This is a genomic window from Enterobacter sp. E1, from assembly GCF_016809815.1.
GTDB classification, from domain to species: domain Bacteria; phylum Pseudomonadota; class Gammaproteobacteria; order Enterobacterales; family Enterobacteriaceae; genus Enterobacter; species Enterobacter adelaidei.
The window spans coordinates 1-111,901 of sequence record NZ_JAFBJM010000003.1 but is presented as its reverse complement, the minus strand read 5'-3'; the positions used below and the strand labels follow the sequence as shown (position 1 = coordinate 111,901).

The following is a 111,901-nucleotide window of genomic DNA, read 5'->3' as shown; positions in this document are numbered from 1 at the left end:
TCCGCCGTCCCCGTCAGGTGAAGCGCCTCTTCAACAGCCCGTTCGTCCTCGTCGCTCCACTGGCGCATAAAATTTTGCCAGGGAAAGCGCCCGCGAGAAACCAGTTCAAAGACGGTTAACCCTTCCGGCAGCAGCGGAGACTGAGGAAGGATACCCAACTGACGGGCAACCGTTTTGGTCGGCTGCTCATGAATGGCTTTACCGTCCAGCAGCGCGGTGCCCCCGAGCGGCTGCAGCAGTCGCGCGATAGTGCTCAACAGTGTGGACTTTCCACAGCCGTTCGCCCCTACCAGCACCGTCATTTTCTGCTGAGGGATCGCAAGGGAGATATCATCAACGATGATTTTTTTCTGATAACCCGCAGAGAGGTTCTCCAGAACCAGTCCCGATTTTTTCGTGTTGTAAGTCACGTGAACGCCAACGTAATGAAAAACTAACAAATAAAAATAAAACTCATTCTCTTTTGAGAAGTTTGACGCTGCACCATGTAGTAGTCAAGAGAAGAAACACCCTGATAAAAACAGGGATAAGCAGGAAATTAATCGAAACTACCACACCTAATAAAGACATTAATTTCATCATGTTAAATGCAATTTCGTTTCGTTTTTACGTGTAATTTTCGGCTGTAGTCGATTTTTGTTTTTTTCCATTTACTACTACATCCTCACATGATTGAATGATTCTCAATTACATGTTCGATGCCTGAAAAGGCTAACGGATAGACCATTAAGGGCAATGACTCACACATTCTTCCGCAAACATTCATGTGCGGGATATTTCGGGAAAACAGATGTAATGGCTACGTACACACCTTCTCTCTCTGGGGCAAAAGGGCGCGCGCTCTTTTCAATGCTGTTTATGGCGCCGTTGGTACAGGCAGCGGACAACACAACGGCTAAAGACGGCGAAACGCTTACCGTCATCGCCAGTCCGAATGCCACGGCAGATGCTACAAATGGCTATCAGCCGTTGAATACCTCCACCGCGACACTGACCAACATGCCAATGCTGGATATCCCGCAGGTGGTCAATACCGTCAGCGATAAGGTGCTGGAAGATCAGCACGCCACTACGCTGGATGAAGCGCTCTATAACGTCAGCAACGTGGTGCAAACCAATACTCTGGGCGGTACGCAGGATGCATTTGTTCGTCGTGGGTTTGGCGCGAACCGCGACGGGTCAATCATGACCAACGGTCTGCGCACCGTCCTGCCGCGCAGTTTTAATGCCGCAACCGAGCGCGTGGAAGTGCTTAAAGGCCCGGCCTCAACGCTGTATGGCATTCTCGATCCTGGCGGTTTGATTAACGTCGTCACTAAACGCCCGGAGAAGACCTTCGGCGGCTCACTTTCTGCCACTTCTTCCAGCTTTGGCGGCGGTACCGGCCAGGTTGATGTTACCGGCCCAATTGAAGGCACGCGTCTGGCGTATCGTCTTACGGGTGAGTATCAGGACGAAGATTACTGGCGCAATTTTGGCAACGAGCGCAGCACCTTTATCGCACCGTCGCTGACCTGGTTTGGCGATGATGCCACCGTGACCGTGCTCTATTCGCATCGCGACTATAAGACACCATTCGATCGCGGAACGATCTTCGATCTCAACACCAAACAGCCGGTAAACGTTGATCGCAAAACGCGTTTTGACGAACCGTTTAACATCACCGATGGTCAGTCAGACCTGGCGCAGCTCAACGCAGAATATCGCCTGAACAGCCAGTGGACCGCAAAGTTCGACTACAGCTTTAGCCAGGATAAATACAGCGATAACCAGGCCCGCGTAATGGCCTACGATTCAAAAACTGGCAACCTGACCCGCCGCGTAGATGCGACGCAAGGCTCGACCCAGCGGATGCATACGACACGTGCGGATCTGCAGGGGAATGTGGACATCGCTGGCTTCTACAACGAGATCCTGACCGGCGTATCGTATGAGAATTACGATCTGCTGCGTACGGATATGATCCGCTGTAAAAACGTCAAAGATTTCAATATCTATAACCCGACGTATGGCAACCTTAGCAAGTGCACCACTGTCTCAGCGTCAGACAGCGACCAGACCATCAAGCAAGAGAGCTACTCCGCCTACGCTCAGGACGCGCTGTACCTGACCGATAAATGGATCGCCGTCGCCGGATTACGCTATCAGTATTACACACAGTACGCCGGTAAAGGTCGCCCGTTCAACGTCAATACCGACAGCCGCGACGACCAGTGGACACCGAAGCTGGGGCTGGTTTACAAACTCACGCCAGCGGTCTCGCTGTTTGCCAACTATTCCCAGACGTTTATGCCGCAATCGTCCATTGCGAGCTACATCGGCGATCTGCCGCCAGAAACATCAAATGCGTATGAAATTGGCGCTAAGTTTGACCTGTTTGACGGTATTACTGCCAATATCGCACTGTTTGATATTCACAAACGCAACGTGTTGTACACCGAAAGCATCGCGGGAGAAACCGTCGCAAAAACCGCCGGCCGCGTGCGTTCGCAGGGTGTAGAGGTGGATCTGGCAGGGTCTCTGACGGAAAACACCAATATTATTGCCAGCTACGGCTATACCGACGCAAAAGTTCTGGAAGATCCGGACTATGCAGGCAAGCCGCTGCCAAACGTGCCGCGCCATACCGGCTCACTGTTCCTGACGTACGATATTCATAACGTGATCGGCGGAAATACCCTGACGATCGGCGGAGGAGGACACGGCGTGAGCCGTCGCTCAGCAACCAACGGTGCGGATTATTATCTGCCGGGCTATTTCGTGGCGGATGCGTTTGCGGCGTATAAGATGAAGTTTCAATATCCGGTGACGTTGCAGGTGAACGTGAAAAACCTGTTTGATAAGACCTACTACACATCGTCCATTGCGACCAACAACCTGGGCAACCAGATTGGTGATCCGCGCGAAGTGCAGTTTACGGTGAAGATGGAGTTTTGATGTAAAAAAGCCCGGTGGCGCTAACGCTTACCGGGCCTACGATCCAATTCCCTCTCCCGGTGGGAGAGGGTCAGGGTGAGGGCATCAGGCCTCAATATCCGCCATATCGCCTTTCTCCTGCAGCCAGTTGCGTCGGTCTTCCGAACGTTTCTTGGCAAGCAGCATATCCATCATGGCGTTGGTTTGCTGTTCGTCTTCATCGCTGATGGTCAGCTGCACCAGACGGCGGGTATTCGGATCCAGCGTCGTTTCGCGCAGCTGCATCGGGTTCATCTCGCCCAGCCCTTTAAAGCGCTGAACGTTCGGTTTGCCCTTCTTGCGCTTCAGCTGTTCCAGCACGCCCGCTTTTTCTTCTTCCGTCAGCGCGTAATACACTTCTTTGCCGAGGTCGATACGGTACAGCGGCGGCAGCGCCACGTGAACGTGGCCGTTTTTCACCAGCGTGCGGAAGTGCTTCACAAACAGTGCGCACAGCAGCGTAGCGATGTGCAAACCATCGGAGTCCGCATCCGCAAGGATACAGATCTTACCGTAGCGCAGCTGGCTCAGATCGTCGCTGTCAGGATCGATGCCGATCGCCACCGAGATATCATGCACTTCCTGCGAGGCCAGCACTTCATCTGAAGAGACCTCCCAGGTGTTCAGGATCTTACCCTTGAGCGGCATGATCGCCTGGTATTCACGATCGCGCGCCTGTTTGGCCGATCCACCCGCCGAGTCGCCTTCCACGAGGAACAGTTCGGTACGGTTGAGATCCTGCGCGGTACAGTCCGCCAGCTTGCCCGGCAGCGCAGGGCCGCTGGTCAGTTTTTTACGCACCACTTTCTTCGCCGCACGCAGACGACGCTGGGCGCTGGAAATGGCCATTTCAGCCAGCATCTCTGCCGCCTGAACGTTCTGGTTCAGCCACAGGGTAAACGCATCTTTCACCACGCCGGAGACAAACGCCGCACACTGACGTGACGACAAGCGCTCTTTGGTCTGACCGGCAAACTGCGGATCCTGCATTTTCACAGAGAGTACGTAGGCGCAGCGATCCCAGATATCTTCCGCCGACAGCTTCACGCCGCGCGGCAGAATGTTACGGTATTCGCAGAACTCGCGCATCGCGTCCAGCAGCCCCTGGCGCAGGCCATTGACGTGCGTACCGCCGAGCATGGTGGGGATCAGGTTAACGTAGCTTTCGGTCAGCAGCTCACCGCCTTCCGGCAGCCACAGCAGCGCCCAGTCCACCGCTTCGGTATCGCCGGTGAAATTGCCGACGAACGGTTTTTCCGGCAGCGTCGGCAGGCCGTTTACCGCTTCGCACAGATAGTCGTTAAGACCGTCTTCATAGCGCCAGCTCTGCTCGGTGTTGTTAACGTTGTCTTTAAAGGTGATTTCCACGCCGGGGCAGAGCACCGCTTTGGCTTTCAGCAGGTGCGTCAGGCGGGAAACGGAGAAGCGCGGGCTGTCGAAGAAGCTTTCGTCAGGCCAGAAGTGAACGCTGGTGCCGGTGTTGCGTTTACCACACGTGCCGACAACCTGCAGATCCTGCACCTTCTCACCATTTTCAAACGCGATGTTGTAGACCTGACCATCACGGCGGACGTTTACTTCCACGCGCTTAGACAGGGCGTTAACCACAGAGATCCCCACGCCGTGTAAACCACCAGAGAACTGATAGTTTTTGTTGGAGAACTTGCCGCCTGCATGCAGCCGGCAGAGGATCAGCTCAACGGCCGGTACGCCCTCTTCCGGGTGGATATCCACCGGCATACCGCGTCCGTCGTCAATGACTTCCAGCGACTGATCGGCATGCAGGATGACGTCAACGCGTTTGGCATGGCCCGCCAGCGCTTCGTCCACACTGTTATCAATAACTTCCTGGCCCAGGTGGTTTGGGCGCGTCGTATCGGTGTACATCCCCGGGCGGCGGCGAACCGGCTCAAGCCCGGTGAGGACCTCAATGGCATCAGCGTTATAGGTTTGCGTCATGATTTAAACTAGCAATTCGCATTGATTGTCAGTGGCTGTGCAGTCCAAGAAAATCGACAATCTGGGTGAAATGATTCTCAAAGCCCGTGAAAGCATGGTTTCCGCCCTCTTCTATAGTCTGGCGGCAGGATGCGTAATACGCCACTGCCTGGCGGTAATCCAGCACTTCATCACCCGTCTGTTGCAGCAGCCAGATAAGATCCGGCGCTTCAAGCGGGTCAACCTGCATAACTTTGAGATCGTAAATATGGCGTGACTCTAGCACATATTGCTGGCCGGTGTAGGGGTTCTCGTTTGCGCCAAGAAAGTCACGGAGCAGCTCAAATGGCCGTACCGCCGGGTTAACAACAACAGCGGGCAGCATAAAGCATTGCGAGAGCCAGGTGGCGTAGTATCCGCCCAGCGATGAGCCGACCACACCGAATGATTCGCCGCCGTGTTCAAGCACAATAGATTCCAGCATCTCCGCGGCTTCCGCCGGGTAAGGCGGCAGCTGTGGGATAATCATCTCAACATCGGGATGATGCTCGCTCAGCCACTGGCGAAACTGTGTCGCTTTTGCGGAGCGCGGCGAGCTGTTGAATCCGTGTAGATAAAGGAGCGTAGACATCAATAGCCTTCTGAAGCGGTGTCCGGACGGAATTTTGCGCCTGTCAAACGACAGACTTCCGTGGTCAGCGAACCATCGGCATGCAGTTCCAGCCAGCGCCAGCCTGGTGCGATGGTATCCAGCGTAAAGTTGGCACAGTGCGGCTTAAACTGAACGCAGGTCGATGGCGTCGCCAGCATACGGCGACCATTCCAGTCGAGATCCTGTTCCTGATGGATATGTCCGCACAGGAGATTCTTCACACGCGGGAATTTCGCCAGCACGCGATCCAGCGCAGCAGAATTACGCAGACTGTGCTGATCGAGCCAGCTGCAACCCGCTGGCAGAGGGTGATGATGAAGTAATAACAGCGTATGACGTTCAGGTTCAGCAGCCAGTTTGGTCTCCAGCCAGTCGAGCTGGAACTCGCTTAATTCACCGTGCGGGACACCAAACACCTGGCTATCCAGCAGCAGGATCTGCCACTGTTCACCCGCAAAGACACATTTTGCCGGAGAAATACCCGCATCCTGGAGGGCATTGTACATAGCCGGCTGGAAATCGTGGTTTCCAGGTAGCCAGACGCAAGGCACACTGAAGCTCGCGATGCCTTCAGCAAAATGCTGGTAGGCCGCGGAGGATTGGTCCTGCGCCAGATCGCCCGTTGCGACAATCAGATCGCATGCACGATTTTCAGCGTGAATGGCGCTAAGTACCGCCTGATAGCTCTCCCAGGTGTTGACCCCCAGCAGAGTTTCATGCTTTTCGGCAAAAAGGTGGGTATCGGTGATTTGTAATATCCTGACTGGCGCCCCACCAGCAACAGTCAGGTTCAACAGGCTTTCCAAATGGTGTCCTTAGGTAGGTTTATGACGCTAACAAACCGGAATCGCCATTGCTCCATGTGCTAAACAATATCTTAGCCAGTCAGCTAAAAACTGGTTAATTTGATGCTTTTCGTCGCGTTGATGCAACTTTTTATTCGGGTAATCATACCGTGCCTTGAAGCGAAAGATCTGCTGACTTGAACACACTTCAGCGACCATTGCATCGTGATAGAGGCGCACCGTCATCGACGGCAGGCTCCAGTAGCTAATACTGGGTGCCGTTTGCTCAATCTCCACCAGCGTAGTGTAGCGCGTTGATTCTGTTATCGTTAACCGATACTGCGCGTTGCTCACCTGATAGCTTACCGTTTCGCCGGGTGCGTCATTTTTCGGCAGCAGGCGGCGCAATTGTGCGAAATTGGTTTCGCACAGGCGCATCATTTCTGGGAAGTCAGGTGTATAACGCTTCATTTTTTCCACTCGTTTCGTAATGTCTGATAATGCAGTTGCAGCCATTGCAGGGCGATGACAGACGCTGCGTTGTCGATTTTCCCCTCTTCTACCCACTGATAAGCCTGTTCCCGGCTCACCACATGAACCCGAATATCTTCGTTTTCATCTGCCAGACCGTGGATCCCTTCCGCCGTCGTGGCGTCCACTTCGCCTACCATAATGGAAAGGCGCTCGCTGGTGCCCCCCGGGCTTGCCAGATAGCTCAGCACCGGTTTTGTACGTCCCACCACCAATCCTGCTTCTTCCAGTGCCTCACGGCGGGCAACGTCTTCGACCGATTCGCCCTCTTCGATCATCCCGGCTACCATCTCCAGTAACCACGGGCTCTCGCTGACGTCGTAAGCCGCAATTCGGATCTGTTCCACCAGCACAACTTCGTCGCGCACTGGGTCAAAGGGTAGCAAGACTGCCGCATGCCCGCGCTCAAAAATTTCGCGTCTGATTTCGCCGCTCATTTCACCGTTAAACAGGCGATGCCTGAAACGGTAAAGTTCCATCGAAAAAAAACCGCTATAAAGCATTTCTCGTGCAATAATTTCTACATCGTTTTTGGCGAATGTCACGGGCAACTTTTCTGGTTTCTGCATGAGTCGAGTCCTGGTAGCAATGGTGATGAAATTGTGAATTTCAAGGCTGTTTGGCTGCCGTTTGCAAGGCTATATGTTAGATTGGTGCAAATTACCGCCAGATGGCACGTAACGCCAACCTTTTGGTATGGAAGATTCTGTTAGAATCGGCAATTATTTTTTAATTAGATCAGCGCTAATACTGCTTCACAACAAGGAATGCAAATGAAGAAATTGCTCCCCATCCTTATCGGCCTGAGCCTGACGGGCTTCAGTGCAATGAGCCAGGCGGAAAACCTGTTACAGGTCTATCAGCAGGCACGTCTGGGCAACCCTGATTTACGTAAATCAGCGGCCGATCGTGATGCTGCGTTTGAAAAGATTAACGAAGCGCGTAGCCCATTGCTGCCACAGTTAGGTTTAGGTGCAGATTATACCTACAGCAACGGTTTCCGCGACGCTAACGGCGTCAACTCCAATGCTACCAGCGCCTCACTGCAATTGACACAAACGCTGTTTGATATGTCCAAATGGCGCGCTCTGACCCTGCAGGAAAAGAGCGCAGGCATCCAGGATGTGACCTATCAGACTGACCAGCAAACGCTGATCCTGAACACCGCCACAGCCTATTTCAACGTGCTGAGCGCGATTGACTCGCTCTCCTACACCGAAGCGCAGAAACAGGCCATTTACCGCCAGTTAGATCAAACCACACAGCGTTTCAACGTAGGTCTGGTTGCGATCACTGACGTGCAGAACGCCCGTTCACAGTACGACAGCGTACTGGCCAACGAAGTGACCGCGCGTAACAACCTCGACAACGCGCTGGAATCACTGCGTCAGGTCACCGGGAATTACTACCCTGAGCTGGCGTCTCTGAACGTGGACAGCTTCAAAACGGATAAACCGCAGGCGGTCAACGCCCTGTTGAAAGAAGCGGAAAACCGTAACCTGACCTTGCTGCAGGCGCGTCTGAGCCAGGATCTGGCCCGCGAACAGATTCGTCAGGCACAGGATGGCCACCTGCCTACCCTGAGCCTCAGTGCATCTACCGGTATTTCAGATACGACCTACAGCGGCTCTAAAACCAATACGTCCCAGTATGACGACAGCAATATGGGTCAGAACAAAGTGGGTCTGAACTTCTCCCTGCCACTGTATCAGGGCGGCCAGGTCAACTCGCAGGTGAAACAGGCGCAGTACAACTTTGTTGGCGCGAGCGAGCAGCTGGAAAGTGCTCACCGCAACGTGGTGCAGACCGTACGTTCTTCTTTCAACAACGTGAACGCCTCTATCAGCAGCATCAACGCGTATAAACAAGCCGTGGTGTCTGCACAGAGCTCCCTGGATGCGATGGAAGCGGGTTACTCCGTAGGTACACGTACTATCGTTGACGTGCTGGACGCAACCACCACGCTGTACAACGCGAAACAACAGCTCTCCAGCGCACGTTACCAGTACCTGATTAACCAGTTGAACATCAAACAGGCTCTGGGTACGCTGAACGAGCAAGACCTGCAGATGCTGAACAGCGCACTGGGCAAACCGGTCTCAACGTCGCCGGACAGCGTTGCACCTGAGAACCCTGATCAGGTTGCCGCCGTAGATAACTTCAACGCTAACAGCAACGCCCCTGCTGCACAGCCTGCCGCCGCGCGTACGACCACGTCCGCCAGCAAAGGTAATAACCCGTTCCGTAACTAAGATTGTCATCAGGCCCTCTCCCACGGGGAGAGGGCGCATCTGAATCACACCCGAACGTAAGCCAACGTAAAGATCCCCCTGATTCCCCCCCTCTTCGCTTCATTTTCAACCACTCATCCTCTATCCTGAGCGTTATTACCACTGGGTCCTGGAAGACAAAGATGAAACGGACAAAATCCATAAATCACGCATCGTTCCGCAAGAGCTGGAACGCGCGTCACCTCACCCCTGTTGCGCTGGCAGTTACGGCTGTCTTTATGCTGGCTGGTTGTGAGAAAACCGATGAAACGGTTTCGCTGTATCAAAATGCGGAAGACTGCTCAACGGCAACCGGTAACGCCGCTGAATGTAAGACTGCTTATAACAACGCCCTGAAAGAAGCAGAACGTACCGCACCGAAATATGCTTCACGCGCAGACTGTGTGGCTGAGTTCGGTGAAGGTCAGTGCCAGCAGACGCCTGCTCAGGCGGGCACTGCGCCAGAAAATCAGGCACAGGCGCAGTCCAGCGGCAGTTTCTGGATGCCGCTGATGGCAGGTTATATGATGGGCCGTCTGATGGGTGGCGGTGCGGGTTATCAGCAGCAACCGCTGTTTAGCTCGAAAAACCCGGCCAGCCCGGCTTATGGTCAATACACCGACGCCAGCGGCAAAGGCTACGGCGCAGCAACCCCAGGCCGCACTGTGACCGTCCCGAAAACGGCGATGGCGCCGAAGCCTGCGACCACCAGTACCATCACCCGTGGCGGGTTTGGTGAATCCGTAGCGAAGCAGACCAGCATGCAGCGTAGCGCGACAGGCTCCTCTACTCGCTCAATGGGCGGCTGATCATGGAGCGAGTCAGTATCACCGAGCGCCCGGACTGGCGCGAAAAAGCCACCGAATACGGTTTTAACTTCCACACCATGTACGGCGAGCCGTACTGGTGTGAAGATGCCTATTACAAACTCACGCTCGCCCAGGTTGAGAAACTGGAAGAAGTGACGGCCGAGCTGCACCAGATGTGCCTCAAGGTGGTGGATAAAGTCATCGACAGCGACGAGCTGATGGCAAAATTCCGCATTCCAAAGCACACCTGGAGCTTTGTCCGTCAGTCGTGGAAAACGAATCAGCCTTCGCTTTACTCTCGCCTTGACCTGGCATGGGACGGCGTGGGTGAACCTAAGCTTCTTGAAAATAACGCCGACACGCCCACTTCTTTATACGAAGCGGCGTTCTTCCAGTGGATCTGGCTGGAAGACCAGGCCAATGCCGGAAACCTGCCGGAAGGCAGCGATCAGTTCAACAGCCTGCAGGAAAAGCTGATAGAGCGTTTTGCCGAGCTGCGCGAACAATTTGGCTTCAACCTGCTGCACCTCGCCTGTTGCCGCGACACGGAAGAAGATCGCGGGACGGTTCAGTATCTGCAGGACTGCGCCGCCGAAGCGGAAGTGGCAACCGAATTCCTCTATATCGAAGATATCGGCCTGGGTGAGAAAGGTCAGTTTACCGACCTGCAGGATCAGGTGATCAGCAACCTGTTCAAGCTCTACCCGTGGGAATATATGCTGCGCGAAATGTTCTCCACCAAGCTGGAAGATGCAGGCGTACGCTGGCTGGAACCCGCATGGAAGAGCATTATCTCCAACAAAGCCCTGCTGCCGTTGCTGTGGGAAATGTTCCCGAACCATCCTAACCTGCTGCCTGCGTATTTTGCGGAAGATGATTATCCGCAAATGGAGAAATACGTCGTGAAGCCAATCTTCTCCCGTGAAGGGGCGAACGTGTCGATTATCGAAAACGGCAAAACGCTGGAAGCGGTTGAAGGGCCTTACGGCGAAGAAGGGATGATCGTCCAGGAATTTTATCAACTGCCGAAATTTGGCGACAGCTACACGCTGATTGGCAGCTGGCTCATCAACGATCAGCCTGCCGGGATTGGCATCCGCGAAGATCGCGCCCTGATCACGCAGGATCTGTCACGATTCTATCCGCATATTTTTGTTGAATAGACCGCGGCCTGATGCCCTCACCCAGCCCCTCTCCCACAGGGAGAGGGTGCAAACACTAAAAACGGCAACCTGAGGTTGCCGTTTTGCTTTTATTACCCCACCTGCACCGAAAGCATACTCAGGCTCCCCATCTCAATACCGTCGACCGGGATCGTAACCGGCTCCTGACCATCCCACGCACCAAGAACGTACAATAGCGGCAGGAAGTGTTCCGGCGTCGGGTTAGAGAGCGAACCGCCTTCGTGATCCAGATAGTTCACTAACGGATGCTCCTCAGCCGGGCCTTGCCAGGTCAGATTCGCTTTGACGTAATCATTAAAAGAGGTCGCCCACGGATAGGGCGTGTTCTCGCCGTGCCAGCGTGCCGTACGCAGGTTGTGAACCACGTTACCGCTTGCCACCAGCATGATGCCTTCATCACGCAGGGATGCAAGCTTACGACCCATCTCCAGATGCCAGACGGCCGGTTTGGTGCTGTCGATGCTCAACTGCACCATCGGGATATCTGCATCAGGATACATTTTAATCAGTACACCCCAGGAGCCATGGTCAAAACCCCAGGCTTCTTTATCCAGCGCCACCGGAACAGGCGCCAGCAGTTCCACCAGCCTTTGTGCCAGCTCAGGCGAGCCGGGGGCCGGATAGTGCGTGTCATACAGCGCCTGCGGGAAGCCGCCAAAATCATGAATGGTCTTAGGCGCTTCCATGGCGGTCACGCCCGTGCCCCGGGTGAACCAGTGCGCGGATACCACCACAATCGCTTTTGGACGCGGCAGCGTCTCGCCCAGGCTACGCCATGCGCGGGTATAGACGTTGTCTTCCAGAACGTTCATTGGGCTGCCGTGGCCTAAAAACAGGGCTGGCATACGGGAAGAAGTCATGATGATATCCTTACAGAAGGTGTCAATTTAATGGTGCTACATTACGCGCAATCCGGCAAAGATGAACGCTGATAAGCGTGAAGATCATCATCAGGAAATTTGAATGTAAGGAATATGTAAAGCAGAGCCACTCTGCTCGCTTTGCTGACAAATAATCATTTATATTAATGAGAATCATTATCAAAAGGAGTAATGAATGTCAGTACCTTTGATCCTGACGATACTTGCGGGCGCTGCGACCTTCATCGGTGCGATCCTCGGTGTTCTTGGTCAGAAACCCTCTAATCGCGTATTGGCCTTCTCACTGGGCTTTGCAGCCGGGATCATGCTACTCATCTCCCTGATGGAGATGCTGCCTGCCGCGTTGGGAACAGAAGGTATGTCTCCGCTGCTGGGCTACGGCATGTTTGTCGTTGGCCTGCTGGGATATTTCGCGCTCGATCGCATGTTGCCCCACGCGCACCCTCAGGACTTAATGCAAAAAAACGTAGCGCCCGCGCCGCGTAACATTAAGCGCACCGCCATTTTGCTGACGCTCGGCATAAGCCTGCACAACTTCCCGGAAGGCGTGGCGACGTATGTCACCGCCAGCAGTAACCTGGAAATGGGCCTCGGCATCGCCCTGGCGGTGGCGTTGCACAATATTCCTGAAGGACTCGCGGTGGCCGGTCCGGTCTATGCCGCCACGAGCTCAAAGCGCACGGCAATCTTCTGGGCCGGGATATCCGGCATGGCGGAAATTCTTGGCGGCGTGCTGGCCTGGCTCATCCTCGGTAGCCTGGTTTCGCCGGTAGTCATGGCTGCCATTATGGCCGCGGTTGCGGGGATTATGGTTGCGCTGTCGGTTGACGAGCTGATGCCGCTGGCAAAAGAGATCGATCCAAACAACAACCCAAGCTATGGCGTCCTGTGCGGAATGTCGGTGATGGGGTTAAGTCTGGTCTTACTTCAGGCCGCAGGCATTGGCTGACGTGACGGGCGCCTCCTGAAACGGAGGTGCCTATTATTTGTTAAAGAAATAACTTTTTACGGAATATATGTCCTGCATCCTTCCTTATAAAAAAATCAAGTTTTTTATTGAACATTATTGTGCGTAATAACACTAAACAATGCATCCGGCATTATAATTTACACTTCTTGAAATTCATCCACTTACAATAACCCGTATTTATATTTTAATTAGATCTACAATGATTTTTAAGCTTGGTTAATCGCATTGCCCCGTCGGAGATCGGTATACTTCCCTGGCAATATTCTGATTAATATTCAGGATATGAATTCAACTGAAAAAGGATATTTTCATGTTTACAGGAAAAAAAGCAATTTTAGCCGTGGCAATGGCCACGCTTATTTCTGGGTCGGCGTTTGCTGCAGAACAAGGTTCCGGTAAGATCAAATTCAAAGGTGTGGTGATTGATGCACCATGCAATATTGCACCAGACAGCGTTGATAAAGAAGTCGATTTGGGTGAAATTACGACCGCCGTTATTAATGCCAATAAAAAATCGTCACCCGTGGCGGTAGATATCAACCTGGAAAACTGCCAACTGGACGATCCAGGCGATGAAACCGATACCCCAATCACCAAAGTTGACGTCACGTTCACCAGCTCCGCCACGGATACAACGGATACCAGTCTGATGACCAACACGTATGCCAACGGCGCGCAGAACGTGGGCGTCCGCCTGCTGGATAATGCGGAAGCGAACATCACCCTGGGTAGCGCCAGTGAAGTTACCCTGCTGGCAGGCTCCGCCACCCAGACGCTGCACTTTAAGGCGCAGATGGAAGTACTGAGCGGCAAAACGGCAACGCCGGGTCAGGTTGAAGCCACCGCAAACTATGTGCTGGCGTATAAATAATTCAAATTTACCTCGTTATCTACCGACTGGCTCGTTATGCCAGTCGGCATTTTATATTTACTTTGGGCAACAGGATGATGAAACATAAATCAACATGCATAATCATCATTACCGCCCTGTTAATGACGAAAGTCGCCTCTGGTACCGAATTTAATATTAATGCCATCGATAAAGATCAGCGCAACAGCGTCGACTTAACACAGTTTAAAGATCGCGCCTCCGTCGTCCCCGGACGTTATTTTGTTACGGTTTCGATTAATGACATCCCCTTAGCAAACGGCTGGCAGTTAATGTGGAAAAAAGTGAATGATGCAGTCCAGGTCTGTATTCCCGCCGAGCTGGCCGACACGTTCGGCCTGCAGGATAAAATACGGGAATCGCTAACTGAAAAAGAAGGCTGTATAGACTTCGCCCCGCTGCCGGACGTTCATTTTACCTTTGAACAAGTAAGCCAGACGCTAAACGTGTCCATTCCCCAGGCGTGGTTGCAGTACCGTTCTGCCGACTGGATGCCCCCGTCAACCTGGGATAACGGCGTGGCGGGCGTCCTGCTGGACTACAATTTTTTTGCCAGCCACTACCAGCCCAACAGCGGCAGCAGTTCAGATAATGCCAACACTTACGGCACGGCGGGCGCGAACGTCGGCGCCTGGCGGCTGCGCAGCGATTATCAATACAACCAGACGCACGCGGACGGCGGTTCAGAGCACAACGGGCGCTTCTCGCGCGTTTATATGTTCCGCCCCCTGCCCACCATGGGCGCAAAGCTGACGCTCGGCGAAACGGATTTCCAGTCGTCGATCTTCAACGCCTTCACCTACACCGGCGCGTCGCTTATCAGCGATGAGCGCATGCTGCCGTGGTCACTGCGCGGCTATGCGCCACAAATCTCCGGGATTGCCCAAACCAACGCGACGGTCACCGTAAGCCTCGCCGACAGGGTCATCTATCAAACAAAAGTCCCGCCGGGCCCGTTCATCATTCAGGATCTCAACCAGTCGGTGCAGGGCACGCTCGACGTGAAGGTAACGGAAGAGGATGGCCGGGTGAGTACGTTCCAGGTCTCTGCCGAATCCGTTCCCTTCCTGACGCGTCAGGGCCAGGTTCGCTACAAGCTGGCAGCAGGCAAGCCGCGAAAGGACGCATCGCATGACGTTGAGGACAGCACCTTCATGAGCGGCGAGTTTTCCTGGGGCATGCTGTCGCAAACCTCACTCTATGGCGGAACGCTGGCCGATGGTGACCACTACCGCGCCCTGGCCGCCGGGCTGGGACAAAACATGGCGTATCTGGGGGCGCTCTCGTTTGATATCACCCGGGCCACCAGCCAGCTGCCGGGTGAGGATCCGCAGACGGGCTACAGCTACCGTTTTAACTACAGTAAACGATTCGACACCACCGGTAGCCAGCTTACGCTGGCGAGCTACCGATACTCGGACCGTCAGTTCCTGAGCTATGCGCGCTATCTGGATGACGACTACAGCGACAGCCAGACGGAAAAACAGACTCTCAGCGTCACCGCCAGTCAGTACATATCGGCCCTCTCGCTAAACCTTTATCTAAGCATGCTGCGCCAAACATGGTGGGACGACTCGCCTTCCACGACCGGCAGCGTTACCGCAGGCTATAACTTCGACCTTGGCCGCTGGAAAAACCTTGGCCTGACCCTGTCGTTGAGCAGAACCCATTACGAAGATGATGAAAAGGACGACAACCAGTTTTATCTCTCGCTGAGCGTGCCGCTCGATCCTGACCATCGCCTGAACTACGATCTTCGCAACGGCGACAGCCTGAGCCAGAGCGTCTCCTGGTACGATACCTCTGACCGGAACAATACCTGGGGCGTCTCTGCAGGCACCGAGAGCGAAAAAGCCGATGCGGGCGCACAGTTCAGCGGAAACTATCAGCACTATTCTTCGCTGGGGGATCTCAACGTCTCGGGCAGCTATAAGGCGAATGAGTACAACTCAATGAGCGCCAGCTGGAACGGATCGTTTACCGGGACGGCGAAAGGGTTTGCCCTGCACCGTCGCAGCTACGGCAATGAGCCACGCGTCATGGTCAGCACCGACGGCGTGGGCCATATCCCGCTGAACGTATCGCATGACGAAACCAACGCGTCGGGTATCGGTGTTCTGCCGTCGTTTTCCAGCTATACCCCGGCCAGCGTGCGGGTCAACATGAACAATTTGCCTGACGGCGTTGACGTTGATACGCGGGTGGTCACTTCCACCTGGACAGAAGGCACCATCGGCTATCGTCAAATCGCGACCCGAGCCGGTAACGATATTGCCGGCATTTTGCGAACGCCTTCCGGGACACCGCCGCTCGGCGCCCTGGTCCGCCTGCAGGATAACGGCCAGCAGGTAGGTATGGTCGCCGAGGAGGGTCGCGTCTGGCTGGGCGCCGTCCAGCCTGAGCAACAGTTCCTGGTCACGTGGGGAGACAACCATCAGTGTCGCTTCTCGTTACCTTCTCACCTTGAAAACAGTATGCAGCTCATGCTGCCTTGCCAGTAAGAAACCATGATGAAACTCACCCCACTCAAGGCCCTGAGCCTGATGTTGCTCGGCACCGCATTGAACGTGCATGCCGCCATTAACCTGGACCGTACGCGGATCGTTTTTCCCGAAGGGGACAAGGCAAGCAGCCTGAAAGTCGATAACCAGAGCAAAACCTTACCCTACCTGGCGCTTTCCTGGATTGAAGACGAAAACGGGCGCAAAGAGGACAGCCACTTCATGGCGCTGCCGCCCATTCAGCGCATTGAAGCGGGCGCGTCATCGCAGGTCAGAATTGTGAAGCAGGCGGTGGTTGGGCAGTTGCCGAAGGACAGAGAGTCGCTGTTTTACTTCAACCTGCGCGAAGTTCCGCCCACAAGCAGCGCCAGCGAGGCGCGCAGCGTTATGCAGGTGGCCATGCAGAGCCGCATTAAGCTGTTCTGGCGGCCAAAAGCCATCACCAAAAAGCCGGGTGATCAAAGCGAAATGCGCATGGAAATTACCGCCACCGCAACGGGGCTCAGCGTGCACAACCCCACACCCTATTACATCACCCTCGCGTGGCTGAGTAAAAATGCGAAAACCCAGTTGCCGGGCTTCGACAGCCTGATGATTGCTCCGTTTACCACAGCGTCCACCTCTACCGGCGACTACCACGGGAGCTACTACAGTGTGGGTTACATTGATGATTACGGCGCGCTGAAAAAAGTGGACGTTACCTGTGCGGGTAAGGCTCAATGCCAGCTCAGCGAGCGGAAGGGTCAAAACAATGCGCAAGCTCGCTAATTTTTTGTTTTTGCTGCTACTCGCCCTTCTGCCATTCAGGGAGGCGCTGGCGCTTGATTGTTATCTCGGCGTTTCCGGCGGGCCTGTGGAGGAGACAAAAACAATCTCGCCTTTTGCCATTCCCAGCAACGCGCAGGTGGGGGAGAAAATATGGGAATCTGACGATATCAAAGTTCCTGTGACCTGCGACCACAATGCCACCAGTAATTTTGAAAAAGAGGACATCTATGCCTGGGTTAACCCCTACCCGTCGGCGTCCGATCCCTACTACGATCTCGGCGTAACTTATGAAGGGATCGACTACGATGCGACAGGACAACCCAACGGGGTCGATACGTCCCAGTGCCTTGATAACAAACAGATCACTATCTATACACCTGCCCAAATCCAGCAAATGGGCTGGGAGAACCGCATCTGCTCCGGCAATGCAAACGACATTCACACCTCACGCACGTTCATCGTGCGCTTTCGTCTTTACGTCAGAATCAAGGTCATGCCGCCGCACGGCTACGTCAGCACGCTCGGGGACTATATCGTGGTGCAGTTCGACGGCAAGGGCGGCGTCAACCAGATGTCCGACGCGAAAAACCTTAAGTATCATATTAATGGCCTGAACAATATCACCGTGCTGGACTGCGGGGCGACCTTCAGCATCTATCCGGAAAATCAGGAGATTGATTTTGGTACGTTCAGCGCCCGCGACATGATGAATCAGGGAAAGCGAACGCGCACGTTCTCGGTCAGAACGACCAAGATACAGGACGCCGAGTGTTCCGATGGATTCAAAATGGATTCGTCGTTCTATACGAACGAGACGCTGAGCGATGAAGATACCGCCCTGCTCATCGGTAACGGCCTGAAATTACGCATCCTGAACGGAACGCAGCCCTACACCTTTAACCGATACGAAGAGTATGCAGATTTTACCGGCAGTACGTTGCAGTACGAACAGACCTATACCGCTGAGCTGACGCCGGTGCCGGGAAAAGCGATCCAGTCCGGACCATTCGAAACCGTAGTGCTGTTTAAAATTAACTACCACTAAACATAAAAAAGCCGGGTTTCCCCGGCTTTTTCACTTCAGCGGTTTCAGCTGGCTTTGCGCTCGTGCGCCTGGCGGTACTCGACCAGATCTTCAATCGTGACCACTGGCATATTGTGCAGACGGGCAAAGGTGATGCACTCCGGCGCGCGCGCCATAGTGCCGTCATCGTTGGTCAGTTCACACAGCACGCCCGCAGGTTTGAAGCCCGCCAGCGTCACCAGATCGATGGTCGCTTCGGTGTGGCCACCGCGGGTCAGGACGCCGCCGGCCTGCGCGCGCAGAGGGAAGACGTGGCCTGGACGATGCAGATCGGAGGGCTTCGCATCATCAGCAATCGCGGCACGTACGGTGGTCAGACGGTCAGCCGCAGACACACCGGTGGTCACGCCATGCGCCGCTTCAATGGTCACGGTAAAACCGGTACCAAAGGCGCTGGTGTTGTTCTCAACCATCATTGGCAGTTCGAGCTGCTTACGACGATCTTCGGTAATACACAGGCATACGATGCCGCTACCATGACGGATGGTCAGCGCCATCTGTTCAACGGTCATGTTTTCGGCGGCGAAAATCATGTCGCCTTCGTTTTCACGGTTTTCATCGTCAAGCACCATCACACCGCGGCCTTCGCGCAGTGCATCCAGTGCATGTTCAACACGTTGAGTTGAAGTGCCAAAAGAGGAAAGTAGCGTCTGATTCATGGTAAAAAAACCTCATTAACATTATGGTTACCAGAATCAGGGCAGTCTTAGGAGCGCCATATAAGCGGCAAAAAAATAACGTGAGCGGGCCATGCCCGACTGGATCGTTACTCTCTCCCATCCGGACTCTAACCGTCGGCCCCGGAATTACACCGGATCTGCTGACCTTTGAGTGTTCACCCAAAGCGCTCGCGGGCTTTCAGCGTGAAGCTGATTTACCGCCGGTGGGGAATTTCGCCCCGCCCTGAGAATAAGCGAGATAACTATAACGCTATTGATTACCCTGGGCAATGCATAAGCATCAAACAATTTTGTTTAACCCGCGGCATGACGCGCTACAATAGGCACTGACACCTTTTCATCAAGGGAAACGACAATGATTGACCCGAAAAAAATTGAGCAAATTGCGCGTCAGGTACACGAATCCATGCCGAAAGGCATTCGTGAATTTGGTGATGACGTAGAAAAGAAAATCCGCCAGACGCTGCAGGCGCAGTTGGTTCGCCTTGATCTAGTCAGCCGCGAAGAGTTTGACGTGCAGACCCAGGTTCTGCTGCGTACCCGCGAGAAGCTGGCGTTGCTGGAACAGCGTCTGACCGAGCTGGAAAACCGCAATACGCAGGAAGAAGTGAAGCCGGCACCGGCCATTCCACCGGTGGATGAGCAGGAGTAAGAGCGGCCTGATGCACTCACCCCAACCCTCTCCCTGTGGGAGAGGGAGAAAAACGAACGGGCCAATTGGCCCGTTTTTTTACTGACTGTCTTTCTGGATCTTCTTAATGATGTTGGTGGTTGAACACCCGTCCTCAAAGTTGAGCACCATCACTTCGCCGCCGTTGGCCCAGACCTCTTCGCTGCCCGCAATTTGATCTGGCTTGTAATCGCCACCTTTCACCAGCAGGTCCGGCAGAATACCGGCAATCAGACGCTGCGGCGTGTCTTCTTCAAACGACACCACCCAGTCCACGGCTTCCAGCGCACCGAGAACGATCATACGCTGTTCCAGCGGGTTCACCGGACGCGTTTCCCCCTTCAGACGCTTCGTTGACGCATCACTGTTCACTGCCACAATCAGACGATCGCCCAGCTTGCGCGCATTCGCCAGATACGAAACATGGCCCGCGTGCAGAATGTCAAACACGCCGTTGGTCATCACCACTTTCTCACCGCGCTTACGCGCTGCGGCAACGGCGGCTTTCAGTTCGTCTTCGCTCATCACACCGAAACCGGTGTCTGCACGGCCACGCACGGCATTTTCCAGCTCAATAGGCGAAACGGTTGAAGTACCGAGTTTGCCGACGACAACACCCGCCGCTGCGTTAGCAAAGTAACAGGCTTCTTCAAGGGAATTCCCGGCTGCAAGCGTCGCCGCCAGCACGCCAATCACCGTATCGCCAGCACCGGTCACGTCATACACTTCCTGCGCCTGAGTGGGCATATGCAGGGGTGCTTTGCCTGGTTGAATCAGGGTCATCCCCTGCTCTGAACGGGTCACCAGCAGTGCAGACAGCTCGAAATCAGCAATGATCTTCATGCCGCGTTCGACAATTTCTGCTTCCGTTTTGCACTTACCCGCCACCGCTTCAAACTCAGAGAGGTTTGGCGTCAGCAGCGTTGCGCCGCGATAGCGCTCAAAATCGGTGCCTTTCGGGTCGATCAGCACCGGCACGTTGGCTTTACGCGCGAGCTGAATCATCGTCTGCACGCTCGCCAGCGCACCTTTGGCATAGTCGGACAGCACCAGCGCACCAATATTACCCAGCGCCTGATTAATACGCTCGTGCAGCGGCTCAGGGTCAACTCCCTCGAACCCTTCTTCAAAGTCGAGGCGGATTAACTGCTGGTTGCGCGACAGCACGCGCAGTTTGGTGATCGTCGGGTGGGTCGGTACAGAAACGAAGTCACACTTCACGTTCACGTCCGCCAGTGACTTACTCAGCGCACGCGCCGCGTCGTCGATGCCGGTCAAGCCCACCAGACGCGAATGCGCGCCCAGAGAGGCAATGTTCATCGCCACGTTTGCCGCGCCGCCGGGACGCTCTTCAATGGTGTCGACCTTAACCACCGGTACCGGCGCTTCCGGAGAGATGCGGCTGGTTGGCCCATACCAGTAGCGATCCAGCATCACATCCCCGACAACCATAACTCCAGCACGTTCAAACTCTGGCAGTGTTACTTTCATTCCTGACTCCAGAAAGATTCACAATTTGCGCGCGATAATATCACACTTGTTTTGTTACGCACGGTTCCACCAGCCACTTCTGCCAGCTTGCCGTCACCTGAGCGCGTTCACTGCTGAAACAGTCCAGCGCCACATGCCCCGGTTGTTCCTGCAGCGCCAGGTGGTGCAGCTCATCGCGTAGCGTGGTATAGGCGCGGGTTAACGCCTGTGCCTCCAGCTCGTCCATAATGTCGTTTTGCGCGAGCAGTTCCAGAATGCGTACATTGTCCGACCAGCGTGTCAGCTTCGGTTTATCGTGCGCGTGCAGCAGCACCAGGTACTGGGTGATAAACTCAATATCGGTAATCCCCCCCTCATCGGCTTTGATATCAAAGCGATCGCGATGTTTATTGCCCAGATGCGCGCGCATTTTCTCGCGCATTTCCCGCACTTCAGTTTGCAACGTGACACCCTCTCGCACCGTCGTCATGACATCCTTACGGATGACGTCAAACTGCGTTTTAAGCTGCGGATCGCCGTACACCACGCGGGCACGCACCAGCGCCTGATGCTCCCACGTCCAGGCTTCGTTCTTCTGGTAATCAGCAAAGGACTCCGTCGAGGTGACCAGCATGCCCGCCGCGCCGGAGGGTCGCAGACGTGCATCCACTTCGTACAAAATGCCGGATGAGGTACGGGTGCTGAACAGGTGCATAATGCGCTGGGCCAGACGCAGATAGAACTGGCGCCCGTCAATCTCACGTTCGCCGTCAGTCATCACGTCGACCGGGCAATCGTGCAGGAAGATTAAATCCAGATCGGAGCTATAGCCCAGCTCCCAGCCGCCGAGCTTGCCGTACCCCACCACCGCAAAACCACGACCCTCACGGTCGGCCAGGTGTTTCGGCTGGCCGTAGCGAGCCACCATCTGCACCCAGGCCTGATGCACGACCGCGTCGATGATCGCTTCCGCAAGCCAGGTTAAGTGATCGCTCACTTTCATCATCGGCAGCGTTCCGGCGATATCTGCCGCTGCCACGCGCAGCATCTGTGCCTGCTTAAACTGACGCAACGCCTCCAGCTGCTGCTCTTCGTCCTCTTCCGGCACCCGCAGCAGATACTGGCGCAGCTCGTCCCGGTAGGCGTCCGTCGCCGTCGGTTGGTAGAGCGTATTCGGGTCGAGCAGTTCGTCGAGCAACAGCGGATAACGCGCCAGCTTGTTGGCTACCATTGGCGACGCAGCGCAGAGCGTAATCAGATGTTTAAGCGCCCCTGGAAACTCACTCAATAGTTCAAGGTACGTGGTACGCGTGATAATCCCACTCAGCAGCGGCATCATGCGTGACAACGGCACCGGCGCATCCGCGCGGGAGCAAACCTCGCTCAGCAGATGCGGCATCAAATGATCAAGTACCTGCCGACCACGTGGCCCAATCGCACGTTTATTCAGTTCAAGACGGAAATCAGCAATCAGTGCCACCACACGATGGCGGGCGTCGTCACTCAGGTGTGCCAGCACTGGTGTAGTGTCATCTTCCTGAAGCGCATCCTGCCACAGCTCGCGCCAGTGCTCGGAAAGCGCATCGTCCTGCGATTCACTTTCGTCATCGCCAATCAGGTCGTTAAAGATACGGCGTACGCCTGCCATATGCGCATCCAGCCGTTCGGTCAGCATTGACCAGTCATCTGCGCGCATCCCCCAGGCAAGACGCGCCCGGTTCAGATCATCCGCTGGCAGGGTCTGGGTCTGTTCGTCGTTGATACTTTGCAGCAGGTTCTCCAGACGACGCAGGAACAGATAGGCCTCGCGCAGGGTTTGCGCGTCACCGTCCGGCAGCAGGTGAAGCTGCTCGATGGCGCTCAGCGTTGGCAGCAACGAACGTGATTGCAGGGACGGCTCACGCCCGCCGCGAATAAGCTGGAAGACCTGGACGACAAATTCGATTTCGCGGATACCGCCTGCACCGAGCTTAATATTGTCTTTCAGCCCACGGCGGCGCACTTCTCGGGCAATCATCCCTTTCATGTTTCTCAGGGACTGGATCACGCTGAAGTCAATGTAACGGCGGAACACGAACGGGCGCAGCATGGCGCGCAATTCGTTGGCGTAGGCATCGTCGCTGTCGCCCATGATCCGCGCTTTAACCATGGCGTAGCGTTCCCAGTCGCGCCCCTGCTCCTGGTAATAATCTTCCAGTGCGGCAAAGCTCAACACAAGCGGGCCGCTGTCGCCAAAGGGACGCAGACGCATGTCCACGCGGTAGACGAAACCATCCTGCGTCGGCTGATCCAGGGCCTTAATCAGACGCTGGCCGAGTCGGGTAAAGAACTGGGCGTTATCCAGCTCACGGCGCCCGCCGCGCGTAGAGCCGTTCTCCGGCCAGGCAAAAATCAGATCGATATCGGAGGAGAAGTTAAGCTCGCAACCGCCCAGCTTACCCATCCCCAGAATCAACAGTGGCTGAGGAACCCCTTCCTCGCTGCACGGTGTTCCCCACTCTTTACAGCAGGCGGCGTAGAGCCAGTCTCGCGCAGCAACAATCAACGTCTGTGCCAGCTCACTTAGCTGCTGTAACGTGCTCTCTTCGCTGACCAGCGCCAGAGATTGCGCCCAGGCAATACGCACCATTACCCGGCGACGGAACTGGCGCAGGACGCGCATCAGCGTTGCTTCATCCGCAACTTCAGCAAGCGCGGTTTGCAACCAGTCAGCATAATGCCGCCACTCTTCTGCCTGTGGCGGTGACTTTTCAAGCTCCACCAGCCAGTCCGGGTTGGCGGTGATACTTTCCTGCACAAAATCACTGAAAGTGAGCACGCTCTTCGCCTGCTCGCTTAATGATGACGCCGGTAATAACTCAGGCAGACGTTCGCAAACGGTCTGCCACTGCTGCTGTAACTGCGAAGAAAGCGGCATGATTGGGGTTCCTTGCCAGGTTAACGTTTTCCGCTGTGCAGCCAGAATGGCTCCTGCGAAATGGCCTCGTTACGGAAATGCTCAATCTCAATATGCTGACGGGTTTCAATGGCATGCTTCAGCCCCTGCCAGTTCTCCAGCCAGGCCTGAGCCTTCACGCCGTCATAGGCACCGGAAAGCAGCAGCATGCTGTCGATATTGCGCGAAAGACGAGGAAGCTGATCGCCATACTGGTCACCCAGCGGGTAAGCAAAGGTGCTCTTCAGCTCGGCGGCATGACGAGAGAGATGAATATCCGCGAAACGTTTGAAGTTCTCCGCGATTTTGGTCTGCGCTTTCGCATCCAGGAAGGTACGCCAGCCACGCGTGATCAGAAACTCGGTCAGTGCCAGTTTTGCCGTCGCCGTTTGCGGGCTATAGATCGCTGTTTGTGCCGATACGTCGGAGAGCATCAGCGTTTCGGTTTGCGTCAGCAGGTCACGTAAGTGAGCGCTCGCTTTGCGAGGAACAATACCGCCGAACAGCGTCAGGGTATGGCGCACCAGGGCAATCGCCGCCAGCACGTGGGATTTCGCGTTTTTCACATTTCGCGCCCACAGCTCTTCATGGTATTGCCACTGCGAGAGCGCCAGCTCCAGCGCGGCTTCCAGACCCTGCTCCACGCTGGCTTTAGGCGCAACGTGCAAAATCGTCGTCTCTTTCACCACGCGTGGCGCATTTCCGGCCGCCAGGTGGTAACCGCGTGCGGCTTTACTCAGGCTTCCCTGACGTAATCCGGACTGGTTCACCAGCTTGCGTGCCAGCTTCAGCACATCGTTCGCATCCCCTTCCAGCAGTTCAAGCTCCAGTTCGCAGATCGGCTCCTGGAACTCACCCGCCTTCACCTCACCTAAATCCAGCGCGATTTCAATGCGGCTCTTGCCTTCCGTCACCAGCCATTTTTCGCGCCAGAAATCGGTACTGAACAGGGGCTGTACGTCTGCGGATAAGGTTTCTGGCAGTTTACCCTCAGGCCAAACCTCTGTCGGGAAACGTTCCAGCTCAAGTTCTGGCTTACTGATGTCGATATTGTATTCCGGGCGCTGATGTAAACCGCCAACCACGCGACCGGCAATTTTCATCGTCATCTCGTAGCGTCCGTTCGCGCCACGGATGCGTAGCCCCATATCGTGGCGGCGAAGCCAGTTGTCTGGCGTTTCGTAATAGATATTAAGCAGTTGTACCGGTGCATGGTGTTCGCCGGAAAGCGTGTGCAGATGCTGACGAAGAGCGTCAACGCTGTCTTTTTCGACGATAAACTTTAATTCAATTTCTTGTGCCATAGCCTTGTACTTTTGCGGGCGTCACAGACGCGTCAATGAGGGCGAACTTCCTCGCCATTTGTTTGTCAGTACATAGTATTTTGCGCCAAATTGCCATGCAATGAGCAATTTGACGGGCGTAAATGTGTAGAGTCGTGACACAGATGATTCTGATTGCTGACGAATGCTTTGCGTAGAGACACTGTTGCCACTACTATCGTTCCACTATTTATGAAAATAACGACTAATGATGCTTAAATTACGCCTGATTGGACTTACTTTACTCGCTTTTAGCGCCGCAACCACCGTGCACGCTGAAGAGAAGCGTTACGTTTCTGACGAACTGAACACCTGGGTACGCAGTGGCCCCGGAGATAATTATCGCCTCGTGGGCACGGTAAATGCCGGCGAGGAAGTCACCCTGTTACAGACCAACGCGGACACCAACTATGGCCAGGTTCGCGACAGTACCGGCCGTACGTCCTGGATCCCGCTGAAAGAGCTGAGCACCGTGCCAAGCCTGCGCACGCGCGTGCCGGATCTGGAAAACCAGGTGAAAACCCTGACCGACAAGCTGAATAACATCGACGGAACCTGGAACCAACGCACCGCTGAAATGCAGCAGAAAGTGGCGCAGAGTGACGGTGTGATCAACGGTCTGAAAGAAGAGAACCAAAAACTCAAAAACGAGCTGATTGTCGCGCAGAAGAAAGTGAATGCCGCCAATCTGCAGCTCGACGACAAACAGCGCACCATCATCATGCAGTGGTTTATGTATGGCGGTGGCGTGCTGGGCGTGGGTCTGGTGCTCGGTCTGGTGCTGCCGCATCTGATCCCAAGCCGTAAGCGTAAAGACCGCTGGATGAACTAACTCGTCTTCTCTGCCAGACTTACGTATGATCCTGGAAAAAGAGAAAACGGGAGTGTAGGGCGTGAAGAGTTATCTGGTCGGTGGTGCGGTACGTGATGCGTTGTTAGGTCTGCCGGTCAAAGATAAAGACTGGGTGGTGGTCGGTGCCACCCCCGAAGAGATGCTCAACGCGGGCTACCAGCAGGTAGGCCGCGATTTTCCCGTATTCCTGCACCCAAAAAGCCGGGAAGAGTACGCCCTCGCGCGTACCGAACGGAAATCCGGTTCTGGCTACACGGGTTTCACCTGTTATGCCGCGCCGGATGTCACGCTGGAGCAAGATCTCCTGCGTCGCGATCTCACCATCAACGCGCTGGCACAGGACGAGCAGGGTCACATCATTGACGCTTATGGCGGTCAGGACGATCTGCGTAACCGCCTTTTACGTCACGTCTCCCCGGCGTTTTCTGAAGATCCGCTCCGCGTTCTGCGCGTGGCGCGTTTTGCCGCGCGTTATGCCCACCTGAGTTTCCGTATTGCCGATGAGACAATGGCGCTAATGACCGCCATGACCGAGGCGGGTGAACTTGAACACCTGACGCCAGAGCGCGTCTGGAAAGAAACGGAAAATGCCCTGACCACGCGCAACCCACAGGTCTTTTTCCAGGTTCTGCGCGACTGCGGCGCGCTGAAGGTGCTGTTCCCGGAAATCGACGCACTGTTTGGTGTCCCTGCACCGGCGAAATGGCACCCGGAAATTGATACCGGCGTTCATACCCTGATGACGCTCAGTATGGCGGCTATGCTCAGCCCCGAGGTCGACATCCGTTTTTCCACCCTGTGCCACGATCTGGGCAAAGGCTTAACGCCAAAAGAGTTCTGGCCGCGTCATCACGGGCATGGCCCGGCAGGCGTGAAGCTGGTAGAGGGGCTTTGTCAGCGTCTGCGCGTGCCGAATGAGATCCGCGATCTGGCGAAACTGGTGGCCGAGTTCCACGACCTGATCCACACCTTCCCCATCCTGAAACCGGCCACCATCGTCAAGCTGTTCGATAACATTGACGCCTGGCGCAAACCTCACCGCGTGGAGCAAATCGCTCTGACCAGTGAAGCTGACGTGCGTGGGCGCACCGGGTTTGAAGCGTGTGATTACCCGCAGGGACGTTTATTGCGTAAAGCCTGGGAAGTCGCGAAAGCGGTGCCAACGAAGGATGTTGTCGAAGCGGGCTTTAAAGGACCAGAGATCCGTGAAGAACTCACCAGACGTCGGATTCAGGCGGTGACAGACTGGAAAGAAAAGCATTGCCCTCAGCCGAAAGACTGAGGGCTATCGGTCAGAAGAAGACCACGTAAACCGCTGCCGCCACGATAAAGCGATAGATCGCGAACGGAATAAACGAGATACGCTTAATCAACTGCAGGAAAGTTTTAATGGCAATCAGCGCCACGATAAAGGCGGTGATGAAACCAACGGCGAACATCGGAATGTCACCCGTGGTGAGGAACCCAATGCTTTTGTAGACGTCGAGTGCAGTGGCGCCCATCATCATCGGTACTGCCAGCAGGAACGAAAACTCAGAGGCCGCATAACGGCTTACGCCCATCAGCATCCCGCCAGAAATGGTCGCGCCTGAACGTGAGAAGCCCGGCCACAGTGCCAGGCACTGGAAGCAACCAATCATAAACGCCTGGCGGTAGGTCATGTCATCCAGACCTTCCGCACGCGGGGTTTTCGGCTTCAGCACTTCCGCCGCGATCAGCAGGAAACCACCCACGACCAGCGCGTACATCACGTTAATCGGGTTAAACAGAGATTTAATGGCGTCGTGGAACACCAGACCCAGCACCACCGCAGGGATCATCCCGAGCAGAATATGGATCAGTGACAGTCGGCCTTTACCCATACCTTCGTGCTGAGGCGGACGGCCAAAGTGGATGCCGATCAGACCAAACAGACGACGCCAGAACATCACCACCACCGCCAGAATAGAACCCAGTTGGATGACCACTTCAAACGTTTTAGCGGTATCGCCTTCAAAGCCCAGCAGATGGCCAACGATAATCATATGGCCCGTACTGGAAACCGGCAAAAACTCCGTCAATCCTTCGACCACACCCAGTATTGCCGCCACCAGCAGCGAGTGCATATCGCTCATCTATAAACCCCTAAGAAGATATAAAAAAACGGTGCCCCATGCGGACAACCGAGAAAGATACAGCGTTAAGACCGGTATAACCTAAAATGGTTTAGCTATTATGACGTTAAATCTTGCCTTTCAGATTTGTGCCACGCTCAATAATAACGCCAACATTGGTGGCGCGCGCCACTGCTCCTGGTTTACTTAACTTAATGCGCACCCACGGTGAATTGAATTTTTTCAGCAGCAATTCTGCGACTTCTTCAGCCACCCGTTCGACCAGCGCAAAACGTTGCCCTTCAACGTGGGCGATGACCGTTTCACTGATATCGGCATAGCTCAGACAGTCATTCACGTCATCACTTTTTGCTGACTTACGGTTATCCCAGCCCATTTCGATATCGAACACCAGCTTCTGCTCAATGGTCTGTTCCCAGTCGTAAACACCAATAGTGGTGATTACCGAAAGTTGCTCTATAAATACAATATCCATCACGACCTGCCTGCTTTTTGGCTAAACCGGATACCACTTCCGGCGAATTATGCGTATTATCCACAGATGCTGAGAATACAGATACATTTTCAAAACGGAACAGCGTTATGAGTGCAATCGCGCCTGGAATGATCCTCCTCGCCTATCTTTGCGGCTCAATCTCCAGCGCCATTCTGGTCTGCCGCATTGCAGGGTTACCCGACCCGCGTGAAAGTGGTTCCGGGAACCCGGGGGCGACCAACGTACTACGAATTGGCGGCAAGGGTGCAGCCGTAGCGGTTTTGATTTTTGATGTTCTGAAAGGGATGCTACCCGTCTGGGGCGCATATGCGCTGGGCGTCACGCCGTTCTGGCTGGGGCTCATTGCCATCGCTGCCTGTGTCGGCCACATCTGGCCTGTATTCTTCGGATTTAAAGGTGGCAAAGGCGTTGCAACCGCCTTTGGTGCCATTGCGCCTATCGGCTGGGACTTAACCGGCGTCATGGCCGGCACCTGGCTGCTGACCATTCTTCTGAGCGGCTACTCGTCACTGGGTGCCATTGTCAGCGCGCTGATCGCCCCGTTTTACGTCTGGTGGTTCAAACCTCAATTCACCTTCCCGGTGTCGATGCTCTCTTGCCTTATCCTGCTGCGTCATCACGACAATATCCAGCGCCTGTGGCGTCGCCAGGAGACCAAAATCTGGACAAAGCTCAAGAGAAAGAAAAAAGAGCCGGAGTAATCGCGCGACACCCGCAGCAGATAACGTATCCATAAGCGACTCATATGACAGCCTTCATTTCCGCCAGGGCATACTGAAACGTATCCCGATGGTGAGCAAATGGATGCAGCATGTTAGCAGCTCAGGTCACTGATACTACGTATAAAGGCTGGCAGGCGTCGCTTGCCCTGCAGTTTTGTCACACGCCTGAGAAAACCCTCCTGCATTCCGCTCATCACCTCGGGCCGCTTACGGTTCAGCGTCCGTTTTACCCGGAAGGTGATACCTGCCACCTTTACCTGCTGCATCCACCCGGCGGAATTGTGGGTGGCGATACGCTGGACATTTCCGTTCGGCTGGACGCCAAAAGCCATGCGCTCATCACCATGCCCGGGGCCAGTAAGTTCTATCGCAGCAGTGGCCCGCAGGCTCGTCTGAGCCAGCACTTTTATCTCGATGAAGACGCCACGCTGGAGTGGTTGCCGCAGGACACCATTATCTTTCCCGGCGCGAACGCCGCGCTGCGTTCCGTTTTCCACCTGAAGGCCTCCAGTACATTGATGGCCTGGGAGCTGTACTGTCTGGGGCGCCCGGTGATCGGTGAGACCTTCAGCCACGGCAGGCTGGAGAGCCGCCTTGAAATCTGGATTGAAGACGAACCTCGCCTGATTGAGCGTCAGCATCTTAGCGATGGCGATCTCACGCCCGTTGCCGGGCATCCGTGGGTCGGCACGCTGCTGTTCTATCCGGCCAGGGAAGAGCATCTCGACAGAGTACGTGAACTGCTTACACCACTGGAAAACGTTGCCGGGGCAACCCTTACTGACGATCTGCTGTCGGTGCGCTTTCTCTCTCACGATAACCTGATTTGTCAGCGAGTGATGCGCGATATCTGGCAGTCGCTTCGCCCGCTTTTATCCCACAAAACTGCCTGTTCGCCGCGTATCTGGCAGACATAAGAGAAACGTTATGGAACTGACCCCCAGAGAAAAAGACAAGCTGTTGCTGTTCACCGCCGCGCTGGTTGCCGAACGCCGCCTTGCACGCGGGGTAAAGCTCAATTATCCAGAATCCGTCGCGTTGATCAGCGCCTTTATTATGGAAGGTGCGCGCGATGGCGAAACCGTCGCCTCACTGATGGAGGCGGGCCGCCATGTCCTCACACGCGACCAGGTGATGGAAGGTGTACCCGAGATGATCCCCGACATTCAGGTAGAAGCCACCTTCCCGGACGGTTCAAAGCTCGTCACTGTCCATAACCCGATCGTCTAAGGAGCGCGTGATGATCCCAGGTGAATACCAGATCCAGCCCGGAAATATTGCCATCAACGTAGGGCGAGCAACGCAGAGTGTGATCGTCGAAAACCACGGAGACAGGCCGATCCAGGTGGGATCGCACTACCACTTTTACGAGGTCAACCCGGCGCTGAAGTTCGACCGGGCGATAACCAAAGGCTACCGGCTGAATATTCCGGCCGGGACCGCCGTACGTTTCGAACCCGGCCAAAAGCGCGAAGTGACGCTGGTTCAGATCAGCGGCGCGAAGCGCATTGTCGGTTTTCGCGGTGAGGTGATGGGAGAAGTGAACAATGGCTGAGATTTCACGTCAGGCCTACGCCGACATGTTCGGCCCCACCACGGGCGATAAAGTGCGGCTGGCCGACAGCGATCTGTGGATCGAAGTGGAAGAGGATCTCACTGTTTACGGTGAAGAGGTCAAATTCGGCGGCGGAAAAGTGATCCGCGACGGCATGGGTCAAGGACAAATGACAACGGATCAATGCGTGGATCTGGTTCTCACCAACGCGCTGATAGTTGATCACTGGGGGATCGTGAAAGCCGATATCGGCGTGAAGAACGGGCGGATCTTTGCCGTCGGTAAAGCCGGTAACCCGGATATTCAGCCCGGCGTGACGATCCCGATTGGCGCGGCAACGGAAGTAATTGCCGCCGAGGGGAAGATCGTCACCGCCGGCGGGATCGACACCCACATTCACTGGATCTGCCCGCAGCAGGCGGAAGAGGCACTGGTCTCCGGTGTCACGACCATGATCGGCGGCGGTACCGGGCCCGCTGCAGGCACCAACGCCACGACCTGCACGCCGGGGCCGTGGTATATCGCCCGCATGCTACAGGCCGCAGATACGCTGCCGGTGAATATTGGTCTGCTCGGCAAGGGTAACGGCTCAAACCCGGACGCTCTGCGCGAGCAGATCGCCGCCGGTGCTATCGGGCTTAAGATCCACGAAGACTGGGGTGCCACGCCTGCCGCCATCAATTGTTCTCTGGAGGTCGCAGACGAGATGGATATACAGGTGGCGCTGCACAGCGACACGCTGAACGAATCCGGGTTTGTCGAAGATACGCTGGCGGCGATTGGCGGGCGTACCATCCACACCTTCCACACCGAAGGCGCGGGCGGCGGCCACGCGCCGGATATCATCACCGCCTGCGCGCACCCGAATATTCTGCCCTCCTCTACCAACCCGACGCTGCCGTACACGGTGAACACCATCGACGAGCATCTCGACATGCTGATGGTCTGCCATCACCTCGATCCGGATATTGCTGAGGACGTCGCCTTTGCGGAATCACGTATTCGCCGTGAAACCATCGCCGCTGAAGATGTGCTGCACGATATCGGCGCATTTTCGCTCACCTCGTCAGATTCTCAGGCGATGGGCCGCGTGGGGGAAGTGATTATCCGCACCTGGCAGGTGGCGCACCGCATGAAGGTGCAGCGCGGCCCTCTGCCGGAAGAGACTGGCGATAACGACAACTTCCGCGTAAAGCGCTATGTCGCCAAATACACCATCAACCCGGCGCTGACCCACGGTATCGCCCATGAAGTGGGTTCCATTGAGGCAGGAAAACTGGCTGACCTGGTGGTCTGGTCACCGGCCTTCTTTGGCGTGAAACCCGCCACCATCGTCAAAGGCGGGATGATCGCCTGCGCGCCAATGGGTGATATCAACGCCTCGATCCCCACGCCGCAGCCAGTCCATTACCGCCCGATGTTTGGCTCACTCGGTGCCGCGCGCCACGCCACGCGGCTGACGTTTGTCTCGCAAGCCGCCAGTGCGAACGGCATCCCACAGCAGCTCAATCTGCAAAGTGGCACCGCCGTGGTGAAAGGCTGCCGGACGGTGAAAAAGGCGGACATGATCCACAACGGCCTTCAGCCGAATATCACCGTTGATTCGCAGACCTATGAAGTGCGCGTCGACGGCGAACTGATTACCAGCGAACCGGCTGACGTTCTGCCGATGGCGCAACGCTATTTCCTGTTTTGAGGAGTGATGATGATCTATTTAACCCAACGCCTGGACCATGCCCATCCCGTAACCTCCAGCGTCACGCTGCCGATTGACGTGCGGGTGAAAAGCCGCGCCCGCGTGGCGCTGAACGACGGGCGCGAAGCCGGGCTAATGCTGCCGCGCGGCTTGCTGCTGCGCGGCGGAGACTTGCTGACCACCGACGACGGCAGTGAGGTGATTGAAGTGATCGCTGCCGCGGAGTCCGTCTCTGTGGTGCGCTGCGCCGATCCGTTCCTGCTCGCCCGCGCCTGCTATCACCTGGGCAACCGTCACGTACCGCTGCAAATCATGCCCGGCGAGCTGCGCTATCACCACGATCATGTTCTCGACGATATGCTGCGCCAGTTCGGGCTAGAGGTGACGTTTGCCAGCCTGCCATTTGAACCCGAAGCAGGGGCCTACACCAGCGAGGCTCATAGTCATAGCCACTCTCACGCTCATTCACATTAAGGATTAATCATGCGCAAGTACTTACCCCTGTTACTGCTGGCCTTTTCCCTGCCTGCGCTGGCACATCCAGGACACGGAGCCGACAGCTTCCATGCCGGATTTTTCCACCCGCTGACCGGCCTCGATCATCTGCTGATGCTGACAGGTGCAGGCGTGCTCTCCGCCCTGAGCGGCCGCAAGTTGATACTGCCCTTTGCCACCCTCGGCATGATGCTTGTCGGCGCCATTGCGGGCAGTCTGCTTGGTGGCTTTAGCGGCATGGAGATGCTGATTATCGCCTCGCTGGCGGTCTGCGGCGTGATGATGTTTAAAACCGAAAACCGTCTGCTGCTGGCAGTCCCTGCCCTGGCGATGTTCCACGGCTGGGCGCACGGTGTGGAGATGTCCGGCCACAGCTTCTGGCTGTTCACCAGCGGGTTCATGTTTGCCAGCGCCACCGTACTGTGCGCCAGTTTTGCCGCAGGGTTGCTGCTGCGCCGTCACGATGGGCTGCGTAAAACCTTCGGCGGCGGACTGATTGTCTCCGCCCTGCTGGCGTTGATGAGCTAATGGAGCACGCCCGCCAGTGGCTGCGCCTGATGCAGCTTTCCAGCAGCAGCCTGCCGGTCGGGTCATTTACCTGGTCACAGGGGCTGGAATGGGCTGTTGAAGCCGGTTGGGTCACGAGTACCGATGCCTTCAAACGCTGGCAGACGCAACAGATGGAGCAGAGTTTTTTCTGCGTCGATCTGCCGCTGTTTATCCGCCTGTATCAGGCCTGTGAGCAACAGGATCTCGTTACAGCCAAACGCTGGACAGCGTATCTGCTCGCCTGCCGGGAAACGCGCGAACTCCGTGAAGAGGAGCGCAATCGCGGAGCGGCCTTTACGCGCCTCATCAAAAGCTGGGAGCCGGACTGCTCGCCCGAATGGCTGCCGCTGTTTACGCAAAGCCAGATCTGCGGCATGGCATGGCTCGGCGTGCGCTGGGGCATCGGCGTGCGCGAGCTGGCGCTGAGTCTCGGCTACAGCTGGATAGAGAGCGCGGTCATGGCAGGCGTGAAGCTGGTGCCGTTTGGGCAACAGGCCGCGCAGCAGCTGATTATCGACCTGAGCAACCATTTTGCCGACGGGCTTGAACAGGCATTTTTGCGCAGTGATGACGAGATAGGCGCGGCGACACCGCTGTCCGCTATCGCCTCTGCGCGCCACGAAACACAATATTCACGACTATTCCGTTCCTGAGGAGTCAATATGGCTGATTACAAACATCCCCTGCGCGTCGGCGTCGGCGGCCCGGTAGGGTCGGGCAAAACTGCGTTGCTGGAAGCACTGTGCAAAGCGATGCGCTACACCTATCACCTGGCGGTGGTGACAAACGATATCTACACCAAAGAGGATCAGCGCATCCTGACCGAAGCGGGCGCGCTGGAGCCGGAACGCATCGTGGGCGTGGAGACCGGTGGCTGCCCGCATACCGCCATCCGTGAAGATGCCTCGATGAACCTGGCCGCTGTAGAAGCATTAAGCGAGAAATTCGGTAATCTGGATCTGATCTTCGTTGAAAGTGGCGGCGATAACCTGAGTGCGACCTTCAGTCCCGAACTGGCAGATCTGACGATCTACGTGATCGACGTGGCCGAGGGGGAGAAGATCCCGCGCAAGGGAGGGCCTGGGATCACCAAATCCGATTTCCTCGTGATCAACAAAACCGATCTCGCGCCGTACGTGGGTGCTTCGCTGGAGGTGATGGAGCGCGACACCAACCGCATGCGCGGTGAACGTCCGTGGACCTTTACCAACCTGAAGGCAGGTGACGGGTTAGCGACGATTATTGGTTTTTTAGAAGAGAAAGGGATGTTGCGGGTGTAGTCGTAAATTTCCCTCTCCCCTATGGGGAGAGGGTTAGGCTGAGGGGGTTACGCCTCAGGCAGTTCCGCCAGCGGCCAGCGCGGACGCACGGAGACGCTCAGATCGGACGTTGCACCGGCGTTGAGACGTACCATCCCGGCATAGGCAATCATCGCACCGTTGTCGGTACAAAATTCCGGACGCGCATAGAACACTTCCCCACGACGCTTTTGCATCATCTCAGCAAGCTTCGCACGCAGCGTACGGTTGGCGCTGACGCCGCCAGCCATCACCAGACGCTTAAAGCCGGTCTGATCCAGCGCGCGTTTGCACTTGATCATCAGCGTATCGACTACCGCATCTTCGAACGCGCGGGCGATATCGGCGCGGGTCTGCTCGCTATCATCGTTATTACGAATGGTATTGGCTGCGAAGGTTTTCAGGCCAGAGAAGCTGAAGTCCAGCCCCGGACGGTCGGTCATCGGACGCGGGAAGACAAAGCGCCCTTCCGTACCCTGCGACGCCATCTTAGAAAGCATTGGGCCGCCAGGATAATCCAGCCCCAGCAGCTTGGCGGTTTTATCGAACGCTTCACCGGCGGCGTCGTCGATCGACTCGCCCAGCAGCTCATACTTGCCAATGCCCGTCACGCTAATCAGCTGGGTATGACCGCCAGAAACCAGCAGTGCCACAAACGGAAACTCAGGTGGGTTATCTTCCAGCATCGGCGCCAGCAGATGCCCTTCCATATGGTGAACCGGAATGGCCGGCACATCCCATGCAAAGGCCAGCGAACGCCCAACCGTTGCACCCACCAGCAGGGCACCGACCAGACCCGGGCCTGCGGTATACGCTACGGCATCAATATCTGTTGAACTCAACCCGGCCTCTTTCAGTGCCGCCTGAATCAGGGGAACCGTTTTACGCACGTGGTCACGAGAGGCCAGTTCTGGCACGACGCCGCCGTAGTCAGCGTGCAATTTCACCTGACTATACAGTTGGTTGGCCAGAAGCCCTTTCTCGTCGTCGTAAATGGCGATGCCGGTTTCATCGCAGGATGTTTCAATACCCAGTACACGCATGACTTGTTTTACCTCGTTTCAATACCGCGCAGTGTAGAGCCTGGGCGGGTTGATGTAAAACTTTGTTCGCCCCAGGAAGAAGGCTCGTGTATACTCCTCACCCTTATTAAAGTCCCTTTCAAAATCGCATCGGTGCTTTACAAAGCAGCAGCATTTGCAGTAAAATTCCGCACCATTTTGAAATAAGCTGGCGTTGATGCCAGCGGCAAACCGAATTTATTAAAGGTGAGAGTTACATGCCGGTAATTAAAGTACGTGAAAACGAGCCGTTCGACGTAGCACTGCGTCGCTTCAAACGTTCATGCGAGAAAGCAGGTGTTCTGGCTGAAGTTCGTCGTCGTGAGTTCTATGAAAAACCAACGACCGAACGTAAGCGCGCTAAAGCTTCTGCAGTGAAACGTCACGCGAAGAAACTGGCTCGCGAAAACGCACGCCGTACTCGTCTGTACTAATTGGTTGAGGGCCTCAGCCCTCAATTGACAGACAGAGTAATAGTCGTAAGGCCGTGCTTCCGGAAGGAATGCGCGGCTTGTTTTCGTTTATAAGTCGCTTAAATTTTTGGGGCATATGGCCGGAAGAATCCCACGCGTTTTCATCAATGACCTGCTCGCCAGAACCGACATCGTCGATCTCATCGACGCGCGGGTAAAGCTGAAAAAGCAGGGCAAGAACTACCATGCGTGCTGTCCGTTCCATAACGAAAAAACCCCCTCCTTCACCGTAAACGGTGAAAAGCAGTTTTACCATTGCTTCGGCTGTGGTGCTCACGGTAACGCCGTTGATTTTTTAATGAACTACGACAAGCTCGAGTTCGTTGAAACCGTCGAAGAACTGGCGGCAATGCATAACCTTGAAGTGCCGTATGAAGCAGGCAGTGGGCCAAGCCAGATAGAGCGCCATCAACGGCAAACGCTGTATCAGCTGATGGATGGCCTGAATTCGTTTTACCAACAGTCTCTTAAGCACTCTGCGGCTGAGCCTGCGCGTCAGTATCTGAACAAGCGCGGACTGAGCGACGATGTCATTGCGCGTTTCGCTATTGGTTACGCCCCGCCCGGCTGGGATAACGTGTTAAAGCGTTTTGGCGGCAATAGCGAAGATCGTAAATCCCTCATCGATGCAGGCATGCTGGTCACCAATGACCAGGGACGAAGCTACGACCGCTTCCGCGAACGGGTGATGTTCCCGATCCGCGACAAGCGTGGACGGGTAATAGGTTTTGGTGGTCGCGTATTGGGTGATGCCCTGCCGAAATACCTCAACTCCCCGGAAACCGATATTTTCCATAAAGGCCGTCAGCTGTATGGCCTTTATGAGGCGCAGCAAGATAATGCGGAACCTCCGCGTCTTCTGGTCGTCGAAGGCTATATGGACGTCGTTGCACTGGCGCAGTACGACATTAACTACGCCGTTGCGTCGTTAGGGACGTCCACCACGGCCGATCATATTCAGTTGCTGTTCAGGGTGACCAACAATGTCATCTGCTGTTACGACGGTGACCGCGCAGGACGGGATGCAGCCTGGCGCGCGCTGGAAACGGCACTTCCTTACATGACCGACGGGCGTCAATTGCGCTTTATGTTCCTGCCTGACGGTGAAGACCCGGATACGCTGGTGCGTAAAGAGGGCAAAGCGGCGTTTGAAGCGCGGATGGAGCAGGCTCAGCCGCTCTCCACGTTTTTGTTTAACAGCCTGATGCCGCAGGTGGATTTGAGTACCCCTGACGGGCGCGCGCAGCTCAGTACGCTGGCGCTGCCGTTAATCAGCCAGGTGCCGGGCGAAACGCTGCGTATCTATCTGCGTCAGGAGTTAGGCAACAAGCTTGGCATTCTGGATGACAGCCAGCTTGAACGTTTAATGCCAAAACAGGCTGAAAATGGTGCGGTTCGCCCCACGCCTCAGCTAAAACGCACAACCATGCGTATACTGATAGGGTTACTGGTGCAAAACCCCGAACTTGCTCCGCAAGTGCCGTCGCTGGCGGGTTTGAACCACGAAAAATTGCCCGGACTTGGCTTATTTTCAGAATTGGTCAACACTTGTTTGTCGCAACCAGGTCTGACCACCGGACAACTTTTAGAACATTATCGCGGCACAAAAGAGGCCGCAACCCTTGAAAAACTGTCGATGTGGGACGATATAGCAGATAAGGATATTGCAGAAAAAACGTTCACCGACTCACTCAACCATATGTTTGATTCGATGCTTGAGCTGCGCCAGGAAGAGTTGATTGCTCGCGAGCGCACGCACGGCTTAAGCAGCGAAGAACGCCGGGAACTCTGGATGATTAACCAGGAACTGGCGAAGAAATAAAAGAATTTAACGGCTTAAGTGCCGAATATCGATCGGGAAGCCCCCGGCAGCCGCACTGAGAGGCAGCGGCAAAAATATAAGTACGCCCTCGCTTTAAAGGTTGGCAGCCCCATCGCCGACACCAATCAAACGAATTAAGTGTGGATACCGTCTTATGGAGCAAAACCCGCAGTCACAGCTGAAACTTCTTGTCCAACGCGGTAAGGAGCAAGGCTATCTGACCTATGCCGAGGTCAATGACCATCTGCCGGAAGATATCGTCGATTCAGATCAAATCGAAGACATCATCCAAATGATCAATGACATGGGCATTCAGGTGATGGAAGAAGCACCGGATGCCGATGATCTGTTGCTGGCTGAAACCTCCAACAACACTGATGAAGATGCGGAAGAAGCTGCTGCACAGGTACTGTCCAGCGTGGAATCTGAAATCGGGCGTACCACTGACCCGGTCCGCATGTACATGCGCGAAATGGGTACCGTTGAACTGTTGACCCGCGAAGGCGAAATTGACATCGCAAAACGCATCGAAGACGGGATCAACCAGGTTCAGTGCTCTGTTGCCGAATACCCGGAAGCGATCACCTATCTGCTGGAGCAGTACGATCGCGTTGAAGCGGAAGAAGCGCGCCTGTCGGACCTGATCACCGGTTTTGTCGACCCGAACGCCGAAGAAGATATGGCACCCACCGCCACTCACGTCGGTTCTGAACTGTCTCAGGAAGAGATGGATGATGACGAAGACGAAGATGAGGAAGACGGCGACGACGACAGCAGCGATGATGACAACAGCATCGACCCTGAACTGGCGCGTGAGAAGTTTGCCGAACTGCGTACCCAGTACGAAGTGACGCGTGACACCATCAAAGCGAAAGGCCGCAGCCATGCCGCCGCTCAGGAAGAGATCCTGAAACTGTCTGAAGTGTTCAAACAGTTCCGCCTGGTGCCAAAACAGTTCGACTACCTGGTGAACAGCATGCGCGTGATGATGGATCGCGTACGTACCCAGGAACGCATCATCATGAAGCTGTGCGTTGAGCAGTGCAAAATGCCGAAGAAGAACTTCATCACCCTCTTCACCGGCAACGAAACCAGCGAAACCTGGTTCAACGCAGCTATCGCGATGAACAAGCCGTGGTCTGAAAAACTGCACGACGTGAAGGACGATGTGCATCGTGGCCTGCAGAAGCTACAACAGATTGAAGAAGAGACCGGCCTGACCATCGAACAGGTTAAAGACATCAACCGTCGTATGTCCATTGGTGAAGCGAAAGCCCGCCGTGCGAAGAAAGAGATGGTTGAAGCGAACTTGCGTCTGGTTATCTCTATCGCTAAGAAATACACCAACCGTGGTCTGCAGTTCCTGGATCTGATTCAGGAAGGCAACATCGGTCTGATGAAAGCGGTAGATAAGTTTGAATACCGTCGTGGCTACAAGTTCTCCACCTATGCAACCTGGTGGATCCGTCAGGCGATCACCCGCTCTATCGCGGATCAGGCGCGCACCATCCGTATTCCGGTGCATATGATTGAGACCATCAACAAGCTCAACCGTATTTCTCGCCAGATGCTGCAGGAGATGGGTCGCGAACCGACGCCGGAAGAGCTGGCTGAGCGCATGCTGATGCCAGAAGACAAAATCCGTAAAGTGCTGAAGATCGCCAAAGAGCCAATCTCCATGGAAACACCAATCGGTGATGATGAAGATTCGCATCTGGGTGATTTCATCGAGGATACCACCCTCGAGCTGCCGCTGGACTCTGCCACCACCGAGAGCCTGCGTGCCGCGACGCACGACGTTCTGGCTGGCCTGACCGCCCGTGAAGCAAAAGTTCTGCGTATGCGTTTCGGTATCGACATGAACACCGACCACACGCTGGAAGAAGTGGGTAAACAGTTTGACGTTACCCGCGAACGTATCCGTCAGATCGAAGCGAAGGCGCTGCGTAAACTGCGCCATCCAAGCCGCTCTGAAGTACTGCGTAGCTTCCTGGACGACTAATCAGTCCTGACAGTGAAAAAGCTCCCTTCGGGGAGCTTTTTTTTTGTTTATTCCCTCTCAGGGCGAGGGCATCAGGCCGGAGAGGCCCCTAAAGCCCCCGCACCATCAACGCCTCATCCAGCTCCCGATAAGCCTCTACCAGCTTATCCAGTGTTGCTCTGTTGAGCCCGCTCGGGTTCGGCAACACCCATACCTGCGTAACGCCAATCATGATGCTCTGCTTGCCCCACTTCGTTCCACGCTGGCTGAACGCCTGCTCGTAGGCCTGCTTACCGAGGATTGCCAGAGCTGCCGGCTGATAATCGTCTATTTTCTTGATCAGCTCCCGCCCGCCGCTACGCAGTTCATGCAGGTTGACCTCCGTTGCCTGCACCGTAGGACGCTCAACCAGCATGGTGATCCCGCAGCGCGTATCCAGAAGGTGTTGCTCTTCTTCGGGCTTGAGTAACCGGTCAGTAAACCCCGCCTGATGGATAACCTTCCAGAAGCGATTCCCCGGATGGGCAAAGTGAAAACCGGTGTGCGCCGAGGACTTACCCGGGTTAATTCCGCAGAACACCACCCGCAGCCCGGGGGCCAGAATGTCGTTGATCATCTTTACTCCCACTGATACATCGTTATGGAAGTATAAAGGATTGATTATGCGTTGTTTATAAAAACAGCAGGCAGGTTTGAATGGCTGGATTGCTGAGGGGAGTTACTTTATAATTCACCGCCACGGCCCCTTAGCTCAGTGGTTAGAGCAGGCGACTCATAATCGCTTGGTCGCTGGTTCAAGTCCAGCAGGGGCCACCAAATTTTAGCTTTATAATCATATAATTAGGCCACTCATCTGAGTGGCTTTTTTGTTGGCAATTAATGGAGTGTCGCAAAAGTGTCTCACTTGATTTCTATGCTAGCTAAGCTCATTTGTTAAAAGGGTGCATGACAACGCGCTTATCACCAATACTGATATCCCCGATAAGGCAGGAGTTAGCCCCGAACTCAACATTACCCCCAATGACAGAATACCCCTCCACTTAGATCCTTCACAGATCCATGAAAGTGAAAAATACTGAAATCCTTTTCAATCTTTTGAGTTCTGGGTTTCTGTGAAAGAGCCAGCACTGGCGCTGTCTAGCGGTCTTGTTTGAAGAAAAATAAAACTGATAAATTTTTTTTGATCCAAAAAACGCAGGCGGGTGCGGTGTAGTATGATTTTTGTCTGCGAAAGATTTTTTGCCATGCTGTGACCGCTGACAGCCCCAAAGGGTGGAACACGCCAGAGCGCTGCTGGGTGCGCGTGGTAAAGACTGTTTGTGAGGGTAGAGAAGAGACATCCCCGCCAGTAGGTGATTGGCATAAAAACCCGCTTGCGCGGGCTCAGGTATTAAATGGCTTATTTGCCAATCATCGGGGAGTATTTACCGTTCAGCGTGTCCGCTTTCGCTCCGGTACTAAATTTTCACCTATTGTTTTTGATTTTTTCATGGGAGCAGCCATGCGTGCTTCTAGTGGTGGCCGTAAGCTCGCCAGGCTTTACGTAATGCAGTTAATCCAACTCCTAACTCAAATCAAGAATGAATTAAACGAATTCACTGAAATTATTATTTATATTAATTTATAAAAAATACAAATATAGATAACAACGGTGATATAAAAAGTTATAACTAGAAAAATAATGATGGAGTAATCTTCGGTTAATTTGTCAAGCAAATGGATTTAATTAGAATGGCTATACCCGTTTATCTATTGCTTTTCGATAATGAAGGGAAGCAGTTAAAAGGTGACTCTGATGTTCGTGGCCGGGAAGGCAGCATTGAAGTGGTAGGTGTGCAGCACGATTTGTTTATTCCTGCCGATCGCATGAGCGGAGCATTAACCGGCACGCGACAGCATGAAGCGTTTACATTTGAAAAAGAGATAGCCCCCTCAACCCCACTTCTCTACCGAGCCTTAACTACAGGTCGGACCCTGGCAAAAGCCGAATTCAAATATTACCGCATCAACAATAACGGCATGGAAGAAGAATATTTCAATGTCGTGCTGGAAAACGTGAAGGTATGCCACGTTGTGCCAATTATGTTTGATACCAAAGATCCCGATTTCGAAAAACACGGGCATATAGAGCATGTAGGCCTGCGTTACGAAAAAATCACGTGGAACTATGTCGATGGCAATATCCAGCACACCGATAGCTGGAAAGACCGTAAAACAGCCTAAGGAGATCACCATGGCTAAATGGCTTTATAAGCAAAGCACCGGCGAACTGTTCAAAGATGGAAAACTGATTGAAACAGGCTACTCCGGCGCTCTCACCAATAAAAATAATCCAGACCGTGAGCATGTTCGCGGTATGGGGCCAATCCCACGCGGAATGTGGAAAATCGGTAGTTCCGGCACCAGCAAAGGACCGCTCACCATCACTCTGATTCATATCAGTGGTAATTCGTATAACCGTGATATGAAAACTTTTCGTATACATGGCGAAAAAGCTCACGGTATACCAGGATTCGCGTCGGAGGGTTGTATCATCATGTATCCATCCACACGCCTGCTAGTGAGTAAAGACCATGGAGCTGAACTTGAGGTTGTTCGATGAAATGGCTATTGGCGATTTTAATGATTCCTACCGTTTCTTTTGCAATGCCTTCACCTGATACTGTAGCCCATAGTAAATTAACGGTTTCAGACTGGCATTACGTGACACAGAAGGTAGCAGCAGGAGAACTGGTCTGGATTAATGCTGTACCAGCTCTCGCATCACAGGCCAACCGCGAACAAGCAGACCAACTTGAGGATGCCTTGGCTACCGCATTGCCGATAAACACCAAAGGCGTTTTAGCTATCCTGAGCAGTCTGGATGCTGGTTCATACCCCGAAATGAGAGGCACGAATATAGTCTGTGTGCTTAAAGTTGTGAATCAAGGAGAAGCAGCGGAAAAATATTACAATAATACGCGGCTGGCCCTGCTTGATGAACCTAACGGCGCACAGTGTCTATGGAATTTGGAGGGCGTCCGGGAAGAAGTGAAGCATCAGAAGCAAAAATAACACTGGAACATCGGCACATAGTCATTTTGCTGAACATTCAGTATAAAAATAGGACCGTTCGAATCTCAAAAACTCAGTATCCCGTTCACTCAAAAAATCTTAAGTGAACGGTGATACTCAGAAGAGTGGTTTTTTATGGGTTTTTAAGTGCCCGCTAACCGTGGGTCAGCGAAGCCGTTCGGGCCCCCTCAGAGACGCCAGGTGTCGCAATCAGACGCTCCACGGACTCCATCGTCACGAACGTACAGCTGCAGTCCACATTAGTGCACTGGTGATAGCGCTCTTTGGTATTTTCACTTAGATAGCGACTGGTACGCGCATGCGCTGAATGCTTGCACTTAGGACAATGAAACATTCACCCTCCGTTTAATTCACATATTGTGAATTAATAATACTCAAAAACAACTTAATGGCAAATGAATTACTCACTGTCGACAGAAAATTTTTCGTCGGCCACATTCAGTTCTAACTTAAGCTGAGTGGTGAACCCACTCCCGCTGAGGGTATGGATCACCTCGTTGATAATCCACGCCTGCTGGTCAATAACGCGTTTAAAGCCGTTGACCAGCACCGGCGTTTCGGGAAATAGATCGGCGCGTCCCAGCGCCAGCTGAATGGAAAAATTCACGGTACCACGCTGAAGCGCGCGCCACTTCGCCTCCGCAGCCCTGAGCGCCTGCACCTCAGAGGCATACACCGTGGTGAGCTCAAATACGTTTTCTGCAGAGCCCACCAGCATCTCTTGCGGCTTCTGCTCCTTGCCCCCTGCTCCCGCTATCGGCGCGGCGGCATCCGGGTGCTGCAGTGCTTCTGTCGGCTGCCCTCCTGGCTGACGAAAAATACTCAATTGAGCATCTTGTTGTTTAGGGTCGCGCGTTTGCAGCCATTTAGCCGTTACGCCGGAATAATTTTCACGGTCAGCGACGGAAAAAAGGTGCCGATCGCCATCCCCACGTTCAATCATCATTAAGGGAATCGATGTGCCACTGGCCGTCACGGCATGGCCCGCTTTCATAAAGATAATCTTCCCGGCTTTGATTGAAACAAAGGCACCATTACGTTCGGCAAGGCGGGAGAGAAACGCCGCGTCTGTCTCCTGAGACTGGTCAATATGAGAGATGACGATGGATGCAAGCCCCGACGCGACGCTGGCGGTCAACTGATTACGCTGAGCAATGGTATCGACTATCGCGCCAATCGTCGTGTCATGCCACGACTGTTCGCGTCGCACGTTTAGCTTCCCACGAAAATCTGCGCTGCACCCCCGGATGGTCAGCGTGTCCGGTGCGCCCCGGAATTCAATCGCATCAATCGTAAAGACCCCTTTCTCCTGGAGCGGGGTTCCCTCCCATCCCAGCCATAAGGACAGCCTTGCCCCCCGGGCAGGTAAGTCCAGCAGCCCGTCGGAATCATCCAGTAGAATATCCAGTTGATCGGCTTCCAGCCCACGTTTGTCGGTCATAGTCAGACTGATAAGGCGATGGCTGAAATTTTTCGTGATATCGCGATCGTCAAGCTTAAGCATAAAATCAGGGGCGATTTTCCCACCCGCCCGGATATTCATTTCGGTGATCATCCCACCAGCCCTCCAATGCTATTACGTGCGCTTTCCACCAGCTCTTCAGCCTGCATTCTCAGGTCACCAAACATTGTCATCAGCGATTCGTCCACACGTTTTAGCGACAGGGTAAACTCAATTTTTCTGGCGGCACCATCGCTGTAAAAATCCGTGTGCGTATGCGTGACTTTCTCAATGACAAACATGCCGTGAATGATGCCGGTACCGTCTATCAACGGCCATGCCCGCCCTTCATTCGCCATCAGCTCGATCGCCTTCAGGGAGAGTCGCCCGCCGGTGATTTCCGGATAGAGCGTTCCTGTGAGCACATGAGATGTCTCACCTTCGCCAAGATACTGCCAGGCTTTGGGTTTTCCGATGCGATCGTTGGACGCCCAGCGATAGTCCTTTGTGAACTGCATTGACTGATACGGTAAGGTTCGCCGTTCAAAGACAAACAGACCCAGCACCATTAACATTTTTTCTCTCCTCAACCATACATAAAGCTGGATTGCTGCCGTCTCGCTTTATCCTGTTCAATGTTATCTATTGCCTCCCGGATTTGACGCGTCAGATCCGTTCCGGAGGCCGTGCCCCCCTGCAGCGTGATGTTATATTCGCTTTTACTCTGATCGACGTAAGAGCGTCCTCCAGTAGCGATGGTCGGCTGATACCCCAGGCTACCGCCAGAGATCCCCGCGCCCGGAATATAAGCGCTGCCCGCCGGTGAAGATGCCGCTTCAGCTTTTGCCGCAGCGGCGTCGAGATCGCCCGACTCGTTTTTGATAAGACCGAGCTTCTCCAGCAGCCAGCTGGCCTTGCCGCTCAGGCTGTTAAAGAGATCAAGCGGTGCCATTAACGCATCGCCCAGCGCCTGACCAAAAATCACGCCAGCGTTTTTACAGCCATCCAGCGTTTCCTGCGTCGCCTTGATCGGCGTGATTAAGTCGGTGAACCATTGCCAGATACCACCCAGCTTCTCCGAGATAGCGTCAAATACCTCCATCACCGGTGAGAACAGCGCCCCCAGCGGGGCGAAAGCCGTCGAAAGCCCTTCCATCACCCCGCCAAAGAAGGCGCTGATGGGCTCCCAGTATTTAAAAATCAGTAAAGCACCGGCGGCAATCGCCGCACCAAGGGCAATAACCGGCCAGCTAAGGGCACCCAGTACCGTCATGATAGTGCCACCCACCACGCTGAATCCCGTACCTAACATTCCTGCGGCGGTTATGATCATATTCAGGCCAGATAAAACCGGCGCGACGACCATCCCTAAGCCGCCCAGCACACCTGCAAATGCCTGTGCACCGGTCACCACGCTGACCAGGGTTTGCGTAAGCTCAGGGTTAGCGTTTACCCAAAGCGAAAGCGTGCCGACCCACCCCGTCGCGGTATTGGTCAGATTGCGTAAAGCGCCATCTGATTTATCAAATACATCAATCTTTAACCCGTTCAACGCGGCCTGGAACCGGCTGATGTCGCCGTCAAGATTATCGGTCTGAACGGAAGCCACGAGCGCGGAACTGCCCTTTGCCCCCAGCAACTGCTGACGTTTTTCATCAAGCATTCCGTTACCCGCGGCAGAACGATGTGCATCCGGAGCCTGGTGCTGTCGTAACATCGCGCTGAGCGCGTCCCCGGCGGCCGCACCGTTCATCCCCTTTTCCGTCAGAACGCCAAGCTGCGCGATTGTCTCTTCAAGACCCATACCGGTAGCATCCGCAGCTGGAGCAGCGGAGTTGACGGCCGCCGCCATCTCAACGAGACTGGTGTTAGAAGAAGTAAACCCGCGGGTAAGTACATCTGCGATGCGTCCCGCATCAGCATCGCCCAGGTTGTACGCTGCCCGCGTGCTGCTGAGAATATCGGCTGCTTTTGCCGCGTCGATATTCCCCGCCAGGCTGAGGTTAACCGTGGGCACAGTGGCAGCAATAACCCCATAGGCGTCATAGCCTGAACGGGCCAGCGCGTTCTGAGCCCGAACGACCATATCCGCAGGTACGCCGGTGCTGACGCTAACCTCCCGCGCCTGCTGGCGAATGGCCTCAAGTCGTGCGTCCCCCTTCTCCAGACCAAGACTTGCCTGAATAGCCGACATCTGTTTTTCAAAACTGACACCGGGTGCCATAAAGCGGGACGTCTGCTCAAAGCCCGCTCTGGCCATGCCCACGCCCGCATTAGCCAGCTGATGCACCCGCACGGCAACGCGTTTGCCTGACTCATAACGATTCTGAACGGTACTCAGCCGCTCCTGCTGCTGATTGACGCGGGCCAGCGCATCACGCTGTCGGTTAAGCTGCTGCGTTTTTTCGCTGATGTGAGTTCGTAAACGACGCTCATCAGACGAGAGCGTGCGCGTGTTGACTCCCGCCTGAGCGAGTTCAGTGCGCTGACGCTGTACCGAGTAGCGTAAGCTGTTGTACTCAAGCTTAAGGTCGGCCGCCGATTTTCGGGCTGCCGTCAGCGCATCAGCCTGTGCCTGGGTGGGGTTTTGCGTGTTTTTAAACTGCACCGCCAGAGCCGCTGCCTGCTGTTTCGCTCGCGCAAGCGACTGCTCCGTCACGGTGAGCTGGGCATTTGATTTCCTGAAGCCGTCAATACGCCCCGCCCGCTCATCGAGCGCCCCCAGCGCCGTCTGCGAATCACGGATATCGCTCGCGAGAGTGAGGCTGGCGTTATGGAGAGCGTTAAGCGGTCGGGTTGCCCGGTCGACTGCCTTAAGCAGCTCCTGAAGACTGACATTATTACTCATGGTGGTTTCCGCTTCGCTGCAGCGCTTTTTCGCGCCATAAGAGGAGTTCGGTCATGCTCAGGGAGTACAGCTCTGACGGCGGCCAGTGAAAGATCACCGCGATATCCGCCATCAGATCGTCGACCGACAGTTTTTCGGGAAATTTCAGCGAGCCGAAGCCGGTGACAAAAAACCAATCACCTTACCTGCAAAAGAGAGCAGGTCGCAGGCATCCAGGCGCGCAACCTCATGCTCGGTCAGCGCCGGCGAGGTCATTCGCGGCAGCACCTTAATCAGCGCATCGACGTCAGATTGCGCCAGCGACGCCAGCGATACCCCTCGCAGCGTTCCCGCGTTGGGTTTTGCGACGGTCACCTTTTCAATTTTTTGCTCGCCGCGCAGAACGGGGCTATCAAGCGTGACGATATGTGGGTTTTCACTTTCGTTCATGGCAGTCTCGTTGATATTGTCCATTTCGTTACTCTTCAGAAAGTTAACTCACCGGCCGGCGGTCCCGGCCGGGTAAAGGGTTACAGGCCGATGGCCTTACGGTGTTCCGCCAGACGATCGACGCCGTCGACTTTCAGCACCATGTTGATGATGTCGATTTCGATGATCTCTTTGCCATCAATGGTCAGCTGGTAGTAAGCGCACTCGGTGGACATCTTGGTCGTGCCGCTCTCACCCTGCTTGTTTTCGCCGCCATCAAACTCTTTGTGACGGCCGCGCATAACGATCTCGACGGCAGAGATTTCGCCCGTGTCGTCGCGCTGGAAAGAGCCGGTAAAGCGCAGAGGCACGCTGTCCGCGCCCGGAGAGGCATACTGCGCCCACAGCGCCACGTCCGGCAGACCGCCAATGGTCCACTCAAGCGCCAGAGCATCATCGTCCAGGCCGAGGTCAATAGAGACCGAGCCAGGCATACCGCCGCCGCGATACTTCTCCAGCTTACGGGTAAGCTTCGGCAGGGTGACAGACTCAACAACGCCCATATAGCTCAGGCCATCGTTGAATATATTCAGGTATTTAAGTTTGCGTGGTAACGCCATGCTTCAGCTCCTTAGCTATTAACCGAATCTGACAGGTCTGCCAGATAGGTATCGGTGATGCGCTGGCGCAGGGTCAGGTTTTCCAGCGGCGGGACAGGGGTGTAGTCGTAATCGATATACAGTTTCCCCGCTTTCAGGGTGGATGCATCGTTCGATTCAGGGTCATACCAGCAGGTGCCGTCGACGATATAGCCGTTGGTTTTCAGCTCGCGGAACTTGGCATTAATACCGGAAACGATGTCACGGATAAGCGTTGGCGTGATGGGTTTATCCATCGCCCACGCATGCGCCTCCGCCATCGTATCGGCCAGCACCTGTGCGGTACGGGTGTAGTTTTCAAAGACAAATAACGGATCGTCAGAGCAGGTACGGTTACCCCAGAATTTGAAGCCGTCGTTGCGGATCAGCGTGGTGACGCCAGCCTGGTTAAGCAGGTTCGCATCGGTGGCCTGCTCCTGAAGATCCCAGGAGACAGAGGCGCTTACGCCAGTGACGCCGTTGACGCCAACGTTTGACAGGGTTTTATGCCAACCCATGGTCTGGTCGATTTTGGCTCGCAGGCCAAGTGCACGGGCGGTGGCCCAGGCCGTTGTCGTTGCGTTCGTGGTGGTATCCCATGCCAGAAAATCAGGATGGATAACCATCAGCTCGCGCTGGCTGAAGTTTTTGCGGTAGTCGATCGCCTCAGAAATGGTTTTACAACCCCATGCGCTGACGTAGCCAAACGCGCGCAAGCTCTGGCACATGGCGGCCAGCGCGGTCACGACTTCCTGAGAATCCAGCCCCGGCACACCGAGAATGCGTGGCTTAACGCCGGTTACCGTTTTCGCCGTGAGAAGCGCCTTCAGGCCGGTATATTTTCCGTTTTCATCAGTGGTGCCGATGATGTTGGAAACGGTTTGTTTGCGTGCCTCTTCCGGGGTTTCCGCAGTGCCTTCAGCCACGCGAACAACAACGACAACAGGTTTGCACTGGTCAGCGATCGCCTGCAGAGAAGCGGACAGTGTCCCCGCCTTGCCGGCTTTCGCAATCGCGTTTTGCACGTTGGTAATGAGCACAGGCTCGTTTAACGGAAATGTCTTGTTGTCAGCATCGCTGGCCGTACAGACCATGCCGATGATTGCCGTCGAGACGGTGGAAATGGTGCGGGTGCCATCGTTTATTTCGATAACTTCCACGCCGTGGTGATAGTCGCCCATCCGGTTAACTCCTTCGTTTAGTGGTGAGGCTATTGTCTGTGGAGTTCGTAATTGATGCGACGTATTGGGGTTGGGGAAAGGATTACACAACAAACGAAAAACCCTCCGGATGGAGGGTTTGGGGTCAGGCAGGGAGTGCGGGCCAGTCGATATCAAGGATATTTTCTGTATCTACAGCTTCCAGCAACTCTATATAATCCAGAACGCGGCTTAATTTGGTTAATTCGCTTTCAGATAACATTCTTCCATTCATTTGCTTAAGTTGAATCACTGCAATTGATTGCATGGCGGCATCGATTAATTTCTTGCGTTTAATTTCAGCCTCAAAAATAAGCTCTTCACTCGAAGGTGCAGGATGCTCTTGTAGAACCGGATAACATTGCTTATTCGGGACAATGATTTTACCTTGAGACACACCTTCCATCAGGTTGCGGTAATCGTCATCTGATACGCGCACAAAAAAGCCCGGCCACGTTCCCGCCTTGCGATATTCGGCTTCCAGTTCATCACAATAAAAACCGCCTGTACTGGCTCGATATACATAACCCATAATTAATATCCCTCCGCCATCCAGACGAGATTAACCGTACCGCCACCGGCAATACGCAAACTAAAACCGGTTCTGTCGATGTCAAAAGGCTGCATGGCCGTCCCGCCAGACCCGACGTTACTGTTCTGGTTAGCAACAACCGAAATGCAGGCATTTGGAAATGCAGTGGGGAACGTTACTCTGCCGCCATTTGGAACGCTACCAACTACGCCTGAGATTCGCATTGCGCCAGTGCTACCACACCGCCACCACATAAGCCCACCGCTCCACCATGCTGTGTTTGGCGCGGCATACTGGTCGCGCGGCGGCGGGTTGTTTGAGGAATACACCCGGACATTTCCGCCAGACTCAAACACGCCAGCACCTGCGACAACATTAGCGCCACAAGCCACATATCCACCGGCACGCAGATTCCCGCCGTTTGAAACTATATCCCCGGCAGCGCTAATAATCCCTCCGCTAGAAAGCTGGGATGGAGCATAAAACATACCTTTTGCATCAAATGAATATATAGCCCCATCACCGTTATCACCGATAATCTGGACAATGGCAGAACCGAAATCTGCATTGCCCGAACGCAAAATTCCAAAACTAACAGACGCACCATAACCAAACCCGCTCGTTACAGACGTTCCTTTCACTATCGGCAGGTATACCGAAGTACCTTGAGGGGTAGTGTAACCACCAACAAAAAATGGAGCCGTTCCATTAACATATTGATTAGCAAATGCCCCGCCACCCTGCCAGTATTCCGGCTTAGTGGCGTAATACCTTGCGCCATCCAGATAATCAACGCTTCCGCCATAGTTCGTGATTACGCTCGTCCATGCCCCCCAATAGCCGTTATCAGCATTTAACGTGCGAAATTTAAGCCGTTTTCCGCCATCGGAATAGGACGCTGCATACTGCACACGATAACCATCGCCCCCAAGACCTCCAACATCCAGAATAGTAGCCTCATAGCCGGGAGAATTTGCCGCACTGGCATAGCAGAAACTCACAGAGTTAGCTGGCAGACCGCTTGCGTCTTTAATCTCCCTGTTCGCTGCAGCGGCAACAGTCCGAAGCGCAAGCGCGCCACCGTTAACCAGCACACGTCCGGGTGTCGTGTCGTCGCGGCTTTCCTGAACATTTTTACCAGCGGCAGTGCCCATACTGTTTTTCAGCTTTGCCACATCATCACTGACCGTCTTCACGGCCTTTGGTGTTGCCGCGAGCGACTCAGACGTGCTATCGGTCGCGCTACTGAGCTGGACGATACCCTTTTGCGCCGTGGTCGCGTCCTGAGCCGTGTATTTACCGTTAGCAAGGTCATACGCTGCCTTAACCGCTTTCGGCGTCGCGGCGAGCGTCTCAGACGCGCTGTCGATAGCACTGCTTAGTTGCGTGAAACCCTTTGCGGTGAGCGTGGCGTCTGGATGACGGCGGGACTGCTCATGCTCAGCGAGCTTGTCGTCGACATAGTCCTGCGTTGCCATCACCGTTGAGGTGTCAATCGTCAGCTCGACTGATTCGATGTCGCTTACCATTATGACCATACGCACGGTCTGCGCGCGGCCTGACCCTTCCTCAAGTTTCGGCTTATAGCTTTCCGCCATATTCCCGACGGCAATCAACGTGCCGGTGTCATCGTAAAGACCCATCTCACGCATCCAGAAACCGCCCGCTTCGGGAGGAATAAGCAGCTCCGCGATCACATAGTTAAGCTTTTTATTGTCCTGGCTGATTTTATTCAGCGCGTGGCGCCAGACTTCATTAACCAGCTTCGTCTGTCCGGCATCAGGCACCGGCAACGTGCCTCCACCGTCACCCACCGCCATCACCGTAAAATTGACTTTCTTGCCGTTCGGGACGGTTGCTGCAGCCAGTTTTTCGGCACCGGCTTTGGTGATAACCGTTTTATATTTCACTGTCATTGTGCTCTCACTTATCCGGGATAAACCGTGATGATGTCGCCGTCATAGCTCAGGGCGCCGGTATAGAGATAACCCGGAATGTCCTGGATGATATTCAGGCCAATAAGGTGGCGGCTGGCAGGCTTTGCATCAGCAATAAGCCTCTCCATTTCGTAATACATTTCCTCGGTGATACCGGTGTCTAACACACCGATATCAAGGCGGAAGGTGCCGGGCGGATCGTTGGTTTGCCACCACTCGGTAACGTTGATCAGATAGCCAAGCGGCTCCACCACGCGACGCACGGCCCCAATCGTTCCCTTGTGGGCATGAATAAACCACGCGGCGCGGATCACCTCCCGCTTGGTGGCCTCCGGCCAGTTCTCATCCCAGCGGTCAACCGAAAACGCCCACGCCAGCCAGGGCAGTAGATTCGCCGGGCAGGCGTCCGCATTCCAGAGATGTCGCAGCGGAATAGGCGTATTTTCGATGTCAGCACAGGCCCGCGCCGCGGCGACCTCAAGCGCCGATGAGCCAACCGGTAAAAGGCGGGTATTATTCATCGTTTCCCCCCACGGTTACGCTGTAGTGGCTGCACCATGAGGCCTGGGTTTCATCAAGCACGATGTCTGCCGCGGGTGCGGTCAGCTCCACCCTCTGCACCCCTTCAACGTGAAGGGCAGCGTAAATGGCTGACTTGCGAATATCGCGTCCAAGCCGATGCTGGGCCGTGATATAGGCCTGTAGACGTGCCCTTGCCGCGCTAAGCACAGGTTCACTTTCAGGGCCTGGAAAGAGAAATAGCGAGGCGGCAATGCTGTAGTCGACAATCCTGGCCGACTGGACGGTCACGCGGTCGGCGACGGGCCTGACATCCTCATCATTCAGCGCATTGCGAACAACGGCGAGCAGTTCCTCAGACGCCACGCCGTTATTCTCCCGGGAGAGCACGGAGACCGTGACGTTCGCTGGCTGTGGGCTGATAACAGAAATGTCAGCCACCCGGCCATCTGCGCTGCGGCCATGGAACTGATATGCCCCTGTTGAACCGGCCACGCTCAGCCCTTCCGGCGCCTGCTGGATGCGCAGACGGAAATCAGTATCGGACTCCATTACCGCTGGAGTGGGTGGGAACGTGCTGTCGTCGGCAGGGGTAATCACCAGACGCTGCAGATTAGCGTTTCCCCCAATCTGATCCAGATCGCTGCCCGCGGCATAGGCCAACATAATTGCACGTGCAGCCTCGTTTACCCGCTGGCGCCACATAACCTCCCGGTAGGCGTTCTCCTGCAGAAGCTTCACAATCGGCTCTGACTCCAGCGTCAACGTCCGTGCAATCGCCTCTCGCTCCTCTTCCGGATAGAGGGAGACAAAGGTGGCCTTTCGTTCTGCCAACAGCGTTTCATAATCCACCTCCTCCACGACATCAGGCGCGGCGAGCTGGCTCAGATCAACAATAGCCATAGCGTTTAACTCAGTGAAATAGTGATAGAAAAGAATTGTCCGGAGGTCGGCCGCGTGCCGGTGATATCGACATACAACGTCCCGTCGTTCTCCGAACGCTCGAAAGTGATGGCCGTCAGGCTTATCCGCGGCTCCCATTTCTGGATGGCGGAATAGCATGCGGCCATGATCTGCAGACGCAGCGCCGGACTCTGCGGTCTGTCGATCATCGCCGCCAGCAGCGAGCCGTAATCCCGGCGCATGACCCGCGAGCCAATCGGCGTGACCAGAATGTCGCGCACGCTTTGCCGGATGTGGTCAGCCTCTGAAAGGCTAAGCCCGGTCTGCCTGTTCATTCCCCTGTAACGCACCGTCATTGTGTCCCCTTAGTCCAGTTGCCGCCGCTTTGCACACTGCCGTGCGCGTGGTTGTCCACCTGCACCCCGTTGGAGGTAAATTTGCCGCCGGAATGCTCGATATTTCCGGCCATCACACCGCCCTTCTGCACTTCAAGAGAGGCAGTAATTAATTTGTTGGTACACACCACTTCAGGCGTATCCAGCGTGATGCGGGACGTTGACGTCACACGCACCTCCGGTACGGTGGCGGTCAGCGATTCAGAGGCGGTAATGTCGGCCGTTTTAATCCCTACAACCGTCAGCGCCCCACGCTCGGGCTCGTACTCGATGACCGCGCCGTCCGGAAACGAGACGTGGAACGCGTCAGGCGACCCGGACGGCGCCGGATGGTCGTCCGAGAAAATGCCGGGCAGCACGAAGGCGGTATCAAGCTCCCCGCCGATGGCCAGCAGCAGCACCTGCTCTCCCTCGGAAGGGGCCCACCACACGCGCGAACGTCCGGCGCGACAGGTTAGCCAGTTCAGCCAGGTGGTTTTCATCCTGCCGGTCTGGACACGACAAAGCCCTCTGTTGAGGTCAACATCGGTCACAACACCGATACGAATCAGATTGCGGATCGCGCGAGCGATACCGTTCATGGAAGTTAATGTATTCATGAGAAGAGAATGCCGTTCAGGACGAACGGCAGCAACGAGACGGGGTTTTCTGCGGGATGATACAACAAGCGGTCCAGACAGCAGGCGGCTGGCGGCCTTCAGTGTGGAGAAGTTAGTCCTCCCACCGGCTGACCAGCTCGCCGTTAATATACAACTCTTTCGGACGCGTGACGGGCTCCGGCAGCGGCGGTTCGGGGGAATAGGTCGCGTGCAGAGCGCCCTGTTCCTGAGAAACGAGAATGCGCTCGGTTACCTGCACGCTGATGCTGATATCCATCGTACCGTCATCGTTTAAGACGATCGCGAAGGTGTATCCGTTTTTGCGTCCGTCATCGAGGGTAAAAATGTCCGGCTGGTTTTCCCTCAGCCAGGCCAGCACCGGGACGAAAAAACCCTCGCTGTCACCAGCGAAACCGCTGACCTTCACGTTCAGCGTATATCGCTTTTCAAAGGAGAGCGAGGAGGCAAGGCGGGCGTCTATATTGCCGCTGCCGACCGACATTTGCAGGCGCTCCGGGTTGGCATTCAGTTGGGGGATCGCGTCAATTAATGCCTGACGCAGGCTCTTGAGTTTGTGCATCGAGTTTATCCTGACAGTCTTTAATGGTTTCCACCTGCAGCGCGCAGGCGATAAGGGCATACTCAAGCCTGCGAATATCGGCGCTGAGATCTCCGTTAGTGGCGGGCTCGCTTCCCGGCATCGGACAGCGGCTCACCTTCGGGCAGGCGTTGTAAACAATGGGCTGCTGAGGCGCAGGCGGTGCGGGTGTGCAGCCTGCGGACAGCATCAGGCAGCTGAGCGGTATACCAGCGGCGTAACGCTTCATTTTCATTGAGTAATCTCCCGATAGTCGCTTCCCGTCTTGCCCTCTCCTCACCCGCACTGACAAGCTCCTCACGAAGCCTGACCTGAGCGTTTTCATTCGCTCTGGCAATCCCTTGCGACAGGGACAACTGCTGGTTAAGCGTGGCAAGGGCAGCTTTTTGCTCGCTGGCGACCCGGTTAGCCGTGGCTAAGGAACGGGACAGGTTCAGGTTGTCATGACGAAGCCACAGTGTGATAGCCAGCAGCCCGGCCAGTATCAGCACGAGGGTCCTCACTGCAGCCCCTTCATGCACCAGGCTTTCTCACGAGCACGGCGGTTTTCCAGACCGGCATTTTTCACGCCGTTGATGTACACCCAGCGGGTAAGCTCGCCGCATGCCTGCGACCACTGTTTACGCTTAATAAACGACACCAGGGTCGAACGGCAGGCAGCGCCCGTGCCGACATTAAAGGTAAAGCTCACCAGCGCGTCATAGACCCGGGGCGGCATCTCCACCGGCGCACACGCCGCCAGCCGCCGCTCAACATTGAGCACATCAGCGACCAGGTTTACCGCTGCCTCACGTTCGGTAATGTCCCGTGTCGGCACAACGTTTGCCGTGTGGCCAATGCCTGACGTCCATACGCCGGCACTACACCGGTAGGGCGAGAGGCGACATCCTTCGAGATCGGCAATCAACGCTAACCCCTCCGGGGACGTTTTCAGTAGCCGAAAGTCAGGCATCAGCACCGCCAGGGCCAGCACGCCGGCGACGCTGCAACGCTTAATGATTGAGTTCACGAATGCTCTTCTTATCAAGACCCAGAGACTGGAGATAGCGCCAGGTTTTACGCTTAAACCAGTAATTCGTCAGCGCGGTAAAAATGGCGCAAAGACTCCCCACATACAGCGCGACTTTTTCAGGAGACATCGCCCCGAACCAGGCCAGCGCCACGGCCAGCCAGTAGGCGATAAACGTGGTGATTTTCTCCAGACTCAGTCCCATAGGTTTACGGATTCTTTTGTGGGGGCGCTATTCACCTCCGGCATCTCTACCGGCGTGCCGTGAGGCAAGATAACGCCTAACTCCGCGAGGCCAGAATTGGCCTTCAGAACGGCTTCAACGACGCCAGCCGTGCGTCCATAAAAGCGAGCGCAAATGGCATCAAGCGTGTCCCCCTGCATTGCATAGATTTTCATCAGACGCTCCCAACATCCGGTTTTCCAGGTACTGTAGAGTTTCCCGGTCCGGCGGTCTTTTCGCTATCGCTGAGGGATGGGTAATCGCGGACACAACAAACCGTCCGCAAGCAGCGAAGCGTGGTTCAACGGAAGCGCAAAATCTGAATGAGGGATGTGGGTTAGGGTAATGAGCCGTGGCTAGCGCCAGCTCTCATCTTCCCAGACTTCCCGAAGAATAGTATCCAGCGCCTCGCGATCGGCCTCTCTTTCAAGCCCCTGGAGTTCGACCCCCGTCACCGATCCTATTTTTACGTTCACCCGGGATGACGGAAACAGGGTCCGAATTCTGCGGGTCAGTTCGCACTGGAAGGCCTCGACGACGGCATGGTCAATCTGCTGATCTTTATCGAGGGTAATGTTCACCCGAACGTTACCCTCTTTTTTAATGCGTTCCGGAACAGGCGATGCTGAGAAAACAACGGTAAACGCGTTGTTCTTGATTAAATTTCCCCGCGCAATCTCAGCAATCAAATTCAGGGCAATCTCACGATCTCTTTCCTGACACGATCCTTCTGTCGTCAGTCGCGCAATCATCTCGACTCGTTCAATCATGACCTGCTCGTTCAACTCTCTGTCCACACAACCTCCACCACGAGATACTGTATAAACATACAGTAGCACGTATTCATAAAAAGAGTGAAGCGAAAAATCAGAACCCTTCACGGTATGTACATGATATGGATGGATATTAGCGGGCTCTCTGAGCGAAGAGATCCGTTAAATAACCAATACGTTCAAGTATTTTCCGCGCCTTTTGCTGGTAAGAGCACGGTGCCGGAAATAGCGATCCGTCAGCTGCGCCTCTGCACCATTTGTCGTTAAAGCGGCTAACACCACCCGCCATAAGATGCAGGGCCTCCCCACGACTGATGGCTATTCCGGTGGCAAGCCGAACCTCATCAATCACCCTCTCCGGGACCCCGTTCTGCGGATCGCTCGCGAAGACAATGGGCGACGATGCACCAGGGCGTATGAATTTGATGCGTTCGGTTAACGCGCGTCTCGCACGTCGGCTGAGGGGTTGAGAAAGATCGGTCTGCGTACAGTTATTGACAGAACTCCGAGAGGAACCAGGCACGTCCTTAAGATCCGCGGCCCGCTTCGGCACAATTTTCCACTGTGTGAGTCGGGTTAAAATTGGGCTGCCCGCGCCAACCGCGGAATCGTACACACCGCGGATGCGAACCGTTTCCTCCCCGTACTGGTTAAACCCGGCCCCCGGCTCATACAGCGTGCGCACCTGTAAATCATCGCGACGCACAAACGGCCCGCCCTGCGCAGTGACGTAACCCGCCCAGTCTCCGGCGTCGGCAGCCTCATGGACGGCGGTAAACTCAACGCTCAGACCGCGTGCGGCCTCGGGATCCGCCAGACGTCGCAGCTCGCGGTAGACCGTTACCGGCGCGCCGCCGATGAACTGAAACTGGCGAATATGCCAACGCCCTGCCCAGGCCGACACGGCAGACGCCGTCTCTTTCAGCAGCTCGCCGCTTTCGTTATCGGTCTCGCCATCGAGCGCATAGCCGTCGATATTCTTTGAGATGTATTTGGCAATATAGCCGGTAGCACTGCCTTTCTGCGGATCGATCGCGTCCGCATGAAAGCGAGCCTGTCTGGCGCTTTCGCTCTGCAACTCATCGGCATCCTCCTGCCGCGCGTAATCCCCGATAATCCGGCGAACGTATTCAACATCTTTAGGCAGCATAAACATCAGCATGTGCCAGTGGGGAGTACCGTCGTGATGGGGTTCCGCAACGCGGATACCGAAAATACGGCTCCCCTCACGGTGCAGCTTTGCGCGGATACGTGCCCAGAGACGGGTCAGGTAGCCTTGCGTATCCGCCGGATTGGCTCCGTTCCACTTCGCATTGGGATAGCCCGATTTCAGCGTCGCGTGATACTGCGCGGGGGCGGTTAAGGTATAGAACTCACCAACATAGCCCTGCGTCTCGCAGATATTTTCAAACCCGCGAATGCGGGTCATCAGTTCACAGCGACGAATCGCCGGGTTGGCCACCGAGCTATCGTATTTTTCAATCAGGCTGATGCGGTTGCCCTCTTCATCTTCCAGCTCCATGCCCTTGAGAAATTCGCGGGTGCGGCGCTTCTGCTCGCGCCACTCGGTCACGCAGCGTTTGCTCGCATACGCCGCTCTCCGTTTGCTGACGTTGCCGAGGGCAATCTGCAAATGCTCGCGCCAGGCAGCCGCGACCCGACGCAGGCGCCCGCGCCACCACGCCTCGGAGAACATGCGGATCACCGCCGCGGCAACGTCATCTTTGTCGAAAAACGTCTTCGACACCCGCTCCCATTGCGGAGGCGACACGTTGAACTGCCGGGCGATCAGCCCGGCGCGCTGATACCAGACGTACAGCGTCTGGTATTCGCCCATCTCAGCATCGTTAATATTCGCCAGCTCGCCGCGAATAAAGCTGGCGATATCTGCGGCCAGCAGGTCGATGTCCGCGCGGGACATATCCGGAAGGCGGTTATAGCGGGCAACCAGTTCGACCATCCGCGAGGCGAGGTATTGCAAAAGCTGAGTGTCGAAATGGCCGTCAAACACGGCCCTGGAGAGCTCGTCGTGCAGGCCTGCGCAGGCATAGCGTTCAGAGACCCGCCGCAGGCGGGGTAACATCCTTTTGCAGAAGCGGATCAAAAAGGAGTTGGCCTGCGGGCTGCCCCGATGCTGTTCGAGGGCGTCAACCGTGCGCCAGATTTCGAAGCGTACGCAGTCGGGCTGCTGTGAGAGGGCAATTCTTGCCTGCTGCAGCGCCGCGAAAAGGCGATCGCGGCGATGCTGTTGGGCGTGGGTGAGATAAGGGCTGGCAATGGCCGACCGTGGGGCATTCCACGGATAAGCAAATGACGTAGCCAACTTATCCTCCCCGGACGTGTTTATTTTTCATCTCCGCGATCTCCTGGCAGGTCACGCACAGGGCTACCCCAGGCACCGCTATTCGGCGCGCCTCAGGTATCGGGGCCTCGCAGTCCTCGCAGAGGAAACGCGAAGGCGATGCGGGGCGTCTGCGGGCGTGGGTGATGTACCGCTCTCTGTCTTCCTGCTCGCGCGCCTGCGCAAGATCGATAAAATCGGCCATTAGTGCAGCTCCTGTGATTCACGCTCGTAGCGGGCCGCCTCGTGGTACAGCAGTTCGGCAACGTCTTCTCCGCTCATGCCGGTTTTGTAGATATGGCTCGCCAGCGCTTCAAGGCGCAGGGAGACCGCGAGGGCTCGCGCGCATCGTTCTTCTGTTTTTGCTTTCGCAAGCAGACGTTTCAGTTCTTCACTTCCGGTCGGATAAGGGCGGTTTTCACTGTTTCGCATCATGCGTTCTCCTTAATTTCAGGCAATAGAGTGCCCGGCGGGTTTACGCCATTAGTTTTTTGGTTGGGTTACATCGGCATGGTCAGCCGTTCAGGAAATAAACTCACAACAGCACGAAAATGGTTCATGGCGGTAATCAGCGCCCTTTTCTCTTCGGTCGTCAGCTCGCTGATATCGCACTCATGACGGGCAACGGGCAATCTCGCCAGGAAAAAGATGGCGGCCAGCGCCCTGCAGTTCTCATCAAAACAGGGATCGCGCTTATCGCGCAGCTCGGCCATAAACCGCGCCAGCTCTTTCCCGCTATCGCTCCCGTATCGGGCGCGCAGTTCAGCAACGTGGTTAAGCCCGCTAAGACGAGCCCCCACGCTAAGTGGAACCCTTGCACGGGCAGCTTCTATCGCCATATCTCCCCTCGCGTAAATTCACGCACGCTAATGCGCTGATAACGGGCACAGCACGGCTTTTTCCGCCGTTTGAGGATTGCGATTTCAGAAGCCATGCTGCATGATTCCCATTTTGATACTGTCTGCAATCATTAGCCTCTGTTTGCCAACGTCTGCCGCTGATTGCCCGAATTTTCAATGATATTAATACCCAAATGAGTATTAGTAAACACCCAAAGGAATATATTTTGATCTTAGATTCTCAAGTGAATAATGAAGAGTTACTCGATAGAATCTGTCAGGTATATGGTTTCACGCAGAAAATCCAGCTGGCCCGGCACTTTAATATCGCCGCCAGCTCGCTTCAGAACCGCTACGCGCGCGGTACCATCTCTTACGACTTTGCGGTTCAATGCGCGCTGGACACCGGTGCCAGCCTTCGCTGGCTAATGACCGGACAAGGTGCACAGTTTGAAGGAAACCCCACACCGGGCGATCCCGTTTCGGTTTCCTCGTTCATCCTTAGTGACGGAAGACTGGAAGAAAATACTATTTTGAGTATCGACTCTGCTGTTTTTAGCAAACCGCTTGTGCGCGGCATCGCCGTCCGGGCGGACGGAAAGCTGCACTTTATCGAAAAAGAGGCGTCGTTAACCGACGGTCTGTGGCTGGTTGAGATTGAAGGTAGCGCCAGCATCCGCGACTTAACGCTGCTGCCGGGTAAAAAGCTCCACGTGGCGGGTGGTAAGGTTCCGTTTGAATGCAGTATCAACGAGATCAAAACGGTGGGTCGCGTGGTGGGGATTTACAGCGAGGTTAGCTGAGGCTGCAAGATTCAGGCTGACGACGCTCGCCAGCCTTTTGACTGATTTTAAACGTTATTTTTCGATGTAGTTGTATGAAGTCAAAATTCCTTTGTCAGAAAAATCAACGGACAGCTGCTGCTTGCGGTCCAGATTAAGTGGAATGATGAGATAGATACGACGGTCGAGGATCTGCGACGTATATTCCCAGTGGCGCGTATTATTGTAGTCAGCCGTATTGGCAGGCACGCCAAAAGCAATCAGTACATCTTTGCGGGTCGTGACCTCTGGGATCAGCTTCTGCTTTATCTCTTTTTCAGAATACTGCGCCAGGCTTGTTGCCTTAGTTCCATCGTAGTTTGATGCACAAGAGGTGCTCAGGAGACAGACTAACGCCACGCCTAAGACATTCATGGTTCTCACTGTACAAAATCCTTTTCAATATAAATACCATTGACGGTATCCAGCGCAACCTCTTTCATATAAAGCACGCAATATCCCGTTTTATCGCTATAGCTAATATGACCTTCGTAAATCTTTTTCTTTTCAGGCGTGAAGGTGAGCGATACATTACATCCTTGGTATAAAGCGTGCTGAACAGTCGTTTTTTCGTCAGGCACAATCAGCGTTTCAAAATAGTCTTTATCATATTTCTTGCCCGTCACTTTAGGGAGACCAATATCTTTTGTCGACCCAAGGAAAGGGTTCAGATAGCGATTGTGCTTAAGTACCCACCCACCAGTTTCTTTACCTGTTTTATCATACTGATAGATGCCATAACTCATCGGCGGGCCAATGAGGCGAATCTTAGCCACATCCTCGCTATTCGGAGGAGGCGTGTACATTTTCGGCTCAGGAAAGAAAGTGCTACAGCCAGAAAGACTCACTATTGCTGGAATAATTATATATTTTAAAAATCGCATACCGTTACCTTTATATATACCATTGCTTATTTCCCGGGAGACAATGCCGGGGCATTAACATCCCGGAATGTTATTAACAAATCACTCATAGATATAAAGGTCAACTAAAAAAAATAAATTTAGGTTTAGTGTAATAAAAATGAGCGTGACGTTGGATTTTGAGGAATTCACGAATACGATTTGTACAATGAAATACCCATTGCTATATGATGCTCCTCAGGCACGGAAAGCGCTGCAAACCCCATGGCGAAGCGTGGAAGCATTGGCAGAGCGGGAACGGGGAACGCAAACCATCCCGTCTCTTTACTCACAAACCCTAAAAACTAAAGAAATCCCCCATCGCGCCGATCATCATCCGTGTGTATTATTTCCTGTAGCTTTTACAACAACTAACCTTAACTCAAATACTTAAGCGCCAAAGCGAAAGGCATCATGAGCACACCGATCAAACGGCTAGAAATCATTAAAAATGCCATTGAACTGGAAGATGACGACATCATCCAGAGCCAGCTGACACGCCTGAAAAATGAAGCGTTTGACGATGAGCTACAGGCAATCGTCGTGGCGCTTGAGCAGAAGAACTACACCGCGGCCATGGCGGCCATTACCGCCTGGCTACAGAGCCAACGCGCTATCACCCAGTGGCGCGATCCACAGGTGGCGGCCAGCAAGATGGAGCTGAAGGCGCTGGAAGAGCGTCTGCGCGATCTGATAGATCGCCGCAATGCGCGGGTGCAGCAGCTGGATGAGTTCAACGATCTCTACTTCTCCCGCCTCGGCCCGCTGATGCAGCAGATCCTCGCCCTGCGCAAAACGCTGGCGGAGCTGAACCTGCGTCGTCAGCAGGCGGAAGCCCGTCGTCGTGAGGAAGATTACCGTCGCTGCCAGCAATATATGGCGCAGGCAGTGGAGGTGCTGGCAACCCTTACCCAGCGCTGGCGCGATCTGCCTGCCGATTCCGTGCAAGCCGCTGAAGCGCGCAAACATTTGCAGCAGCAAAGTAACCTGATTGCCAACCTGCTGGCCGAAGCGCTGGAGCTTGAAAGCGGCTTAACGCGCGAAGAAGAGCCCGCGCGTCAGGCGCGCGACGAAGCCAACGAAGAGTACGAGAAATATCGCGAGCAGCACCACGATGCCGAAGTGCGTCTGCGTAAAGGCAAGGATCTCTCGGAAGAGGATCAGAACGAACTGAAGCGCCTATGGCGCCAGGCGAGCAAGCTTTGCCACCCGGATCTGGTGGCCGACGACCTGAAAGAAGAAGCCAACGCGATGATGGTGCAGCTCAACCAGGCCAAACAGCGTGGCGACGTCAAAGCCATACGCTCTCTGGTGGCGCGCCTGCAGCAAGGCTTCGAGCCGCTGATGGCCAGCGACAGGCTGAACGATCTGGAACGTATCCGCAAAAAAATGGCGCAGGTCCGCGAGCAAATCGACATTTTAGTGAACGAGCTGGCGGAGCTGGAGAAAGAGGAATCCTGGCTTCTGGTGTCGTCGCTGAGCAATATGGAAGCCTACTTCGCTCAGCAGGAGAAAGCGTTGCACGAAGTTCGCGCCTCGCTCGAACATCAGGTGAGCGAAGCGCAACTGGATTCCGCAGCCTGATTATTTGGCGTGCCAGTAAGCGCTGGCACGCACCAGCTGCGGATCAATCGTTTCGGTTTCAAACTGGCGGCTCAGGCTTTTGACCACCTTCCCTTCACCGGTCAGCCAGATAAAGTAATCTTCCGCCGGAACGGTTAGCGTCGCCAGATGGTCCGCCACCGCCTGCTCGCTATGGCCAACAATCCAGGTGATGTCGAACGTGCTCAGGTGTGCCAGATAATCCTTATAAGATTCATCCCCAACCGTCACCACTGCATGAACGTCCGGGCGAACAGGCAGTTTTGCGATGCCTTCTAAACGGCGGCGCAGTGCGGGCATGCCGGACTCATCGCAGACATACAGCTGCCAGGCATAATCTTCCGGTACCACCAGCGAACCGCGTGGACCGCCGATCGTCAGCTTATCACCCGCCTTCGCCTCGACCGCCCAGTGGCTGGCAATACCGCCATCATGAACGAAGAAATCGAGCACCAGCTCATGATTTACCGCGTCATACAGCGGCGTATAGTCGCGCGCCTGAGGACGTACGCCGTCACCCCAGTCGATGCCGTCATCGGTGACTACCGGAGGCACAAACGTCGTCCCTGGAGCCGGGAAAAAGACTTTGGTGTGGTCATCAAAGCCACGGGAGCTAAAGCCCTCCAGCGCCTCGCCGCCTAAAACAATGCGCTGGAAACCCGCGCTAACGCGCTCAGCACGGAGCACCGTCAGCTCGCGAAAACGCAGGTCATTACGAACACGCTGTGGGTAACGGGTAGATGTCATTTTTAGACCCTTCTCAGGTGAATACGATATATCTAAATCAATTTTAAATGATAATGATTGCTAATCAGCAAGAATGCAAGATCTTTTAGATTGCATCTGAATATATCTTAGATATAGTTTAGATATATCAAAATGAAGGGCACAGTATGCGACACGAACACGATGGCGGCGGACGTCGACCGCGCTTTTTTGGCCACGGCGATCTGCGTCTGGTGATTCTGGATATCCTGACGCGTAATGCGAGCCACGGCTACGAGCTGATCAAAGAGATCGAAAACATGACTCAGGGGAATTACACCCCAAGCCCGGGCGTAATCTACCCGACTCTGGATTATCTACAGGATCAGGCCTTTATCCTCATTAAGGAAGAAGAAAACGGCCGTAAGAGCATTACGATTACCGTGGCGGGTCAGCAGTGGCTGGATGAAAATCAGGAACAGCTGACGCACATACAGGCACGTATCAAAGCGCGTTCCGTCGGTTTCCAGTTGCGAAAAAACCCGCAGATGAAGCGGGCGCTAGATAACTTCAAAGCGGTATTAGATCTGAAGGTCAATCAGGGAGAGCTCAGCGATGCGCAGCTTAAGCAGATCATCGGCGTAATCGACCGCGCAGCGCTGGAGATCTCCCAGCTGGATTAAGCCGGTGCGCGCTCGCTCACGCGGAAGATGCGTACCAGCTCTTTCAGGTGCATCGCCTGTTCGTTAAGGGATGCCGCCGCCGCGACAGACTCCTCCACCAGCGCAGAGTTTTGCTGGGTGGTGGCATCAATCAGGCCAATCGCACTATTAATCTGCGAGATCCCCTCCGTCTGCTCATGGCTGGCCTGGCGGATCTCACGCAGAATAACGTCCATCTCTTCCACGTTGCCGACCATCCCGTTGATCAGCCCACTCGCTTTTTCGACCAGGTTCATCCCGTCCTGGGTCTGGCTGGTGGAGCTCTCAATCAGCTCGCGAATTTCACTGGCAGACGATGCGCTTTTCTGAGCAAGCTGACGCACCTCGCCCGCCACAACCGCAAAGCCACGGCCATGCTCACCCGCACGTGCCGCTTCCACTGCCGCGTTCAACGCCAGGATGTTGGTCTGGAAAGCAATGGCGTCGATCAGGTCGATAATGTCGGACATCCGGTTCGAGGTCTCGTTAATCAGGCGCATTTTGCTGGTCACCTGCTTCATCATCTCACCGTTGTTTTTAACCACCGTGGCGGCATCTGCTGAGAGGGTGGTCGCCTCACCGGTATGCGACGCGGTGTTTTTCACCGTAGCGGTGATCTGCTCCATGGAAGCGGCGGTCTGTTCAACAGAGCTTGCCTGCTCTTCCGTGCGCGCGGCCAGATCCTGGTTACCGGCCACAATCTGCGCGGCAGCGCTGGAGATATTCTCTGAGCCGGTTTGCACCTGCTGCACAATGTCCATCAGGCGTGTTTTCATCTCCATCAGCGCATGCAGCAGTTGACCCGTTTCGTCTTTGCCGTGCGGCGTGATGCTGCCGGTCAGGTCACCCTCGGCGATGGCTTCAGCAAAATTCACGGCCTGGCCCAGAGGACGGGTAATCGAGCGTACGATAAACCAGCCAATCAGGCTGCCTGCCGCCACGCTGAAAAGGGTAATCAGGATCAGCAGCAGGCGGTTGGTTCTGAAATCCCCCTCAACCTGCGCACCTGCGTACTGCATTTCGTTGTTCTGAATGGCAATCAGCGCCTGCACCTTCGCTTTGTACTCCTGCTGCAGGTTAAGGGTCGTGGTCATCATCTCCCTGATAGCACCCGCGCGATCGTTATTCTGCACTGCCTGTAAAATACGGTAACGCGAGTCCAGATACTGCTGACGCACACCGCGGATATCCGCCAGTGCCTGCTGTGATTTTGCATCATGCAGCGCGTTGTTCAGTTCCCCCAGGATCACGGTGATTTTCCCACTGATCTCCTTCAGATGCTGTTGCGATTGCGCCGTATAGGTCCCCTGTTCATCCAGCAACATGAGCTGCTGAGTGCCAATAAATTCCTGGAAGTTGTCGATTAACTGGTTCGCTTTTACCGTCGTAGGATAGTCACTGGTAATGATAGATTGCATCCCGTTATTGGCCCGGTTCAGACTCAGCAAGGACAAACTCGCACTCACCACCATCAGGACAATTAATAGCCCAAATGCCAGAAATAATTTCGTGCCGATCTTTACGTCATTTAAGAACATATTTTCTCCATCGATGTGATTATTTCTCAGACGATCGCTGTTATCGGTAACGAATTCTCTAACTTTATGACTTTGATCGTTTTTTTATTTCATAACCATCACAATGGATAGGTGGAGACTATTAATATTGCCCTATCGATCGTTACTCAACCATCGAATGCGGCTTTTTCAAAATAGCATCGTGGAAAATTGGCTTAGGCAGGAATAAATAACTGAGGTAATTTTTTTAGTTATTTAATATTAAATTAACAATAAAACACATCAATAATTACAACCTCAAATAATAAAGCCGTTTACCCCGTAGGGAATAAACGGCTTTTCTGGAACATGACCCACTCAATGGAGAACCGTCACCGCATCCTTAAGACGTCCGGCGCGGTGTTTCACCATGGCGGAAATGTGTGCGCTCTCCTCGACCAGGTCGGCGTTTTTCTGCGTGATGCTGTCCAGCTCTGCCACGGCACGGGTTAACTCAGACAATCCAGTTGCCTGCTCGGAGGTCGCGTGGCTAATCTGGGCAATAAGCTGGGTCACGTTTTTCACCTGCTCAACGATGTCATCCATTGTACGGCCTGCGGCGTGAACCTGTTCAGAGCCGGACTGCACCTTGCTGGCGCTGGCATCAATAAGCTTACGAATATCATTAGCCGCACTGGCGCTGCGGCTGGCGAGATGGCGAACTTCGCCCGCGACCACGGCAAAACCTTTGCCCTGTTCACCCGCCCTTGCTGCTTCAACCGCCGCGTTGAGCGCCAGAATATTGGTCTGGAAAGCGATGTCATTAATCAAGGAGGTAATCGAACCAATGCGCTGCGTGCTGTCGGCGATATCATCCATGGTTTTCACCACGGTCTGCATCGCATTCCCCCCCTTCGTTGCCGCACTGCTTGCGGCCACGGAAAGTTTGTCCACTTCTGCGGCGGTTTCAGAGTTACTCTGAACAGAAGCCGCCATCTGGTTCATTGTCGCGACGGTCTGCTGTACATTCGCTACGGTCTGGCGCGTGCGATCGTTCAAATCTTCATTACCCTGCGCAAGCTTGTCGCTACCATCGCGCACGCTCACCACCTGGCTTGATACGTCATTGATTAACCAGCGGCACATCAGCCCCAGTTGTCCTACCGCACGCAAGGTGAGCCCCAGTTCGTCGCTGCGGTTCAGGTGCTGTACGCTGTTGCGCTCACCGGTCGCCACTTTCAACGCCTGGCGCGCCACGTTCTCTACCGGACGGACAATCTGCTGCTCAAACATCAGCGTTCCCAGCAGCATCACCACCGCAGCCGCCGCGATCGGTATCCAGCCTGCGGAAGTCGTGACCAGCGTGGCCGCGAGCACAGCAAAAAGCGCCGCCATCACGCTGCGAACGCGCCAGCGCAGCGGCATTGCCGGGAGTTTCCCCAACCAGCCTTTACGTACCACCAGCCCTTTATGAATACGTTTCTTACAGCTTCCGTCATTCAGCGCCCGGTAGAGAGGCTCCACGGTGGCAATCTCTTGTTCCGTGGCTCTGGTGCGGATGGACATATAGCCCGTCACCTGCCCGTGACGCACCATCGGCACTGCGTTAGCACGAACCCAGTAGTGGTCGCCGTTTTTACGTCGGTTTTTGACAATCCCGCTCCACGGCTCGCCCTGTTGCAGGGTGTACCACATATCGGCAAATGCCGCCTTTGGCATATCCGGGTGGCGCACCATATTGTGCGGCTGGCCCGTCAGCGCGTCGAGCTCATAACCGCTCACCTGCACAAACGTGTCGTTAGCGTGTGTAATGTAGCTATGGATGTCTGTGGTAGACATTAAGGTGGTGTCATCATCCAGAGGATATTCATTCTGGCTGACATAGATTGGAGAAGACATCGTGAGCATCCCTTGCAGGTTATTTGAATGTTAATTTTGTGGATTTATGTTTTTTCGGCGGTAAACAATTTATCTTTAGTTGTTAAACTTGATAGAGATCGCAGATTTCACTTAAACCGCACTTTTTGTGAGATTTTATAATTCATTGATTTCAAATACTTTCGCAAAGAAATTACCTGCAAAGCATGATGTGTTAACGCCCACTTAAGTAGCAGCAAATGCCCCACTTTGGTGCGATTGCCTTTTCCCGCGTCTTTTTAAGCTCGCTGCCCTGGATAGCGAAATCCCGTTTCGGTTGTATCGGCATGATTAAATATTGTGCAACATAATTTTAACCTGGCGTTTATCCCGATTTTCGTTAAGTCAGCTGAAGTGGCGTAATCCCTGCAATACTTAACGCAGTATCATGTGATACGCGATCCCCGGGAGCACATTTTGAACAGGTTACCTTCCAGCGCCTCGGCTCTTGCCTGTACCGCGCACGCATTGAATCTCATTGAGAAGCGAACGCTTGATCATGAGGAGATGAAACAACTTAACCGAGAGGTCATCGATTACTTTAAAGAGCACGTCAATCCAGGTTTTCTGGAGTATCGCAAATCTGTTACCGCCGGCGGGGATTACGGAGCCGTAGAGTGGCAAGCGGGGAGTCTGAACACGCTTGTCGACACCCAGGGACAGGAGTTTATCGATTGCCTTGGTGGTTTTGGTATCTTCAACGTGGGGCACCGTAATCCAGTTGTGGTTTCCGCCGTACAGAATCAACTTGCGAAACAACCTCTCCATAGCCAGGAACTGCTCGACCCGCTTCGCGCCATGCTCGCGAAAACGCTGGCGGCCTTAACGCCCGGCAAACTGAAGTACAGCTTCTTTAGCAACAGCGGCACGGAATCGGTCGAAGCGGCGATTAAACTCGCCAAAGCGTACCAGTCGCCGCGCGGGAAATTCACCTTTATCGCCACCAGCGGCGCGTTCCACGGTAAATCTTTGGGTGCACTGTCTGCTACCGCTAAATCCACCTTCCGTAAACCGTTTATGCCGCTGCTGCCGGGCTTCCGCCACGTGCCGTTTGGTGACATTAACGCTATGCGCACCGTGCTGAGCGAATGCCGTAAAACCGGTGATGACGTGGCGGCGGTGATCCTGGAGCCGATTCAGGGAGAAGGCGGTGTGATCCTCCCTCCGCAGGGTTATCTGCCTGCCGTGCGTCAGCTGTGCGATGAGTTTGGCGCACTACTGATCCTCGATGAAGTCCAGACCGGGATGGGCCGTACCGGCAAGATGTTTGCCTGCGAACACGAGAACGTTCAGCCGGACATTCTGTGTCTTGCGAAAGCGCTCGGCGGCGGCGTGATGCCGATTGGCGCGACGGTTGCTACCGAGGAAGTATTCTCTGTGCTGTTCGATAACCCCTTCCTGCACACCACAACCTTTGGCGGTAATCCGCTGGCCTGTGCAGCGGCGCTGGCGACCATCAACGTGCTGCTGGATCAAAACCTGCCTGCTCAGGCGGAGCAGAAAGGTGACATGCTGCTGGACGGCTTCCGCCAGTTAGGACGGGAATACCCGGATCTGGTTCAGGACGCACGCGGCAAAGGGATGCTGATGGCAATTGAGTTTGTTGATAACGAAATCGGTTATAGCTTCGCAAGCGAGATGTTCCGCCAGCGGGTACTGGTGGCCGGGACGCTCAACAACTCGAAAACCATCCGTGTTGAACCACCGTTGACGCTGACCATTGAGCAGTGTGAGCAGGTGCTGAAAGCGGCGCGTAAAGCGCTGGCAGCGCTGCGGGTGAGCGTGGAAGAAGCGTGATCTGAATTCCCCCTCCCCGTTGGAGGGGGAAAGTTTTTACTCCGGTAACAAACCCACAAAACTGCGTTTTTTGCGCGGCTCTGACATCAACTCCTCGAGCTTATCCACGCACGCCAGATAATGCGGCGTTTGCTTGTGCGCCAGCACCGCCTCTTCGTCTTTATAGGCTTCGTAGATAAAGAACCGGGTTTTCACCCTTGGATCTTGCAACACGTCAAAACGCAGGTTTCCCGGCTCCAGGATCGCCCCTTCGTGGTTGGCGCGAAATACTTCCAGAAACTCGTCCACCCGTTCAGGCTTGATGTTGATCTCCACTAACGTCACGTTCATTTTGTTTCTCCCTGTTTCTCTTCCTGCCAGAATTGGAACGCATCCCGCGCGCTCATATTCTCGTGAACCACTTTCTTCACCGCTTTCAGCATCGCCAGCGGCGCGCTGGACTGGAAGATATTGCGTCCCATATCCACACCGGATGCGCCCTGGTCGATAGCCCGCCAGCACATCTCCAGCGCCTCATGCTCCGGCAGTTTTTTGCCCCCGGCGATGACGATCGGCACCGGGCAGCTGGCGGTCACTTTTTCAAAGCCTTCGTCCACATAATAGGTTTTGACGAACTGCGCCCCCATTTCGGCGGCAATGCGGCTGGCCAGCGAGAAATAGCGTGCGTCGCGCGCCATCTCCTTGCCCACGCCCGTCACTGCCAGCGTCGGCATGCCGTAGCGCGCCCCCGCATCGACAAGCTTGATGATGTTGTTGATCGACTGATGCTCGAACTCGCTGCCGATGTACACCTGTGCCGCCACCGCGCAGACGTTCAGGCGCAGCGCGTCTTCCATCGCTACCGCCACGCACTCGTTGGAGAGCTCACCCAGAATCGAGTTACCGCCGGAGGCGCGCAGCACCACCGGTTTGTTCGTCGCGGCAGGTACGGTGCTCCGCAAGATACCGCGGGTGCACATCAGCACGTCGGTTTCACCAAACAGCGGGGCAATCGAAAGATCGATACGCTCAAGACCGGTAGTCGGCCCCTGGAAATAGCCGTGATCAAAGGCCAGCATCACCGTGCGGTTGCTTTTCGGGTTGAAAATGCGTGCCAGCCTGGACTGCATGCCCCAGTCCAGCGAGCCGCAGCCTTTCAGGGTGAACGGCACGTTCTGCTGCGGCGTGCCAATGCCAAAATCTTTACCGTCTTTGATGTCGTCTAAATCAGCCATTTGCTCCCCCGTCAGAAATCATATTTATTGATGTTCTCTTTGGTGAACACCACACGCTCCGGCAACAGCACAATGCCGTTGCCCTTCGCTTCATACTGGTAGCCCTGCACGCTGTTCGGCTCGACCTTCAGCGCCCCGATATTTTTTACGTCCACGCTGTCGCCAACGTTAAGATCGCCTTTTTTCAGCAAACGATCGGCGACATTGACCGCAATTTTGCCTTGCTGCACGACATCCCACAGACCGAAGGCTTTCACCGTGCCGCGCTCAACGTACGGACGCATCACGTTCGGCGTACTAAAACCAACGATCGCCACCCCCTCCCGCTTGAGGTTTTCCGCCGCCTGCGCTGCCGCAGGCAACGCGTTGGCATCCGGGGCGATGATCGCATCCAGATCCGGATACGCTTTTAAGATCCCCTCTGCGGTTTGCAGGGATTTGGTGGCATCGTTATAGCCAAACTGTGTGGTGACGATCTGCCACTGAGGATGATCTTTCTCGATTTTGGCTTTCGCCTCTTTCACCCACTGGTTCTGGTCGGTGACGGTAGGGCTGGAGTAGAAGAACGCCACTTTGGCATTCGGTTTCGTCACTTGCTTCGATGCCATCTCCACCAGCAGGCCACCAAGCTGTTCCGGCGTTCCCTGGTTGATGTAAATGCTGCGGCACTCCGGTTTGGTGTCGGAGTCCCAGGTCAGGACTTTTACGCCGCGCTGCATCGCGCGCTTCAGCGCCGGACAAAGGCCATCCGGTGACACGGCAGAGACGATAATCGCGTTATATCCCTGGTTAACGAAGTTATTGATGAGCTGCACCTGGCCAGAGACGCTTGGCTCGGTCGGGCCATCGTAGGTGACATCCACACCCAGATCTTTTCCCGCCTCTTTTGCACCGTTGCCGCCGCTGGTGAAGAAACCCACGCCCACCAGTTTCGGGATAAAGGCAATGCGGTCCGCCGCCTGCGCCGATGCGATGCTAAGGGCCATCGCCAGGACTATCAGTTTTGTTTTCATCTTACGCTCCGGGTAGTTTTGTGAAGAGAGATCGCACCCATTCACGGTGCAGACTCAACGAACGTCCCATCACCACCACAACCAACAGCGCCCCTGACAGCGCGCTCGACACCTGGTTGGGGATGCCGACCATCTGTAAACCCTGTTGCAGATACCCCACCAGCAGTGCCGCCAGTGCAGTACCGATTACCGAACCTGAACCGCCGTAGATATTGGCCCCGCCAAGTACAGCGGCGGTCAGCGCAGGCATCAGTAAATCGCGCCCTAAATCCGAGCGCGCGGAACCGAAATAGGAGACCATCACCAGCGCGGCAATCGCCGAGGCAACCCCGACCAAACCATACAGCACGTACGGCATGCCGTTGACCGACAGCGCCGCATAGCGCGCTGCGCGTGGGTTTTGCCCAATCAGAAACAGATGACGGCCAAAGCGCCCGCGATGGGTAATCAGCCAGAAGAAAACGGTGATCGCCGCGAACAGCACCAGCGGGAGCGGCAAGCCGAGAAGTGTGAGGTTAGCGAATGCGGTAAAGCTGTCCGGGAAGCCACCGATGCCCTCATAGCCCGTCGCCCCCGCCATACCGGAGAGCAGCAGCGCCCCGCCGCCGTAGAGGTAGAGCGTGCCGAGAGTGATCACCAGTGGGCTAATGCCGGTGTAGTGGATAAGCGCGGCGTTGAATAAACCGCACAGCAGGCCGAGCAGTAAGGTCAGCGGAATTGCCACCGCCATCGGCCACCCCGACTGCATCATCACTCCCAGCGCGATGGCGCACAGGCCAATGGTCGATCCGAGGGAGATATCGATCCCGCCGCTGATAATCACCAGCGTCAGCGGCAGTGCCACAATGCCAATGCAGATGAAATCGCTGGTGCTGAACAGCAACATATTGATATCCAGCATACGCGGGTTGATGGCACCAAAAAGCAGGATCTCCAGCACCAGTAAAATCAGCAGCGTGCTTTCCCAGTTAAGCTTCATTTACGCCACCTCTTTTTTGCGTTTCGGAAACGGGGTGACGTGCTTTCCCCCCCGGTTACCCGGCTGGAAGCGGCTGTATTTCAGCGCCCGCTGATGACGCGCCAGAGCCTGACGCAGACGCCCGTCGAGCACCAGTACCCCCAGCAGTACCAGCCCGGCGATAAAATCATTCCACCAGGCCGGGAGCTTAAACAACACCAGCACGGTGTCGATTTGCGTCAGGAAGAAGGCACCAAGTAACGCGCCAATTAGCGTGCCCGTGCCACCTAAAAGCGAAATACCGCCGAGCACGCAGGCGGCGATAGCTTTCATCTCCAGCCCGCTTCCGGTCTGGTTCGGCACAAAACCGATCTGCGCGGCAAAGACAATCCCGGCACAGGCCGCCAGCATGCCGTTCAGCGTGAAGGCGATCATCCGCGTGCGATTCACCGCCACACCCAGCTGGCGCGCGGCTGCCAGGTTATCGCCAACGGCATAAAAATCACGTCCAAAGGCGGTGCGCGACAGCGTCCACGCCCCTGCCGCGGCTAAAAACAGCACCACAATGCCGAGCGGTGATAGACCGAAGGCGGCAGGTTCAGAGAGGGATTTCAGCTGCGGCGGCAGCCCTTCAATCCACTTTCCACCCGTCCAGAGCAGCATCGCCCCGCGATACAATCCCAGCGTACCGAGCGTGGCGACAATCGCCGGGATGCGCAGGCCCACGACCAGAAAACCGTTGAATGCCCCCGCCAGCGCCCCAACCGATAACGCAAAAAGCATGGATACCGACAAGGTGTAGCCGCTGTTAAGCGCCACGCCCACGGCAATGGCAGACAGCCCGACGGTCGAACCCACAGAGACATCAATATTGCGGGTCAGCATCACCAGCGCGGCACCGAGTGCCAGCAGGATCAGAATTTGCGAACTGGCGAAGATCATCCCCAGCGTCTGCAGGCTGAAATACGCAGGGTTGAGCGCCACCAGCACAGCAAACAGGGCGAGGATCGCCAGAAAGGCGCTCAGCTCGCGGTTTTTCAGTAAGGTCTTCATGATTGCCCTCCAAACGCCAGCGCCATCATTCTGTCGAGGCTGACGGCGTGGCGCGGCAATTCGCCGCTGAGTACGCCCTGGTGCATCACCAGCACCCGGTCAGCAAGCCCGGGAAACTCATCGAGATCGCTTGAGATCATCAACACCGCCACGTTCTGTGCCGCCACGCTTTTGAGCAGTTGATAGATATCGGCGCGTGCCGAGACATCCACGCCGCGCGTCGGCTCATCAACAATCAGCAGTAACGGATTGGCCTCCAGACAGCGCGCCAGCAGCACCTTCTGCTGGTTGCCACCGGAGAGTGTGCGCACGGTTTGCTCCGCATGGTTAAGCTTGATCCCCAGCGCCCGGTGGTAACGCTCCACCACCGCAGATTCCCGCTTGCGCTGCTGCCAGAGGGAAGGTTCGTTCAGCGCCACGGTGTTCCAGCGGACAGGCGCATCCAGAAATAAGCCGGAAACCTGCCGATCTTCCGGCAGATAGACCAGACCTTTATCGAGCCGTGAAAATACCGGATCGTCGGTGATCTCCTGATTTTCGAGCCAGACGCGGCCGCCGCGCACAGGACGCAAGCCGTAGAGGGTTTCGGCTAACTCGGTGCGTCCGGACCCCACCAGCCCGGCAAGACCGACGATCTCGCCTGCGTAAATCTCCAGATTCAGATCGATAAAACCTTCCCCGGTGAGATCTTCCACGCGCAACACCGGGAAATCCTGCGGCTGGGTGCGGCGGTTGCCCGGCAGCGCCAGCCACAGTTTTTGTGCATCGCTTAAGCCTTTTTCCCGGCTCACCGGCGTCATGGCGGCGATCAGGGCGCTATCGTCAAACTGCGCGGTTTCGCCGCTGAGTACCACCGCGCCGTCTCGCATTACCGAGACGTGACTCGAAAGCGTGCGGATTTCCGGCAATTTATGCGAGATAAAGACAATGCCAACACCGAGATCCTGCAGGGCGCGGATCTGCCGGAACAACCGCTCGGTTTCGCCGGGCGTGAGGGAAGCCGTGGGTTCGTCGAGGATCAGGATCGTCGCGTTGCGCATCAGCCCGCGGAGGATCTCCACCATCTGTTGATCCGCCACCTCCAGGGTGCTGGCAGTGGCATCCAGATTAAGCTGGCACTGCAACTGGCGAAGTTTCTCCGCCAGGCGTTTATCCAGATCGCGTTCACGCGGCAGGCGAAAAAGGATGTTTTCCCGCACCGTCAGGTTGGGAAACAGCAATGGCTCCTGCGGCACCAGATAAATGCCGAGCTTGTGTGCCTGCGCTGGGGTAAGCCGCGCAAATGGCTGTCCGGATACCGAAAGTTCACCGCTGTCCGGCGTCTCCACCCCGGCAATGATCTTCATCAGCGTCGATTTCCCCGCGCCATTACCGCCCATCAGCGCATGCACCTGACCCGCAAACAGCGTGAAATCAATGCCTTTTAAGACCGGCACGCCGGAGAATTGCTTGCAGATATCACGCGCTTCGAGAAGTAAGGTCATCATCGCCCCGCCATTGAACAAATGATTTTTAGATTTAATAATGTTCAAAAGCGTAGACGGTGAACTATATTTACAACCGTGCAGGGATCACAGTTTTATTGATTAAGATCCAGATAAACCCGAAACAAACTAAAAGATCCGTTTTGCCGCGCGGCTCACACTTTCCACCCGCGTCATCACGAACATATGATCTAAATTTTTATAAGAGTTCAATTATGAGCGATAAACGCACTGCGGAAGAAGGTCGGTTTGCCGGGCTGGCGCTGGCGGAAGAGGAGCTGGTGGCTCGCGTGGCGTGGTGTTACTACCACGATGGATTGACCCAGAACGATATTGGCGAACGGCTCGGATTGCCACGTCTGAAGATCTCGCGCCTGCTGGAAAAGGGCCGCCAGTCCGGAGTGATACGCGTGCAGATCAACTCTCGTTATGAGGGCTGTCTGGCGCTGGAAACCGAATTGCAGCAGCGTTTTGGGCTCAAGCTGGTGCGCGTGATGCCTGCCCTGAATACGCCGCCAATGAACGTCCGACTGGGCATTGGTGCCGCGCAGTCGCTGATGGGCGTGCTGGAACCCGGACAGCTTTTAGCGGTGGGATTTGGTGAAACCACCATGAGCAGCCTGCAGCACTTAAGCGGTTTTATTAGCTCGCAGCAGATCCGTCTGGTGACGCTCTCCGGTGGTGTCGGGCCGTATATGACCGGCATCGGCCAGCTCGATGCGGCCTGTAGCGTCAGTATGATCCCTGCCCCGCTTCGCGTTTCATCCGCTTCTGTTGCCGGGATCTTAAAACGCGAAACCAGCGTGCGGGACGTGATCCTCGCCGCGAAGGCGGCTGATGTCGCAGTGGTGGGGATTGGTTCCGTGAACCAGCGCCGTGACGCGACGATCTTGCGCTCTGGCTATATCAGCGAAGGCGAACAGCTGATGTATGCCCGCAAAGGCGCGGTGGGGGACATTCTCGGTTACTTCCTGAATGCCGAAGGGGAATGCGTCGAGGAGCTGGAGATCCATAAAGAATTACTGGGCGTCACGCTCGATGAACTGGCGCAGTTGCCCACCATCGTTGGCGTGGCCGGAGGTGAAGAGAAAGCCGATGCGATTTATGCCGCACTGAAAGGTCGCCGTATCAATGGCCTGGTGACGGAAGAGACGACAGCCCGCGCGGTGCTGGCTCTGGCCGGATAAGAGCAGCCCTGCGCCTGACACGAGGCAAGCTCATGAGTTACCTTTTAGCGTTAGATGCAGGGACAGGCAGCGTTCGCGCCGTTATTTTTGATTTGCAGGGCAACCAGATTGCCGTCGGCCAGGCCGAGTGGAAACACCTGAGCGTGGAGAACGTGCCGGGCTCGATGGAATTTGACCTCGCCGCCAACTGGCAGCTCACCTGCCAGTGCATTCGCCAGGCGCTGGAGCGCGCGCGACTGAGCGCGGCGGATATTCAGTCCGTTGCCTGCTGCTCCATGCGCGAGGGAATAGTTCTGTATGATCGCAACGGCGAAGCCATCTGGGCCTGCGCTAATGTCGACGCCCGCGCCAGCCGCGAGGTGGCTGAACTCAAAGAGATCCACGACGACCGTTTTGAATCCGAAGTGTATGACGTCTCCGGCCAGACCCTGGCCCTGAGCGCCATGCCGCGCCTGCTGTGGCTGGCGCACCATCGTCCGGATATCTACCGCAAAGCGGCGACCATCACCATGATCAGCGACTGGCTGGCGGCGAAGCTCTCCGGCGAGCTGGCGGTAGATCCGTCGAACGCGGGCACGACCGGCATGTTGGATCTGTTCTCCCGTGACTGGCGACCCGCACTGCTGGACATGGCCGGGCTGCGCGCCGATATCCTCTCCCCGGTAAAAGAAACCGGCACCGTGCTGGGCACGATCGCCAAAGCCGCCGCACAGCAGAGCGGTCTGCGCGAAGGGACGCCGGTGGTGATGGGCGGTGGTGACGTGCAGCTTGGGTGTCTGGGGCTGGGCGTGGTGCGCGCCGGGCAAACGGCAGTGTTAGGCGGGACGTTCTGGCAACAGGTGGTCAACCTTCCGCAGGTACGAACCGATCCTGAGATGAATATCCGCGTAAACCCACACGTTATTCCTGGCATGGTTCAGGCGGAGTCAATCAGCTTCTTCACCGGGCTGACGATGCGCTGGTTCCGTGATGCCTTCTGCGCAGAGGAAAAGCTGATTGCCGAGCGGATGGGCATGGATACCTACACCCTGCTGGAAGAGATGGCCAGCCGCGTGCCTGCGGGCTCACATGGGGTGATGCCGATCTTCTCCGATGCCATGCATTTTAAGCAGTGGTATCACGCTGCGCCGTCGTTTATTAACCTCTCCATCGACCCGGAAAAGTGCAACAAGGCGACGCTGTTCCGTGCGCTGGAAGAGAACGCCGCAATTGTTTCGGCCTGCAATCTGGCTCAGATTTCGCGTTTTTCCGGCGTGACGTTTGAGAGCCTCGTCTTCGCCGGTGGGGGAGCGAAAGGTGCCTTGTGGAGCCAGATTTTAAGCGACGTCACCGGGCTGCCGGTACGCGTTCCGGAAGTGAAAGAGGCCACGGCACTGGGCTGTGCGATTGCGGCCGGAACGGGGGCGGGACTGTTTGCAGATATGGCCTCAACGGGCGAGCGGCTGGTGAAGTGGAGCCGGGAGTTTACGCCGAACCCGGAACACCGCGACTTGTATGACGGCATGATGCAGAAGTGGCAGGCGGTGTATGCCGACCAGCTTGGGCTGGTGGACAGCGGGCTGACGACGTCGATGTGGCAGGCTCCGGGGCTGGTGCGCACCCCCTCCCCCCGGCCCTCTCCCTGAGGGAGAGGGAGATTAAGTTTTGTAGCCCCGGTAAGCGCAGCGCCACCGGGGAAGTTCTTTGAGTTCTATCACAATCATTCGATCCCGTTTTTACCTTTCTGCTGACGCTGGCTAAATTAGTAACTCATCCGACCACATAACAATAATTTTACACTGGAAGACACTATGAGCCGCTACCCGTCGCTATTCGCCCCCCTTGATCTGGGGTTCACAACGCTCAAAAACCGCGTGTTAATGGGCTCTATGCACACCGGTCTGGAGGAGCATCCGGACGGGGCTGAACGTCTCGCGGCCTTCTACGCCGAGCGTGCCCGGCACGGGGTCGCGCTGATTGTTACTGGTGGCGTCGCGCCTGCGCCTTCCGGCGTCGGCATGGAGGGCGGCGCGGTGTTGAACGATGTGTCACAGCTGCCTCACCACCGCATCGTGACCGATGCGGTGCACAATGAAGGCGGGAAAATCGCCCTGCAAATCCTGCATACCGGCCGCTACAGCTATCAACCGAATCTGGTCGCCCCCTCGGCGATTCAGGCTCCCATTAACCGCTTCAAACCGCATGCCCTCAGCCACGACGAGATCCTGGCGCTGATTGATGACTTTGCCCGCTGCGCCGCGCTGGCACGTGAAGCGGGCTACGATGGCGTCGAGGTGATGGGTTCAGAAGGCTACCTGATTAACGAATTCCTCGCCGCCCGCACTAACCACCGTGACGACGAATGGGGTGGTGATTATGCCCGTCGCATGCGCTTTGCGGTAGAAGTGGTGCGCGCCGTGCGTGAACGTGCGGGCGCTGATTTTATTATCGTCTTCCGCCTGTCGATGCTAGATCTGGTGGAGGGCGGCGGAACATTAGACGAAACCGTGCAACTGGCACAGGCGATTGAAGCCGCAGGTGCAACCATCATTAACACCGGCATCGGCTGGCACGAAGCCCGCATTCCGACCATCGCCACGCCGGTACCGCGCGCGGCGTTCAGCTGGGTGACGCGCAAGCTGGAAGGCAAAGTCTCTATTCCGCTGGTGACCACCAACCGTATTAACGATCCGCAGGTGGCGGACGATGTTATTTCACGCGGCGATGCCGATATGGTGTCGATGGCTCGTCCGTTCCTGGCCGATGCCGAACTGCTGTCCAAAGCGCAGAGCGGCCGCGCGGATGAGATCAACACCTGCATCGGCTGTAACCAGGCGTGTCTGGATCAGATCTTCGTCGGCAAAGTCACCTCTTGTCTCGTCAACCCACGCGCCTGCCACGAAACCAAAATGCCCGTCGTACCGGTGGTCAACCAAAAACGCCTCGCCGTGGTCGGCGCGGGTCCGGCAGGGCTGGCATTCGCGGTGAATGCCGCCTCACGGGGACATAGCGTGACGCTGTTTGATGCCGCAACGGAGATCGGCGGACAGTTTAATATCGCCAAACAGATCCCCGGCAAAGAGGAGTTCTATGAAACTCTGCGCTACTACCGCCGGATGATCGAACTCACAGGGGTCGATCTGCGTCTTAACCAGTTTGTGAAGGCAGACGATCTGATGGATTTTGACGAAGTGATCCTGGCGAGCGGGATCGCCCCGCGTACACCGGCGATCGAGGGCGTCGATCATCCGAAAGTGTTGAGCTACCTGGATGTATTGCGTGACAAAGTACCGGTCGGCGAAAAGGTGGCGATTATCGGCTGCGGCGGGATCGGTTTTGATACCGCGATGTATTTAAGCCAGCCGGGAGAAGCAACCAGCCAGAATATTGCCGAGTTTTGCGTGGAATGGGGCATCGACACCAGCCTGAATCAGTCCGGTGGGTTACGCCCTGAAGGGCAGCAACTCCCCAAAAGCCCGCGTCAGATCGTGATGTTGCAGCGTAAAGCCAGCAAACCAGGCGAAGGGCTGGGCAAAACCACTGGCTGGATCCATCGCGCCACCCTGCTCTCTCGCGGCGTGAAGATGATCCCGGCGGTCAGTTATCAGAAGATCGATGATGAGGGGCTGCACGTGCTGATCGGCGGTGAACCGCAGCTGCTGCAGGTTGATCATGTGATTTTATGTGCCGGGCAGGAACCGAAGCGCGATCTGGCCGATCCGCTGCGTGAAGCGGGCAAAACGGTGCATTTGATTGGTGGATGTGATGTGGCGATGGAGCTGGATGCGCGGCGCGCAATTGCGCAGGGCACCCAGCTGGCACTGAAGATTTAGCGACGACGACCCAGCTTCACGGATTTCAGCACCACGAATTTGTTGTTGGTGGCAATCGTGGTGCAGTTACCGAAAATTTTCTTCAGCTTGTGGAAGTAGTCCAGATGGCGGTTCGCTACGATGTACAGCTCGCCGTTAATTTTCAGGCAACGGCGCGCGTGGTGGAACATCTCCCAGGCGACGTTATCCGTCAGGGCGTGCTTCTGGTGGAACGGCGGGTTACACAGAACGGCATTGAAGCGGAAAGGCTCCACACCCGACAGCGCGTTGTTGATCATAAACTCGCAGCGATCCAGCGCCTCTGGCATGTTGGTTTCTACGTTCAGACGACTGGAAGCCACCGCCATTGGCGATTCATCGCTGAACACCACGCTGGCTTGCGGGTTTTTCGCCAGCAGCGTCAGGCCAATTACGCCGTTACCGCAGCCCAGGTCTACAATTTCGCCTTCCAGATTTTCCGGCAGATGTTCGATAAAGAAACGCGCCCCGATATCCAGACCGGTGCGGGAGAAGACGTTCGCGTGGTTGTGGATAGTCCAGTCGGTTCCTTCCAGCTTCCAGCTCAGCGTCTCTGGCGCATCAGCCAGTTCCGGTGCACTGAAGGTACAGTTGATCAGACGCGCTTTTTTCCACGCCAGCGTGGTGGTGGTTGGGCCGAGCACTTTCTCGAACAGCTCCAGCGTCGAGGTGTGAATATCACGCGCTTTGGCCCCTGCAATGATGCGGGTTTCAGGGGTGACAACTTTACGCAGCGCACGCAGTTGTTGCTCAAGCAACGCCATGGTTTTGGGTACTTTAATCAGCACCACGCCAGGCGCCTGCGGGTACTCCGCCGTGCTGTCGAGAAACTTCACGCTGGACTCTTCGATGTCGTTATGGCGCAGGTTTTCACGCGTCGCCAGCTCGCTTAAGTAGGAATCGCCGATGCTGTATGGCGTATGTTCCGCCAGCGCACAGCCCAGCGCGCCAAACGCATCATTCAGGATCAAAACCGGGCCGCTGATTTCAGTGTCATCCAACTGCTGCAGCAGATATTCATCCGCCGCTTCCCACGCCTGAAGTGGGTTAACGTCGTCCGTTTCCGGGAAACGTTTAAGGTTGAGTGAACGGAAACCGTTGTCTAAGTGGCTCATCGGCCCTCCTGAATGGTAAAATTTGGCGTATCCCTGAAAAGGGTGCGTGAGTATACCGTTTTATTGTCGATTTGGGGCGTTGATGAACCAACTTACTTATCTCCAGGGCTACCCGGAGCATTTACTTTCTCAGGTTCGCAGCCTGATTGCCGGGCAGAAGCTGGGCGCGGTGCTGGAAAAACGCTACCCCGGGACCCACGATTTCACGACCGACAAAGCCCTCTGGCAGTATACGCAGGATCTGAAAAGCCGGTATCTGAAGAGCGCGCCGCCGATCAACAAGGTAATGTACGACAACAAGATCCACGTGCTGAAAAACGCGCTTGGTCTGCATACCGCCATCTCCCGCGTGCAGGGCGGCAAGCTGAAAGCCAAAGCGGAGATCCGGGTTGCGACCGTATTTCGTAACGCACCAGAAGCGTTCCTGCGGATGATCGTGGTGCACGAACTGGCGCATCTGAAAGAGAAAGAGCACGACAAAGCCTTCTATTCCCTGTGCTGCCACATGGAGCCGCAGTACCATCAGCTGGAGTTTGATACCCGTTTGTGGCTTACGCATTTATCGTTAAAGGGTAATGCGCAGTAGCGCACGCGAATTGTCATGATGACGTGCTACAGTGGCTAAAGGTTCCCAGCTACGGAGTACGTAAACGTTTATGATACGTTTCGCAGTCATTGGAACGAACTGGATCACACGCCAGTTCGTCGACGCCGCCCACGAAACCGGCAAATATAAACTCACCGCAGTCTATTCCCGCAGCCTCGAGCAGGCGCAGACCTTCGCGAACGATTACCTGGTCGAACATCTGTTCACCTCGCTCGACGAAATGGCGCAAAGCGATGCCATTGACGCGGTCTATATTGCCAGCCCGAACTCCCTGCACTTCCCGCAAACCAGGCTGTTCCTCAGCCATAAAAAGCATGTGATTTGCGAGAAGCCGCTGGCCTCGAATATTCAGGAAGTGGAAGCCGCCATTGCACTTGCCCGCGAAAACCAGGTGGTGCTGTTCGAAGCGTTCAAAACCGCCAGCCTGCCGAACTTCCTGCTGTTGCAGCAGTCCCTGCCGAAAATTGGCAAAGTGCGCAAAGCCTTTATTAACTACTGCCAGTACTCATCTCGCTATCAGCGTTACCTCGACGGCGAGAACCCGAACACCTTCAACCCAGCCTTCTCTAACGGCTCGATTATGGATATCGGTTTCTACTGCCTGGCTTCCGCCGTGGCACTGTGGGGCGAGCCACACAGCGTCAGTGCACAAGCCAGCCTGCTGGAAAGCGGCGTAGATGCGCACGGCGTAGTGACGCTGGATTACGGGGATTTCAGCGTCACGCTGCAACATTCAAAAGTGAGTGATTCTGTGCTGCCAAGTGAAATTCAGGGTGAAGCGGGATCGCTGGTTATCGAAAAAATTTCTGAGTGTCAGAAGCTGAGCTTTGTTCCGCGCGGCGGGAAAGCGCAAGAGCTGACGCAGCCTCAGCATATTAACACTATGCTCTATGAGGCAGAGGTCTTTGCCCGTCTGGTCGAAGACAACGAAGTGAACCACCCTGGACTCGCGGTCAGTCGCACCACGGCGAAACTGCAAACGGAGATCCGCCGTCAGACTGGCGTGGTCTTCCCGGCAGATGACGTGAGCGCAGAAGCTATCGCGTAAAGCTGTGTAATGAAACCCTGTCAACCATTGACGAAACCGATGGTCTGACATATTTTGTTACCCGCAAAGGGGAGTAACTTCCTTGCCGGTGGATCGTCATTACGATGCGTGCAATACCGCATCCGGTCGCCGGGCAACCCTCGTGGTTGTAAGTGAGACCTTGCCGGAAGGCGAGGTCTATGCATAAAAAGCTAACGGCTATCGTCTTCTGACCATAGCCGTTTTTGTTTTTTTATGTGTAAGGAAAATAGTATGCATTCTGTCGGCACTCCAATGTTGTGGGGCGGATTCGCGGTTGTCGTGCTCATCATGCTGGCGATCGACCTCTTTTTGCAGGGGCGTCGTGGCGAACACGGCATGACCATGAAACAGGCTGCCGTCTGGTCTCTGGTGTGGGTTACCCTCTCCCTGCTCTTCTGTGCTGCCTTTTGGTGGTATCTGGCCTCGACTGAAGGCCGTGCGGTGGCCGATCCTCAAGCGCTCGCCTTCCTCACCGGTTATCTGATTGAAAAAGCCCTGGCGGTTGATAACGTCTTCGTCTGGCTGATGCTGTTCAGCTACTTTGCCGTGCCTGCAGCCCTGCAGCGCCGCGTGCTGGTCTATGGCGTGCTGGGCGCGATCGTTCTGCGTACCATCATGATCTTCGCCGGTAGCTGGCTGATTACGCAGTTTGAATGGCTGCTGTATGTCTTCGGTGCGTTCCTGCTGTTCACCGGGGTCAAAATGGCTCTGGCAAAAGAAGATGGCTCAGCGATTGGCGATCGCCCGCTGGTGAAGTGGATCCGTGGCCATCTGCGCATGACCGACAAGATCGAGAGTGAGCATTTCTTTGTACGTAAGAACGGCCTGCTGTTTGCCACCCCGCTGCTGCTGGTGCTGATTCTGGTGGAGCTGAGTGACGTGATTTTCGCGGTAGACAGTATCCCGGCTATCTTCGCCGTGACCACTGACCCGTTTATCGTTCTGACCTCTAACCTGTTCGCCATTCTTGGCCTGCGTGCCATGTACTTCCTGCTGGCGGGCGCGGCGGAGCGCTTCTCAATGCTGAAGTACGGCCTGTCGGTGATCCTGGTATTTATCGGTATCAAGATGCTGATTGTCGATTTCTACCATATCCCTATCGCCATTTCGCTCGGCGTGGTGTTTGGCATTCTGATCGTGACGCTGATTATCAATACCTGGGTTAACCGCCAGCACGATAGAAAGCAGCAGGTTTAGTGTGTTTTGCCCGGTAGCGCTGCGCTTACCGGGCATTCTCGTTAACTAATAGTTAAAAAACATGACGCAACACGTAAAATCCAGCATTTTACGCTTCCCTCCAGATGCGGTTTCCCTATACTCAACCAGGCAAACATTTACTTACATCTGGACATAAATGTGACTTAGAGCACATCCAGGATGGAACACAATCTCACTCAGGAATTATGTATGAGCACACAATCAACTGGGCTTTTTGCGCGCCTGGCGCAGGGGAGTCTTGTAAAACAAATTCTGACAGGACTGGTACTGGGTATTCTGCTGGCGATGGTGTCAACGCCTGCAGCAGAAGCAACTGGATTACTTGGTACGCTTTTCGTTGGCGCACTGAAAGCCGTCGCGCCGGTACTGGTTCTGATGCTGGTTATGGCGTCGATTGCCAACCATCAGCACGGACAAAAAACCAACATTCGCCCTATTCTGTTCCTGTATCTTCTGGGTACCTTCTCTGCTGCATTAACAGCCGTTGTGTTTAGCTTCCTCTTCCCGTCCACGCTGCATCTGACCAGCGCCGCTGGCGATATCACACCGCCATCCGGGATTGTGGAAGTGCTGCGCGGTCTGCTGATGAGCATGGTTTCTAACCCAATCACGGCGCTGATGAGCGGAAACTACATCGGTATCCTGGTCTGGGCGATTGGTCTGGGCTTTGCGCTGCGTCACGGTAATGACACCACCAAAAATCTGGTCAACGATATGTCCAACGCCGTGACCTTCATGGTGAAACTGGTGATTCGTTTTGCGCCAATCGGGATCTTCGGTCTGGTCTCCTCCACGCTGGCAACCACCGGCTTTGACGCGCTGTGGGGCTACGCGCAGCTGCTGGTCGTTCTGGTTGGCTGTATGCTGCTGGTGGCACTGGTGATCAACCCGCTGCTGGTGTTCTGGCAGATCCGCCGCAACCCGTATCCGCTGGTACTGACCTGTCTGCGTGAAAGCGGCGTCTACGCCTTCTTCACCCGTAGTTCGGCAGCGAACATCCCGGTGAACATGGCGCTGGCGGAGAAACTGAACCTGGATCGCGATACCTATTCCGTATCAATCCCACTGGGTGCCACCGTGAACATGGCGGGGGCGGCCATCACTATCACCGTCCTGACGCTGGCGGCGGTGCATACGCTGGGTATTCCGGTGGATCTGCCAACCGCACTGCTGTTGAGCGTGGTGGCGTCGCTGTGTGCCTGTGGCGCATCCGGCGTGGCGGGCGGTTCACTGCTGTTGATCCCGCTGGCCTGTAATATGTTCGGTATCCCGAATGAGATTGCCATGCAGGTTGTGGCCGTCGGCTTTATTATCGGCGTGCTGCAGGACTCCTGCGAAACCGCGCTGAACTCCTCTACCGACGTGCTGTTCACCGCAGCGGCATGTCAGGCGGAAGACGCGCGTTTAGCGAAGAACGCCCTGCGAGGTTAACAGCAAAACGGCAACCCTGAGGTTGCCGTTTTTAGTGTTTGTACCCTCTCCCCGTGGGAGAGGGCCAGGGTGAGGGCACCAGCCCGCACGCTACTTACAGCGTCACACCACTCTTAAAGATCGCCAGCTCGCGGAAATCATTCTTCTCGTTGCAGGTCTGCTTGCCGTTGGCAAATTCTACGATTGTATCCACAAACTCCGTCAGCAATGACGACATCGCTTTGCCGTGAATGAGCTGACCGGCATCAAAGTCGATCCAGTGCTTTTTCTTTGCCGCCAGTTCGCTGTTGGTGGCGATTTTCACTGTTGGCACAAAACCACCGTATGGCGTACCTCGGCCCGTACTGAACAGCACCATATGACAGCCAGCCCCGGCCAGCGCACTGGTTGCCACGGCATCGTTACCCGGTGCACTCAGCAGGTTCAGGCCGTGCGTTTTCAGCCGCTCACCGTAACGCAGAACGTCCACCACCTGGCTGGCCCCCGCTTTCTGGGTGCAGCCGAGAGATTTTTCTTCCAGCGTGGTGATACCACCCGCTTTGTTACCCGGCGACGGGTTCTCATAAATCGGCTGGTTGTGGGCGATGAAGTACTGTTTAAAGTCATTCACCATGGTGACGGTTTTTTCAAACGTCTCTTCGTCGCGGCAGTGGCTCATCAAAATACGTTCCGCACCGAACATTTCCGGCACTTCGGTCAGTACCGTCGTGCCGCCGTTGGCGATCACGTAATCAGAGAAGCGGCCCAGCATCGGATTAGCGGTGATACCGGACAGGCCATCAGACCCGCCGCACTCCAGACCAAACTTCAGCTCGCTCAACTTGCCCGGCTCGCGTTTGTCGTGTCGCATCACCTCATACAGCTGGTGGAGTTGCTCAATACCCGCTTCCACTTCGTCATCCTGGTGCTGGCATACCATAAAATGTACGCGCTCAGGGTCAAACACGCCCAGCGTGTCACGGAAGGCATCGACCTGATTGTTTTCGCACCCCAGACCGATCACCAGCACCGCACCGGCATTCGGATGGCGCACCATATTTTGCAGCATGGTGCGCGTGTTGATATGGTCGTCGCCGAGCTGTGAGCAGCCGTAAGTATGGCTGAACAGATGTACGCCATCGGTGCCTTCAGCATTATTGGTCTCTTTCAGAAAGCGGGTCTGAATTTGACGTGCAATCCCATTCACGCAACCGACGGTAGGGAGGATCCACAGCTCATTGCGGATCCCCACTTCACCACTGGTGCGACGGTAGATCTGCACTTCACGATCCGCCGCCTGACTCTCTTTCGCGGGTAAATCAGGTTGATAGCTGTACTCGTCCAGATCGCTCAGATTAGTACGGGTATTGTGAGAATGAATGTATTCACCCGGCACAATATCCGCGAGCGCATGACCAATCGGCAAACCATACTTCACCACGTTCTCCCCTTTAGCGATGGGGGTCAGGGCAAATTTATGTCCGCGTCCAATGGCCTGGCGTAACGTGACCGACTGATTATCAAAAGTGACTTGCGTCCCCTCGGTCAGATCTGCCAGCGCTACGGCAACGTTATCCAGCGAATGGATTTTGATGTATTGCATATCAACCTCAAACAGCCTTAGTTCAGTTCAATGGCGAAGTAGTCACGCGCATTGTTAAAGCAGATGTTTCTCACCATTTCACCCAGCAACTGGATATCTGCCGGCGCTTCGCCTGCGTGAACCCAGCGACCAATCATCTGGCACAGAATGCGGCGGAAATATTCATGACGGGTATAGGAGAGGAAGCTGCGGCTGTCGGTCAGCATGCCAACAAAGCGGCTTAACAGGCCAAGCTGCGCCAGCTGCGTCATCTGACGCTCCATGCCGTCTTTCTGGTCGTTGAACCACCAGCCGGAGCCGAACTGCATCTTGCCCGGCATCCCTTCCCCCTGGAAGTTGCCGACCATGGTGCCCAACACTTCGTTATCGCGCGGGTTCAGGCAGTAGAGAATGGTTTTTGGCAGCAGGTTTTGTTCGTTCTGCTTGCTCAGCAACTTAGACAGCTCTTCTGCCAGCGGACGATCGTTGATGGAGTCGAAGCCCACATCCGCGCCCAGCAGCTTGAACTGGCGCTGGTTATTATTACGCAGTGCACCAATGTGGTACTGCTGTACCCAGCCGCGACGGGCATATTCTGCGCCGAGGAATACCAGTACCGCCGTTTTGAACTGAGCGACTTCGTGCTCGTTCAGAGATTCACCAGACAAGCGACGTGCCAGGATGCTATCCAGTTCGGCTTCGTTTGATTCCGCAAACAGCACGACGTCCAGCGCGTGGTCAGAGACTTTACAGCCGTGCGCGGCAAAGTGGTCCAGACGTTTGGTCAGCGCGGTTTGCAGGTCTGCGAAACGACGAATGTCGGTATCAGAGACTTCCGCCAGCTTCGCCATGTAGTCGTTGAAGGTAGCCTGCTCGATGTTGAAGGCTTTATCCGGACGCCAGCTTGGCAGCACTTTGATATCAAACGCGGTGTCTTTGGCGATCGCGGCGTGGTGCTCCAGAGAGTCAATCGGATCGTCGGTCGTACCCACCATCTTCACATTCATCTGCTTCATGATACCGCGCGCAGAAAATTGCTCCTGCGCCAGCAGCGCGTTGCACTGATTCCAGATTTCATCCGCCGTTGTCGGGGAAAGCAGCTTACCCGTAATGCCAAATGGACGACGCAGTTCAAGGTGCGTCCAGTGATATAGCGGGTTGCCGATGGTATGCGGAACCGTCGCTGCCCATGCGTCAAACTTCTCACGGTCAGTCGCATCGCCAGTACACAGACGTTCAGCCACACCATTGGTACGCATCGCGCGCCATTTGTAGTGGTCACCTTTCAGCCAGATGTCATACAGATTTTTGAAACGGTAATTTTCGGCAACCTGCTGCGGGGGCAAATGGCAGTGGTAGTCGAAAATTGGCTGGTCTTTTGCGTAGTCGTGGTACAGGCGGCGGGCAAATTCAGTATCTAACAGAAAATCTTCGGTCATAAACGGCGTCATTATCGTCTTCCTCGTAACGGGAGCGTCAGAAAGCGTATGTTCATATGCTGCAAAGTTATCACACCAATTTCCATCAACCGAAGCTTTTTTCGTGAGTGAGATCAATAAACGTCAACAAATAAATTACCCTATATGGAGTAAACCCTTCTCCAGGCCGCGCCAGAACTAGCTTTGCACGCAACAGATAATGTCCCTACAAAGAATCATACATTTGTGATGTCACTCACCTTTTGAAGTTGTATGACAAGTTATCTTTTTCGCCGTCGCAAACACTCAGCCGACGGAATGCATTACCGATGTGAGAGGCATCGGGTTTAACGGTACGGATACCGACTTATGCACGCTTACTTATGGCAAGGTTCGGGCCGTTCCGGGACATTCTCCCGGTTACGCCCCTCCCGTTACACAACTGCTCCCGGAAACGGTTGAGACGTTGCCGTGCTCTGGCGCGGAAATAACATAACGATGAGGTTTTAGATGCGTAAAATTAAAGGGTTACGTTGGTATATGATCGCACTGGTGACGTTAGGCACCGTGCTGGGCTACCTGACGCGTAACACCGTGGCAGCTGCAGCGCCAACGTTGATGGAAGAGCTGCATATCTCCACGCAGCAATACTCCTACATCATTGCCGCCTATTCCGCGGCTTATACCATCATGCAGCCTGTTGCTGGCTATGTGCTGGATATTCTCGGTACCAAAATCGGTTATGCCTTCTTCGCTATCGCCTGGGCGGTGTTCTGCGGTGCAACCGCGCTGGCTGGCAGTTGGGGCGGTTTGGCAGTAGCGCGTGGTGCGGTCGGTGCGGCAGAAGCCGCGATGATCCCCGCTGGGCTGAAAGCCAGCTCCGAGTGGTTCCCGGCGAAAGAGCGTTCCATTGCAGTCGGTTACTTCAACGTGGGCTCGTCCATCGGTGCGATGATTGCGCCACCGCTGGTGGTGTGGGCTATCGTGATGCACAGCTGGCAAATGGCGTTCATCATTTCTGGCGTGCTGAGTTTTGCCTGGGCAATGGCGTGGCTGGTTTTCTATAAGCATCCGCGCGATCAGAAAAAACTGTCTGAAGAAGAGCGTGACTACATTATTGGTGGTCAGGAAGCGCAGCATCAGACCAACAACGGCAAAAAAATGTCTGTCTGGCAGATCCTGGGCACCCGTCAGTTCTGGGGTATCGCCCTGCCGCGTTTCCTGGCTGAACCGGCCTGGGGGACCTTTAACGCGTGGATCCCGCTGTTCATGTTCAAAGTCTACGGCTTTAACCTGAAAGAGATCGCGATGTTCGCCTGGATGCCGATGCTGTTTGCTGACCTGGGCTGTATCGTGGGGGGTTACCTGCCACCGCTTTTCCAGCGCTGGTTTGGCGTGAACCTGATTGTTTCCCGTAAAATGGTCGTGACCATGGGTGCGCTGCTGATGATTGGCCCGGGCATGATCGGTCTGTTCACCAGCCCATATGTGGCTATCGCCCTGCTGTGCATTGGTGGTTTTGCTCACCAGTCACTGTCCGGTGCGCTGATTACGCTTTCCTCTGACGTCTTCGGTCGTAACGAAGTCGCTACAGCAAACGGCCTGACCGGTATGGCAGCCTGGACCGCAAGTACGATGTTCGCACTGGTGGTGGGTGCGCTGGCAGATACCATCGGCTTCAGCCCGCTGTTCGCCGTACTGGCTATTTTCGACCTGATGGGTGCGGTGGTTATCTGGACGGTGCTGAAAAGTAAGTCAGCCGAGGAGCTGGCGAAAGAGTCCCTTGGGAATCCGGCAACACAAAGTTAGTAAAAAATCTCACATCAAAGAAGCCGCCTTCGGGCGGCTTTTTTCATGGCGAAATCTGGAGACTGGCACGTAAAAGTGGTATAACAAATCATCCGCCGTACCCTGCCTGGAGCGCATATGGAAATCACCGAACCACGTCGTTTATATCAGCAACTTGCTGCCGAGCTGAAAGATCGTATCGAGCAAGGTGTCTATCTTGTCGGTGATAAACTCCCCGCCGAGCGCTTCATTGCTGATGAAAAAAGCGTGAGCCGTACCGTTGTCCGCGAAGCGATTATCATGCTGGAAGTGGAAGGCTACGTTGAGGTACGCAAAGGCTCCGGCATTCACGTGATTTCTAATCAGCCGAAACACTCTCCGGTCGCAGATGAAAGTCTGGAATTCGCCAGCTATGGTCCGTTTGAGCTGCTCCAGGCTCGCCAACTGATCGAAAGCAATATTGCGGAATTCGCCGCGACCCAGGTGACCAAGCAGGACATCATGAAGTTGATGGAAATCCAGGAGAATGCCCGTAAGGAAAAATGTTTCCGGGATTCAGAGTGGGATCTGCAGTTCCACGTTCAGGTTGCCCTGGCAACTCAAAATACGGCGCTGGCGGCAATCGTTGAGAAAATGTGGACTCAGCGTGTTCACAACCCGTACTGGAAGAAACTTCACGACCATATTGATTCCCGCACTGTCGACAACTGGTGTGACGATCACGATCAAATCCTCAAGGCGCTGATTCGTAAAGACCCGCATGCCGCAAAACTGGCGATGTGGCAGCACCTGGAAAACACGAAGCTGATGCTGTTCAATGAAACCAGCGACGACTTTGAATTTAACGCTGACCGCTATCTTTTTGCGGATAATCCCGTCGTTCATCTCGATACGGCATCCAGTGCCGCAAAATAGATCACCTTTTCGCTGGCAGGCGCTTCGTTGCGCCTTCCGGCTTAAGTGGGTAAGCAAAACATATATAGTGTCAGCCTTTGTAAATCCCCTCGCTCACTTCCTGGGCTTGCGCCAAAATCATCCCACCCCGCAAATTCTGTGACGCAGACCGTTGGGCTTTGTTACAATTGGATTCAATTCCTTATTTTGTAAGTTAGTGCTTGCTAACCAGCCAATTAACAGGGAACAGTGTTGGCCACACCGCAATGTGTCCGCGAGCGACCATAATGAAATCACTACAATGTCGCCGTGCTGTTTGTCCCGGATAACAGGCGTGACGTTAACCGATTTCCAGGAACACTGAATGGAACTTTTGACCCAACTACTGCATGCCCTCTGGGCGCAGGATTTTGAAACGCTGGCCAACCCTTCCATGATTGGCATGCTCTATTTCGTCTTGTTTATGATCCTGTTCCTTGAGAACGGTTTACTGCCTGCCGCCTTTTTACCCGGTGACAGCTTGCTGGTGCTTGTCGGCGTGCTGTGCGCCAAAGGGGCAATGGCGTTTCCACAAACTATTTTACTCCTGACCGTCGCCGCAAGCCTCGGCTGCTGGGTGAGTTACATCCAGGGACGATGGCTGGGCAATACCCGGCTCGTGCAGAACTGGCTCTCTCATCTTCCTGCCCATTATCACCAGCGAGCGCACCACCTTTTCCATAAGCACGGGCTCTCCGCGCTGCTGATTGGCCGCTTTATCGCCTTTGTACGCACTCTGTTGCCAACCATTGCAGGTCTTTCCGGATTGAGCAGCACACGCTTCCAGTTCTTTAACTGGATGAGCGGTCTGCTATGGGTTCTGATCCTGACAACGCTGGGCTATGCTCTGGGTAAAACCCCCGTCTTCATGAAGTATGAAGATCAGCTGATGTCGTGCCTGATGCTGCTGCCCGTTGTTCTGCTGGTCTTCGGTCTGATTGGTTCACTGGTTGTCCTGTGGAAGAAAAAATACGGAGCCAGGAGCTAACAATGGTTATCTCCGCGCTCTCCCTGCGTCGTTGTGCATACGCCCTGATCGTCCTGGTGCTTATTAGTGCCATGCTTCTGGTCTGGAGCGCGCTTTCGCATCAGGAGTCTACGCTGGCCATTCGTCCGGTCAATCAGGGTGCCAGTGTGCCAGACGGTTTTTCCGTCTGGCATCATCTGGATGCGAACGGGATCCGCTTCAAGAGCATCACACCGAAGGATGATGTTTTACTGATCACGTTTGATTCTCGTGCGCAAAGTGCCGCCGCAAAAGTGGTTCTCGACCGAACGCTGCCGCAAGGATATATCATTGCCCAGCAGGAAGATGACAGCCAGCCTACAGCCTGGTTATCATTGATTCGTGATACGTCGCATCGGCTTGGATAATTTCCAGGATTCCGAATCTTTTCACTCACTTTGGTGAATCCCCCGTTTACTTACTATGCTTAAGTACGCGGAGCACCCCTCAAATGTACTCCGCATAACTTTGGATAGCGGCTTACGCCGCAACACAATGGAAGGTTTCGATAATGAAATTCCGCATGACTCTGGCTCTGGCCCTTTTTTCTTTAAGCACAGCATCCTTCGCAAACGCTCTCTGCCAGGAGAAAGAACAGGATATTCAGCGTGAGATCGGTTATGCCGAAAAGCATAACAATCACCATCGTGTTGAGGGTCTTAAAAAAGCGCTGAGCGAAGTGAAAGCGAACTGTTCAGACAGCAAGCTACGTGCCGATCACCAGAAAAAAATCGCTGAACAGAAGGACGAGATAGCCGAGCGCCGTCGCGACCTGCAGGAAGCGAAAGAGAAAGGGGATGCGGAAAAAATTGCTAAGCGCGAGAAGAAGTTGAAAGAAGCGCAGGATGACCTGAAAGCGCTGGAAGCTCGCGATTATTGAGTTAACGGAAATCTCAACAGGAGAAAATCATGTCAAAAGATACGACGTCTGAAAATCTGCGCGCTGAACTGAAATCCCTGGCCGACACTCTGGAAGAGGTGCTGAACTCCTCCGCCGATAAATCCAAGGAAGAAGTGAGCAAACTGCGTAGCAAAGCGGAACAAGCCCTGAAAGAGAGCCGCCATCGTCTGGGTGAAACGGGTGATGCGCTGGCGAAGCAAACCCGCGAAGCCGCTGCTCGTGCTGATGAATATGTTCGGGATAATCCCTGGACAGGCGTAGGTATTGGTGCCGCGGTAGGTGTGGTGCTGGGTGTCCTGCTCACGCGTCGTTGATTATGGAAGATCCTCGTCACGCACAAGGGCCTGCTAAAAACGTCCTCGGCATCGGCCAGCGTATTTTAACCACGCTGGTCGCCATCGCCGAAACCCGCATCCGACTGGCCGTCGTTGAGCTGGAAGAGGAGAAAGCAAACCTCTTCCAGATGCTGCTGATGCTCGGGCTGACCATGCTCTTCGCTGCGTTCGGCCTGATGAGCCTGATGGTACTCATCATCTGGGCCATTGACCCGCAGTATCGTCTTAACGCGATGATTGCCACCACCGTCGTCCTGCTGCTGGCAGCGTTGATTGGCGGGGTATGGACACTGCGTAAAGCACGCAAATCCACTTTCCTGCGTCATACGCGCCAGGAGCTGGCTAACGATCGCACCCTGCTGGAGGATGATAAGCCGTGAGCGACAAAGCCGAGCGCCAGAAACGTAAAGCGTTTCTGTTAAGCCAGATCCAGCAGCAGAGGCTGGATCTGTCAGCCAGCCGCCGCGACTGGCTCGAGGCAACGCGTCCGCTCGATCGTGGCTGGAATACCTTCCTGAACGTTCGTTCCTGGGCGCTGGTCGGCACCAGCATTATGGCTATCTGGGGCGTTCGTCACCCAAGTAAGCTCATTCGCTGGACGCGTCGGGGCTTTGGAGTCTGGAGCGCCTGGCGTCTGGTGAAAGCAACGCTGCGCCAGCAGCAGTTGCGGTAGCCTTCTCGCCGGGTGGCGCTGCACCACCCGGCAAAATCCCCCTCTCTTCCTCAATATCTTTGAAAAAGATTGACAGTTTTCCTTGCTAACAATTACCACCCGCCCCGTTTATTATCCTCTCCATCGACAGCAACGCCGCGGTATCTACGCGGAATTGCAGACAAATAATGTTCAGCCGCTCATGTGGTTTCCTGGAGAGTAAAATGAAAAAATTAGAAGATGTTGGTGTACTGGTCGCACGTATTCTGATGCCAATTCTGTTCATCGTGGCAGGTTGGGGCAAAATCACCGGTTATGCGGGTACCCAGCAGTATATGGAAGCCATGGGCGTGCCGGGGTTCCTGCTGCCACTGACCATTTTGCTTGAGTTCGGCGGCGGTCTGGCAGTGCTGTTCGGCTTCCTGACCCGTACCACCGCGTTGTTTACCGCAGGCTTTACCGTGCTGACAGCGTTTATCTTCCACAGCAACTTTGCGGAAGGCGTGAACTCTCTGATGTTCATGAAAAACCTGACCATCGCTGGTGGCTTCCTGCTGCTGGCCGTCACTGGCCCGGGCGCATACAGCATCGACCGCGTTCTGAACAAGAAATGGTAAGCACACGCTATACTGAATGAACACAAAGCGAGGAGATATCTCCTCGCTTTTGCTATCTGACGGAGGAGAAAAAAATGGGACAACTCGTAGACGGCATCTGGCAGGATGTCTGGTATGACACCAAATCTACCGGAGGCCGCTTCAAGCGCTCAGTTTCCGCCTTCCGTAACTGGCTGACTGCCGATGGTGCCCCAGGCCCGAGCGGCGAAGGCGGTTTTGCGGCCGAGAAAGATCGTTACCATCTTTATGTTTCACTCGCCTGTCCGTGGGCGCACCGCACGCTGATTGTACGCAAGCTCAAAGGTCTTGAGACGTTAATTCCCGTTTCGGTGGTGAACCCGCTGATGCTGGAAAATGGCTGGACGTTTGACGCCGATTTCCCTGCAGCAACGGGGGACGATCTCTATCACCACGATTTCCTATACCAACTGTATCTGCGTGCCGATCCGCACTACACCGGGCGCGTTACCGTTCCGGTATTGTGGGACAAGAAAAACCAGACAATCGTCAGCAATGAGTCTGCGGAGATTATCCGCATGTTCAACACCGCGTTTGATGCCCATGGCGCTCGCGCCGGAGATTATTACCCGGCAGAACTGCGTGAGAAAATTGATGAGCTGAACAGCTGGATTTACGACAACGTCAATAACGGTGTCTACAAGGCCGGTTTTGCCACCAGCCAGGAAGCGTATGACGAAGCGGTCGGGAAAGTGTTTGAATCGCTGGCGCGTCTGGAACAACTGCTCGGTCAGCATCGCTACCTGACGGGCAACCAACTGACGGAAGCGGATATTCGTCTGTGGACGACCCTCGTGCGCTTTGATCCGGTGTATGTCACCCACTTTAAATGCGACAAGCACCGCATCAGTGACTACCTGAACCTGTATGGTTTTCTGCGTGACATCTACCAGACACCGGGTATTGCCGAAACGGTCGATTTTGACCACATTCGCACCCACTACTACCGCAGCCATAAGACCATCAACCCAACGGGCATTATCTCCATTGGCCCGTGGCAGGATCTGAATGAGCCGCACGGTCGTGACGTCCGTTTCCGCTAAATATTAGGGGCATCAATAGATGCCCTTTTTTAATTCACAATCTCCATCTATCCTTATCTCGATCGCTTAGAAAACAAGTGATTGACCGATTACAGAGGCAGGGAAAAATGGACTGGTATTTAAAAGTACTGCGTAACTACATTGGATTTGGTGGCCGTGCGCGCCGTAAAGAGTACTGGATGTTCGTTCTGGTGAACTTCATCCTCATCCTGGTGCTGGGGATTGTGGATAAAATTCTGGGTTGGGAGCGGGCAAGCGGGGAAGGTGTTCTCACCTCCATTTACGGCATATTTATTCTGTTGCCCTCCTGGGCCGTACAGTTCCGCCGACTACACGATACCGATCGTTCAGCGTGGTGGTTACTGCTGCTGTTGATCCCGGTTGTGGGCTGGATTGTCATTTTGATCTTCAACTGTCAGAGCGGCACGCCAGGCGAAAACCGCTTTGGTGCCGACCCTAAACTCAATGCCTGATTCAATGCCCGGTGGCGCTTGCGCTTACCGGGCCTACAGATCTATTTATTATAATGAGCGAAAAGCTTCGGGATTTCGCGTAAACACCATGATTTGGCTTCGCCCATGCTATCGCGACGCCACGCCATAATGATATCCACCTCGTGGCTATATTCCGGGCTGACAACGCGCAGCCGACCTTCTGCAATGTCTTTTTCGACAAACGGGTACGGCATGGTCGCCACGCCCAGGCCAGCCAGCAGCGCCTGCCGTTTATCTTCCAGTGAAGTCACCGTCAAACGAGGTTGTTTATCCAGCAGTTGCACCGTTAGCACCGGACGTTCACGTGCGGTATCCGCTACCGCCACGCCGCGATACTTCACGCGCGTCACTTCAGAGAGCGGCTCAGGCTCCTGATGGATCGGGTGATTGGGTGCAGCGACATAGACGTTCATCACGCTGTAGAGCTTGCGGGAGTTGATTTCCGACGAGGAACGGAAGTGCATGTCCGGGGCAATAACGATATCCGCCCTGCCCGTCTCCAGACGCTCCCAGGCACCTGCCAGTACCTCAGTAATGATCGACAGCTGGGTATTCGCCTTATCTGCGAGGCGGTCCACCAGCGGAAACAGTGCTTCAGTGGGGACCAGTGCTTCAGTGACCAGCGTCAGATGGGTTTCCCAGCCTCGTGCCAGTGCCTCGGCATCCGTCGTCAGCTTGTCCGCCGCTTCCAGCAGGACACGACCGCGCTCCAGCAGCATCCGCCCAACGTTGGTGAATTTTGTTCGATGACCGGAGCGGTCAAACAGCACCACGTCCAGCTCTTCCTCCAGCTTCTGCATGGTGTAGCTTAGCGCAGACGGAACGCGCCCCAGTTCATCTGCCGCCGCCGCAAAACTGCCACGTCGGTCAATCGCGTCCATGACGCGAAGCGCCTCAAGCGTCAATGCTCTCTCTTTAGCCATCTCGTTCTCATTCAGGAAATTTGAACATACCCGGCAGAATATCTGGCTAACAATGAAGCGTCCATACCTTTACCATTGTTTTAGTGTAAAGAGAGGTCAAGTTTATGATTACGACAAGAACAGCTAAACAGTGCGGACAAGCCGATTTCGGTTGGCTGCAGGCCCGCTACACCTTTTCCTTTGGACACTACTTTGACCCGAAACTCCTCGGTTACGCTTCATTGCGCGTGTTAAATCAGGAAGTGCTCGCCCCGGGCGCCTCCTTCCAGCCGCGTACGTATCCGAAAGTCGATATCCTGAACCTGATCCTGGAAGGCGAGGCAGAATACCGCGATAGCGAGGGCAATCATGTCCAGGCAAAGGCTGGCGAAGCGTTGTTGATTTCCACGCAGCCAGGCATCAGCTACAGCGAGCATAACCTCAGCAAAGAGAAGACGCTGACCCGTATGCAACTCTGGCTCGATGCCTGTCCGGAGCGGGAAAATCCACCGGTACAGAAGGTTGACCTGACGGGCGATAAGCAGCAGCTGATTGCCTCCCCGGACGGTAGCAAAGGCAGCCTGCAACTGCGCCAGCAGGTATGGCTGCATCACATTGAACTGAAGAAAGGCGAACAGGCAAGCTTCCAGCTTCATGGCCCGCGCGCCTATCTGCAGTCAATTCACGGCACGGTGCATGCGGTGACGCACACGGAAGAGAAAGAAGCGCTCACCTGTGGTGACGGGGCGTTTATTCGTGATGAAGCGAATATCACGCTGGTTGCTGATACACCACTGCGCGCGCTGTTGATTGATTTGCCAGTGTAATATATTCCCCCTCTGAAGAGAGGGGGGAAAATTCACGACACTTTGCTCGCCATAATCTCAATAATTTGCTGATCCGTTGCCTGCATTGAGCGGCACGCCAGCGCGCACAAGTTCGCTATTGACTGCTCTACATCGTGCGCCACGATCCCTTCATTTCCCGTCACAGCAGAATCATCCAGCGCCATCATCACCGCTTTCCAGCTACTTGCCACGCTGGTAGAAACCTTCATGGCGCAGCTGTTAGACGCCCCATCGCAGATCATCCCGCTGACGTCACCGATCATACTGCCAATCGCCATTGAGATAGTCTGGTAGCTTCCGCCCAACAGCCAGGCCATTCCTGCCGCAGCCCCCATTGCTGCCGTGGTAGCCGCACACAGTGCCGACAAACGTGGAAGCTGGGAATGAATGTAGATTGCCGAAAGATGTGACAACATCAGGGCTCGTGCGAGTCGTTCGTCATCAGCCTGAACGTGTTCAGCGACGACCACTACCGGCAGGGTAGCAGTGATCCCCTGATTCCCGGATCCTGAATTGCTCATCGCAGGTAGCGTCGCACCGCCCATCCTGGCGTCGGATGCCGCGCTGGTGCGGATAACAATGTCCGACCCCAGATCCTGCGCCATCCACCCACGCGAGCGCTGTTTATTGAGTGTTGCGCCAATGTGCAGCCCCCACTTCCCGCTGAGCCCTTCACGGGAGAGGGCATCATTCAACTTTCCGGCCTCCAGGATAAAACGGATAGCCTCAAACGGAACGTGTTCTACAAACTCAAGGATCTGCGACAGCGTAGTGTTTGACAGCACCGCCAGCGGATCGTCACTCACTTCACCTTGCCGATCGTCAAGCGCAAAGCGCGTTGTCCCCTGGCAAACCACCTCCACTACTCGCGTATGTCCACCAGCGATAGTCACCATTGCCGAGGAATTCCCGGCGTAAACGCAGGCTCTGGAGTAAAGAATTTCATCGCACGGCGCCTGCAGTTTCACCTGCACCTGACCTGCTTCCAGCAGAGCTTTAGCACGTGACAGCGCATCGGCAGTGACATCTTTCAACACCTCCAGCCCGGCCTGCGCGTTACCACCAATGGCCCCCAGTGCGGCCGCAATGGGTAACCCGACCATGCCGGTGCCCGGCACCGTCACGCCAAGCCCGTTTTTCATCAGATTCGGTGATACCCACGCCTCAATCTGCGTGACGTCACCCGGCAGATGCTCCGCAGCAATCGCGCAGGCCAACGCCAGAGACACCGGTTCGGTACACCCAAGTGCAGGTTTAACTTCTTCCTGCACCGTGCGAATAAATTGCTTCCATAAAGTTTGACTTTGCTCAGACATCGTTACGACCTTATTTACCCTCAGGAGAATGCGAGGAAAGGAGAAACACAAAGCAGCAACCCGGTGATGACAATGATCACCAGCGATACGCCTTTATATTTGTGCAGCGCCGGGACTTTGTAGACCAGCCATGCAGGGATTAGGCAGCCCACCATGCCGAAGATGGGGCTACAAATAGAGGTGAAACTCAGCACCGGCGCGTTTAATACAATTGCGCTCCAGGCCAGCAGGATAGCGAACAGCATAATGCCGCGCTGAACGTGGTTTTCATTGATTTTTTCTGCCGGTAATTTGCGGCGCAGGATGTTCATCACGATACCCTGCGTAGCCTCGCGAAAGCCGAGATAGACCCCGAAGAATGCGGTCATTACGGCAAAGATATTCAGGATCACGCTGACAATCTTGACCCAGCCTGCACCATCACCACTGATAAACTGCGCCGCGATCGCCAGGGCAGAAATATTCTGTTCGTAAGCTTTTACCGCCTCATCGTGGCCCATTGCCAGCGTGAAGGAGACAGCATAGAAAAAGACCGTCACAAACAGCACGCCAAAAGCAATATTCATTGCCCGTAATGCTTTGTGCCGCGCCACTTCAACCGATTTTTCCCGTGAACGATAGGAGATGACCATCGGACTTAAGGTCTGAATAAAGAGAATGGATGTTAGGGTAAAAGGCAGCGTAATAATGGCGTTTTTAATCAGCAGGCCCATTGGTGGCAGCATGCCGACATTGGCTAAATGCCAAAGACCCATCATTGACAGCCCCAGCGCGGCAACCACGAATAATTTGGTCAGCACCATCAGGCTGGATACTTTAAACAGCAGTTGTTCACCGCGCGACGAAATGGCGACCAGAATGCAGATCAGGAATAAACCATAGAACGGGTTTTCCGAAAGCAGAGTGTCTGTGACACCAAAGGTATGTAAATACGAGGCGCTGTCGTTGGTGATGGCCGTGGAATAGACAAACATCCAGATCACCAGCATCACGAAATAGAGCGCGCCTAATAAGATGCCCCAGTTTTTACCTAAATAACCGCTAATGACGCTCGGGTAATCTTTGCATTCCGGGGATTCGGCCAGCGTATTAATAAACAGACGCTGGAACAGATACATGGCCGGATAACCAATAATCGAGGAAAGTAAAAAGACCCACAGCCCCATTAATCCTACCTGTACCGGGAGAAAAACAATCCCCGCTCCGATAGCCATCCCGATACTCATGATGACCCAACCTGTGTCGGTGCTGTCGAATTTAATCGCCTCTTGCCATTCGCTTTCACGCATTCCCGCCCGTCTTGCCGCCGGGGAATCATTCACAATCACACTGCTGTTTGTTGCCGTATCCATTGGGCACTCGCTTATTTTGTAGGGTAAACAGTTGTTTTTATAGGATTCCGATCGCCAGCGATTGCGATTCAGACAGCTGCAGGTGTGTGTTATTGGTGTGGGAAGATCATATCTGGAGAGGGGGAGAAAAAAGTCACAATTTTCATAAGGATTTTCTGCATTTGGAGAAAAATCACCACCAAAAAAAATAAAAAATAATTAAAAATTTCTAAAAGTGATGCAGATCAAAGAAACATGCCCTTCTGAAAATTAAATTTCGGAATTTATAAAGACGAATATTCTACTCTCTGCCCTCTGCTTTTTATAGGATGCCATTACAACGAATCACATGATAAACATGATTATTAAATGGATACTGTTGAAGAACTCAATGGAACGTACTTTTATAAAGGTGTATGTAATATATCTGCATCAGAGTTATTTTTTTGGATTTTTCTGGATGCCACCGACGAACAGTTTGGCGGATTAAAGGATGCTGTAATGATGGCCACTATGATTCTTGGTTTACCTATACTTGAAACCAGAACAAAACCTGAAACGGCTACAATTGGCACATCCGTGGCATCTAAGTACCTGCGAGATCTACTGAATGTACAACTACCACACCGACTACCTACAATTACACTTGCAAGTTTTAAATACCGAAAACCAATGTATACCAAAAACTTAGGTGCGTTCATCGGCCGATGGATACCTGCACTAGGAATTACCATACTTGCCGCAGATGTTGCAATGATAAGTTACAAAACGCTTTCACGATATAATATGATTGCTCAGCCTAAAGATCGGATTTGGTGATGATGGATAGTGAAACTGATGTTTTAAAATTCTTCAGGGATAATTTACCCGAACAAGGAACATTTTCGGGCAAGAGAATCCCGCTTGAAATAGATGATGTTTTACAGGATTACACCGATCTGGATGATATTGTATATGCCATTGAGAGATTCGAAAAAGAGTATCTTATCGAAGTTAACACCGAAAATTATTTCCCCTGGACTCAAACTTGGTTTTTCAGGAAATGGTTTACTAAAGAACCGGTTAAGCAAATATCAAAGCCATTGACAGTAAGAATGTTTGTTGAAGCGGTAAAGGCAGGCAAATGGATCCACGATTGATTTATAAAAGGAGTTTTTATAATGGCAGTACCTGTTCATGTTTGGTTTTATGATAATGGTGGTTCCCTCATTAAAGGTTCATGTGATGTTCAGGATCGTGAAGGGAGTATAGAAATAAGAGGCTTAACTCATAATTTGAGTATTCCGACAGATCCACTCTCCGGAAAATTAACCGGTACCAGAAAACACGCACCTTTCCTGTTCGAGAAGGAAATTGATAGCTCGTCTCCATACCTTTACAAGGCGGTAGCTACAGGACAAAACCTTAAGAAAGTTGAGTTCAGATATTACCGAATTAACAATGCTGGTTGGGAGGTCGAATATTTTAGAACAGTGCTGGAAGATGTTAAAGTTGTCTCTATCTCCCCTATTGTTAACGATACTCGTAACTGCCCTGGTACAGGTCACCTGGAATCTATTCAATTGCGCTACGAAAAAGCGACCTGGATCTATTGCGACGGGAATATTCAATTCTCTGATGCATGGAATGAACGGGCCTCGGCATGATTGTCAGCCTCATTCCTCACAGAATCTAATTGAAGCGATTCTGTGAGGTTCCATTTTATATGGTTGGTTCCAGGATCACTCGGCCAGCGCATTCGCCATATCGGTTCTAATCTGCTTACGCTGTTCCGGCGTCAGAACCTGGCTGACATCGAAGTAATATTTCACGCGATAGTAACGGGTCTGCTCTTCAATTTTGCTGAAGGCAGCAAGCTGACTTTTCACCGTGTTTTCATCCCATTTTCCTGCCTGGAACATATCAATTAGCGCCCGATCCTTTACGCCGGTCATTGGGATCTTGCTGACATTTTGTTCCAGCTGATTATGCAGACCTTCAATCTTCTTAACCTGCTCATTGCTGAGCTTAAGGTGTTGTACCAGTGGATCCTGTGACGGTGACGGAGCAGCTTCCACGTTAGCGGCCTGCGCCGTAAAACTGCATGCTGCCAGCGATACTGCAACCAAAGCAATACGGGTCATTTTCATCATCTTACTGTCCTTACATTCTGTTATAGGGAAAAGCAGGAGCATTGTTTTTCAAGAGCGGATGAATATGTGTGAATAATTATATAAACAATTTTGTATGTTTAGCGGGCAAAAAAATGCCCCCTGTCAGGAAGGGGGCATGAAGGCTCATTTCGTCAGATTGACTGAGTGAACGTTCGCGAAATCACATCCTGCTGCTGCTCACGCGTCAGCGCATTAAAGCGCACCGCATACCCTGAAACGCGAATCGTCAGGTTTGGGTAATTCTCCGGATGCGCAATGGCATCCAGGAGCATTTCCCGGTTCATGACGTTGACGTTCAGATGCTGTCCGCCTTCGATAGCCGCTTCGTGGTGGAAGTAGCCGTCCAGTAGCCCCACCAGGTTGGTTTTGCGCACCAGTTCGTCCTTACCCAACGCCTGCGGCACAATCGAGAAGGTATAGGAGATGCCGTCTTTCGCATAGGTGAACGGTAGCTTGGCAACCGACGTCAGCGAGGCCACCGCCCCTTTTCTGTCGCGGCCATGCATCGGGTTCGCGCCTGGGGCAAACGGCGTGCCGCCGCGGCGTCCGTCCGGCGTGTTCCCGGTCTTCTGGCCGTACACCACGTTAGAAGTGATGGTGAGGATCGACTGGGTCGGTACTGCATTTCGGTAGGTTGGCAGCGCCTGAATTTTTTTCATAAAGCGCTCGACCAGATCGCAGGCAATACTGTCCACGCGGTCGTCATTGTTGCCGTACTGCGGGTAATCACCTTCAATCACGAAATCAACCGCCAGACCGGTATGGTCACGCACCGGTTTCACCGCGGCATATTTAATGGCCGACAGGGAGTCCGCCGCTACCGACAGGCCGGCAATGCCGCAGGCCATGGTGCGGTATACGTCCCGGTCGTGTAGCGCCATCAGCGAGGCTTCGTAGCTGTACTTATCATGCATGTAGTGAATGAGATTCAGCGCGCTGATGTACTGCACCGCCAGCCAGTCCATAAAGTGATCGAGGCTCGCCATCACGGTATCGTAATCCAACACTTCATCCAGCAACGGCTCGGTTTTCGGGCCCACCTGGATCTTCAGTTTCTCATCCATCCCGCCGTTGATTGCGTACAGCAGCGTTTTCGCCAGGTTGGCGCGGGCGCCAAAGAACTGCATCTGCTTGCCGATCACCATCGGACTGACGCAGCAGGCTATCGCGTAGTCGTCACTGTTGAAGTCGGCCCGCATCAGGTCGTCGTTCTCATACTGCAGCGACGAGGTGACGATCGACACCTGCGCGGCATATTTCTTGAACGCAATCGGCAGTTTTTCAGACCAGAGGATCGTCAGGTTTGGCTCCGGCGCTGGTCCCATGGTGTGCAGGGTGTGTAAATAGCGGAAGCTGTTTTTGGTCACCAGCGTGCGCCCATCCAGCCCCATGCCGCCGATCACTTCCGTCGCCCAGATCGGATCGCCGGAGAAGAGCGTATCGAACTCCGGCGTACGCAGGAAACGCACCATGCGGATCTTCATAATGAAGTGGTCGATCAACTCCTGTGCCTGGACCTCATTCAGACGCCCGGCCTGCATGTCACGTTCAATATAAATATCGAGGAACGAGGCCGTACGCCCCAGCGACATCGCCCCGCCATTTTGAGATTTCACCGCCGCCAGGTAGGCAAAGTAAACCCACTGCACCGCTTCCTGGGCGTTTATCGCCGGACGTGAAATATCAAAGCCATAGTTCGCCGCCATCTGCTGGATCTGCAGCAGCGCACGCTTGTGTTCCGCCAGCTCTTCGCGCAGGCGGATCGTCGCCTCCAGATCTTCGCCGCGCTCCAGCCTACCCTGCAGATCCGCAAACTGAAGTTCGCGCTCGCGCACCAGATAAGCGATCCCGTACAGCGCCACGCGGCGGTAATCGCCGATGATGCGTCCGCGTCCGTAGCCGTCCGGCAAACCGGTCAACACGCCGGATTTACGGCAGCGCATCATCTCCGGCGAATAGACGTCAAACACCCCCTGGTTATGGGTTTTACGCAGGTCGGTAAACAGGTATTCAAACTGCGGATCCATTTCGCGGCCATAGGCTTCGAACGAGCTGCGGATCATGTTGATCCCGCCATACGGATGCAGGGCGCGTTTGAGCGGTTTGTCAGTCTGCAGGCCGACAATGGTCTCCAGATCCTGGTCGATATATCCAGGCCCATGCGCGGTAATTGTGGTGGCGATGTTAGTATCAAAATCCACCGGGGCATGGGTGGCATTCTCCAGGCGAATGCCTACCATTACCTTCTGCCAGAGCGCCGTCGTTGCAGGCGTCGCCTGCGCGAGGAAAGCTTCATCGCCTTCATAAGGGGTGTAGTTATGCTGAATAAAATCGCGCACGTTGACGGCGTTTTTCCATTCTTCACCGCGAAACCCGGCCCATGCGTCGCTGTATGGCGCGACGCCTGTATCAATTGTTACTTTCATTTGATTCTCGCTTTATCAGGCGTAAGCCGCAGCCGGAGTCACCTTCCCAAGACGGAGGGCATCCAGCGCGATCATTTTTTCTTCGTTGGTAGGGATCACCGCGCAGACCACGCGGGACGAATCGGTGCTAATGACGCGCTCACCCGCACTGCCCGGCAGGGCGTTTTTAGCCTCATCGAGGGTGATACCGAAGACCTTGAGATGGTCAGCCACCAGCGTACGGATGAGCCTGGAGTTCTCGCCAATACCGCCGGTGAACACCACGCCATCCAGACGATGCAGCGACGCTGCGTGACCCGCGATATGCCGCGCGATGCGGTGTACAAAAGTGTGTATTGCCAGTTGCGCCCGTTCATTGCCCTCGTGCCAGGCTTTTTCCAGCGCCCGCAGATCTGAGGAAATCCCGGAGATCCCCAGCAGACCGGACTCTTTGTTTACCACCCGCTCCAGATCCTCGAATGACTGACCTGTCTGCTGGGCAATCCACGCCATTGCGCCAAAATCCACATCGCCACAGCGCGTGCCCATCACCAGCCCCTCAAGCGGCGTCATCCCCATCGAGGTATCGACGCTTTCACCGTTGCGCACCGCGCAGATGGACGCCCCGTTGCCGAGATGGGCAATCACCAGGCCGCTGTCATCGGGGGACAGCCCGAGAAGCGTATGTGCCTGCCCGGCCACATAGCGATGAGAAGTACCGTGGAAGCCGTAGCGACGCACGCCCAGCGCTTCAAAATAGCGGTACGGCAAACCATACAGATAGGCCTGCGGCGGCAGCGTCTGATGGAAGCTGGTATCGAACACTGCAACCTGCTGTATACCTGGGAACAGGCGCTCAGCGGCTTCTACACCGCTGAGATTGGCGTAGTTATGCAGTGGTGCCAGGGGAGAAACCTGACGGATCTGCTCAATCACCTTATCCGTAATCAGGGTCGACTCGCTGAAGAGGTCGCCGCCATGAGCAATACGATGGCCAATCAAGGCCACGCTGCTCATCAGGTTACGCTTCTCCAGTTCCAGGGCGATGGCAGCCAACGCCCCTTCGTAGTCATGGTGAGCCAGTGTGGCTGGCTCACCCCCATTCACGGAAATAAAGGCTTTTTCAGTGTTGATGCCGTCTGCAATCCCCGTCATCAGGGCATCGCAGCTGCTGGCATCGAGCACCGAAAACTTAACAGAGGACGAACCGCAGTTAATAACCAGTACAACCGGAAACTCAATCATGGTGTTACTCCGCTCTTCCTGAGCAATGATTTAGAACAGTTTGTAAACGATATTCAGAATGGTCAGCAGGCCAACAACCGTAACGAAGATGTTCTCGGGTCTGCCCTTAAATTTCGCCATAGCCGGTGCTTTGCGGATGGCATACATCGGCAACAGACACAGCAGAGAGGCGATGATTGGCGCACCCATGGCTTCGATAAGGTCGAGAATGTTCGGGTTGGCGTAAGCCACAACCCAGGTGGAGCCCATGATGAATACCATGCTGATGGTGTTCAGCTTGCCTACAGAGACTTTCTTCTTATCACCCTTGTAACCAAACTTGAGGATCAGACCGTTCAGCCCTTCCAGCGTGCCCAGATAGTGACCGAAGAAAGATTTGAAGATAGCGACCAGTGCAATGATGGAAGCACCGTATTCCAGCACCGTAGCAAACGTCGATTTGGTTCCCGACATGGAGGCGAAGTGGTTCGCCAGGTATGAAAGCACCGGAATGTTCTGCGCTTTGGCATCCGCCATGTTCTGCGGAGAGAGCGTAAACAGGCAGCTAAAGGCGAAGAACATCACCACGGCGACCATCAGCATGCTGGCGCGACCGATGATTTTGGAGCATTTCTGCTCGGTAAATTCTTTACCGAACTCAGGTTCGTACTCTTCGCGTTTGGAAACCACGAATGAGGAGACAATCGGCGAGAAGTTAAAGGAGAAGACCATGATGGAGATCCCCAGCCACACCGTGACCAGAATGCCGTCATGCCCGGTGAAAGCAATATCGCTCAGGTTGACCTGGTCGATTACCGCTGAGTTCCAGTAAGGGATCAGCGACAGGGAGATCAGCACCAGACTGGCGATAAACGGGAACACCAGGAAGCTCATGACCTTCACCATCAGGTCTTTACCGAACCAGATAACAAAGGCCATCAACAGCAGCAGAAACAGCGCCACCACGCCGCGGTTAAGCGCAGGTAGCTGGAGCTGGTTTTCCCAGAAAGTCATAAAGGTGTTAGTAATGGTGACACCGTAAATCCACAGCAGCGGACAAATGGCGAAGAAGTAAAGGAAAGTGATGACCACCCCGCCGGTCTTACCGAAATGCTCTTCCACCGTTTCGGTGATGTTGCCGGAGACGTTGCTGCCGGACAGACAGAGACGCGCCAGCGCGCGGTGGCAGTAAAACGCAATAGGGAACGCAAGAACCAGCATCAGCAGGATGGGGATCAACCCACCAAAGCCTGCGCGGATAGGGAAGAACAGCACGCCTGCGCCAATAGCGGTACCAAACAGGCCCAGGGTCCAGGTGGTATCAGACTTACGCCAGGAGGACGTCTTTGTCTGACCAACGATAATGCTTTCTGTGTTGCTCATAGGTCACCTTTATGCGTCAACGAAGCCGGTAATTTGGGAAACACGAGAGAGGTCGATATTGCCGCCGGAGATAATGCAGACGGTTTTACGACCCTGAATATAGTGGTCAAGTTTGCCGCTTAATAACGCGGCACAGGCCAGCGCGCCTGCGCCTTCCGTCACCACTTTATTTCGCTGAATAAGGGCTATCATGCTGTTACGAATATCATCTTCACTGACCAGCACAATGTCATCGACTAATTCACGAACAATTTCGAAGGTTAATTTACCCGGGCGAGAAACATCGCAACCGTCGGCTAATGTACCGGTGACGCGATGATTTATAATCTCTCCGGCCTGCCAGGAGGCCGCCATTCCGTGAACGTTTTCAGACTGTACGCCGATAATATTAATCGTCGGGTTGATGGATTTAATCGCTGTCGCAATCCCGGCAATTAATCCGCCGCCGCCAATAGGAACAATCACGTTATCCACGTCGTACAAATCTTCGAGAATTTCCAGGCCGATGGTGCCCTGGCCGGCAATCACTTTCGGATCGTCGTAAGGCGGAATAAAAATACGCCCTTCCATCTCAACGATCTCACTGACTTTAGCGATGGTGTCGTTGAAATTATCACCGTGCAGCACGACTTCCGCAGAGTAGTCGCGCGTCGCGGCCACTTTGGATTTCGGCGCACCCATTGGCATCACAACTTTGCCGTCGATGCCGAGCATGGCGCAGGAAAGAGATACCCCCTGTGCATGGTTTCCCGCGGAGCAGGCAACAACCCCTTTGCGTTTTTCAGCGTCAGTCAATGAGCTTAATTTGTTAAACGCGCCGCGGATCTTAAACGAACCGGTACGCTGCATGTTCTCAAACTTCAGGAATATTTCGCCCTTACAACGTTCACTGAGATAATTCGAACGCGGCATGCCAGTTTTATATATTTTACCTGCCAGTCGTTTTCTGGCGTCCTGAATATCTTCAATGGTTACCGGGAGATCGTAGGTAATGTGCATAATATCCTCGTTATAATAATTCATTCTTTTCGGGCAAAGTCAGGGTATCAGAGTATGAATAAAACAAACTCTGGGTGCTTTAAAACAGGTTTAATACTTATCTGGATTTTATTAAATCATCGTCGTCTTTCACTGGTGAGTGAAGCATATTGTTTTGCCAGTTCCACTAATACTGACGCTGATTTTTTAATTCTGTAATTTTTCGACCACACGGCGGCATAACGCGCCACGGGTAATTCATCTTCCACTGGCAGGACAATAAACTGATCGGAGCCGAACGGTGCAATCATGTCGCGGGGAATGACCGTCAAATAATCGGCATTCAGCACAAGGTTATAAATGGTGACAACGGAATCGGTCTGGACGATGTTTTCAATGCTGATGTGATTGTCTTGCAGGGTAGTCAGGAGTTCTTTGTAGTAGCCCATATCGGTTTGCGGCATCACCCACTGCTCATGTGTGAGCGATGCCAGTGTTGTCGAACCGGTGCACGTTCGTGTTTTACTGGCGACGAGTACAAACTCGGACTCAAACAGCGGTTCAACATGCAGATCCTGCAGAAGCATTTCATCGCTCAGTGTTCCGATGGCGAAATCCAGTCGACCGTCGCGAATGGCCGGGAGGAAGGATGACAGCTGCGCTTCATACATTGAGACACGCGCTTTCGGGAACACTTCCTTGAATTTTTTGATCATTTCGGAAAGGAAGGTAAAGCCGATCAGAGACGGATAGCCAAAGGAGACATCCATAACGGTGCTGAAACTCAGGCTGTTGATCTCGCTCACCATGTTTTTCATCTCACGCGTGATCGACTCTGAGTATGAGAGCAGAACCTGGCCTGCGGCAGTCAGTTTTACGCCGGTGTTTTTACGCACCATCACTTCCACGCCGAAGTAGGACTCGATATCGCTGATGATTTTGCTGACCGCGGGTTGTGTCAGACCCAGTTGTCTTGCCGCAGAACCTATGGAGCCACTTTTAATGACTTCCTGAAATACCACGAGGTGCTGTGTTTTCGGTAGAATAATAGTGTTCATAATATTCTGCGCTTATTTCCCTATGACGGGGTGGATTCTACTCAATATTGTTTAAAGGGGTATGTGCTGTTACTCACAATTTGCTTTCCAGGACCGCTAACCCTCCGTGCAAAACACCATCAAATAACTTAACTATCAATAAGTTAACTCAAACAAAAATACGTCGATACGCTGATATTGATCAACAAAAATAGCGGTAATAAATTTATTTTATGGCGATAACCCTGATAAATTTCTTTGGTCTAAAAAAATCAATAAAGGCTATCTTTCAGGCAATTAAAGGGCAATTAATAACCATTATTTGGTTATAACATTCTTTCAATTTATCAAATTTTTCAGGGCTGAATTTTCGGGTTTCTGAAAAAGAGTGGAATGCATCACATATTCACGGGGTAAATGTATTTGATTTCTAAATACGCATATCAAATCAGAAAACATTAGAGATCATAATGACAATATTCATAACAAATCCATAACACTGAGAATTCAGAATTTCTTAGCGTGAAATTTTGTGATTTCGATCCTCTACCTAGCCAGGATTGAGTTATTAACCAATAAAATAGTGAAATGTGCTTAGCGTCGCAATTTTGAGAATTGATGTCATTGACCTGCTCCCCGTTGATTAATACACCCCGATGTTAGTAATGTCTTCATAAGCCACATGAGGACATCCCCATGAAGAAGCGTTTTTCCGACGAACAGATCATCAGTATTCTTCGCGAAGCGGAAGC

At 54.6% G+C, this 111,901-nt stretch carries 116 protein-coding genes, 1 tRNA gene, 1 pseudogene and 1 riboswitch (1 of these 119 cut by a window edge); of the genes and pseudogenes, 55 read left to right on the top strand and 63 right to left on the bottom strand.

The window, feature by feature from the left end:
• Positions 1-410: the 5' portion of an ABC transporter ATP-binding protein gene (locus JGF26_RS09575; protein ID WP_129324665.1), read on the bottom strand. The gene continues 403 nt to the left of window position 1, outside the view; the window shows 410 of its 813 coding nt (coding positions 1-410); it begins with the start codon at positions 408-410; its stop codon lies off the left edge, out of view.
• Between the two features lie 385 nt (positions 411-795).
• Here JGF26_RS09575 and JGF26_RS09570 point away from each other — a divergent pair, with 385 nt between their 5' ends.
• Positions 796-2,937, top strand: a complete 2,142-nt coding sequence (locus JGF26_RS09570) for a TonB-dependent siderophore receptor (RefSeq protein WP_134707977.1) — start codon at positions 796-798, stop codon at positions 2,935-2,937.
• A gap of 84 nt (positions 2,938-3,021) precedes the next feature.
• Here JGF26_RS09570 and parE read toward each other — a convergent pair whose 3' ends face one another.
• From parE to nudF, 5 genes are read right to left on the bottom strand one after another with little or no spacing between them, the layout of a single operon-like run.
• Entirely contained in the window at positions 3,022-4,914 is a 1,893-nt protein-coding gene (parE, locus tag JGF26_RS09565) for a DNA topoisomerase IV subunit B (protein WP_049005057.1), read from the bottom strand.
• 28 nt (positions 4,915-4,942) lie between these two features.
• Complete coding sequence (yqiA, locus tag JGF26_RS09560) at positions 4,943-5,524, bottom strand: esterase YqiA (protein WP_028017158.1); 582 nt, start codon at positions 5,522-5,524, stop codon at positions 4,943-4,945.
• On the bottom strand, positions 5,524-6,351 hold the full coding sequence (gene cpdA / locus JGF26_RS09555; RefSeq protein WP_108090476.1) for a 3',5'-cyclic-AMP phosphodiesterase: 828 nt from the start codon (positions 6,349-6,351) through the stop codon (positions 5,524-5,526). Before cpdA ends, yqiA begins: the two co-directional genes overlap by 1 nt.
• Positions 6,352-6,378: 27 nt before the next feature.
• Positions 6,379-6,801 (bottom strand): DUF1249 family protein, encoded by a 423-nt coding sequence (locus JGF26_RS09550; RefSeq protein WP_014833293.1) that lies wholly within the window; start codon positions 6,799-6,801, stop codon positions 6,379-6,381.
• Complete coding sequence (nudF, locus tag JGF26_RS09545) at positions 6,798-7,430, bottom strand: ADP-ribose diphosphatase (RefSeq protein WP_028017156.1); 633 nt, start codon at positions 7,428-7,430, stop codon at positions 6,798-6,800. The genes JGF26_RS09550 and nudF overlap by 4 nt, the downstream gene beginning before the upstream one ends.
• A 204-nt stretch (positions 7,431-7,634) precedes the next feature.
• Here nudF and tolC point away from each other — a divergent pair, with 204 nt between their 5' ends.
• The 3 genes from tolC to JGF26_RS09530 all read left to right on the top strand — a co-directional run bounded on the left by tolC (position 7,635) and on the right by JGF26_RS09530 (position 11,103).
• Positions 7,635-9,113, top strand: a complete 1,479-nt coding sequence (gene tolC, locus JGF26_RS09540; RefSeq protein ID WP_134707978.1) for an outer membrane channel protein TolC — start codon at positions 7,635-7,637, stop codon at positions 9,111-9,113.
• A 161-nt stretch (positions 9,114-9,274) separates the two neighbouring features.
• Positions 9,275-9,940 carry a DUF1190 family protein gene (locus JGF26_RS09535; protein ID WP_028017154.1) on the top strand — a complete coding sequence of 222 codons (666 nt, stop codon included), beginning with the start codon at positions 9,275-9,277 and terminating at the stop codon, positions 9,938-9,940.
• A 2-nt stretch (positions 9,941-9,942) separates the two neighbouring features.
• Positions 9,943-11,103, top strand: coding sequence for a glutathionylspermidine synthase family protein (locus JGF26_RS09530; RefSeq protein ID WP_049005062.1), 1,161 nt, complete (start codon positions 9,943-9,945; stop codon positions 11,101-11,103).
• A 92-nt stretch (positions 11,104-11,195) separates the two neighbouring features.
• On the opposite strand, the gene ygiD is transcribed toward JGF26_RS09530, so the two are convergent.
• Positions 11,196-11,984 carry a 4,5-DOPA dioxygenase extradiol gene (gene ygiD, locus JGF26_RS09525; protein ID WP_134707979.1) on the bottom strand — a complete coding sequence of 263 codons (789 nt, stop codon included), beginning with the start codon at positions 11,982-11,984 and terminating at the stop codon, positions 11,196-11,198.
• A 196-nt stretch (positions 11,985-12,180) separates the two neighbouring features.
• Here ygiD and zupT point away from each other — a divergent pair, with 196 nt between their 5' ends.
• The 5 genes from zupT (at position 12,181) to JGF26_RS09500 (ending at position 18,178) form a co-directional block, all read left to right on the top strand.
• Positions 12,181-12,954 (top strand): zinc transporter ZupT, encoded by a 774-nt coding sequence (zupT, locus tag JGF26_RS09520; protein WP_028017151.1) that lies wholly within the window; start codon positions 12,181-12,183, stop codon positions 12,952-12,954.
• A 331-nt stretch (positions 12,955-13,285) separates the two neighbouring features.
• Positions 13,286-13,846, top strand: coding sequence for a fimbrial protein (locus JGF26_RS09515; RefSeq protein ID WP_028017150.1), 561 nt, complete (start codon positions 13,286-13,288; stop codon positions 13,844-13,846).
• A gap of 74 nt (positions 13,847-13,920) precedes the next feature.
• Positions 13,921-16,365: a fimbria/pilus outer membrane usher protein gene (locus JGF26_RS09510; RefSeq protein ID WP_134707980.1), complete on the top strand. Its 2,445-nt coding sequence runs from the start codon at positions 13,921-13,923 to the stop codon at positions 16,363-16,365.
• A 9-nt stretch (positions 16,366-16,374) separates the two neighbouring features.
• Positions 16,375-17,133, top strand: a complete 759-nt coding sequence (locus JGF26_RS09505; RefSeq protein WP_134708036.1) for a molecular chaperone — start codon at positions 16,375-16,377, stop codon at positions 17,131-17,133.
• Positions 17,117-18,178 (top strand): type 1 fimbrial protein, encoded by a 1,062-nt coding sequence (locus tag JGF26_RS09500; RefSeq protein ID WP_028017148.1) that lies wholly within the window; start codon positions 17,117-17,119, stop codon positions 18,176-18,178. Before JGF26_RS09505 ends, JGF26_RS09500 begins: the two co-directional genes overlap by 17 nt.
• 44 nt (positions 18,179-18,222) lie before the next feature.
• Here JGF26_RS09500 and ribB read toward each other — a convergent pair whose 3' ends face one another.
• Complete coding sequence (gene ribB, locus JGF26_RS09495; protein WP_028017147.1) at positions 18,223-18,876, bottom strand: 3,4-dihydroxy-2-butanone-4-phosphate synthase; 654 nt, start codon at positions 18,874-18,876, stop codon at positions 18,223-18,225.
• Positions 18,877-18,981: 105 nt separating this feature from the next.
• A riboswitch (FMN riboswitch) is annotated at positions 18,982-19,132 on the bottom strand.
• 120 nt (positions 19,133-19,252) lie between these two features.
• Between ribB and ubiK the strand changes: the two genes are divergently transcribed.
• Complete coding sequence (gene ubiK / locus JGF26_RS09490; RefSeq protein WP_049005067.1) at positions 19,253-19,549, top strand: ubiquinone biosynthesis accessory factor UbiK; 297 nt, start codon at positions 19,253-19,255, stop codon at positions 19,547-19,549.
• Positions 19,550-19,627: 78 nt separating this feature from the next.
• Here ubiK and hldE read toward each other — a convergent pair whose 3' ends face one another.
• Genes hldE through JGF26_RS09475 form a run of 3 tightly spaced genes read right to left on the bottom strand, consistent with a single transcriptional unit; the run spans position 19,628 to position 25,276 of the window.
• The gene (gene hldE / locus JGF26_RS09485; RefSeq protein ID WP_028017145.1) at positions 19,628-21,058 is read right to left on the bottom strand and encodes a bifunctional D-glycero-beta-D-manno-heptose-7-phosphate kinase/D-glycero-beta-D-manno-heptose 1-phosphate adenylyltransferase HldE; all 1,431 of its coding nucleotides are present in this window, start codon (positions 21,056-21,058) and stop codon (positions 19,628-19,630) included.
• A 40-nt stretch (positions 21,059-21,098) separates the two neighbouring features.
• The gene (glnE, locus tag JGF26_RS09480; protein WP_134707981.1) at positions 21,099-23,954 is read right to left on the bottom strand and encodes a bifunctional [glutamate--ammonia ligase]-adenylyl-L-tyrosine phosphorylase/[glutamate--ammonia-ligase] adenylyltransferase; all 2,856 of its coding nucleotides are present in this window, start codon (positions 23,952-23,954) and stop codon (positions 21,099-21,101) included.
• A 20-nt stretch (positions 23,955-23,974) separates the two neighbouring features.
• The gene (locus JGF26_RS09475; protein ID WP_134707982.1) at positions 23,975-25,276 is read right to left on the bottom strand and encodes an inorganic triphosphatase; all 1,302 of its coding nucleotides are present in this window, start codon (positions 25,274-25,276) and stop codon (positions 23,975-23,977) included.
• Between the two features lie 229 nt (positions 25,277-25,505).
• Here JGF26_RS09475 and JGF26_RS09470 point away from each other — a divergent pair, with 229 nt between their 5' ends.
• Both JGF26_RS09470 and JGF26_RS09465 read left to right on the top strand, forming a co-directional pair.
• Positions 25,506-26,126 (top strand): TIGR04211 family SH3 domain-containing protein, encoded by a 621-nt coding sequence (locus JGF26_RS09470; protein ID WP_028017142.1) that lies wholly within the window; start codon positions 25,506-25,508, stop codon positions 26,124-26,126.
• A 61-nt stretch (positions 26,127-26,187) separates the two neighbouring features.
• Positions 26,188-27,429: a multifunctional CCA addition/repair protein gene (locus JGF26_RS09465; RefSeq protein WP_128347222.1), complete on the top strand. Its 1,242-nt coding sequence runs from the start codon at positions 26,188-26,190 to the stop codon at positions 27,427-27,429.
• Positions 27,430-27,439: 10 nt separating this feature from the next.
• Here the strand turns inward: JGF26_RS09465 and bacA are convergent, their stop codons facing one another.
• On the bottom strand, positions 27,440-28,261 hold the full coding sequence (gene bacA, locus JGF26_RS09460; RefSeq protein ID WP_032666809.1) for an undecaprenyl-diphosphate phosphatase: 822 nt from the start codon (positions 28,259-28,261) through the stop codon (positions 27,440-27,442).
• A gap of 106 nt (positions 28,262-28,367) precedes the next feature.
• Positions 28,368-28,736 (bottom strand): bifunctional dihydroneopterin aldolase/7,8-dihydroneopterin epimerase, encoded by a 369-nt coding sequence (folB, locus tag JGF26_RS09455; RefSeq protein WP_028017139.1) that lies wholly within the window; start codon positions 28,734-28,736, stop codon positions 28,368-28,370.
• Positions 28,737-28,843: 107 nt separating this feature from the next.
• Here folB and plsY point away from each other — a divergent pair, with 107 nt between their 5' ends.
• The 9 genes from plsY (at position 28,844) to ureG (ending at position 35,054) form a co-directional block, all read left to right on the top strand.
• The gene (gene plsY, locus JGF26_RS09450) at positions 28,844-29,458 is read left to right on the top strand and encodes a glycerol-3-phosphate 1-O-acyltransferase PlsY (protein WP_028017138.1); all 615 of its coding nucleotides are present in this window, start codon (positions 28,844-28,846) and stop codon (positions 29,456-29,458) included.
• A 110-nt stretch (positions 29,459-29,568) separates the two neighbouring features.
• A complete protein-coding gene (locus tag JGF26_RS09445; RefSeq protein WP_028017137.1) occupies positions 29,569-30,396 on the top strand; it encodes an urease accessory protein UreD in 828 nt (275 codons plus the stop codon).
• Positions 30,397-30,406: 10 nt separating this feature from the next.
• Entirely contained in the window at positions 30,407-30,709 is a 303-nt protein-coding gene (locus JGF26_RS09440; protein WP_003862556.1) for an urease subunit gamma, read from the top strand.
• A 10-nt stretch (positions 30,710-30,719) separates the two neighbouring features.
• Positions 30,720-31,034: an urease subunit beta gene (locus tag JGF26_RS09435; protein ID WP_028017136.1), complete on the top strand. Its 315-nt coding sequence runs from the start codon at positions 30,720-30,722 to the stop codon at positions 31,032-31,034.
• Entirely contained in the window at positions 31,027-32,730 is a 1,704-nt protein-coding gene (gene ureC, locus JGF26_RS09430) for an urease subunit alpha (RefSeq protein WP_134707983.1), read from the top strand. Before JGF26_RS09435 ends, ureC begins: the two co-directional genes overlap by 8 nt.
• A 9-nt stretch (positions 32,731-32,739) precedes the next feature.
• Positions 32,740-33,204, top strand: a complete 465-nt coding sequence (gene ureE / locus JGF26_RS09425) for an urease accessory protein UreE (RefSeq protein WP_108090491.1) — start codon at positions 32,740-32,742, stop codon at positions 33,202-33,204.
• A gap of 9 nt (positions 33,205-33,213) precedes the next feature.
• Positions 33,214-33,753 carry a HupE/UreJ family protein gene (locus JGF26_RS09420; protein WP_049005076.1) on the top strand — a complete coding sequence of 180 codons (540 nt, stop codon included), beginning with the start codon at positions 33,214-33,216 and terminating at the stop codon, positions 33,751-33,753.
• Entirely contained in the window at positions 33,753-34,427 is a 675-nt protein-coding gene (locus tag JGF26_RS09415) for an urease accessory protein UreF (RefSeq protein WP_134707984.1), read from the top strand. Before JGF26_RS09420 ends, JGF26_RS09415 begins: the two co-directional genes overlap by 1 nt.
• Positions 34,428-34,436: 9 nt before the next feature.
• Positions 34,437-35,054: an urease accessory protein UreG gene (gene ureG, locus JGF26_RS09410; protein ID WP_134707985.1), complete on the top strand. Its 618-nt coding sequence runs from the start codon at positions 34,437-34,439 to the stop codon at positions 35,052-35,054.
• Positions 35,055-35,101: 47 nt separating this feature from the next.
• On the opposite strand, the gene tsaD is transcribed toward ureG, so the two are convergent.
• Positions 35,102-36,115 carry a tRNA (adenosine(37)-N6)-threonylcarbamoyltransferase complex transferase subunit TsaD gene (tsaD, locus tag JGF26_RS09405; RefSeq protein WP_028017130.1) on the bottom strand — a complete coding sequence of 338 codons (1,014 nt, stop codon included), beginning with the start codon at positions 36,113-36,115 and terminating at the stop codon, positions 35,102-35,104.
• A gap of 236 nt (positions 36,116-36,351) precedes the next feature.
• Here tsaD and rpsU point away from each other — a divergent pair, with 236 nt between their 5' ends.
• From rpsU to rpoD, 3 genes and pseudogenes are all read left to right on the top strand, one after another.
• Complete coding sequence (gene rpsU / locus JGF26_RS09400) at positions 36,352-36,567, top strand: 30S ribosomal protein S21 (protein ID WP_001144069.1); 216 nt, start codon at positions 36,352-36,354, stop codon at positions 36,565-36,567.
• A 115-nt stretch (positions 36,568-36,682) separates the two neighbouring features.
• A pseudogene (gene dnaG / locus JGF26_RS09395) lies at positions 36,683-38,487 on the top strand (DNA primase).
• 95 nt (positions 38,488-38,582) lie between these two features.
• A complete protein-coding gene (rpoD, locus tag JGF26_RS09390) occupies positions 38,583-40,430 on the top strand; it encodes an RNA polymerase sigma factor RpoD (protein ID WP_028017129.1) in 1,848 nt (615 codons plus the stop codon).
• A gap of 88 nt (positions 40,431-40,518) precedes the next feature.
• Here rpoD and mug read toward each other — a convergent pair whose 3' ends face one another.
• Positions 40,519-41,025, bottom strand: coding sequence for a G/U mismatch-specific DNA glycosylase (gene mug, locus JGF26_RS09385; protein ID WP_028021370.1), 507 nt, complete (start codon positions 41,023-41,025; stop codon positions 40,519-40,521).
• A gap of 124 nt (positions 41,026-41,149) precedes the next feature.
• Here mug and JGF26_RS09380 point away from each other — a divergent pair.
• The 5 genes from JGF26_RS09380 to JGF26_RS09360 all read left to right on the top strand — a co-directional run bounded on the left by JGF26_RS09380 (position 41,150) and on the right by JGF26_RS09360 (position 43,463).
• Positions 41,150-41,225, top strand: a tRNA-Ile gene (locus tag JGF26_RS09380).
• A gap of 487 nt (positions 41,226-41,712) precedes the next feature.
• Positions 41,713-42,036 carry a hypothetical protein gene (locus JGF26_RS09375; protein ID WP_134707987.1) on the top strand — a complete coding sequence of 108 codons (324 nt, stop codon included), beginning with the start codon at positions 41,713-41,715 and terminating at the stop codon, positions 42,034-42,036.
• 104 nt (positions 42,037-42,140) lie between these two features.
• Complete coding sequence (gene tssD / locus JGF26_RS09370) at positions 42,141-42,632, top strand: type VI secretion system tube protein TssD (RefSeq protein WP_134707988.1); 492 nt, start codon at positions 42,141-42,143, stop codon at positions 42,630-42,632.
• A 10-nt stretch (positions 42,633-42,642) separates the two neighbouring features.
• Positions 42,643-43,011, top strand: a complete 369-nt coding sequence (locus JGF26_RS09365; RefSeq protein ID WP_134707989.1) for a tlde1 domain-containing protein — start codon at positions 42,643-42,645, stop codon at positions 43,009-43,011.
• Complete coding sequence (locus tag JGF26_RS09360; RefSeq protein WP_134707990.1) at positions 43,008-43,463, top strand: hypothetical protein; 456 nt, start codon at positions 43,008-43,010, stop codon at positions 43,461-43,463. The genes JGF26_RS09365 and JGF26_RS09360 overlap by 4 nt, the downstream gene beginning before the upstream one ends.
• A gap of 154 nt (positions 43,464-43,617) precedes the next feature.
• Here JGF26_RS09360 and JGF26_RS09355 read toward each other — a convergent pair whose 3' ends face one another.
• The 25 genes from JGF26_RS09355 to JGF26_RS09240 form a co-directional block, all read right to left on the bottom strand.
• Positions 43,618-43,818 (bottom strand): ogr/Delta-like zinc finger family protein, encoded by a 201-nt coding sequence (locus tag JGF26_RS09355; RefSeq protein WP_134707991.1) that lies wholly within the window; start codon positions 43,816-43,818, stop codon positions 43,618-43,620.
• Between the two features lie 66 nt (positions 43,819-43,884).
• A complete protein-coding gene (locus JGF26_RS09350) occupies positions 43,885-45,039 on the bottom strand; it encodes a phage late control D family protein (RefSeq protein WP_134707992.1) in 1,155 nt (384 codons plus the stop codon).
• Positions 45,036-45,500 carry a phage tail protein gene (locus JGF26_RS09345; protein WP_134707993.1) on the bottom strand — a complete coding sequence of 155 codons (465 nt, stop codon included), beginning with the start codon at positions 45,498-45,500 and terminating at the stop codon, positions 45,036-45,038. The genes JGF26_RS09350 and JGF26_RS09345 overlap by 4 nt, the downstream gene beginning before the upstream one ends.
• An 11-nt stretch (positions 45,501-45,511) precedes the next feature.
• Positions 45,512-47,773, bottom strand: a complete 2,262-nt coding sequence (locus JGF26_RS09340; protein ID WP_134707994.1) for a phage tail tape measure protein — start codon at positions 47,771-47,773, stop codon at positions 45,512-45,514.
• A complete protein-coding gene (locus JGF26_RS09335; protein WP_114978752.1) occupies positions 47,766-47,885 on the bottom strand; it encodes a GpE family phage tail protein in 120 nt (39 codons plus the stop codon). Before JGF26_RS09335 ends, JGF26_RS09340 begins: the two co-directional genes overlap by 8 nt.
• Before the next feature lie 32 nt (positions 47,886-47,917).
• Complete coding sequence (locus JGF26_RS09330; RefSeq protein ID WP_047347798.1) at positions 47,918-48,226, bottom strand: phage tail assembly protein; 309 nt, start codon at positions 48,224-48,226, stop codon at positions 47,918-47,920.
• Between the two features lie 56 nt (positions 48,227-48,282).
• The gene (locus JGF26_RS09325) at positions 48,283-48,801 is read right to left on the bottom strand and encodes a phage major tail tube protein (RefSeq protein WP_134707995.1); all 519 of its coding nucleotides are present in this window, start codon (positions 48,799-48,801) and stop codon (positions 48,283-48,285) included.
• A gap of 11 nt (positions 48,802-48,812) precedes the next feature.
• Positions 48,813-50,000 (bottom strand): phage tail sheath protein, encoded by a 1,188-nt coding sequence (locus JGF26_RS09320; protein WP_134707996.1) that lies wholly within the window; start codon positions 49,998-50,000, stop codon positions 48,813-48,815.
• Positions 50,001-50,124: 124 nt separating this feature from the next.
• A complete protein-coding gene (locus tag JGF26_RS09315; protein ID WP_134707997.1) occupies positions 50,125-50,550 on the bottom strand; it encodes a tail fiber assembly protein in 426 nt (141 codons plus the stop codon).
• A gap of 2 nt (positions 50,551-50,552) precedes the next feature.
• Positions 50,553-52,466, bottom strand: a complete 1,914-nt coding sequence (locus JGF26_RS22375; RefSeq protein ID WP_238934180.1) for a phage tail protein — start codon at positions 52,464-52,466, stop codon at positions 50,553-50,555.
• Positions 52,467-52,477: 11 nt separating this feature from the next.
• Positions 52,478-53,008 carry a phage tail protein I gene (locus tag JGF26_RS09305; RefSeq protein WP_134707998.1) on the bottom strand — a complete coding sequence of 177 codons (531 nt, stop codon included), beginning with the start codon at positions 53,006-53,008 and terminating at the stop codon, positions 52,478-52,480.
• A complete protein-coding gene (locus tag JGF26_RS09300; RefSeq protein ID WP_134707999.1) occupies positions 53,001-53,909 on the bottom strand; it encodes a baseplate assembly protein in 909 nt (302 codons plus the stop codon). The genes JGF26_RS09305 and JGF26_RS09300 overlap by 8 nt, the downstream gene beginning before the upstream one ends.
• Before the next feature lie 5 nt (positions 53,910-53,914).
• Complete coding sequence (locus JGF26_RS09295) at positions 53,915-54,265, bottom strand: GPW/gp25 family protein (RefSeq protein WP_134708000.1); 351 nt, start codon at positions 54,263-54,265, stop codon at positions 53,915-53,917.
• Positions 54,262-54,903 (bottom strand): phage baseplate assembly protein V, encoded by a 642-nt coding sequence (locus tag JGF26_RS09290; protein ID WP_134708001.1) that lies wholly within the window; start codon positions 54,901-54,903, stop codon positions 54,262-54,264. The genes JGF26_RS09295 and JGF26_RS09290 overlap by 4 nt, the downstream gene beginning before the upstream one ends.
• Before the next feature lie 112 nt (positions 54,904-55,015).
• Positions 55,016-55,483 carry a phage tail protein gene (locus JGF26_RS09285; RefSeq protein ID WP_134708002.1) on the bottom strand — a complete coding sequence of 156 codons (468 nt, stop codon included), beginning with the start codon at positions 55,481-55,483 and terminating at the stop codon, positions 55,016-55,018.
• Positions 55,446-55,691 carry an Rz1-like lysis system protein LysC gene (gene lysC, locus JGF26_RS22370; RefSeq protein ID WP_238934179.1) on the bottom strand — a complete coding sequence of 82 codons (246 nt, stop codon included), beginning with the start codon at positions 55,689-55,691 and terminating at the stop codon, positions 55,446-55,448. Before lysC ends, JGF26_RS09285 begins: the two co-directional genes overlap by 38 nt.
• The gene (gene lysB / locus JGF26_RS09280) at positions 55,579-56,004 is read right to left on the bottom strand and encodes an Rz-like lysis system protein LysB (RefSeq protein ID WP_134708003.1); all 426 of its coding nucleotides are present in this window, start codon (positions 56,002-56,004) and stop codon (positions 55,579-55,581) included. Before lysB ends, lysC begins: the two co-directional genes overlap by 113 nt.
• Positions 56,001-56,510 carry a lysozyme gene (locus tag JGF26_RS09275; RefSeq protein ID WP_134708004.1) on the bottom strand — a complete coding sequence of 170 codons (510 nt, stop codon included), beginning with the start codon at positions 56,508-56,510 and terminating at the stop codon, positions 56,001-56,003. Before JGF26_RS09275 ends, lysB begins: the two co-directional genes overlap by 4 nt.
• On the bottom strand, positions 56,494-56,715 hold the full coding sequence (locus JGF26_RS09270) for an HP1 family phage holin (RefSeq protein ID WP_029741404.1): 222 nt from the start codon (positions 56,713-56,715) through the stop codon (positions 56,494-56,496). Before JGF26_RS09270 ends, JGF26_RS09275 begins: the two co-directional genes overlap by 17 nt.
• Positions 56,706-56,909 carry a tail protein X gene (locus JGF26_RS09265; RefSeq protein ID WP_134708005.1) on the bottom strand — a complete coding sequence of 68 codons (204 nt, stop codon included), beginning with the start codon at positions 56,907-56,909 and terminating at the stop codon, positions 56,706-56,708. Before JGF26_RS09265 ends, JGF26_RS09270 begins: the two co-directional genes overlap by 10 nt.
• 180 nt (positions 56,910-57,089) lie before the next feature.
• Entirely contained in the window at positions 57,090-57,530 is a 441-nt protein-coding gene (locus JGF26_RS09260) for a DinI-like family protein (RefSeq protein WP_114978765.1), read from the bottom strand.
• 109 nt (positions 57,531-57,639) lie between these two features.
• Positions 57,640-59,829 (bottom strand): replication endonuclease, encoded by a 2,190-nt coding sequence (locus JGF26_RS09255; RefSeq protein ID WP_134708006.1) that lies wholly within the window; start codon positions 59,827-59,829, stop codon positions 57,640-57,642.
• A 1-nt stretch (position 59,830) separates the two neighbouring features.
• Positions 59,831-60,052 carry a TraR/DksA family transcriptional regulator gene (locus JGF26_RS09250; protein ID WP_134708007.1) on the bottom strand — a complete coding sequence of 74 codons (222 nt, stop codon included), beginning with the start codon at positions 60,050-60,052 and terminating at the stop codon, positions 59,831-59,833.
• On the bottom strand, positions 60,052-60,279 hold the full coding sequence (locus JGF26_RS09245; protein WP_134708037.1) for a DUF2732 family protein: 228 nt from the start codon (positions 60,277-60,279) through the stop codon (positions 60,052-60,054). Before JGF26_RS09245 ends, JGF26_RS09250 begins: the two co-directional genes overlap by 1 nt.
• Before the next feature lie 68 nt (positions 60,280-60,347).
• Positions 60,348-60,686 carry a DUF5347 domain-containing protein gene (locus tag JGF26_RS09240; RefSeq protein ID WP_134708008.1) on the bottom strand — a complete coding sequence of 113 codons (339 nt, stop codon included), beginning with the start codon at positions 60,684-60,686 and terminating at the stop codon, positions 60,348-60,350.
• A gap of 227 nt (positions 60,687-60,913) precedes the next feature.
• Here JGF26_RS09240 and JGF26_RS09235 point away from each other — a divergent pair, with 227 nt between their 5' ends.
• Entirely contained in the window at positions 60,914-61,489 is a 576-nt protein-coding gene (locus JGF26_RS09235; RefSeq protein WP_134708009.1) for a phage repressor protein CI, read from the top strand.
• A 54-nt stretch (positions 61,490-61,543) separates the two neighbouring features.
• Here the strand turns inward: JGF26_RS09235 and JGF26_RS09230 are convergent, their stop codons facing one another.
• The gene (locus tag JGF26_RS09230) at positions 61,544-61,891 is read right to left on the bottom strand and encodes a hypothetical protein (RefSeq protein WP_054830236.1); all 348 of its coding nucleotides are present in this window, start codon (positions 61,889-61,891) and stop codon (positions 61,544-61,546) included.
• Positions 61,888-62,391: a hypothetical protein gene (locus JGF26_RS09225; protein ID WP_029741396.1), complete on the bottom strand. Its 504-nt coding sequence runs from the start codon at positions 62,389-62,391 to the stop codon at positions 61,888-61,890. The genes JGF26_RS09230 and JGF26_RS09225 overlap by 4 nt, the downstream gene beginning before the upstream one ends.
• A gap of 432 nt (positions 62,392-62,823) precedes the next feature.
• Between JGF26_RS09225 and JGF26_RS09220 the strand changes: the two genes are divergently transcribed.
• Positions 62,824-63,993 (top strand): DNA repair protein, encoded by a 1,170-nt coding sequence (locus tag JGF26_RS09220; protein WP_134708010.1) that lies wholly within the window; start codon positions 62,824-62,826, stop codon positions 63,991-63,993.
• Here the strand turns inward: JGF26_RS09220 and JGF26_RS09215 are convergent, their stop codons facing one another.
• Positions 63,994-64,758, bottom strand: a complete 765-nt coding sequence (locus JGF26_RS09215; RefSeq protein WP_134708011.1) for a siderophore-interacting protein — start codon at positions 64,756-64,758, stop codon at positions 63,994-63,996.
• Positions 64,759-64,904: 146 nt separating this feature from the next.
• Between JGF26_RS09215 and JGF26_RS09210 the strand changes: the two genes are divergently transcribed.
• Positions 64,905-65,399 (top strand): PadR family transcriptional regulator, encoded by a 495-nt coding sequence (locus JGF26_RS09210; protein ID WP_049007650.1) that lies wholly within the window; start codon positions 64,905-64,907, stop codon positions 65,397-65,399.
• Here JGF26_RS09210 and JGF26_RS09205 read toward each other — a convergent pair.
• Positions 65,396-66,955: a methyl-accepting chemotaxis protein gene (locus tag JGF26_RS09205; RefSeq protein ID WP_134708012.1), complete on the bottom strand. Its 1,560-nt coding sequence runs from the start codon at positions 66,953-66,955 to the stop codon at positions 65,396-65,398. The genes JGF26_RS09210 and JGF26_RS09205 overlap by 4 nt on opposite strands.
• Before the next feature lie 336 nt (positions 66,956-67,291).
• Positions 67,292-68,812, bottom strand: a complete 1,521-nt coding sequence (locus tag JGF26_RS09200) for a PAS domain-containing methyl-accepting chemotaxis protein (protein ID WP_134708013.1) — start codon at positions 68,810-68,812, stop codon at positions 67,292-67,294.
• Positions 68,813-69,247: 435 nt separating this feature from the next.
• Between JGF26_RS09200 and ygjG the strand changes: the two genes are divergently transcribed.
• Positions 69,248-70,627 (top strand): putrescine aminotransferase, encoded by a 1,380-nt coding sequence (gene ygjG, locus JGF26_RS09195; RefSeq protein WP_167587185.1) that lies wholly within the window; start codon positions 69,248-69,250, stop codon positions 70,625-70,627.
• Positions 70,628-70,663: 36 nt separating this feature from the next.
• Here ygjG and lsrG read toward each other — a convergent pair whose 3' ends face one another.
• The 6 genes from lsrG to lsrA are packed head-to-tail and all read right to left on the bottom strand — an operon-like array spanning position 70,664 to position 76,349.
• A complete protein-coding gene (gene lsrG / locus JGF26_RS09190; protein WP_114978786.1) occupies positions 70,664-70,957 on the bottom strand; it encodes a (4S)-4-hydroxy-5-phosphonooxypentane-2,3-dione isomerase in 294 nt (97 codons plus the stop codon).
• On the bottom strand, positions 70,954-71,841 hold the full coding sequence (gene lsrF, locus JGF26_RS09185; protein ID WP_134708014.1) for a 3-hydroxy-5-phosphonooxypentane-2,4-dione thiolase: 888 nt from the start codon (positions 71,839-71,841) through the stop codon (positions 70,954-70,956). Before lsrF ends, lsrG begins: the two co-directional genes overlap by 4 nt.
• Positions 71,842-71,852: 11 nt before the next feature.
• A complete protein-coding gene (lsrB, locus tag JGF26_RS09180; protein ID WP_028017117.1) occupies positions 71,853-72,854 on the bottom strand; it encodes an autoinducer 2 ABC transporter substrate-binding protein LsrB in 1,002 nt (333 codons plus the stop codon).
• A gap of 1 nt (position 72,855) precedes the next feature.
• Positions 72,856-73,833 (bottom strand): autoinducer 2 ABC transporter permease LsrD, encoded by a 978-nt coding sequence (gene lsrD / locus JGF26_RS09175; protein ID WP_028017116.1) that lies wholly within the window; start codon positions 73,831-73,833, stop codon positions 72,856-72,858.
• Positions 73,834-74,865, bottom strand: coding sequence for an autoinducer 2 ABC transporter permease LsrC (gene lsrC / locus JGF26_RS09170; RefSeq protein WP_134708015.1), 1,032 nt, complete (start codon positions 74,863-74,865; stop codon positions 73,834-73,836). It abuts the gene before it with no gap.
• Entirely contained in the window at positions 74,862-76,349 is a 1,488-nt protein-coding gene (gene lsrA, locus JGF26_RS09165) for an autoinducer 2 ABC transporter ATP-binding protein LsrA (RefSeq protein WP_028017114.1), read from the bottom strand. The genes lsrC and lsrA overlap by 4 nt, the downstream gene beginning before the upstream one ends.
• A gap of 215 nt (positions 76,350-76,564) precedes the next feature.
• On the opposite strand from lsrA, the gene lsrR reads away from it, so the two are divergent.
• From lsrR to JGF26_RS09150, 3 genes are all read left to right on the top strand, one after another.
• Positions 76,565-77,536, top strand: coding sequence for a transcriptional regulator LsrR (gene lsrR / locus JGF26_RS09160; protein WP_028017113.1), 972 nt, complete (start codon positions 76,565-76,567; stop codon positions 77,534-77,536).
• A 32-nt stretch (positions 77,537-77,568) separates the two neighbouring features.
• Complete coding sequence (gene lsrK / locus JGF26_RS09155) at positions 77,569-79,161, top strand: autoinducer-2 kinase (RefSeq protein WP_134708016.1); 1,593 nt, start codon at positions 77,569-77,571, stop codon at positions 79,159-79,161.
• Between the two features lie 165 nt (positions 79,162-79,326).
• Positions 79,327-81,348: an NADPH-dependent 2,4-dienoyl-CoA reductase gene (locus JGF26_RS09150; protein WP_134708017.1), complete on the top strand. Its 2,022-nt coding sequence runs from the start codon at positions 79,327-79,329 to the stop codon at positions 81,346-81,348.
• Here JGF26_RS09150 and rlmG read toward each other — a convergent pair.
• Complete coding sequence (gene rlmG, locus JGF26_RS09145) at positions 81,345-82,481, bottom strand: 23S rRNA (guanine(1835)-N(2))-methyltransferase RlmG (RefSeq protein WP_028017110.1); 1,137 nt, start codon at positions 82,479-82,481, stop codon at positions 81,345-81,347. The genes JGF26_RS09150 and rlmG overlap by 4 nt on opposite strands.
• 82 nt (positions 82,482-82,563) lie before the next feature.
• Between rlmG and JGF26_RS09140 the strand changes: the two genes are divergently transcribed.
• The 4 genes from JGF26_RS09140 to sstT all read left to right on the top strand — a co-directional run bounded on the left by JGF26_RS09140 (position 82,564) and on the right by sstT (position 86,806).
• The gene (locus JGF26_RS09140) at positions 82,564-83,067 is read left to right on the top strand and encodes a M48 family metallopeptidase (protein ID WP_028017109.1); all 504 of its coding nucleotides are present in this window, start codon (positions 82,564-82,566) and stop codon (positions 83,065-83,067) included.
• 70 nt (positions 83,068-83,137) lie between these two features.
• A complete protein-coding gene (locus tag JGF26_RS09135) occupies positions 83,138-84,136 on the top strand; it encodes a Gfo/Idh/MocA family oxidoreductase (protein WP_108090505.1) in 999 nt (332 codons plus the stop codon).
• A 252-nt stretch (positions 84,137-84,388) separates the two neighbouring features.
• Positions 84,389-85,354 carry a TerC family protein gene (locus tag JGF26_RS09130; protein ID WP_028017107.1) on the top strand — a complete coding sequence of 322 codons (966 nt, stop codon included), beginning with the start codon at positions 84,389-84,391 and terminating at the stop codon, positions 85,352-85,354.
• Between the two features lie 210 nt (positions 85,355-85,564).
• Entirely contained in the window at positions 85,565-86,806 is a 1,242-nt protein-coding gene (sstT, locus tag JGF26_RS09125; protein WP_134708018.1) for a serine/threonine transporter SstT, read from the top strand.
• A 94-nt stretch (positions 86,807-86,900) separates the two neighbouring features.
• Here sstT and JGF26_RS09120 read toward each other — a convergent pair whose 3' ends face one another.
• Complete coding sequence (locus tag JGF26_RS09120; protein ID WP_134708019.1) at positions 86,901-88,388, bottom strand: altronate dehydratase family protein; 1,488 nt, start codon at positions 88,386-88,388, stop codon at positions 86,901-86,903.
• A gap of 17 nt (positions 88,389-88,405) precedes the next feature.
• Positions 88,406-89,818, bottom strand: coding sequence for a glucuronate isomerase (gene uxaC / locus JGF26_RS09115; protein ID WP_134708020.1), 1,413 nt, complete (start codon positions 89,816-89,818; stop codon positions 88,406-88,408).
• Positions 89,819-90,295: 477 nt separating this feature from the next.
• Here uxaC and JGF26_RS09110 point away from each other — a divergent pair, with 477 nt between their 5' ends.
• The 11 genes from JGF26_RS09110 to JGF26_RS09060 all read left to right on the top strand — a co-directional run bounded on the left by JGF26_RS09110 (position 90,296) and on the right by JGF26_RS09060 (position 97,551).
• The gene (locus JGF26_RS09110) at positions 90,296-91,594 is read left to right on the top strand and encodes an MFS transporter (RefSeq protein ID WP_028017103.1); all 1,299 of its coding nucleotides are present in this window, start codon (positions 90,296-90,298) and stop codon (positions 91,592-91,594) included.
• Positions 91,595-91,711: 117 nt separating this feature from the next.
• Entirely contained in the window at positions 91,712-92,488 is a 777-nt protein-coding gene (exuR, locus tag JGF26_RS09105) for a transcriptional regulator ExuR (RefSeq protein ID WP_028017102.1), read from the top strand.
• Between the two features lie 343 nt (positions 92,489-92,831).
• Complete coding sequence (yqjA, locus tag JGF26_RS09100; protein WP_028017101.1) at positions 92,832-93,494, top strand: DedA family general envelope maintenance protein YqjA; 663 nt, start codon at positions 92,832-92,834, stop codon at positions 93,492-93,494.
• Positions 93,495-93,496: 2 nt separating this feature from the next.
• Positions 93,497-93,880, top strand: coding sequence for an EnvZ/OmpR regulon moderator MzrA (mzrA, locus tag JGF26_RS09095; RefSeq protein WP_129324164.1), 384 nt, complete (start codon positions 93,497-93,499; stop codon positions 93,878-93,880).
• Between the two features lie 143 nt (positions 93,881-94,023).
• Positions 94,024-94,392 carry a DUF1090 domain-containing protein gene (locus JGF26_RS09090; RefSeq protein WP_028017099.1) on the top strand — a complete coding sequence of 123 codons (369 nt, stop codon included), beginning with the start codon at positions 94,024-94,026 and terminating at the stop codon, positions 94,390-94,392.
• Between the two features lie 29 nt (positions 94,393-94,421).
• A complete protein-coding gene (locus JGF26_RS09085) occupies positions 94,422-94,727 on the top strand; it encodes a YqjD family protein (RefSeq protein ID WP_028017098.1) in 306 nt (101 codons plus the stop codon).
• A gap of 2 nt (positions 94,728-94,729) precedes the next feature.
• Positions 94,730-95,128 (top strand): phage holin family protein, encoded by a 399-nt coding sequence (locus JGF26_RS09080; RefSeq protein ID WP_028017097.1) that lies wholly within the window; start codon positions 94,730-94,732, stop codon positions 95,126-95,128.
• Complete coding sequence (locus tag JGF26_RS09075; RefSeq protein WP_028017096.1) at positions 95,125-95,421, top strand: YqjK-like family protein; 297 nt, start codon at positions 95,125-95,127, stop codon at positions 95,419-95,421. Before JGF26_RS09080 ends, JGF26_RS09075 begins: the two co-directional genes overlap by 4 nt.
• 203 nt (positions 95,422-95,624) lie before the next feature.
• On the top strand, positions 95,625-96,017 hold the full coding sequence (locus JGF26_RS09070) for a DoxX family protein (protein WP_023309292.1): 393 nt from the start codon (positions 95,625-95,627) through the stop codon (positions 96,015-96,017).
• Positions 96,018-96,091: 74 nt separating this feature from the next.
• Entirely contained in the window at positions 96,092-97,078 is a 987-nt protein-coding gene (locus tag JGF26_RS09065; protein ID WP_134708021.1) for a glutathione S-transferase family protein, read from the top strand.
• A gap of 107 nt (positions 97,079-97,185) precedes the next feature.
• Positions 97,186-97,551, top strand: coding sequence for a DUF805 domain-containing protein (locus JGF26_RS09060; protein WP_028017093.1), 366 nt, complete (start codon positions 97,186-97,188; stop codon positions 97,549-97,551).
• 41 nt (positions 97,552-97,592) lie between these two features.
• Here the strand turns inward: JGF26_RS09060 and JGF26_RS09055 are convergent, their stop codons facing one another.
• The gene (locus JGF26_RS09055; RefSeq protein WP_028017092.1) at positions 97,593-98,495 is read right to left on the bottom strand and encodes a LysR family transcriptional regulator; all 903 of its coding nucleotides are present in this window, start codon (positions 98,493-98,495) and stop codon (positions 97,593-97,595) included.
• Positions 98,496-98,599: 104 nt separating this feature from the next.
• Between JGF26_RS09055 and JGF26_RS09050 the strand changes: the two genes are divergently transcribed.
• The gene (locus JGF26_RS09050; protein ID WP_028017091.1) at positions 98,600-99,301 is read left to right on the top strand and encodes a pirin family protein; all 702 of its coding nucleotides are present in this window, start codon (positions 98,600-98,602) and stop codon (positions 99,299-99,301) included.
• A 32-nt stretch (positions 99,302-99,333) separates the two neighbouring features.
• Here the strand turns inward: JGF26_RS09050 and JGF26_RS09045 are convergent, their stop codons facing one another.
• A complete protein-coding gene (locus JGF26_RS09045; protein ID WP_134708022.1) occupies positions 99,334-100,638 on the bottom strand; it encodes a serine dehydratase subunit alpha family protein in 1,305 nt (434 codons plus the stop codon).
• 20 nt (positions 100,639-100,658) lie between these two features.
• Positions 100,659-101,990, bottom strand: a complete 1,332-nt coding sequence (locus tag JGF26_RS09040; RefSeq protein WP_028017089.1) for an amino acid permease — start codon at positions 101,988-101,990, stop codon at positions 100,659-100,661.
• 348 nt (positions 101,991-102,338) lie between these two features.
• Between JGF26_RS09040 and JGF26_RS09035 the strand changes: the two genes are divergently transcribed.
• The 3 genes from JGF26_RS09035 to tssD (JGF26_RS09025) are packed head-to-tail and all read left to right on the top strand — an operon-like array spanning position 102,339 to position 103,615.
• Positions 102,339-102,788: an STM2901 family protein gene (locus JGF26_RS09035; RefSeq protein ID WP_028017088.1), complete on the top strand. Its 450-nt coding sequence runs from the start codon at positions 102,339-102,341 to the stop codon at positions 102,786-102,788.
• Positions 102,788-103,108 carry a DUF1493 family protein gene (locus JGF26_RS09030; RefSeq protein ID WP_309240486.1) on the top strand — a complete coding sequence of 107 codons (321 nt, stop codon included), beginning with the start codon at positions 102,788-102,790 and terminating at the stop codon, positions 103,106-103,108. The genes JGF26_RS09035 and JGF26_RS09030 overlap by 1 nt, the downstream gene beginning before the upstream one ends.
• Positions 103,109-103,129: 21 nt before the next feature.
• The gene (tssD, locus tag JGF26_RS09025; protein ID WP_134708023.1) at positions 103,130-103,615 is read left to right on the top strand and encodes a type VI secretion system tube protein TssD; all 486 of its coding nucleotides are present in this window, start codon (positions 103,130-103,132) and stop codon (positions 103,613-103,615) included.
• A gap of 75 nt (positions 103,616-103,690) precedes the next feature.
• Here tssD (JGF26_RS09025) and JGF26_RS09020 read toward each other — a convergent pair whose 3' ends face one another.
• The 6 genes from JGF26_RS09020 to tdcA form a co-directional block, all read right to left on the bottom strand.
• Positions 103,691-104,101 (bottom strand): hypothetical protein, encoded by a 411-nt coding sequence (locus tag JGF26_RS09020; protein ID WP_028017085.1) that lies wholly within the window; start codon positions 104,099-104,101, stop codon positions 103,691-103,693.
• A gap of 152 nt (positions 104,102-104,253) precedes the next feature.
• On the bottom strand, positions 104,254-106,548 hold the full coding sequence (pflB, locus tag JGF26_RS09015) for a formate C-acetyltransferase (protein ID WP_134708024.1): 2,295 nt from the start codon (positions 106,546-106,548) through the stop codon (positions 104,254-104,256).
• Positions 106,549-106,563: 15 nt separating this feature from the next.
• A complete protein-coding gene (gene tdcD, locus JGF26_RS09010; RefSeq protein ID WP_134708025.1) occupies positions 106,564-107,772 on the bottom strand; it encodes a propionate kinase in 1,209 nt (402 codons plus the stop codon).
• A gap of 30 nt (positions 107,773-107,802) precedes the next feature.
• Positions 107,803-109,134, bottom strand: a complete 1,332-nt coding sequence (gene tdcC, locus JGF26_RS09005; RefSeq protein WP_028017082.1) for a threonine/serine transporter TdcC — start codon at positions 109,132-109,134, stop codon at positions 107,803-107,805.
• A gap of 9 nt (positions 109,135-109,143) precedes the next feature.
• Positions 109,144-110,133, bottom strand: coding sequence for a bifunctional threonine ammonia-lyase/L-serine ammonia-lyase TdcB (gene tdcB, locus JGF26_RS09000; protein WP_028017081.1), 990 nt, complete (start codon positions 110,131-110,133; stop codon positions 109,144-109,146).
• 116 nt (positions 110,134-110,249) lie between these two features.
• Positions 110,250-111,170, bottom strand: coding sequence for a transcriptional regulator TdcA (gene tdcA, locus JGF26_RS08995; RefSeq protein ID WP_028017080.1), 921 nt, complete (start codon positions 111,168-111,170; stop codon positions 110,250-110,252).
• Positions 111,171-111,901 lie beyond the last annotated feature (731 nt).

What these genes read in the sequence shown, in the direction of transcription:
- JGF26_RS09570 (WP_134707977.1), top strand. Translation starts at nt 796, where the DNA reads ATGGCTACGTACACACCTTCTCTCTCTGGGGCAAAAGGGCGCGCGCTC.
- parE (WP_049005057.1), bottom strand. Translation starts at nt 4,914, where the DNA reads ATGACGCAAACCTATAACGCTGATGCCATTGAGGTCCTCACCGGGCTT.
- yqiA (WP_028017158.1), bottom strand. Translation starts at nt 5,524, where the DNA reads ATGTCTACGCTCCTTTATCTACACGGATTCAACAGCTCGCCGCGCTCC.
- JGF26_RS09550 (WP_014833293.1), bottom strand. Translation starts at nt 6,801, where the DNA reads ATGAAGCGTTATACACCTGACTTCCCAGAAATGATGCGCCTGTGCGAA.
- nudF (WP_028017156.1), bottom strand. Translation starts at nt 7,430, where the DNA reads ATGCAGAAACCAGAAAAGTTGCCCGTGACATTCGCCAAAAACGATGTA.
- tolC (WP_134707978.1), top strand. Translation starts at nt 7,635, where the DNA reads ATGAAGAAATTGCTCCCCATCCTTATCGGCCTGAGCCTGACGGGCTTC.
- JGF26_RS09535 (WP_028017154.1), top strand. Translation starts at nt 9,275, where the DNA reads ATGAAACGGACAAAATCCATAAATCACGCATCGTTCCGCAAGAGCTGG.
- JGF26_RS09530 (WP_049005062.1), top strand. Translation starts at nt 9,943, where the DNA reads ATGGAGCGAGTCAGTATCACCGAGCGCCCGGACTGGCGCGAAAAAGCC.
- ygiD (WP_134707979.1), bottom strand. Translation starts at nt 11,984, where the DNA reads ATGACTTCTTCCCGTATGCCAGCCCTGTTTTTAGGCCACGGCAGCCCA.
- zupT (WP_028017151.1), top strand. Translation starts at nt 12,181, where the DNA reads ATGTCAGTACCTTTGATCCTGACGATACTTGCGGGCGCTGCGACCTTC.
- JGF26_RS09515 (WP_028017150.1), top strand. Translation starts at nt 13,286, where the DNA reads ATGTTTACAGGAAAAAAAGCAATTTTAGCCGTGGCAATGGCCACGCTT.
- JGF26_RS09510 (WP_134707980.1), top strand. Translation starts at nt 13,921, where the DNA reads ATGATGAAACATAAATCAACATGCATAATCATCATTACCGCCCTGTTA.
- JGF26_RS09505 (WP_134708036.1), top strand. Translation starts at nt 16,375, where the DNA reads ATGAAACTCACCCCACTCAAGGCCCTGAGCCTGATGTTGCTCGGCACC.
- JGF26_RS09500 (WP_028017148.1), top strand. Translation starts at nt 17,117, where the DNA reads ATGCGCAAGCTCGCTAATTTTTTGTTTTTGCTGCTACTCGCCCTTCTG.
- ribB (WP_028017147.1), bottom strand. Translation starts at nt 18,876, where the DNA reads ATGAATCAGACGCTACTTTCCTCTTTTGGCACTTCAACTCAACGTGTT.
- ubiK (WP_049005067.1), top strand. Translation starts at nt 19,253, where the DNA reads ATGATTGACCCGAAAAAAATTGAGCAAATTGCGCGTCAGGTACACGAA.
- hldE (WP_028017145.1), bottom strand. Translation starts at nt 21,058, where the DNA reads ATGAAAGTAACACTGCCAGAGTTTGAACGTGCTGGAGTTATGGTTGTC.
- glnE (WP_134707981.1), bottom strand. Translation starts at nt 23,954, where the DNA reads ATGCCGCTTTCTTCGCAGTTACAGCAGCAGTGGCAGACCGTTTGCGAA.
- JGF26_RS09475 (WP_134707982.1), bottom strand. Translation starts at nt 25,276, where the DNA reads ATGGCACAAGAAATTGAATTAAAGTTTATCGTCGAAAAAGACAGCGTT.
- JGF26_RS09470 (WP_028017142.1), top strand. Translation starts at nt 25,506, where the DNA reads ATGCTTAAATTACGCCTGATTGGACTTACTTTACTCGCTTTTAGCGCC.
- bacA (WP_032666809.1), bottom strand. Translation starts at nt 28,261, where the DNA reads ATGAGCGATATGCACTCGCTGCTGGTGGCGGCAATACTGGGTGTGGTC.
- folB (WP_028017139.1), bottom strand. Translation starts at nt 28,736, where the DNA reads ATGGATATTGTATTTATAGAGCAACTTTCGGTAATCACCACTATTGGT.
- plsY (WP_028017138.1), top strand. Translation starts at nt 28,844, where the DNA reads ATGAGTGCAATCGCGCCTGGAATGATCCTCCTCGCCTATCTTTGCGGC.
- JGF26_RS09445 (WP_028017137.1), top strand. Translation starts at nt 29,569, where the DNA reads ATGTTAGCAGCTCAGGTCACTGATACTACGTATAAAGGCTGGCAGGCG.
- JGF26_RS09440 (WP_003862556.1), top strand. Translation starts at nt 30,407, where the DNA reads ATGGAACTGACCCCCAGAGAAAAAGACAAGCTGTTGCTGTTCACCGCC.
- JGF26_RS09435 (WP_028017136.1), top strand. Translation starts at nt 30,720, where the DNA reads ATGATCCCAGGTGAATACCAGATCCAGCCCGGAAATATTGCCATCAAC.
- ureC (WP_134707983.1), top strand. Translation starts at nt 31,027, where the DNA reads ATGGCTGAGATTTCACGTCAGGCCTACGCCGACATGTTCGGCCCCACC.
- ureE (WP_108090491.1), top strand. Translation starts at nt 32,740, where the DNA reads ATGATCTATTTAACCCAACGCCTGGACCATGCCCATCCCGTAACCTCC.
- JGF26_RS09420 (WP_049005076.1), top strand. Translation starts at nt 33,214, where the DNA reads ATGCGCAAGTACTTACCCCTGTTACTGCTGGCCTTTTCCCTGCCTGCG.
- JGF26_RS09415 (WP_134707984.1), top strand. Translation starts at nt 33,753, where the DNA reads ATGGAGCACGCCCGCCAGTGGCTGCGCCTGATGCAGCTTTCCAGCAGC.
- ureG (WP_134707985.1), top strand. Translation starts at nt 34,437, where the DNA reads ATGGCTGATTACAAACATCCCCTGCGCGTCGGCGTCGGCGGCCCGGTA.
- tsaD (WP_028017130.1), bottom strand. Translation starts at nt 36,115, where the DNA reads ATGCGTGTACTGGGTATTGAAACATCCTGCGATGAAACCGGCATCGCC.
- rpsU (WP_001144069.1), top strand. Translation starts at nt 36,352, where the DNA reads ATGCCGGTAATTAAAGTACGTGAAAACGAGCCGTTCGACGTAGCACTG.
- rpoD (WP_028017129.1), top strand. Translation starts at nt 38,583, where the DNA reads ATGGAGCAAAACCCGCAGTCACAGCTGAAACTTCTTGTCCAACGCGGT.
- mug (WP_028021370.1), bottom strand. Translation starts at nt 41,025, where the DNA reads ATGATCAACGACATTCTGGCCCCCGGGCTGCGGGTGGTGTTCTGCGGA.
- tssD (WP_134707988.1), top strand. Translation starts at nt 42,141, where the DNA reads ATGGCTATACCCGTTTATCTATTGCTTTTCGATAATGAAGGGAAGCAG.
- JGF26_RS09365 (WP_134707989.1), top strand. Translation starts at nt 42,643, where the DNA reads ATGGCTAAATGGCTTTATAAGCAAAGCACCGGCGAACTGTTCAAAGAT.
- JGF26_RS09360 (WP_134707990.1), top strand. Translation starts at nt 43,008, where the DNA reads ATGAAATGGCTATTGGCGATTTTAATGATTCCTACCGTTTCTTTTGCA.
- JGF26_RS09355 (WP_134707991.1), bottom strand. Translation starts at nt 43,818, where the DNA reads ATGTTTCATTGTCCTAAGTGCAAGCATTCAGCGCATGCGCGTACCAGT.
- JGF26_RS09350 (WP_134707992.1), bottom strand. Translation starts at nt 45,039, where the DNA reads ATGATCACCGAAATGAATATCCGGGCGGGTGGGAAAATCGCCCCTGAT.
- JGF26_RS09345 (WP_134707993.1), bottom strand. Translation starts at nt 45,500, where the DNA reads ATGTTAATGGTGCTGGGTCTGTTTGTCTTTGAACGGCGAACCTTACCG.
- JGF26_RS09340 (WP_134707994.1), bottom strand. Translation starts at nt 47,773, where the DNA reads ATGAGTAATAATGTCAGTCTTCAGGAGCTGCTTAAGGCAGTCGACCGG.
- JGF26_RS09335 (WP_114978752.1), bottom strand. Translation starts at nt 47,885, where the DNA reads ATGGCGGATATCGCGGTGATCTTTCACTGGCCGCCGTCAGAGCTGTAC.
- JGF26_RS09330 (WP_047347798.1), bottom strand. Translation starts at nt 48,226, where the DNA reads ATGGACAATATCAACGAGACTGCCATGAACGAAAGTGAAAACCCACAT.
- JGF26_RS09325 (WP_134707995.1), bottom strand. Translation starts at nt 48,801, where the DNA reads ATGGCGTTACCACGCAAACTTAAATACCTGAATATATTCAACGATGGC.
- JGF26_RS09320 (WP_134707996.1), bottom strand. Translation starts at nt 50,000, where the DNA reads ATGGGCGACTATCACCACGGCGTGGAAGTTATCGAAATAAACGATGGC.
- JGF26_RS09315 (WP_134707997.1), bottom strand. Translation starts at nt 50,550, where the DNA reads ATGGGTTATGTATATCGAGCCAGTACAGGCGGTTTTTATTGTGATGAA.
- JGF26_RS22375 (WP_238934180.1), bottom strand. Translation starts at nt 52,466, where the DNA reads ATGACAGTGAAATATAAAACGGTTATCACCAAAGCCGGTGCCGAAAAA.
- JGF26_RS09305 (WP_134707998.1), bottom strand. Translation starts at nt 53,008, where the DNA reads ATGAATAATACCCGCCTTTTACCGGTTGGCTCATCGGCGCTTGAGGTC.
- JGF26_RS09300 (WP_134707999.1), bottom strand. Translation starts at nt 53,909, where the DNA reads ATGGCTATTGTTGATCTGAGCCAGCTCGCCGCGCCTGATGTCGTGGAG.
- JGF26_RS09295 (WP_134708000.1), bottom strand. Translation starts at nt 54,265, where the DNA reads ATGACGGTGCGTTACAGGGGAATGAACAGGCAGACCGGGCTTAGCCTT.
- JGF26_RS09290 (WP_134708001.1), bottom strand. Translation starts at nt 54,903, where the DNA reads ATGAATACATTAACTTCCATGAACGGTATCGCTCGCGCGATCCGCAAT.
- JGF26_RS09285 (WP_134708002.1), bottom strand. Translation starts at nt 55,483, where the DNA reads ATGCACAAACTCAAGAGCCTGCGTCAGGCATTAATTGACGCGATCCCC.
- lysC (WP_238934179.1), bottom strand. Translation starts at nt 55,691, where the DNA reads ATGCTGTCCGCAGGCTGCACACCCGCACCGCCTGCGCCTCAGCAGCCC.
- JGF26_RS09270 (WP_029741404.1), bottom strand. Translation starts at nt 56,715, where the DNA reads ATGGGACTGAGTCTGGAGAAAATCACCACGTTTATCGCCTACTGGCTG.
- JGF26_RS09265 (WP_134708005.1), bottom strand. Translation starts at nt 56,909, where the DNA reads ATGAAAATCTATGCAATGCAGGGGGACACGCTTGATGCCATTTGCGCT.
- JGF26_RS09250 (WP_134708007.1), bottom strand. Translation starts at nt 60,052, where the DNA reads ATGGCCGATTTTATCGATCTTGCGCAGGCGCGCGAGCAGGAAGACAGA.
- JGF26_RS09245 (WP_134708037.1), bottom strand. Translation starts at nt 60,279, where the DNA reads ATGCGAAACAGTGAAAACCGCCCTTATCCGACCGGAAGTGAAGAACTG.
- JGF26_RS09240 (WP_134708008.1), bottom strand. Translation starts at nt 60,686, where the DNA reads ATGGCGATAGAAGCTGCCCGTGCAAGGGTTCCACTTAGCGTGGGGGCT.
- JGF26_RS09225 (WP_029741396.1), bottom strand. Translation starts at nt 62,391, where the DNA reads ATGCGATTTTTAAAATATATAATTATTCCAGCAATAGTGAGTCTTTCT.
- JGF26_RS09220 (WP_134708010.1), top strand. Translation starts at nt 62,824, where the DNA reads ATGAGCACACCGATCAAACGGCTAGAAATCATTAAAAATGCCATTGAA.
- JGF26_RS09215 (WP_134708011.1), bottom strand. Translation starts at nt 64,758, where the DNA reads ATGACATCTACCCGTTACCCACAGCGTGTTCGTAATGACCTGCGTTTT.
- JGF26_RS09210 (WP_049007650.1), top strand. Translation starts at nt 64,905, where the DNA reads ATGCGACACGAACACGATGGCGGCGGACGTCGACCGCGCTTTTTTGGC.
- JGF26_RS09205 (WP_134708012.1), bottom strand. Translation starts at nt 66,955, where the DNA reads ATGTTCTTAAATGACGTAAAGATCGGCACGAAATTATTTCTGGCATTT.
- JGF26_RS09200 (WP_134708013.1), bottom strand. Translation starts at nt 68,812, where the DNA reads ATGTCTTCTCCAATCTATGTCAGCCAGAATGAATATCCTCTGGATGAT.
- lsrG (WP_114978786.1), bottom strand. Translation starts at nt 70,957, where the DNA reads ATGAACGTGACGTTAGTGGAGATCAACATCAAGCCTGAACGGGTGGAC.
- lsrF (WP_134708014.1), bottom strand. Translation starts at nt 71,841, where the DNA reads ATGGCTGATTTAGACGACATCAAAGACGGTAAAGATTTTGGCATTGGC.
- lsrB (WP_028017117.1), bottom strand. Translation starts at nt 72,854, where the DNA reads ATGAAAACAAAACTGATAGTCCTGGCGATGGCCCTTAGCATCGCATCG.
- lsrD (WP_028017116.1), bottom strand. Translation starts at nt 73,833, where the DNA reads ATGAAGCTTAACTGGGAAAGCACGCTGCTGATTTTACTGGTGCTGGAG.
- lsrC (WP_134708015.1), bottom strand. Translation starts at nt 74,865, where the DNA reads ATGAAGACCTTACTGAAAAACCGCGAGCTGAGCGCCTTTCTGGCGATC.
- lsrA (WP_028017114.1), bottom strand. Translation starts at nt 76,349, where the DNA reads ATGACCTTACTTCTCGAAGCGCGTGATATCTGCAAGCAATTCTCCGGC.
- lsrR (WP_028017113.1), top strand. Translation starts at nt 76,565, where the DNA reads ATGAGCGATAAACGCACTGCGGAAGAAGGTCGGTTTGCCGGGCTGGCG.
- lsrK (WP_134708016.1), top strand. Translation starts at nt 77,569, where the DNA reads ATGAGTTACCTTTTAGCGTTAGATGCAGGGACAGGCAGCGTTCGCGCC.
- JGF26_RS09150 (WP_134708017.1), top strand. Translation starts at nt 79,327, where the DNA reads ATGAGCCGCTACCCGTCGCTATTCGCCCCCCTTGATCTGGGGTTCACA.
- rlmG (WP_028017110.1), bottom strand. Translation starts at nt 82,481, where the DNA reads ATGAGCCACTTAGACAACGGTTTCCGTTCACTCAACCTTAAACGTTTC.
- JGF26_RS09140 (WP_028017109.1), top strand. Translation starts at nt 82,564, where the DNA reads ATGAACCAACTTACTTATCTCCAGGGCTACCCGGAGCATTTACTTTCT.
- JGF26_RS09135 (WP_108090505.1), top strand. Translation starts at nt 83,138, where the DNA reads ATGATACGTTTCGCAGTCATTGGAACGAACTGGATCACACGCCAGTTC.
- JGF26_RS09130 (WP_028017107.1), top strand. Translation starts at nt 84,389, where the DNA reads ATGCATTCTGTCGGCACTCCAATGTTGTGGGGCGGATTCGCGGTTGTC.
- sstT (WP_134708018.1), top strand. Translation starts at nt 85,565, where the DNA reads ATGAGCACACAATCAACTGGGCTTTTTGCGCGCCTGGCGCAGGGGAGT.
- JGF26_RS09120 (WP_134708019.1), bottom strand. Translation starts at nt 88,388, where the DNA reads ATGCAATACATCAAAATCCATTCGCTGGATAACGTTGCCGTAGCGCTG.
- uxaC (WP_134708020.1), bottom strand. Translation starts at nt 89,818, where the DNA reads ATGACGCCGTTTATGACCGAAGATTTTCTGTTAGATACTGAATTTGCC.
- JGF26_RS09110 (WP_028017103.1), top strand. Translation starts at nt 90,296, where the DNA reads ATGCGTAAAATTAAAGGGTTACGTTGGTATATGATCGCACTGGTGACG.
- exuR (WP_028017102.1), top strand. Translation starts at nt 91,712, where the DNA reads ATGGAAATCACCGAACCACGTCGTTTATATCAGCAACTTGCTGCCGAG.
- yqjA (WP_028017101.1), top strand. Translation starts at nt 92,832, where the DNA reads ATGGAACTTTTGACCCAACTACTGCATGCCCTCTGGGCGCAGGATTTT.
- mzrA (WP_129324164.1), top strand. Translation starts at nt 93,497, where the DNA reads ATGGTTATCTCCGCGCTCTCCCTGCGTCGTTGTGCATACGCCCTGATC.
- JGF26_RS09090 (WP_028017099.1), top strand. Translation starts at nt 94,024, where the DNA reads ATGAAATTCCGCATGACTCTGGCTCTGGCCCTTTTTTCTTTAAGCACA.
- JGF26_RS09085 (WP_028017098.1), top strand. Translation starts at nt 94,422, where the DNA reads ATGTCAAAAGATACGACGTCTGAAAATCTGCGCGCTGAACTGAAATCC.
- JGF26_RS09080 (WP_028017097.1), top strand. Translation starts at nt 94,730, where the DNA reads ATGGAAGATCCTCGTCACGCACAAGGGCCTGCTAAAAACGTCCTCGGC.
- JGF26_RS09070 (WP_023309292.1), top strand. Translation starts at nt 95,625, where the DNA reads ATGAAAAAATTAGAAGATGTTGGTGTACTGGTCGCACGTATTCTGATG.
- JGF26_RS09065 (WP_134708021.1), top strand. Translation starts at nt 96,092, where the DNA reads ATGGGACAACTCGTAGACGGCATCTGGCAGGATGTCTGGTATGACACC.
- JGF26_RS09060 (WP_028017093.1), top strand. Translation starts at nt 97,186, where the DNA reads ATGGACTGGTATTTAAAAGTACTGCGTAACTACATTGGATTTGGTGGC.
- JGF26_RS09055 (WP_028017092.1), bottom strand. Translation starts at nt 98,495, where the DNA reads ATGGCTAAAGAGAGAGCATTGACGCTTGAGGCGCTTCGCGTCATGGAC.
- JGF26_RS09050 (WP_028017091.1), top strand. Translation starts at nt 98,600, where the DNA reads ATGATTACGACAAGAACAGCTAAACAGTGCGGACAAGCCGATTTCGGT.
- JGF26_RS09045 (WP_134708022.1), bottom strand. Translation starts at nt 100,638, where the DNA reads ATGTCTGAGCAAAGTCAAACTTTATGGAAGCAATTTATTCGCACGGTG.
- JGF26_RS09040 (WP_028017089.1), bottom strand. Translation starts at nt 101,990, where the DNA reads ATGGATACGGCAACAAACAGCAGTGTGATTGTGAATGATTCCCCGGCG.
- JGF26_RS09035 (WP_028017088.1), top strand. Translation starts at nt 102,339, where the DNA reads ATGGATACTGTTGAAGAACTCAATGGAACGTACTTTTATAAAGGTGTA.
- JGF26_RS09030 (WP_309240486.1), top strand. Translation starts at nt 102,788, where the DNA reads ATGATGGATAGTGAAACTGATGTTTTAAAATTCTTCAGGGATAATTTA.
- tssD (WP_134708023.1), top strand. Translation starts at nt 103,130, where the DNA reads ATGGCAGTACCTGTTCATGTTTGGTTTTATGATAATGGTGGTTCCCTC.
- JGF26_RS09020 (WP_028017085.1), bottom strand. Translation starts at nt 104,101, where the DNA reads ATGATGAAAATGACCCGTATTGCTTTGGTTGCAGTATCGCTGGCAGCA.
- pflB (WP_134708024.1), bottom strand. Translation starts at nt 106,548, where the DNA reads ATGAAAGTAACAATTGATACAGGCGTCGCGCCATACAGCGACGCATGG.
- tdcD (WP_134708025.1), bottom strand. Translation starts at nt 107,772, where the DNA reads ATGATTGAGTTTCCGGTTGTACTGGTTATTAACTGCGGTTCGTCCTCT.
- tdcC (WP_028017082.1), bottom strand. Translation starts at nt 109,134, where the DNA reads ATGAGCAACACAGAAAGCATTATCGTTGGTCAGACAAAGACGTCCTCC.
- tdcB (WP_028017081.1), bottom strand. Translation starts at nt 110,133, where the DNA reads ATGCACATTACCTACGATCTCCCGGTAACCATTGAAGATATTCAGGAC.
- tdcA (WP_028017080.1), bottom strand. Translation starts at nt 111,170, where the DNA reads ATGAACACTATTATTCTACCGAAAACACAGCACCTCGTGGTATTTCAG.